The organism is Maribacter spongiae, from assembly GCF_047345125.1.
GTDB lineage: Bacteria > Bacteroidota > Bacteroidia > Flavobacteriales > Flavobacteriaceae > Maribacter.
This window is the reverse complement of sequence record NZ_JBLFEQ010000003.1, coordinates 288,357-403,699: the sequence shown is the minus strand read 5'-3', so window position 1 is coordinate 403,699 and position 115,343 is coordinate 288,357. Positions and strand designations below refer to the sequence as shown.

Below are 115,343 nucleotides of genomic sequence, written 5' to 3'. Positions count from 1 at the left end.
ACTAGTATTTTAAACTCCGAATTAAGTTTCAAGGTGTATGGAGTCATAAATCTTTGAAATGAAATTAATACCCTTGACATTCATTTTGTCAAGAAATAAGATGCAAATTAAACTAAAATTTAAGTAAAAAAATGATTTTAATGGTTGTATCATATGAAATTATGGACATAATGATCGTTTGTATTGCAAATAAAATTTTCAGGGAGAAATCTTGCAGAACAAAATCGAATTTTTTGCCCTATAAAAAGTGTTCTTTAATTTATCGCTTGTTGAGAATTGGATACTTTATAAAAAGATAAACAACTATATAACACATTAAAAATGTGAATAATTACAAAAAAATCAATTGCTCCGCTTAAAACAACACTAAAAAATGGAGATTAGATGCCATAATATTGTTTATGCCATTTAACAAATTCCTGTACACCATCCTCTATTGAGGTATTCGGACTATAATTATAATCCTTGATTAGGTCATCAATATTAGCCCACGTTTTTGTTACATCACCAGGTTGCATGGGAAGCATTTCTTTTTTTGCAGTAATTCCAAGATTTTCTTCTATAGTCTCAATAAAATCCAATAATTTAACAGAGTTGTTGTTTCCAATATTATATAGTTTGTATAGTTCCTTATTTTCTATTCTTTTCTGGTTGTTTTTTTCAATTATGCGAACGACGCCTTCGACAATATCGTCTATATAAGTAAAGTCCCGCTCCATATTACCATTATTGAAGACTTTTATAGGGTTACCTTTTAACATGGCGTCCGCAAACAAGAACATTGCCATATCTGGCCTTCCCCACGGTCCATACACTGTGAAAAAACGTAATCCCGTAGTAGGCAAATCAAATAAATGACTATAGGTATGAGCCATTAGCTCATTACTTTTTTTAGTTGTTGCATATAAACTGATGGGATGATCAACATTGTCTGAGATCTTAAAAGGTACCTTCTTGTTTAATCCATATACACTTGAACTACTTGCATAGACCAAATGTTTAATGTCGTGATTACGACAGCATTCCAAAATATTTAAAAAACCAACAATATTACTATCTATATAAGTTTCCGGATTCTCCAAGCTATACCGAACCCCTGCCTGAGCTGCCAAATTACAGACCACCTCAATGCTTTCCTTCATGAAAAGTTGAGGTAGGGAGGCCCGATCTTCTATGTCCATACGAATAAATTTGAAGGCTTCGGGATATTTTGTACTTTCTGTTGATAAGTTAAACTTTTCTGCTTTATTTATATCGATACCCAATTCATTGAGACGTGCATATTTTAAGCTTATATCGTAGTAATTGTTAATATTATCTATTCCTACTACCATATGGTTGTTTGCTATTAACTTTTTGATGACATGGTATCCAATGAATCCAGCCGCTCCGGTAACTAAAATTTTCATAACTTTTTTGTTCAAAATTTATTAAAGACCATAAATAATAGATCAATCAATTAACGCTTTATTCTTAAAATTATTCTTAATGTCTGTCAATTAAATCAATAATCATTTTCTAATCAGAACTAGTCGATTTTTTAACTGAACATCTTGACAGATTATCGATTGTTAAAGTATGATTTTATGGACCGAAATACAATACATTGACTCATTAAAATAATCATGAATGGTATTAAGCCGAGTTTATCAACACCTTTGCCGAATTATCTTAACAAGTTTCTTTTCATTCGGATATTACGGGTAACTTTATATTTAGATTTGCTGAAAATGGTTCTAGTGTAAACAATTATTTTTTAGAGAGAAATTATCAGCGTTATTTTCATTAATTATTTTGCATTGTTTTATTGCAGTGCTATCTCAAGACAAAATAACTTAACCATAATTGAAAACAACTATACAAAATAAAATTTGGCTTTCTTCTCCTCATATGGGAAATTCTGAGGAGGTATTTGTAAAGAAGGCTTTTAAAACAAATTGGATAGCCCCTTTGGGACCAAATGTATCAGGTTTTGAAAATGATATTCAAAATTATATAGGGAATGACATTAATGTTGCAGCTTTAAGTTCAGGAACAGGAGCCATTCATCTGGGGTTGGGAATATTGGGTGTTGGAAAAGGAGATGAAGTATTATGTCAGAGTTTTACTTTTTCAGCTTCTGCCAATCCTATTACGTATTTAGGGGCAACTCCGGTTTTTATAGATAGTGAACTTACTACTTGGAACATGTCGCCAAAATTATTGGAAGAAGCTATTGTTGACAGAATTAAAAAATATAAGAAACCTAAGGCCATTATTGCGGTACATTTATATGGTATGCCTTATGATGTAGGAGGTATTAATGAAATCGCTGGTAAATATGACATTCCGGTTATAGAAGATAGTGCAGAAGCGCTTGGAAGTACGTATAAAAATCAAAAATGTGGTAGTTTTGGGGATATTGCCGTGCTTTCATTTAATGGAAATAAAATCATAACTACATCGGGAGGTGGTGCACTTTTATCAAAAAAGAGTGATTACGTTGACCAAGCTATTCATTTATCAACCCAGGCAAGAGATGATGCTCCACATTACCAGCATACTAAAATAGGCTACAATTATAGGATGAGTAACGTCCTTGCCGGAATTGGTAGGGGGCAAATGCAAGTATTACAGAACAGGGTAGATGCCAGAAGAAGGAACTATGGATATTACTTGGAGAATTTGAGTTCTTCTGGTGAAATTGAATTTTTAGAAGAACCCAAAGGGTTCTATTCCAATCGTTGGCTTACTTGTATTTTGACGCCTTCTTTTGAGATTAAGGAAAGAATACGATTGGCTCTATTAAGGGAAAATATAGAGTCTAGGCCTTTATGGAAGCCTATGCATATGCAGCCTATTTTTAAAGATAATTTGAACTTTTCGGATGGCACTTCAGAAGACTTGTTTAATAGAGGGCTTTGTTTACCGAGTGGATCCAATTTGACCAAAAACGACTTAGTGCGTGTTGTCTCGAATATTAAAAATATCTTAAGATGATACAAAAATACTTAACCTATAAAGCTCAACGCTATGCTTCCAAATGGTTGGTATTGGCGATAGACCTTTTTATTGTTGTTGTTTCATTTATCCTATCTTACCTTATAAGGTTCAACTTAACATTAAGTTTTGAGGTCAACGAACTTTTTATACAACTTCCCTTAGTAATAGTGATCGCTTTAATTTCCTTCGTAATTATTGGTTCCTACAAAGGGGTGGTGAGGCATACAGGGGTGAGGGATGTTTACAATATTTTTAATGCTATTTGCCTTTCAAGCATATTATTAATATTTCTAATTATTGGGAATAGACACTTCCAGGTAATGGATGATTTTACAATTCCCCTATCTATTATAATAATTAATAGCCTCATTAGTTTTGTGGCCTTAACGGCATCTAGATATATCTTTAAATCCATTTATCAACATATAACGGGTGGAATAAGAAATACGAAAAATGTTCTTATATACGGAGCCGGGGAATCGGGAATCCTAACGTACAATACAATTACGAACCATTCTAAAAGCAACGCCAAAGTAATAGGTTATATTGATAATGATAATAAAAAGGTTGGAAAAAGTATTAATGGGGTCCAAGTCTATAACAAAGAAATATTAAATGAGCAATTTATCTCTAAAAACGATATTGCAGAAATTATTTTTTCAATCCAAAACATTGATGCCAAGCGATTAAGAAGTATAGTGGAAAGCTTAGTGGATTTTCCGGTGAGGGTTAAAATTGTTCCTCCAATTGAAGACTGGATCAACGGAGAGCTCAAAGTATCTCAAATTAAAAATGTACAAATTGAGGATTTGTTGGATAGAGCTCCAATACAGATTAAAAATAGTAAGATAGCAAAGGAATTGGCGGGTAAGACTATAATTGTAACTGGTGGTGCCGGTTCTATCGGTAGCGAAATAGTCAGGCAAATATGTACTTATTCATATAAAAGCTTAGTTGTGATAGATCAGGCGGAGTCGGCCTTATATGATCTCCAACAAGAATTGAAGCAAAATGGTTTTCACAATTTCCTGCCAATTGTGAGTGACATCAGGGATAAAAATAGACTTAATGTCATTTTTGAAGAGCATAGACCGGATATGGTCTTCCATGCTGCGGCTTACAAACATGTTCCGTTAATGGAATATAATTCCTATGAAGCTATCAAAATAAATATTGCCGGGACAAAAACGGTTGCAGATCTCGCTATTGTTCATGATGTTGACAAATTTGTATTCGTTTCAACGGATAAAGCCGTTAATCCTACTAATGTCATGGGAGCAAGTAAACGAATAGCCGAAATGTATATCGGCTGTATGCAGCAGGAAAATAAGACTAAATTCATCACTACAAGGTTTGGTAACGTTCTAGGCTCTAATGGATCTGTAATCCCCCTTTTCAGAAAGCAAATTGAAAAAGGAGGTCCCCTTACACTTACCCATAAGGATATTACCCGTTATTTTATGACAATCCCCGAAGCTTCTCAATTGGTTTTGGAAGCGGGATCCATGGGTGAAGGAGGGGAAATATTCATTTTTGATATGGGCGAGTCCGTTAAAATTTATGACTTGGCAAAAAATATGATTAAATTATCGGGACTAAAGTATCCGGAGGATATTGATATTAAGATAACCGGTTTGCGTCCAGGGGAAAAATTATATGAGGAATTATTGGCCAATGGAGAAAATACTTTGCCGACCTATCATAAAAAAATAAAAATCAGTAAAGTTAGGGAGTTGGATTATGCAAAAGTAAGATCCAAGATCGATGAACTGTGCATTACTAATATGTTCTTTAATGGAAATACCGTTAAGTTAATGAAGGAAATTGTTCCCGAATATGTTTCTAATAATTCGGTATTGTGCGAATTAGATGAAAATAAGGATGATATTAAGCATAATGCGCCCAATCTTAAAATAGTACAGTCTTAAACTTTTGATTATTATTGCAATTAAATACAATCTCCATGTTTCAAAAAACCAGAAATTTTAAACTTATTGTCCTCCACTTAGTGGTTTTAGTTTTTTTCTTTTCCTCCTGTGCTTCAAGAAAAGACGTAGTATATTTTCAAGATGCAGGTAATTTCGAGACCTTGGTCAACAATAACGGTTTTGTTTCAAAATTCAAGGTAGATGACCTTGTTTCCATTCATGTTTCTTCGTTAAACCCTGAGGCAAGTGTACCTTTTAATCTTTTTAGGGGTGCTACGGAAGGAGGGTTTCGAGCTGAACAAGTGGATTATTTGGTGGATCAAGCTGGTGAAATTGATTTTCCGGTTATTGGCAAACTCAAAATAGAAGGACTTTCTCCCGACGAACTACGAGTTCTTTTACGGGATCGACTTTCGGAATATTTAAAAGATCCAATCATTAATATAAGGTTGGGTAATTTTACTGTAACCATATTGGGTGAAGTAAATCGTCCAGGTACGTATCCGGTGAATGGAGAACAAATTACCTTATTAGAAGCTTTGGGGTTGGCAGGGGATTTAACAATAAGGGGAGTGCGTGAAAATGTTTTGGTAATCAGGGATTTTAATGGGACCAAGGTGTATACTCGAATAGATTTAACCTCCAAGAGCATGGTAAAATCCCCTATATACTATCTTACCCAGAATGATGTTGTTTATGTTGAACCTAACCAATCAGGAATAACGGCATCATCACTTGATAATAGAGCAACCATTGCAATTTCCATAGCTTCAATATTAATTACTTCTACTGTTTTGTTATTGACAAGAAATTAAAGATATTCTTATAATTAAAGAATGAGCACACCAAACGCCAGTTTTTCGAAAGGAAGCACAGACCATCGCGACTTAATTAAACCCTATTTAAAGAATTGGAAATGGTTTATTATGTCCATTATTGGTGCTGTGCTACTTGCTATTTTATATATCCGTTATGCTGTTCCCCAATATGCGGTCCAAGCAAAAATTCAAATATTGGAAAATCAAAGTTCAGCTTCCGAACTTGGTGCATTTACTGATTTGAACATTTTGGGTGGTGGCGGAAATAATGTACAAGATGAAATAGAATCCCTAAACTCTAGGACTAATCTTAAGGAAGTTGTCGAAAAATTAGGTCTGAACAAAAAGATAATTGCCTTAGGAAATGTCAAAAATACCGTGCTATATGATAATCCTCCTTTTAAAGTAAATTTTTTAGCTCCAGATTCCATTCTTCAAAAAACAGAACACGAGTTTTTTATTACTTTGGCTACGAAAACAACTTTTGAATTTGCCAATAAAGAGGATGAACCTTTTAAGGTACATTCATTTGGGAGGCCGATTCTTTCTTCCTTGGGCGAATTGATTATTACCCCGAGTGCTTTGGATATTGAAGCATATAGTGGAAGAAAATATGAGGTTAAGGTAAGTCCCATAGCGGCTGTCGCAGAGGATTATCAAAAAAAATTATTGATTAACGTTACAGAACTTTCGAACATAATTACGATAGGATTGAATGACGCAGTAAAAAAGAGAGGGGTAGATATAATAAATACCTTAATAGCCACCTATAACCAAAATGCTGTTAATGATAAAAAGGCGATAGCTGATCGAACCTCAAGTTTCATAAATGACCGTATTGCTGACATATACGGTAATTTGTCAAATGTTGATCAGGATGCAGAAGAGTTTAAAGCAGGCCGGGGATTAACAGATATTGCTGCCCAAACTAACATCAATCTAAGTATTGGAGCCTCAAATCGACAAGAATTGCAGAATGCTTCCGTGCAATTGGATATTGCTTCTGCGATGAAGGATATTGTGGATAATCAAGAAGGCTATGAATTGCTTCCATCAAATATTGGTCTTAATGATGCTTCGATAGCTGGCACAACGGCTCAATATAATGAACTGGCTTTGGAGCGAAAGCGATTGCTGGAAAGTTCCAATGAGAAAAACCCGATTATTGTTAATTTGGACCAACAGTTGGCCGGTTTAAAACGGAGTATGCAGTCTAGTCTAAATAGTATGACCAATAATCTAGGTCTTCAGGTAAATAGTCTTAATGATCAAATGTCCAGAATTAATTCCAGGATTTATTCTTCACCTAAAAATGAGAGAGCGCTACGAGATATTACAAGACAACAACAAACTACAGAACAGTTATATTTATATCTATTACAAAAGCGTGAGGAGTCACAGATTACCTTTGCTTCAGCATCCCCTAAATCAAAGATAATTGATAGTGCCTATTTGGCCAGTACTGACCCTGTTTCGCCCAAAAAGCCCATCATTTTATTAGCTTCGATAATACTCGGATTTTTGGTGCCTTTTTCCATAATTTATCTTAAGGACCTAATGGACAATAAGGTTCAAAATAAGATTGGTTTGGAAAAATTGACTGGTGACATTCCTGTTTTAGCAGAATTGCCCAAGATTTCAAGAAAAGAGAGTACCTTGGTCAAGGTTGAGCAACGTACCGTTTTAGCAGAATCTCTGAGAATATTGCGGACAAATCTGGATTATATAATCAAATCTAAAAAGAAAGACATTGGAGGAAATGTGATTTATGTTACTTCCAGTGTTCCAGGAGAGGGTAAAACCTTGGTGTCTTCAAACTTGGCCATGATTTTTGCAAATACCGATAAAAAAGTACTACTCATTGGTGCTGATATCAGAAATCCTAAGATATACCAATTTTATTCTGGAAAAAATGTGGATAAATTAGGCAGACCTACTAGGAATAAAGGCGATAATGGGCTTACTGAGTATTTGGTGGACAAAACCTTGGAAACCAAGGATATTATTTCAAGTATGTTGGCTCATGAACAAACTGTGGATGTCATATATTCCGGGAAAATACCACCAAACCCTGCGGAACTCTTGATGAATGGGAGAATGAAAGAATTATTAGATGGTGTAGTCGGTCAATATGATTATATTATTGTAGATACGGCACCGTTAATGGTGGTTACGGATACCTTGTTAATAAGTGAATATGCGGATCAGATTCTCTATGTAACTAGAGCTGGCATGACCGAATTAAAAGTGTTGGAACACCCTCTTAAACTTCATAAAGAAGGAAAGCTCAAAGGATTGTCCTTTATTGTAAATGGTGTAAAGGAATCTAACTTAGGTTATGGAGGAAAATACGGCTATGGTTATGGTAAAACCACTAAAAAATGGTGGAAATTATAAACGCTCTTAAAAAGACATGTTTGTTCTTTGGATAATTGGTTGAAGTGTATTAACCACTTTTTCGCTTAGTTGTATCTCTTTAAGACTATTGAGCTGGTTTGAATTATGGATATCTGACCCTACAAAATCAATTAAACCTTCTTCCAATAGCTTAAGGGCCATTTGCTGGACTTCCCTACCATAGTACTTACTTAAGGATAAAAGATTCAATTGATAGTGAAGCCCTTGTTCTTTGTACTCCCTATGTTTCTTAAGGTTTCCATGGAGATATAGATATCTTTCAGGATGTGCCAATATAGGAAAGTAACGGTGCTCTGCTATTTTTTGAATTGCCTCATCAAAGTTGATAGATGCTTGCAAATAGGACATTTCTACTAATAAATAGTTATTGGTCAAAGGCATTACTTTGTTTTCTTCCAATAGGTTTTCAAAATTGGAATCTATCATATGTTCCGCTGCAAAACTCACAGAGACATCGCCTAAACTCTGGTTTTTCAATTCTGTTTGGAGTTTGCTGTGCGAATTTTTAATGGTTTCAGGAGTATTTGGATAATAGCTGTGCATAATATGTGGGGTGCAGATAAAGTCGGTAACCCCAAACTTGCCAAAACCTCTAATTAAGGCAATAGATTCTTCCACAGTTTTTGCACCATCATCTATACCAGGTAAAATATGATTATGGATATCCACAAAACCTTCTAGATAGTCTATTAAATAATTTTTCTTTGAAAAAAAACTAAACATAAAATTTAGGGATTTGTTTAATATTTAAAGCTCATTGAAATGTTACTCTACTTTCCGATACAAAAATTAGCAAAAATATTGCCCAATAACTCATCATTGCTTACTTGCCCCGTAATTTCACCTAGATGGTTCAACGCTTCACGAACATCTATCGCCATTAAATCACTCGAAATTTTTTCGGCCATACCAAATTGGATTTTTTCTATTTCTGCCAAAGCTTTTAAGAGTGAATTATAATGACGTGTATTTACAACTATCGTTTGATTATTTTGCAATGCTCCGGTATTTATAAACTCCAACAATTGGTTTTTAAGCCGTTCCACTCCTTCGCCTGTTTTAGCGGATAGCAACAGGGCATTTGAGAATTCATTATTTAAAAAGATTCTTTTTTCTTTTGTTAGGCCATCTGCTTTGTTCAATAATAAAATCAGCTGTTTTTGAGGGTTTTTATTCCTTAGTTGCGTTACATCCATTTTCACTTTTTCAAGGCTGGAATCATCTAATAACAGGGAACTATCGATTAAATAAATGATTATTTCCGCCTGTTTGATTTTCTCAAAAGTTCTTTGGATTCCTAGATGTTCTACCTTATCCTGCGTATTCCGGATACCCGCAGTGTCTATAAAACGAAACCCTACTCCGCCTATTGAAATCTCATCTTCTATGGTATCCCTTGTAGTTCCGGCAACATCGGACACTATGGCTCTTTCCTCATTCAGCAAAGCGTTCAATAATGTAGATTTACCTACATTGGGTTCTCCGACAATGGCCACTGGAATCCCATTTTTAATAACATTGCCAATGGCAAAAGAATCGATCAAACGTTTTAAAACATTTTGAATGCGGTTCAGTAAATCCACCAATTGAGTACGATCGGCAAATTCTACATCTTCTTCGGCAAAATCCAACTCCAATTCAATAAGAGAGGCAAAATTTAATAGCTCGTCCCGTAATCCTTTTATTTCATTACTAAAACCGCCCCGCATTTGTTGTATGGCAATCCTGTGGCTTGCTTCGGTATCACTGGATATTAGATCAGCCACTGCTTCGGCCTGACTCAAATCAATTTTTCCATTTAAAAAAGCACGTAAGGTAAATTCTCCTGCAGAAGCCGTTCTACAGCCATTGCGCAAAAATAACTGAATAATTTCCTGCTGAATATAAGGTGAACCGTGGCATGAAATTTCAATTACATCTTCACCCGTATAAGAATTGGGACCTTTAAATATGGAAACTAAAACCTCGTCCAACGTATTTCCGTTTTCTACGATATGTCCTAATAAAATAGAATGGCTTTTTTGTTTTTTTAAATCTTTTCCATGGATAGATCTGAAAAAGGGAGCGATTAGGGAAATAGCATCATTTCCCGAAATACGAATAACGGCTATGGCACCAACTCCCGATGGCGTGGCTAACGCAATGATATTGTCATTGGAAATCATGGTGCAAAAATAGTCAAATGAAAAATGCTTCCGAACCTTTTATTGGGGGATATCAAAAGTCAAGATGAGTTCAATACGTACAATTCAATATATTTCCTTTACGGCTTAAAAGAATATAAATAAAAAGGACATCAAAAGAGATCGAAAAGATACCCTGATTTGGAAAGAAAGAATCCGATAAAAGAAAGACTAGAGGAAATTTACCCAATTCTGAAAGAAACCATAGGTTTTTCGGTTCATTTGTAACAAAAAAGGAATGCCTGCGTCACATAAATAGTATTTATCATTAATCGATCAAAAAATGGAAATTATTAATCAAAATATTACTTTAAGGGAAGACCGAAAACTATTGGTTATTGCCCATCTTTCCCAATACTTGGATTTTATTACCGGATTTGGAGGTCTTATCGTACCCTTGGTACTTTGGCTTACTACAAAAGATTCAGTGACCGGAATGGATGAACACGGAAAATCCATTGTGAATTTTCAATTGAGTCTTATCTTATACCTTATTATCGGTATTCCCACTATTTTGTTATTTGGTTTGGGAATACTTCTTTTAATCTTTACAGGGATACTTTCTTTAATTCTTCCGGCCATTAATGCGGTAAGAGCGAATAATGGGGAATCCCCAAGTTATTTCGGTACGATTCGATTTATATCATAAAGGGATGGATTTTAAAGATAAAAAGGGAGCTATATGCTCCCTTTTCTGTATTATAGAGGTGGATGAAAACTTAACCATTCAACATCACGGGCATTACCAGCATCGTAACATTTTCACCTTCGTCCAGACCATCTATGGGCATTAATATCCCGGCACGATTGGGTAAACTCATTTCTAAAGAAACTTCATCGGAACCTAAATTGTTCAACATTTCCGTAAGAAATCTGGAGTTAAAGCCTATTTGCATATCGTCCCCATGATAAGAGCAGGTCAAACGTTCTTCCGCTTTGTTGGAATAGTCAATATCTTCTGCGGATATATTCAATTCCGCACCGGCGATTTTTAACCGGATTTGGTGTGTTGTTTTATTGGAAAATATAGAGACCCTGCGTACGGAACTTAAAAATTGATTTCTGTTGATGGTCAATTTGTTCGGGTTTTCCTTTGGAATAACGGCCTCATAATTGGGATACTTGCCATCGATCAATCTACATATCAGTTCCGTGTCATCAAAACTGAATTTTGCATTACTATCGTTATATTCGATCTGCACTTCGGATTCGCTACCTGCCAAAATACCTTTTAACAGCGTCAATGGTTTTTTCGGCATAATGAATTCCGCAACTTGGGAAGCCGTTACATCGGCACGCTGATATTTCACTAATTTATGGGCATCCGTTGCTACAAAAGTTAGGTTTTCCGTAGAAAACTGAAAAAACACGCCGCTCATTACCGGTCTTAGATCATCATTACCGGCCGCAAAAATGGTCTTGTTGATCGCCGTGGCCAAAATATCGCCAAGAATAGTGGTGGAGCTTGGATCGGTTAATTCCACTGCTTTAGGAAACTCCGCCCCATCCGCATAAGCCAATGCATATTTTCCGTGATTGGAACTTATTTCCACTGTATTGTTATCTTCTATTACAAAGGTCAAAGGTTGTTCCGGAAAGGTCTTTAATGTTTCCAAAAGTAATCTGGCAGGAACCGCTATCGTACCTTCATTATCCGAGTCTACATTCAATACGGAGCTCATAGTGGTCTCCAGATCGGAAGCGGATACGGTTAATTTATCCTTTTTAAGATCAAAAAGGAAATTATCTAAAATAGGAAGGGTATTGCTACTGTTTATGACTCCCCCTAAAATCTGAAGTTGTTTTAAAAGATAAGTGCTGGATACTATAAATTTCATGTGATGTAATTTGGCTCGACCTTTTCGTTATAAAAAGTTCAATACGATTAGCTGTTTTTTGTAAACCTGTTGTAAACAAAGATATTTTAATTGGTCTTTTATCTAAAACAAACTTATTAACAGTACATAAGCCCGTTACTACCCCTAAAAGGACTGATTTACATGGCCAATGGATGCGGAACAAAGTGAAATTCCCATAGTTATTAACTTTAATGAAATCGATTTTGACCGGATAATCACCGGAGCGATCTAATTGCCAATTTATAATGATAGGCCTTTTGTTCTTATTTGGGCGCAATACTAATCTGATTTCTATAGAAAATCGATGATAATCGTATCCCTGTAATCCAGACCAAGTAGGGTAGAGGCGCCACCTACCGTTTTTAAATTACTTCTGTAAATAGCCAGCTCAATATAGTTTGAAGAATTAAAAAGTGCCAAAAGGTCCCCGTCTCCCTTTCTTTTGTCATTGTCCAGGTCAAAATCTATAATATCACTATAAGCGTTATGTATTTCCTTTATTTTGTGGTTTCTGACCAAAAGTTCAAAATCCCTTCCGTTTCTATACGCTTCGAACAAGTGCTTTTGGATACTGGTGACTACATTACCATAGTTATCTATATAAATAACACTTCCTATTATTTTTTTTCCGTTTTCAACAATTCTTGGGGAAAATTCACGTAGGTTTTTGAGGTTGTCATACGGTTTGCCGACCACTTCAAGGGTTCCCCCACGTGCTAAGTGGCAGGCAACCTGCACAAAAACGCTCATAACGGGAAAGGAACCGTGAACGGGATCTGGAATATTTATTTCCACCACTTTTTCTGGTTGCATCTCCGAAGTTATCAAACCAATAACGCCCGTATCCGCGCTTATAAAATAATGACCGTTAATTAATACTGCAATATGGGTGTTTTCTGCAGTCTTTTCCGAATCTATCCCAACAATATGAATGGTTCCCTTTGGGAAATTATGATAGGTGTTTTCCAATATATAAGCACATTCCTGAATATTAAAAGGTGTTATATCATGGGAAATATCAACGATTTTAGCATCTGGGAGTTCACTGTAAATAGAACCTTTTAAGACGGCTGCAAAATGATCCTTTAGTCCAAAATCAGTGGTTAGTGTAATGATTGCCATGCAGCAATGTTGATATGTTTTTGATTAGCTAAACTTAAATTTTACTTAAATTTGAGAACAAAATTAAACAAAAAAATAGCCTTAAGGAATTAATCTTTGGCTAGATTCAATCTTCAAAACCCCGTTATTTGAACGAACTTGTTTTAGAACTCACCGAAATTAGTCCCAGAGAATTTTTTGGGCAGGGAAACGAGAACATCGATCTTCTTAAAAAATACTTTCCAAAACTTAAAATTGTCGCCAGGGGCAATAAAATAAAAGTTTATGGCGATGAGGAACTTTTGGAGGAGTTTGATAAGCGTTTTGATATGCTTACACAACATTTTATAAAATATAATAAGATCGATGAAAATAGCATAGAAAGAGTATTGACCAGTAAGGACTCCGAAGACTATCAATCACCCGAGAACAGTGGGGAGACCCTCGTTCATGGTGTTAGTGGGAGGCGTATCAAGGCACAGACGGTCAATCAACGTCGTTTGGTGGATGCCGCCAAAAAGAACGATATGGTCTTTGCCATAGGACCTGCGGGAACAGGTAAGACCTACACGGGGGTTGCTTTGGCGGTAAAGGCATTAAAGGAAAAACAGGTCAAAAGGATTATTTTAACAAGACCCGCAGTGGAGGCAGGGGAAAATTTGGGTTTTCTACCAGGGGATCTTAAGGAAAAACTGGATCCGTATATGCAACCGCTTTATGATGCATTGCGGGATATGATCGCTGCTGAAAAATTGGCCCATTTTATTGAGAACGGGACCATTCAGATCGCACCAATGGCCTTTATGCGGGGACGCACTTTGGATAATGCCTTTGTGATTTTGGACGAAGCCCAGAATACCACACATGCCCAAATGAAAATGTTCCTTACCCGAATGGGGAAAAACGCAAAATTTCTGATTACCGGTGATCCGGGACAGATAGATTTGCCCAGAAGAACGATATCCGGTCTCAAAGAGGCTTTACTGATTCTTCAGAACGTATCGGGAATCGAGATTGTTTACCTGGACGATAAAGATGTTATTCGCCACAAATTGGTCAAAAAAGTTATAGATGCCTACAAGACCATAGAACATCAAAATTAACGAGCATGCCATGCGGTTTGCAATTACATTGGATTTGTATAATGAAAATATGATTTGTGTCCGCCTTTACATATTACGTGTTCATATAAATCACAAAATATAAAATGAGTAGTACTATTACAGATACCAACTTTAATTTTCCCGGTCAAAAAAGTGTTTACAAGGGAAAGGTGCGGGAAGTATATGCCCTGGAGAGCGATTTATTGGTCATGATCGCTACGGATAGATTGTCCGCCTTTGATGTCGTCATGCCCAAAGGCATTCCATATAAAGGACAGATTTTAAACCAAATTGCTACAAAAATGATGGCGGATACGGAAGATATCGTACCCAATTGGTTGCTGGCCACTCCGGATCCCAATGTTGCCATAGGTCATGCCTGTGAGCCTTTTAAGATAGAGATGGTCATACGGGGGTATTTGTCCGGTCATGCCGCTCGGGAATACAAAGCGGGGAAACGCATGTTGTGCGGTGTGGCCATGCCCGAAGGAATGAAAGAAAATGACGGCTTTCCTTCACCTATAATTACTCCGGCTACCAAAGCAGACATGGGAGATCATGATGAGGACATTTCCAAAAAAGAAATTCATGAAAAAGGAATAGTTTCCAAGGCCGATTATGAGGTTCTTGAAAAATATACCTATGCGCTATTTGAACGGGGTTCCCAAATAGCGGCAAGTCGTGGGTTGATCTTAGTGGATACCAAGTATGAATTTGGTAAGACCAAGGATGGAAAAATTGTTTTAATAGATGAGATCCACACCCCGGATTCTTCCCGTTATTTCTACGCCGAAGGATATAAAGAACGCCAATATAAAGGAGAGCCTCAAAAACAATTATCGAAGGAATTTGTTCGGCAATGGCTTATTTCCAATGGATTTCAAGGGTTGGAAGGACAAAAAGTTCCGAAAATGTCGGACGATTACATCAATTCCGTCTCGGAACGATACATAGAACTTTATGAGAATATTACGGGAGAGAAATTTGTAAAGGCCGATACCACTATTATTCAAAAACGTATCGAGAAGAATGTTTTGGATTATTTAGCCCCTGACAATTCGTGATTTTGATTACTCCATTTGCATGTGTGTCATCAACAATCACTCAAAAATACGCTAACGGCCAATCCACCTTCTGAGGTCTCTTTATACTTAGAACTCATGTCCTTGGCGGTTTCCCACATGGTCTGTACTACTTTGTCCAAAGGAACTTTGGCAACGGTCGGATCAGCATCCATGGCCAGTTCCGCAGCATTTATGGCTTTAATGGCCCCCATGGCGTTGCGCTCTATACAGGGGATTTGTACCAGACCGCCAATAGGATCACAAGTAAGACCCAAATGATGTTCCATGGCTATTTCAGCGGCCATTAATACCTGTTCGGGAGAACCTCCCATCAGTTCGGTCAATGCACCTGCCGCCATGGCGGAAGATACGCCTATCTCGGCCTGACAACCGCCCATGGCGGCAGAAATGGTCGCCCCTTTTTTGAAGATACTCCCAATTTCTCCGGCAACAAGCAAAAATCTTTTCACATCATCAAAATCGCCATCGTGGTTTTCAATGACCAAATAATACATTAATACAGCGGGAATAACTCCAGCACTCCCATTGGTAGGTGCGGTCACTACACGACCCAAAGAGGCATTTACCTCGTTCACGGCCAAGGCAAAACAACTTACCCATTTAATGATCTGCCGAAACTTCACTTCGGTTTCCCTAATACTTTCGATCCATTCCCTGGGGTTGGAATAGGGGAGGCTGCCTTTTAGCTTCTCGTGCATTTCAAAAGCACGCCGTTTTACATTAAGCCCACCAGGTAACGTACCTTTTGTATGGCAACCGGCATACATACACTCCAACATGGTGTTCCATACCCTTCGTATTTCGTAATCTATTTCATCCTCCGTCCGAAGCGAAAGCTCGTTTTCCAAAACGATTTCGGAAATAATCTTGTTCTCTTGCTCACAAAATTCCAAAAGTTCCGTTCCTTTTTGAATTGGAAAAGGAAAAGTATTGAAGGTTTTTATTTTATGTTTCGCTCCTTTTCTTTCTTCAACGACTACAAAGCCACCTCCTATGGAATAATAAGTTTCCGATGTTTTCTTTCCGTTGGCAAGTTTTGCCTCAAAAGTTAGTGCGTTCGCATGAAAAGGAAGGAATTTTTTATGAAATAGTATATGGGAACCGGGATCAAATGGTATAATTTGTTCATTACCTAAGAGAAGTTGCTTCCCTACTTTAATTTTTTGGATCAGGGAATGTATTTCCTCGACCGGTATATATTCCGGATCAGCTCCCGAGAGCCCGAGCATTACGGCGTAATCCGTGGCATGTCCCTTTCCTGTTAAGGAGAGGGAACCGTATATATGAATCGTTACTTCCTTGACTTCTTTAAAAATGTTGGATTTTTGAAGTTCTGACAGCCAGCGTTCAGCAGCACGCCACGGCCCTAAAGTATGGGAACTGGAAGGGCCTATTCCAATTTTCAGCATATCGAAAATACTGATACATTCCATAATAAGTCTGTTGTTTTTCAAGTAAAGGTAACGGTATTTTAAATCATTTATATAATTGGAAATGCGAATTCATTTGTCAGCGGAAAGGTTCTTCCGGTATTTTCGACCATTAATAAAATCAATTTAAAACGAATAATGAAATGATAACGAACGGACTTATAGAAAAACAAAGCAAGCATAACTTTACGGATACGTATACAAATCTGAAAACGGTTCTTGAACAAAATCCAAATTTGAAGATTTTACTCGAGCTGGACCATCGTAAAAACGCGGCATCGGTAGATTTAGACTTGGCTCCAACACGGATTATTTTATTCGGTAATCCAAGACTGGGAACGGTCTTGATGAAAGATAACCAAACTGTTGGTATTGATTTGCCTCAAAAAATCGTAGTTTTTGAAAAAGATGGGCTGGTAAAAATAATCTATAATGATCCAAACTATTTAAAAGAACGCCATCAACTTAATGCCGAAACTACCGAGGTCCTTAAAAAAATAAGTGGAGCTTTGGATGCCGTTACCAATGCAGCTATTTCATAATGTTACTTTAAAGTGCCGTTTCAAAATCAATTTTCAATAGGACTCCCTCAGTGAAATAGGGTTAGGCCATAATGGACTTATCTGGTTTAAAAATGGGCACCGTCCTATTCTCTTTTTTTAGTATAAATGACATCCTGTCAGTTTTCTTTACTTGGCATATTGTTTGTCACTTACATTTCGGCTTAATAAAACAGGCACTAATATTTTAAAACATATAGAATGAGCAAGATTATAGGAATAGATTTGGGTACGACCAATTCCTGTGTTTCCGTAATGGAAGGAAATGAACCGGTAGTAATTCCAAATGCAGAAGGGAAAAGAACCACACCATCTGTCATTGCTTTTGTAGAGGGCGGTGAGATTAAAGTCGGCGATCCCGCAAAAAGACAGGCCGTTACTAATCCCAATAATACTATATACTCTATAAAGCGATTTATGGGGAACAAATTCTCCGAGTCCAGCAAAGAAGCTAATAGGGTTCCGTATAAAGTAGTAAAAGGAGATAACAATACGCCCAGGGTAGATATAGACGGACGTTTGTACACGCCACAGGAACTTTCGGCCATGATTCTTCAGAAGATGAAGAAAACAGCGGAGGACTATCTAGGACAGGATGTTTCCAGAGCAGTGATTACCGTTCCTGCGTATTTTAACGATGCACAAAGACAGGCTACCAAGGAGGCGGGTGAAATTGCCGGACTTACGGTAGAAAGAATCATTAATGAGCCTACTGCAGCTTCTTTGGCCTATGGAATGGATAAAAAGGATACCGATCAAAAGATAGTCGTATTTGACTTTGGAGGCGGTACGCACGATGTTTCCATTTTGGAATTGGGCGATGGTGTGTTTGAGGTATTGGCTACCGATGGCGATACGCACTTGGGTGGTGATGATGTTGACCAAAAGATAATCGATTGGTTGGCCGAGGAATTCAACAAGGACGAAAACATGGATTTACGTAAAGATGCCATGGCATTACAGCGTTTGCGTGAAGCTGCCGAAAAGGCAAAGATCGAACTTTCCTCTTCTGCACAGACCGAAATTAATTTACCATATGTAACCGCAACAGCTTCCGGACCAAAGCACTTGGTGCGTACATTGACCAAAGCCAAATTTGAGCAATTGATAGCCGATTTGGTAAAAAGGACCATAGCACCTTGTGAGACTGCCTTAAAATCGGCCGGATTATCCAAAAGTGATATTGACGAAATTATCCTAGTTGGGGGGTCTACAAGAATTCCCGCGGTACAGGATGCGGTAGAAAAATTCTTTAACAAAAAACCTTCCAAAGGAGTGAATCCGGATGAAGTAGTTGCTGTGGGTGCCGCTATTCAAGGAGGTGTATTGACCGGAGATGTGAAAGATGTACTGTTATTGGATGTAACACCACTTTCATTGGGTATCGAGACCATGGGAAGCGTAATGACCAAACTGATCGATGCCAATACGACAATTCCTACCAAGAAATCACAAGTATTCTCTACGGCGGCGGATAATCAACCTTCCGTGGAAATTCATGTGTTGCAGGGGGAAAGACCTATGGCCGCGGATAACAAAACAATAGGGAGGTTCCATTTAGATGGTATTCCACCTGCGCCAAGAGGCACTCCCCAAATTGAGGTGACCTTTGATATTGATGCAAACGGAATCATTAAGGTTTCCGCAACGGACAAGGCCACGAATAAGACACAGGATATTAGAATAGAGGCTTCTTCCGGATTGACCGAAGAGGAAATCGAAAAAATGAAAGCGGAAGCGGAAGCAAATGCCGATGCCGATAAAAAAGCGAAGGAAACCGCCGATAAATTGAACGAGGCCGATGGAATGATCTTCCAGACCGAAAAACAATTGAGCGAGTTTGGCGATAAGCTGTCTGAAGATAAGAAAAAACCGATCGAGGATGCTCTGGCGGAATTAAAAACAGCATATGAGTCTAAAGATCTGGAGGTAATCGCCCCGGCTTTGGATAAAATAAACGAAGCCTGGAAAGTGGCTTCCGAGGAAATGTACAAAGCCCAGGCAGAAGCACAACAGGCAGGTGGGGCGCCGCAAGGAGATGCCACTGCGGAAGGAGCTGCTCCGGAAGGGGATAACGTAGAGGACGTAGATTTCGAAGAAGTCAAATAGTCTGAGCTCCTTTTAATGAATAAAACTAGGCCCGTTAGGTTTTCAAAACCTAACGGGCCTTTCTTTTCCCTTCCTTTTTATTTTTGGTATGTCTTTTGTTTTCTCTTTATGGGAATAGGATTAACTTTGAATATATGTTGAAAAATTACATTCTTCTTTTTACGGTAGTGTTCTTTAATTGCTTTCAAAATATGCAGGCTCAGCATATTCGCATGTTTACGGTAAAGGATTTCGACCTTAAACATCAGGTGAAAAAATGTTTGGTCAATACCAAATACGGTAAGGAAGAATATGATTTTGATAAAAATGGATTCTTGACCAAATCGGTCACCCGATTTAACGATATGGATTATGATGTGGTCCATTATAAATATCGGGAGGGGGAACTTATAGAGAAACGGTCCGAGTCATATCGTGATAATGTCTTCGATTCCAATACTTCTATTGCCCATTTTTATCAAATAGATACGACGATAAATCGCAGGATTACGGAAAAAATTGTTTCGTATGAAAAGGAGTTTTTGGATCAATATGTCTATGAATATGATGATAAAGGCGATTTGATCAGAATAGTGAGGACCAATAACGAAGGTACCGATGAAACTTTGATCGAATACAAAAAATACAAGGGAGAATTTACGATTACCTATTTATTGAACGATGTTCCTTTAAAATCGATACGTACTTCCATACAACGAAAAAGGGACAGATCCGTTCAAAAAATGGTATTGACAAAAGAATATTTAAAAGGGGAGGCCAATAATGCGTTCGAGGAAGTTTTTGATGAATCGGAAAAATTATTGGCACGCCAAGAATTTGATTATGACAAAGAAGAAAAAACCTTTGTACCTACCGCTAGAACTACTTATATCTATAACGAGAACGGTATTTTAGCACAGGAAGTCATTACTAAAGGCGATGTCCCTGAAAAAAAAGAATATATCTATCAATTTGACGATGAAGATGAAAAAGAAGGTAATTGGATAAAACAAATTATAACTCCCGACAATTCTTACATCACCAGAAAAATAATGTACTATAAAGAGGAGTCGCCAGTAGTGGAGGAGGAGTAAAATTTGATTTGTCCGTACCTAATATTTGTACTATATATTTATATGAATTGATTATCGGAAATTTAAGAAAGAATCCATTATGTTGTCATGATTTTGGAAAAATTTTGGATATTGTTGAAATTTCAAGCACAAGGCTGAAGTTTGAGACATTCATAGAGTAGATGTGATTAAATGGTTTTTTTACTTAACTTAATACCATTCATCATCAAAACATTTTAAACATGAAAATTGCATTATACATTCTTGTCTGTAGTTTATCCTATATTTCATCAAATGCACAGGTTAAATCTTTAGAACTTTCGCATTATGTTTTTCCTGATTTTATTCATGGCGATGTTTTGATGAAAAATGGAAATAAATATAAAGCTTGGTTGAATTATAGTGCTATGTTGGAAGAAATGGTCTTTGAGGATGGGGGAAAAAGATTGGCAATAAATGAAGAGCAATTAGAATTAATAGATACGATATATATAAAAGGCAGAAAATTTTTTACATCAAATAATAAATTCCTTGAACTATTAAATCGTTCAAAATTTGATTTTTATGCTGAATATAAATACCATATAAAATCTCCGGCTGCTATAAGTGGCCCTGGTAGGACATCTCAAACCGTACATAATACATCTTATTCGACCCTTAACGCCAGTAATATGGGAAGTTTAATGTACGATTTGGTTTTGCCCGATGATTATAAAGTAAAACCTTATACGTATTATTGGTTAAAGAAAAATGGAAAATTAAGTAAATTCAAAAATTTAAAACAGCTAATAAAATTTTATAGTATCAGGAAGAGTTTATGTAAAGAATATATAAAAACTCATGATATAGAATTCAACGATCAGAAAAGTATTGTTCAATTAATTAGATATATGGAAGTTGATTAATATTCGATATTATTAACATTGTTCCAATAGTTAAATAGAGGTTAGAGGAAGTGTTTATTCATCATCATCAAGATTTTTAATGATTTCTTTTTTTATTTCATGCCCACCTTCAAAAGAAATATGTCTGGCACGTCCCTTAAAGACTTTGTTTATTCTTTCCGTTTCCTCTTTTAATCGCTCGGGGGTCAAGTATTGATCAGAATCACCTACAATAGTTAGTACTTCGGTTTTATTGGTAATCAGAAAATCAAAATCCTCCGGTTTCAGTTCCTTGGGTAGGCCGCCTGCGTATAAAATCAGTTTATGGCATTTAAATTTTCTTTGTGCGATCCACCGGGTAGCTATGGAGACCCCCTGGGAAAATCCGAACAGGATAAGATTACACGATTCCGGTAGTTGTTCATTTTCCCGCACGGCATCCAAATAGGTCAGCACATTTTTAGTTTCCCTAAGGGTATCCTCTTTGGTAAGCCAACTGGCACCTATATGTTTAAAACTATGGTTTAAATAATATTTGGAAGGTGCTTGTGGAGCTATGATATAATTTTCATCCGGCGGCAGTTCATCAAAGTGTTTAAGGAAAAACCTGCTCAAATAGCCCATTCCATGGAGTACAAACCAAATGTTCCTGGTTTTTGAAGTAAGCCTATTGAGTACTTCATAAGAATTGCTGCTGAGGTAATTTACCTCTTTATGAATGTTGTCCATAATAAATTATAACGATGAGGGAATATGCCCTGTCCATACTATTGGTTAATTTTACAAAAAAATGTAATGGACGCATATAAAGATAAGATTCTGAAAGTTTGTAACGAAGCTACCAAAAATACGATGATGGAAACGTTACAAATGGAATATATAGCCGTTGGAGAGGACTTTTTAGTAGGGAAAATGCCGGTAACCCAGCAAGTACATCAGCCAGACGGCGTATTGCATGGCGGTGCCACGGTCGCTCTGGCGGAAAGTGTTGGGAGTATGGCTTCCTATATTTTTTTGGATGCCCAAAAATATTTTGTGAGAGGGATAGAGATTTCCGCCAATCATATAAAGAGTGTCAAGGATGGTTATGTATTCGCCAAAGCAACGGTAGTGCATAAGGGCCGAACTACCCAATTATGGGACATTAAAATAACCGACGAGGAAGACAGGCTTATTTCCATTTGTAAACTCACTACGATCGCCTTACCCAAAAAATAAAATGCCTACGGAAATTTTTGATCGAGCAGAAGTCCAATTGAAGAATGACCTGCCTTTTGTTTTGTACAGAAAACCAAAACGAACGGTACTTAACGGTTTTTTTCAAAATACTTCAACACTTGCCCATACATCCGATTTTAAAGAAAAAGGATTTGTTTTTGCACCTTTTGATTCAGTAGCAAAAGTAGTTTTGTTACGACCTGATGAATTGTTGGAAATGGATATAAAGGAGTTACAGGGCGAAAGTTTTTTTCAGAATAATGAAATTGTTACAAACCCTCCGGAGAAGTCTTTTCATATAGATTTGGTTAAAAAAGGGGTTCACAATATCAAAAAAGGGCGATTTCAAAAAATTGTGCTTTCCAGAAAAATTAATGCGGTAACAAAGACCGATCCGATACAATTGTTCCGGAAATTGCTGAAAATGTATGAAAATGCATTTTGCTATTTATGGTTTCATCCCAAGGTGGGGATGTGGCTCGGGGCTACGCCAGAAATTTTACTAAAGACCAAAGGAAGGGGGTTCACGACCATGTCATTGGCCGGAACGCAAATAAAAGATAATGATTCAGGCCCCAATTGGCAGGATAAAGAGCTGAAAGAACAACGTTTGGTAACGGATTACATCATAAATGCATTAACGGATAAAGTAAATAAATTGGAAATAGGCGGATTAGAATCCGTGAGTGCCGGCCATTTATGGCATTTGAGGACAAAAATATCCGGAAATTATAAAATAGAACGATTAAACGATCTTATCCATGCATTGCATCCCACCCCTGCGGTTTGTGGTATGCCAAAAAAGGAAACCAGGGAATTTATCTTGAATACTGAAAATTATAACCGTTTGTTCTATACGGGTTACTTGGGGGAACTAAATTTTCCCATGGACCAGTTAAGAAACAGGAATTCCCATAATATTGAGAACAACGCCTATAAGACCGTTTTAAAATGTACGGAGTTATATGTTAACTTAAGATGTATGTCCCTTCTGAAGGGCAAGGCCTCTATTTATGTTGGAGGAGGGATAACGGCCGATTCCGACCCCGAAAAAGAATGGGAGGAGACTGTACATAAGAGCAATACCATGTTAAAGGTTTTGAGTTAAAATAGTAGCCCAAACGATTGGGTTAAGAATAGAACAGGTCGTATTTTTGTGACCGATGAAGTATTCCTCTATTCCCTTGGCGCAAACGGTAGTTCAGCATTGTTTGACCAAAGGTATTTCCAATGTTGTTATCTCACCGGGTTCCAGAAATGCGCCGTTGACCATTTCGTTTACCGATAACCCTTTTTTCAATTGTTATAGTATTGTAGATGAACGATGCGCCGCCTTTTTTGCCATGGGTATGGCACAACAGTTAAGACGACCGGTGGCCGTTGTATGTACTTCTGGCAGTGCATTATTAAATTATTATCCTGCGATTGCAGAAGCTTATTATAGTCAGATTCCATTGGTTGTCATTTCTGCGGATAGACCTTCTTATAAAATAGATGTAGGCGACGGACAGACCATTCGCCAGGGTAATGTTTTTCACGAACACATAGGCTATGAGGCCAATTTGAAACAGGATATAGTACATGCAACGGACAAAATTCATCGGTATAGGCCGGAATGGTTGCTGGAGAAAGATCCAATGACTTTGCAAAAACAGTTACAGGTGCATAATGAGGAAGAATTGAATAGGGCCATTAACGTCTCGATCCACAAACAATTACCGGTTCATATCAATGTACCTTTTGAGGAACCTTTATATGATTTTTTACTAAGCCCATCGGTATATCCAAAAATAGTTTTTGAAGAAGCGGGGAACAATGTAGATATCTCGTTTGATGAAGAGATCGATCGTTGGAAACATTCTAAAAGAAAAATGATATTGGTAGGGGTAAACCCTCCAAATACCATTGATCAGCAATTGCTTGACCTACTGGGCGAGGACACTTCGGTAATCGTATTTACGGAAACCACTTCTAATCTTCATCACTATAATTTTTTTAACAGTATTGACACTGTTATTGCTCCTATTGAAGTATCAAACCATAAGGAATCACTTTTTAAAGATCTTCGCCCCGAACTATTGATAACATTGGGAGGGCTGATCGTTTCCAAAAAAATCAAGGCCTTTTTAAGACAGTATGCACCAAAAGAACACTGGCACGTAGGAACACAAAAAGCGAACGATACTTTCTTTTGCTTAAAAAAGCATATAAAATGTACGCCCAATGAGTTTATAGGCCAATTGTATGCACAAGATCAAAAAAATAAAAGTGATTATTTTACAAAATGGCATGCGATCAAAACAACCTATAAATCTAAAAGAACAGCGTATCTAAAGAAAATTGCTTTTTCGGATTTTTCCGTTTTTGATGTGCTATTAAAAAGTATTCCCCAAAATTATCAATTGCAATTGGCCAATAGCTCTACGGTACGGTATGCCCAGCTATTTGAGTTGAACCCTTCCTTGAAAGTATTTTGTAATAGGGGAACAAGTGGTATCGACGGTAGTGTTTCTACGGCCATAGGAGCGGCTCAAATAGGAAAGGAACCCACTGTTTTGATAACGGGCGACCTAAGTTTTTTTTATGACAGCAATGCTTTATGGAATAACTACCTGCGTTCTGATCTTAGGATTATAATTGTTAATAATAGTGGTGGTGGTATATTCAGGATTTTACCGGGCAAAGAGGATTCTGAGAATTTTGAGACCTATTTTGAAACCAAACATGAACTTAATGCCTCTGCGCTTAGTGAAATGTACCATCTTGAGTATTTAAGTGCCAATGATCAAAAGTCATTGGATAAGGCACTTTTTTCTTTTTATAAAAAATCCGATCGACCAAGAATCCTTGAAGTTTTTACGCCCAGATTAAAGAATGATAAAATTTTGATGGATTACTTTCATTTTATATCTTAGGGACATATTAACTATTAATTTAAAGACACTAGGAATTATGAGTAAAAGAGACGAACTAATTGAAAAATATGCAGCCGATATCAAGGATAAATTTGGAGAGCATGCGGATATGGATCTATTGACCAAAGTTACCGTTGGTTTAGGCCCTTCTATTTATAACCTTGATGCCTCAAAAGTTTCTGGCGGGGATGAAAAGGAGTTGGAAACTGTTAAGAATAATTACTTGGTAAAAAAATTGGGCCTTAAAGACAGTCCGGATTTAATGGATGCGGTTAAAACGGTTTTAGATAAATACGGATCATCAAATAAAAATAAGCATAGAGCAGTAGTTTATTATATGCTTTGTAAACACTTTAATAAGGCTTCCGCTTATTAATGACCCCTGTTTAAAATAAAATGAGAAAACCGTTTCTTTAGAAACGGTTTTTTTATGGCCATATGCTTCGTTTGTATTGGCGTAATTAAAACGTAATTTTGTTTTATGATAGAGATCGGGAGAATTAACGAATTGGAAATCCTTAGAGATACCAGTGTAGGCCTTTTTCTGGGTGATGGTCACGGACATGACGTATTGTTGCCCAACAAATATGTGCCGGAAGATTATGAAATAGGACATGCTATAGAAGTATTTTGCTACCTGGACTATGATGAAAGGCCTATAGCCACTACTTTAGAACCGCATATAATGGTCGGTGAATTTCGTTTATTGCAAGTTGCCGAGGTCAATGAATTTGGGGCTTTTATGGAATGGGGCTTGGAAAAACATTTATTGGTGCCATTTCGTGAACAACGTATAAAAATGAAACAGGGACAATGGTATGTAGTTCACTGTTACATGGATCAACGAACCGGGAGATTGGTAGGGTCCAATAAACTGGATAAATTTTTGAATAACGAAAACCTTAATTTGAAAGAATGGGACGAGGTGGAATTGGTGGTCATCAGACAGACCGATCTGGGCTGGGAAACCATTATTAATGAAAAACATAAAGGCTTAATTTACTTTAATGAGGTATTCAAGTCAATAAACATAGGAGATGTAATTCCCGGATGTATTAAAAAAATAAGGAAGGACAATAAAATAGATATATCCTTACAGCCGTTAGGGAGCAGGGTTTTAGAACCGGCCGCTAATAAAATATATGAAACTTTGAAGAATAACGGTGGTTTCCTTAAACTTCACGATAAATCCGACCCGGAAGAAATAAGGGATATGATGCAGATGAGCAAAAAAACATTTAAAAAGGGATTGGGAACATTGTACAAGGAAAGAAAGATTACACTGGAAAAGGACGGAATAGCCTTGGTGGATGATTAATGATATTACTTGTGAGAAAATTCCCAAATAATTGATTTTCAGTTTTATAAGTTAATTAAATCCATATTTATTGGGATAATTTGTCATAAATTTTATTTTTGTAGAAATCAAATAAATTTTAAACCGATCGTTCCTATTTTTAATTACTTTTAGAGCGTAGGGCCTCTTAAATAGAACTGTATATGCCTTTTATAGAAGAAAGTGATTTGCTAGAATTGCACAAGGATGTTGATAAAGCCCAAATTATTAACGAACGTCTGTTAGACCAGATAAAATATAAAAACAAAGAACTTAAAAAAAGTAAGGTCCAGCGGAATATTTTTGCGGGTATCACGGCTTTCTTTTTAATAGGAGGTTTGGCCTTTACCTCATTTACGGCAGGTTTGAGCAGTTCCAATAGTTTTGATAAGAAGAATAGTGATTTGGTCGTAACGTCCATTGACAGTTTAGAGGCTATAAAAATGCGTATAGATAACCTAAAACAACAAAATAAAGAACTGAGTTTGGTCAAGGAATTTTATTTGGCCAAGGAGTTTCTTCAAAAAGAAAAAATATATTCCGTACAGATTAAATCGTTCGTGGATAATAATGTAACCCTTGCCTCAGAAGCTTTGACCAATACACTGTTCGTAAAGACAAATCCCTTTTATTCGTATTCGTTGGGCAATTTTGAGACATTGCAAGAAGCGCAATCCTTTAGAAAGCAATTGGTCGATATTGGTTTTGAAGATGCTTTTGTAGCCTCTTATCAAAATGGAAAACGTATCCAAATAGAAGCTCCCCATTAGTGTCTAAAATTAAGGCATGGATAAATGCCGCAAGGCTAAGGACATTGCCCCTTTCCATATCCGGTATCTTGGTAGGGACCGGTTTGGCCATGTTGTACGGTGAATCGGATTTCCTTGTTTTTGTTTTGGCGACATTGACCACCGTAGGTTTTCAAATTACCTCAAATTTTGCCAATGACTATGGTGACGGTATTAAAGGAACGGACAATGATGAGAGAATAGGCCCTAAAAGAGCCTTACAAAGCGGTCTCTTAACGCGTAATGCTTTAAGGAACGGAATCATAACCTCTGTTATAATCAACAGTGTACTCGTAATTTTATTGCTGTACTTTTCCTTTGAAGGGGAACACCTGATCTCTATGCTCTTCTTTTTGGTGTTGGGTATATTGAGCATTTGGGCGGCTATAAAATACACCGTAGGAAAATCGGCTTATGGATACAATGGTTTCGGGGATTTGTTCGTGTTCCTTTTCTTTGGTTTGGTCGGGGTGTTGGGTTCAATGTTTCTGCATATTAAAACGGTTCCCATACTTTCAACCTTGCCCGCTATAACCATGGGCCTATTAAGTGTTGGCGTACTTAATTTGAACAATCTTAGGGACCATGTTTCGGATAAAAGAGCAGGGAAAAACACCGTAGTTGTAAAGATCGGGTTTCAGATGGGGAAAAATTATCACCTGTGCCTGTTGGGAGGCTCCTTTTTAGGATTATTGATATTTATTCTATGCACCTACAGCACTTGGCTACAGTTTATATGCCTCATTGCCTATCTTCCGATTTTTATTCATGCCCTGAAAGTGAATGCCTTCAATGAACCACATAAATTAGATCCAGAGCTTAAAAAATTGGCCCTAAGTACCTTTCTCCTAGCCATTCTCTTTTATTTTGGTTATAATAATTTTTTGTAATTTTGGATGAAAACCATCTAAACCGTACATAACTTTGGAACAGCCTATTAAAATACTTATTGTCGAGGACAATGTTATTATTGCAGATGACATGCAGTCCATGTTGGAGGAAATTGGCTACGAAATTGTGGACAATGTTATTGTTTATGAACAAGCTATTGAAGTGCTGAAAACACAGCAAGTAGACCTTGTTTTGATCGATATTATTTTGGCTTCCGATAAAACGGGTATAGACTTAGGAAAACACATTCGGGACCATTATGATATCCCTTTTATTTTTGTCACTTCTAATTCGGATCGGGCTACGGTAGAAAATGCCAAGACGGTAAAACCGAATGGATATTTGGTGAAACCTTTTGAACAACAGGATCTCTATACTTCGATAGAGATTGCATTGTCCAATTTTATTTATGGAAAACAGAACGGTTCCCAATCCAATGGTGAAGTAAATGAGGATGTTCCCATGTCCAATTCCGTACTTAAAGATTCTATTTTTGTAAAAAAACAACACTTATATTACAGAATCCAATTTGGGGATATTCAATTTATAAAGGCGGACAATGTGTATTTGGAGGTAAATACGATCGATAAAAAGTTTTTGGTAAGATCACCTTTAAAAGATTATCTGGAAAAACTTCCAAAAAACAAATTTTATAGGGCCCATAAGTCCTATATCGTTAATGTTGACCATATTGATGCTATCAATTCCAAGGATATCATGATCAATAATACCTTGATTCCTATTTCAAAAGATTTTAAGGAGTTTATTATCTCTGCGATGAACTCATAATTACCGAAATTTTATCTTTTAAAGAATTTCGATATCAATTTTATTGGATACTGTCCCTTTTTAATTCATGCCCATTCTTTGAAATGCATAAAAATCCGATGAAATACATCAATTTAAGGATAAAAGTAACTTCACAACAAAATAAGGGGAATACACAACATTATTCAACAACCACGGGAATCCTATAATATTTTTGTAGTAAGAGAATGATTTTCCAAATTTTGAGCTGTTTTTTATACTATTCTGGATAATTACGCTTTTTTATTGGGAAATTTGGAAGAATAGAGAACATGATTTCCATTATAACCGGAATCCTTTGGGTGATAAAAAATGAAATAGCATTTTTGGTCACAACAAAAAATTATCAAAACGGACCATAATCTTTATGTTTGGTTTTGTGTGCTTGTATGACATGAAGAAATACGATTATATTACAATTATTTTATTCATTTGGCTTATTTTTTGTTGCCAGATCAATTGGTCACAGGAATCAAGCCAAGAAATAGAAGAAGATTACTTTAAAGAGTTTCAATCACTTCAAGAAGCGAACGATCGTTCCACATTTTTCTTCGGTACACCCAACAGATATAATAAAAATTCGGCTTATGACTGGTTGGACACTGTAAATGTGTACCTCAGTAGTTCCGAGAAAACAAAAGATTCCGTTTCGGTTCGGGATTATCAACTCATCCAGGCACAGATTTATTATGATTTAGGTGATTATGAAAAAAGCCTGGCACTTACAAAATCTTTTTACGAGGATATAGAAAAGTTTGGGATGGAGACCAAAGTACTTGTTTTTGAACTTATGGATAACAACTATTCCAAATTGGAACTCTATGATAAACAAATAGAAGTTCGAATGCGAAAGCGTGAACATAGTTTGACCAAAAACGTTGCTTTTTATGATATATATTCCAGTCTAGGCCAGCATAGAAAGGCCATGCGAGATTATATGACCGAAGAGAAAAAGGAAATTGCAGAAGATGATTTTTTTGCGCAAGCCGTTTATAACAACAATATCGGAAATTATCTTAGGTTGGATAAATCCACACCTACCGCCTTGACCTACTTTAAGAAAGCAGATGCACTATTGGATGTTTATTTTAGTGATGTAATCAATACCAAGACCGATAATGAACTTAATAAGGCCAATATACTCAAAGGAATTATTACAGGTAATATCGGTAAATGCCATGTACAATTAAAAGAATACAAAGAAGCTATTCCATTTTTGGAAAAAAGTATCGATATCATCAAAAAATACAATAGCGGTAAGTTTTCCTCTGATCTTATAGAAAATTCCCTGGAAATAACGGACTGTTATTTACAATTAAACGATTTTGCGAAAGCAACGGATTACCTCAGCAATGATTTTAAACCGATAAAGGCAGAAAATATCCTTAAAAAGAATAGGTTATACGCTGCCTACTATGATAAAACGGGAAATTATCAAAGTGCGACTACCTATCTAAAACAAAACATAAGAATCAGGGATTCTATAGATATTAAGGAATCCAATATTAAAAGTCAGCAATTAGCGGCCGTGGTTACCCAAGAAGTGGAGTATTCCAGGAATATGATCGAAGAACAAAAGAAAGCCTTGGAAAAATCACGAAATGATATATTAAAGCGTGACAGGGATATTAGCTTGGTGTTCATATCCTTGATTTTTACCTTATTGGGTTTTGCCGGGTTAGTATACGCTTATTTGAAAAGTATTAGGAACCAACGGTTAATAGCTGAGCAAAAGCATATCATAGAAAATTCTCTGGTGGAGAAAGATTCCTTGTTGAAAGAAATACACCACCGGGTAAAGAATAACCTTCAAATGGTTTCCAGCCTCTTGAGCTTGCAGACCAAAAATACGAGGAGCAAGGCCGCAATAGAAGCATTGGAAGAAGGAAAGAGCAGGGTAAAGGCTATGGCCCTGATCCATCAAAAACTATATCAAAATGAGGATTTATCGGTTATAGAGATGCAAGGTTATATCGAAAGCTTGATCAATAGCGTTCAGTCCGTTTATAAAAAAGGCGGACATAATATTAATATTACCATTGATGCAGAAGGAGTGGAATTGGATATTGACAGGGCTATTCCTTTTGGACTTATACTTAATGAGCTGGTTTCCAATTCTTTTAAATATGCATTTCCCCATAATGAGGATGATGGTAAAATTTATATCCACCTTAGAAAGATAATTGGTCAAGAAGGCTTTTTTGAATATACGGACAATGGTGTAGGTTTACCCAAAGATACAGAGGAGCGGGCCAATTCTTCCATGGGTATACGGCTTATGAATAGACTGGCCAATCAATTACAGACCACATTGAATACGGATAAGACTTCGGAAGGTGTTCGTTTTTGGTTCAATTTTAAATAGACTGACGAAGTTCTTATTTATTTGAAAAAGAAAATTACTTTTCTAACGGTAAAACATTTGTAATCTGAAAATTCCCCGAGCCTAGACCAAGGGTTTCCTATGAAGCCTGGATAATTCAAATCGGTTTTCCCTTCCCGGCCTTCGTTCTATTTATCCTGACAGTTAAAATATGCCTAAATTTGACCGATTCAATGAGGGCAAGCTATAAAAAATATATACTGAATTTCAAGAGACCCGGAGGTACATCCCGGGGAATATTGCATACAAAGGAAACCTATTTTCTCATTTTGGAAGAAGAAGGCAAGTTCGGGATCGGGGAATGCGGTTTGTTCAGAGGGCTGAGTTATGATGATGTTCCCGATTATGAAAAAAAATGCAAATGGGTAGTGGAGCATATTAAACTGGGCAAAGAAAGTTTAGTATCTCAATTAATGGAGTTTCCCAGTATTCAATTTGGTGTGGAACAGGCATTCATATCCTTAAAATCCGAAAAACCCTTTGTACTTTTTAATTCTCCTTTTGTAAAAGGCCAGAAACCGATACCTATAAATGGATTGGTTTGGATGGGCGATGTAGATTTTATGCATGACCAGATACAACAGAAACTGGAACAAGGTTATGATTGCATAAAGATGAAAATAGGGGCAATCCATTTTAAAAAAGAAATTAGTTTGTTGGAATCCATCCGTAAAAAGTATTCCAAAAAAGAAATTGAACTTAGGGTAGATGCCAACGGGGCTTTTGCTCCACATGAAGCATTGAATAAATTAAAGGTTTTGGCAGCATTGGACCTGCATTCCATTGAACAGCCCATAATGCCCGGTAATCTTGAGGAAATGAAACGGTTGTGCGAGCAAACACCATTACCGATTGCCTTGGACGAAGAATTGATCGGGATCATAGATGTAACGGAAAAAGAAAAATTGCTACTAACCGTAAAACCTCGATATATTATATTAAAACCGAGTTTGGTAGGTGGTTTTAGAGGTAGTTCTGAATGGATCGACTTAGCGGAAAAGTTGGGAATAGAATGGTGGATTACCAGTGCATTGGAGAGTAATATAGGATTGAACGCCATTGCACAATGGACGGCAACATTGAACAACCGGTTATCGCAGGGGTTGGGAACGGGGGGCCTGTTCATGAATAACATAGATAGCCCATTGGAAGTTAAAAATGGAGGGTTATATTACAATGGCATTAAAAATTGGAATGAAAATTTAATAAAGGAATTATGTACATAGAACAAGCGTATAAAGGATTAAATGACAATTGGCGCTATATATTGGGGATTTTTGGAGTATTTGTAGCCTGGCAGTTTGTTGGCGGTATTCCTTTATTAGCGGCTTTATGGTTAAAATCCGATACGATGGCCGTATTGGCAAGTGGCGATTTGGGAGCAATGGCCAACATTTTGGGTTCCAATACATTTTTGTTTTTGATGCTGGCGGCATTCGCTATTGGATTGCTTTTTCTTTTTATTTTCGTGAGGTTTGTCCACCAACAGACCATTACATCGTTCACGACCTCAAGGAAAAAGATCGATTGGAAAAGGATATTTTTTGCTTTTATCCTTTGGGCGATTATTTCCGCCATTTTTATTTTTATAGATATAACGCTTTCACCGGAAGATTATCAATTTAATTTTAAGCCCGTTCCCTTTATTATTTTGGCACTGGTCTCTATAACCATGATTCCTTTGCAGACCAGTATGGAAGAATATTATATGAGAGGATATATGATGCAGGGCCTGGGTATGATGACAAAAAACAGGTGGTTTCCTTTATTGTTTACTTCGCTACTTTTTGGATCGTTGCATATATTTAATCCAGAAGTGGAAAAATTAGGATATGGTATTTTGATTTTTTATATAGGTACCGGTCTTTTCCTTGGTATTTTAACCCTTATGGATGAAGGTCTGGAACTGGCCTTGGGGTTTCATGCCGCCAATAATATGACCGCAGCCTTGTTGGTTACGGCAGACTGGACCGCCTTTCAAACCGATTCTATATATAGGGATGTTTCCGACCCGGTTTTGGGTTGGGACGTTTTGGTGCCCGTTTTTGTGATATTTCCTATTTTGCTAATCGTTTTTTCCAAAAAATATGGTTGGACCAACTGGAAAGAACGGCTCACGGGAAAAGTAATTTCAAAAGAAGATTTTTTGGCACAAAACGATACCGGAGGTGAATTGGTTTGAGATACATCCTCGCTTTAGGTTAAACGGAATTTCCTTTACTAAAAAGAACCTTGCCGAACAGGTACATAATTTTATTGGGGAAGGGAAAGATTTCAAGATTAATATTGGCAATTTCTTTTTGGATTGGTTGAACGAGAGTCCGGAAATTGTAGTTATGACTTCCGGTTCTACCGGACCACCAAAAAAAATAAAGCTGCAGAAACAGCAGATGGTAAACTCTGCCAGGGCTACGGGCAATTTTTTTGATTTAAACCCGGGAGACAGGGCTTTGCACTGTCTTTCCTCAAACTATATCGCCGGTAAAATGATGTTGGTGAGGGGCATGGTCTTGGGGCTGGAACTGGATTGCGTTCCACCAGGTTCCAAACCCCTGAAAAATATAACGGATACATACGATTTTGCCGCAATGGTTCCATTACAACTTCATGGTTCCTTAAATGATATCGATCATGTAAAGACTTTGATTATTGGTGGGGCACCATTATCACAAGAGCTTAAGAAAAAAGTCCGGGGTAAGAACACGTGTATTTTTGAAACGTACGGAATGACGGAGACCATAACCCATGTAGCCGTTAAGCGAATAAACCCTATTACAAAAGACAACTGTACGGGCAAAGGTGAAACCTTTAAATCCCTGCCCGATATTATATTCTCACAGGATGACAGAGGCTGTCTCATTATTGATGCTCCCGGAGTTTCGGATTCTAAAATTATAACTAATGATGTGGTCGATTTGTTTTCGGAAAAAGAATTCCAATGGTTGGGTAGATATGACCATATCATCAATTCTGGAGGAGTTAAATTGTTTCCCGAACGGATCGAAGCACTTTTATCTCCCATAATTCCGAATCGATTTTTTATTGCTGGATTACCCGATGATAAATTAGGGACAAAGTTGGTATTGTGCATAGAAGGGCATCAAGATAAATCTAAACTGTCCTATAAGATTCATCAACTGGAAACACTATCCAAATATCAAATTCCAAAGGAAATTTTAGTAGTGCCAAAATTTTTGGAAACGGAAAACGGAAAAGTAAATCGTTACAAAACCATGGCAATGGTCGGGAAGTAACTTTACTCGATCAAAAGACCACTTAACTCATTGCTGGTTTTAATACTACAAAGTGTTGCATAGGTTTGTTCTAAATCTAAAAAAGAACAACATGAAAAATTCAATTCCAATCCTAGTGGCAATCCTAACCTTTTCTTTTATAAATGCCCAAAAAGATGCTATTTCAGAAATAGACAATAATAAACAGGAACACAATACCAAAAATGTAGTTTCAGGAGTTGTCAAGGATGGATCCGGTAATCCCTTGCCCGGAGCGATTGTTGTTATTAAAGGCACGGAAATAGGAACCCAAACCGACTTTGAAGGTAATTTTAAGATTATGGCCGAAAAGGATGCTATTTTGATTTTTCGTTATATCGGATTTAAGAGCAAAACCATAAAAATAAAAGATTCCGATAATCTCCTGATAAAATTAAGGGAGGATGCCACGGTATGTTTCCCATCTGCGGATTATTACCTGCCCTTTAAAATTTACGAATTTGATGATTACACTGAAAAATGGAATACCCCGAACGATATATACAACACCTTGTTAAAAGTGCCGGGAATGCGACTACAAAATACAAACAATTCTTTGTCCAATACACCACCATCCATTACTATGAGGGGAGACGTTAATACAGTAGTGATATTGGACGGAATTAGGTATGATGCCTCTATCTTGACCACCTTGAACCCCCAAGATATTGAATCTATTAAAGTAGCACCTTCCGTAGCTGCCACCAATTATTTTTTAAGTGGTTCCGCACAAAATGACTAAACCTGTAAAACGCCCATATTAAAAGGTTTTTCTATAGGAGCATGATCGGCAGCTTCGATTCCCATAGAAATCCATTTTCGCGTTTCCAAAGGATCGATAATGGCATCTGTCCATAGTCGTGCAGCGGCATAATACGGAGATACCTGATCGTCATAACGTTGTTTTATTTTATCGAACAATGCCGCTTCCTTTGCTTTGGTAATGGCCTCCCCTTTCTTTTTTAGTGATGCTTTTTCTATTTGCAACAGTACTTTCGCCGCAGAATTCCCACTCATTACGGCAAGTTCCGCACTAGGCCATGCCACTATCAATCTGGGGTCGTATGCCTTTCCGCACATCGCATAGTTCCCGGCCCCATAACTATTTCCTATAACAATGGTAAACTTGGGTACTACGGAGTTGCTCACGGCATTTACCATTTTGGCACCGTCCTTTATAATACCACCATGCTCACTTTTACTACCTACCATGAAACCGGTAACATCCTGTAAAAAGACCAGGGGTATTTTCTTTTGGTTGCAATTGGCTATAAAACGCGTGGCTTTATCTGCGGAATCTGAATAGATAACACCGCCAAACTGCATTTCTCCCTTTTTTGTCTTGACCACTTTCCTTTGGTTGGCAATGATGCCCACCGCCCAACCGTCTATCCGGGCATATCCCGTAAGGATGGTTTGTCCGTATCCTGCTTTATATTCTTCAAAATCGGACTGGTCCACGAGTCTTTTGATGATTTCTTTCATATCATATTGTTCAGCTCGCGAATTGGGCAGAATTCCATAAATGTCTTCCGGTCTTTCCTTTGGTTTTAAACTTTTGGTTCGGTTAAATCCGGCCTTGGAATCGCCCCCAATTTTATCCATGATATTTTTTATGGTATTCAAGGCATCGGTATCATCTTTGGATTTATAGTCGGTTACGCCACTAATTTCACAATGTGTGGTTGCACCCCCAAGGGTTTCATTGTCTATAGACTCGCCAATGGCCGCTTTCACCAAATAACTTCCGGCTAAGAAAATACTTCCCGTTTTATCAACTATCAACGCTTCATCACTCATAATGGGAAGGTATGCACCACCCGCCACACAACTCCCCATTACGGCCGATATTTGGGTAATCCCCATACTGCTCATAATCGCATTATTTCTAAAAATACGTCCAAAATGCTCTTTATCGGGAAATATCTCATCCTGTAAGGGCAGGTAAACACCGGCACTGTCCACAAGGTATATAATGGGCAGCCTGTTTTCGATGGCAATTTCCTGTGCCCTTAAATTTTTCTTTGCCGTAATGGGAAACCAGGCACCTGCTTTTACGGTAGCATCATTGGCCACCACAATACACTGTTTCCCAGAAATGTAACCAACTTTAACAACTACTCCGCCCGAAGGACAACCGCCGTGATCTTTATACATACCTTCCCCAACAAATGCCCCTATTTCAATACAGTCGGAAGCATCGTCCAACAAATAATCGATCCGTTCACGGGCCGTCATTTTTCCCTGCTCGTGCTGTTTTTCCATTTTGGATTTCCCACCACCTAGCTGTACTTGGGCCAGACGCTTTTTAAGCTCGGAAAGCATTAATTTATTAGTATCCTCGTTTTGATTGAACTTGATATCCATCCCTACTGTTTCATTTTGCAAGATAAAGATAAGGAGGAAAATTGATTACATTTGAATAAACCCAAAAGACAAAAAATGCTATGATTAGATGGGGAATTGCAGGTGCCGGAAATATCGCGCACAGTTTTGCAAATGATTTAAGTTTAGTAAAAGAAAACAGATTGGTGGGCGTAGGTTCAAGAAGTTTGGAGAAGGCCCAACATTTTGCTCGGGAATATGATGCGGCGTATGCCCATGGAAGTTATGAGGACCTTTTTAAAAGTAATGAGATAGATGTGGTCTATATTGCCACGCCCCATACCTTTCATGCCGAAATGAGTATTTTGGCCATGGAGCATAAAAAACATGTGCTTTGCGAAAAACCTTTGGGGGTGAATATAGGTCAGGTCAATGCCATGTTGGCGTGCGCTAGAGAAAACGGTGTATTCATAATGGAAGCTTTATGGAGCCGTTTTAACCCTGCTATTATTAAGATAAAAGAACTTGTGGACAATGGGGAAATAGGGGAGGTCGCATACCTTAATGCCGATTTTACTTTTTATGGTCTGGACAGGGATGAAAAAAGTAGGGTACTCAATCCCGACCTGGCCGGAGGTTCCTTATTGGACATTGGTATCTATCCTATATTTCTGAGCTATTTACTATTGGGAATGCCAAAAGAAATTACAGCAAGGGCGAATTTTTTTAAGACAGGGGTGGAAATTCAGACCGCCATGATTTTTGAGTATGAGCGTGCCCAGGCCATGCTCTATAGCGGTTTAAACTCAAATTCTGAAGTAAAGGCGAAAATAGTCGGGAGCAAGGGTGCTATCCATATTAAGCCAAGATGGCATGAAGCTACTGGTATTCTGCTGGAAAAGGATGGGGAAATCCAAGATTTGGAGATTGGAAAACAGGGTAAAGGTTATACTTATGAAATAAAGGAAGTTCAAAAATGTCTTGAAAACGGCAAATTGGAAAGTGGACTATGGAGCCATCAGAATAGCCGTGATCTCTGTACGCTGTTAGATACTGTTCGGGAAAAATCGGGCATTAAATTTCCTTTTGAAAGATAAAATACTAAAATCCTACGGGGTATTTTTTAAAAATCCCGATATTTGGAGCTACCACTGACCAAAACAAAATTCGATACAAATGGGAATGAATAAAAATACCGTCTTGGCATGGGCCACGTTTATAATGATTTTTGTAGGAATGGCTTTAATTGCCCTTGGAGCATTTAGGTATGACGATGTAGCAGGCTGGGGATTTGCTTCCGTAGGAATTGGTTTTTTTGCCATTGCCTGGGTCTTTAATGCCTTAAAGGGGAGGGTCTGATAAATTTGGATGTCAAGATCAAATTACTAAAAATTAAGATCGACTTTCAAATTTGGGAATTTCACTTTTTTCTTCTAGCCTAACGTAATCGGATCAACTTCTGAACAATAAACTTTTAAACAAACAAAATGAGCGATGATAAAAAGGTAATCTTCTCAATGTCCGGGATTACCAAAACCTATAAAAGTGCGAATACCCCTGTCTTAAAGAACATTTATTTAAGTTTTTTTTACGGTGCTAAAATTGGTATTCTGGGGCTTAACGGTTCCGGGAAATCCACGCTTTTAAAGATTATAGCCGGTATTGATAAGAATTATCAGGGTGATGTAGTATTCTCACCAGGCTATAAAGTGGGATATTTGGAGCAGGAACCACAATTGGACGAAGAGAAAACAGTTTTGGAAATCGTAAAAGAAGGTGTGGCGGAAACCGTTGCCATTTTGGACGAATACAACAAGATAAACGATATGTTCGGCCTTCCAGAAGTTTATGAAGATGCGGACAAGATGCAGAAGTTGATGGATAAGCAGGCCGTACTTCAAGATAAGATCGATGCTTCTAACGCATGGGAACTGGATACCAAGTTGGAAATAGCCATGGATGCGTTGCGCACGCCCGAAGCCGATAAGAAAATCGGTGTGCTTTCAGGCGGGGAAAGACGTAGAGTGGCCCTTTGTAGATTATTATTACAGGAACCTGAAATATTATTATTGGACGAACCTACCAATCACTTGGATGCGGAATCGGTTCATTGGTTGGAACACCATTTGGCACAATACAAGGGCACAGTCATTGCCGTAACGCACGACCGTTATTTTTTGGATAATGTGGCCGGTTGGATTTTAGAATTGGATAGGGGGGAGGGTATTCCCTGGAAAGGGAACTATTCCTCATGGTTGGATCAGAAATCAAAGCGTTTGGCGCAAGAGGCAAAATCTGCTTCCAAAAGGCAAAAAACATTGGAACGGGAGTTGGAATGGGTTCGCCAAGGGGCCAAGGGCAGACAGATCAAACAAAAAGCGCGACTCAAAAACTATGATAAGTTAATGGGCCAAGATCAGAAACAATTGGATGAAAAGCTGGAAATCTATATACCTAATGGCCCAAGATTGGGAACCAATGTATTGGAAGCTAATGGTGTGAGCAAGGCATATGATGACAAATTATTGTACGAAGATCTGAACTTTAGACTTCCTCAGGCGGGTATTGTTGGTATTATAGGGCCGAACGGTGCAGGTAAGACGACCATTTTTAAGATGATAATGGGAGAAGAGACACCGGACAAAGGTTCTTTTGAGGTAGGGGAAACGGCCAAAATTGCCTATGTAGATCAAAGCCATTCCAATATAGATCCCGAAAAAACGATTTGGCAAAATTTTAGCGATGAACAGGAGCTGATCATGATGGGGGGAAGACAGGTAAACTCAAGAGCGTATCTGAGCCGATTTAATTTTTCCGGAAGCGAACAAAATAAAAAGGTGAACATGCTCTCCGGTGGGGAAAGAAACCGGTTGCATTTGGCGATGACCCTAAAAGAAGAAGGCAATGTGCTGCTTTTGGACGAACCGACCAATGATCTAGATGTTAATACATTAAGGGCATTGGAAGAAGGGCTGGAAAACTTTGCGGGATGCGCCGTGGTTATTTCACACGATAGATGGTTTTTAGATAGGATCTGTACCCATATCCTGGCATTTGAAGGAGATTCCCAAGTATATTTCTTTGAAGGATCCTTTTCTGACTATGAAGAGAATAAAAAGAAACGTCTGGGGGCCGATATCATGCCAAAACGTATTAAGTATAAGAAGCTGATCAGATAGTGTCCGTTAGACCTGTCGGGTTGCAAAGCCCGACAAGGTTTGCCGATTAATACGTTTCTTTTGGATACCAATCCAATTGAATTACTTCTATGTTCGGGTTTTCTTTACGGACCAATTTTTTGAATTTAGAAACATCACTAACATTAGGATTCCCCCTGTAGTGATAGGGATATACCTGTTTGGGGCGGAATTCCAACACGGCGGATGCCGCACTTTCCACGGTCATGGTGTAAGGCAAATTCATGCAGATAAAAGCCTTGTCAATATTTTCCAATGCCCTCATTTCGGGAATATCCTCCGTATCGCCCGAAAAATAAAGTCGCTCTCCCCCAATATGCAATACGTAGCCGTTGCCCCTTCCTTTTTCATGGAATTTTAGCGCTTCCTTACGCAGATTGTACATGGGTATTGCTTCCACATTAATTCCATATCGTTCTTTGGAATCCCCGTTGTTCAGGACATCCAGCTGAGGCGTAAATTCATCAGGTATTTTATCCGCTACCGTCTGAGGTACCATAATTTTTGCCCGGGAAGTATCTAGACCTAACAGTGTCTCTAAACTAAAATGATCTCCATGGATATCGGTTATCAAAATTAAATCGGGCCGACCGTAAGCCGAAAATGCCGCTGCCCCTCCCACGGGATCAATAAAGATATTCAAGCCATTCCATTGTAAAATTGCCGTGGCATGCTCTATGGGAATTATTTTTATTTCCGTTTCCCTATTAACCTGTATTGGAGTGAATATTTCAACAGTGTTATATATTGACTTGGAACCTATTGGAGGCGAAACTTTTGCGGTTTCTTTACAGCCCGTTACCATTAGACAAATTAGCATTACCACTTTTATCTTTTTCATAAGGAATATCTTAAAAGCCATTCATTTTTTCAAAAAAAGTAGTTTTTAACATCCAACAAAACCCGAATTTCCTTTTAAAGATAAATAATATGGCAAATAGTTTGCTCCCGAAACAAAGTTAGATACTTTCCTATTGTCGTTTTTTGAATGGTTAATTGCAAAGGAGTTCCCTTTGATCCGATTTTTATTCCTCGATAATGGGAGTCCACGGCCAATTTCCCAATTCAAAAATATAATCAAAGAAAATGATTAAAACCCCCGTGTTTTTTAGATGGAATCGGTACAATAAATGTAAAGATTTGATGATATTAAAGTCGGTCATTTATCTTATTTAACATAAAAACATCTAAAATTAATTTCCTTGCGTATATAAAACTGATACAAACAAACATTTTATTGAAAGTTAATCAAGGTTAATTATTACATTATGACTGAAACGAAAAATAACAACGGATTAAAGGTATTGGCGGCATTGCTTGGAGTAGTGCTTTTAGGTACCATTATTTATACGGTTAGTCTTTATCAAGATAAGAAAAAGACAGAGACTGTACTTACCAAGGAAAAAGATTTGGTCGTAGAGGATTTGAATAGTTTAAAATCCGAATACGATAAAGCTATCTTGGAAAGCAATGCGACCAATGAGGAATTGGTGAGTGCCAGGGACAATATTGCAAAATATATTGATTCTGTGAAGACCATGAGAGCCGATATTTCCGCTTTGTCCAGATATAGAAGACAAGTAGGTGTCCTAAAAGCCGAAAGAGAGCAGTTGATGAAACAAGTGGATTCTTTAACACGTTCCAACACTTTGATCGCAATGCAAAGGGACAGTACGTATGTTGAGCTCGAAAAACAAAATATATTTAATGATTCTTTGGTGGTACAAAATACGCAATTGGCGGATGCCGTTGAGAAAGGTTCCGCATTAAACCTTTCTAAGATAAATGTAGATGCCGTAAGGGAAAGAAACAACGGTAAATTGGTCTCTACCGCCAGGGCCAAAGCTACGGACAAATTTAAAATTTGCTTTACGGTAGCGGACAATGTTATTGCGCAGGCAGGGGACAGGGAATTTTTTATAGAAACCTTAGATCCACAAGGAAATGTGTTGGGTGAAAGTTTTTCCAAAACAAATGACAATGGTGCATCGATCACATATAGTAAAGGAACAGGTTTCTATTATGAGAATAAATCCTTAGATATCTGTGATTATATTAACAAGCCGACCGGAGATTTCCAAAAAGGGCGATACATGGTAAATGTTTACGATGACAAATTAAAATTATTGGGAACTTCACAGTTTACCTTAAAATAATACACACTATCCATTTAATTTAAAAAGGGGCGATTTTAAGATTGCCCCTTTTTGTTTTCCAACTTTAATGTCCCTATTATTTTAAGCTACCGACCATATCTTCCGGTCGTACCCATTTATCATAATCCGCTGCGGTAACATACCCAAGGTTTATGGCTTCTTCTTTTAAGGTGGTTCCGTTTTTATGAGCCGTGTTGGCTATTTCCGCAGCCTTGTAGTACCCGATTTTGGTATTCAATGCCGTCACGAGCATTAAAGAATTGTTCAATAATTGTTTAATAACATCATGGTTGGGTTCTATACCGGCGGCACAGTTTACATCAAAACTTATGCAGGCATCGCCCAGTAACTGGGCAGATTGTAAGATATTGGCGGCCATCATCGGTTTAAAGACATTCAATTCGTAATGACCTTGCGTTCCGCCAATACTTACGGCTACATCATTGCCCATTACTTGGGCACAGACCATGGTCATTGCCTCACATTGGGTAGGGTTTACTTTGCCCGGCATAATGGAACTACCTGGCTCATTGGCCGGAATTATAATTTCCCCGATTCCGGAGCGAGGACCGGAAGCCATCATTCGGATATCGTTCGCAATTTTATTTAAGGCAACGGCCAACTGTTTTAAGGCACCGTGACTTTCCACAATAGCATCGTGGGCGGCCAGGGCCTCAAACTTATTTTCGGCGGTCTTAAAAGGCAATCCGGTAAACTCGGATATGTATTTGGCCACCAGTACATCATAGCCTTTGGGAGTGTTTAAACCGGTCCCAACGGCCGTTCCCCCCAATGCCAATTCACTCAAATGGGGCAATGTATTTTTTAAGGCCTTGAGACCATGATTCAGTTGAGATACATAACCCGAAAATTCTTGACCCAGGGTTAAGGGAGTAGCATCCATTAAATGTGTTCGTCCAATTTTGACCACGTTCTTGAACACTTTGGACTTTGCCTCCAGCGTATCACGCAGTTTTGTTACACCGGGAATGGTTACCTCGACTATTTTTTTATAAGCGGCAATATGCATGCCGGTAGGAAAGGTGTCATTGGAAGATTGTGATTTGTTGACATCATCATTGGGTTGAATGGTCTTTTCCCCTTTTCCTATAACATTTCCCGCAATTTCATGGGCACGGTTGGCAATGACCTCGTTAACGTTCATATTGCTCTGTGTACCCGATCCGGTCTGCCAAACGACCAAAGGAAACTGATCATCGTGTTTCCCTTCCAATATTTCATCACAGACCTGAGCTATCAAATCTCTTTTTTTCTCTTCTAAAACACCGAGCTCACTATTTGTATATGCCGCTGCCTTTTTAAGGTATGCAAATCCATAAACGATATCCAGGGGCATTGAGGCCGCTGGGCCTATTTTAAAATTATTGCGGGAACGTTCTGTTTGGGCCCCCCAGTACTTATCATCAGGTACCTGTACTTGGCCCATAGTATCTTTTTCTATCCTATATTCCATAATGTATTACATTTTAAGTATGTAAAGTTAAGCTATAGGGGCGAAGGCCGAAATACCGGGATGGTTTAAATTTTTTGTTGGTTATTAAATAATTTGACGTACGATTTGCAAAAAAGAATTCGATTATGGTATCTTTGCAATGCTTAAATAAAGGATTATGTTTGACTTTGACCAGTATCTTGGATTTTTATCTTTCTTGAGTATTTTGACCATTGGCTTTTGGTTGATGATTTTTTTATTATTATTTGTTGTGCCATATTGGTTGTTCGGTAATATTGTTGAGCTTCTAAAAGAAAAACGGGAAGCTAAAAGAGCAGCTCGAAACATATAAAAAAAGAAGCCAACTGGCTTCTTTTTTGTTTTTGATACCTTTACCTCTAAGATCGGTATTTGTATATTTTGATCAGGCTTTGTCCTTCTTTCGTTTTTTCTTTTTCGCCTTTTTCTTTTGCTTGATCGTTTTGGAGACTCCATTTTTTTGCAACGCTACAAAGGCCTCGTATTTTTCCAATGGCAACCCTGCTTTTAGCTCTTCATCCTGCCGTTTGGTAATGCTTTCATAGAGCTCTCTCATTTTGTCCGGAGGAAGTTTCAAAATTTGGGCCTCTATGCGTTCCTGAACATACTTTTTTAGTACAGAACTTAAAATAGCGGTTTCAAACTCGTTTAAGCCCAAGGCTTCCGTAATGGATGGCATTTCTGCGTCCACGATTTGTTCGGCGGTCTTAGGTTCGGGAGCTTTTGGTTCCGCTTGTGCCTGGGGTATAGGGTTGCGTTGTCTCCCATATCCGTAACCACCTCTTCCATATCCGTAACCGCCCCTGCCGTAACCATACTGGGCAAAACACTCGCTGCCCATAAAAAATAGGAGTAACAAGGGCAAAAATTTTAAATTACCGGTTTTTATTATTTTTTTCATAATGTTGGATTATAAACTCGTTCGAACTTAAATTGGTTTAAACACCCTGGATCAATTCTTTGTTAATATACTTAATTTATAAGGTTTTCTATATTTGATATAGGTCTCCCTATAACTGCTCTTGAGCCGTTAACAACAATAGGTCGTTCTATTAATTTAGGGTATTTGATCATCGCATCCAATATTTCTTCATTGGACAATACCTTGTGCTTGAATTTTTCCTTCCAGATAATTTCATTTTTTCTCAGAAGATTTTCAGGAGAAATTCCTAAGAAACCAATAACTTTCCGAAGCTCATCTTTTGAAGGGATGTCTTCAAGATATTTAATTACTTCAAACTTCTTGCCAGATTCTTCCAAAACTTTTAACCCATCCCTGGACTTGCTGCATCTTGGATTGTGATATATTTTTATCATGATCAATGATTTTTAATCTATTGTTATATGAATTTTATACTTCATTGAGAAAAATAAAAGCTTATTCCTCTTCCTTTTGCCCCATCATCATTAAATATCCTTTTAAAAATAAATCGATATCCCCATCCATTACGGCATCCACATTGCCCGTTTCCTTGGCTGTACGTACATCCTTAACGAGTTTGTACGGATGCATGACATAGTTCCGTATTTGGGATCCCCATTCTATTTTCATCTTGGAAGACTCTATTTCTTCCCGGGCCTCCATTTTTTTGCGGAGTTCAATTTCGTACAATTGGGACTTTAACATTTTCATGGCCGTTGCCCGATTGTCGTGTTGGCTTCTGGAATCCGAACACGAAATTTGGATTCCCGTCGGGTGGTGTACCAATTGTACCTTGGTTTCAACCTTGTTCACGTTTTGTCCTCCGGCACCACTGGATCTTGCCGTGGTAATGGTTATATCTGCAGGATTTACATCAACTTCTATACTATCGTCCACAAGTGGATATACATAAACCGATACAAAAGAGGTGTGCCGCTTGGCATTACTATCAAAAGGTGAAATACGTACCAATCTATGTACCCCATTTTCTCCCTTTAACCAACCAAAGGCAAATTCCCCGTCAATCTCCAGGGTAACGGTCTTGACCCCGGCAACATCTCCTTCTTGATAATTGAGTTCCTTGACCTTAAAACCGCTTTTCTCCGCCCACATCATATACATTCGCATCAACATGGCCGCCCAATCACAACTTTCGGTACCCCCTGCGCCCGCCGTAATCTGAAGTACGGCAGGAAGCTCGTCCCCTTCTTCGGAAAGCATATTTTTAAACTCCATTTTTTCAATGGTATTTACCGCTTTCTCGTATTGTTGGGCAATTTCTTCTTCGGATACTTCGCCCTCTTCTTGAAATGCTATCAATACTTCCAGGTCGCCTACCAGATCAGCGGCGGTATCATAATCGTCTACCCATTGCTTTTTGGATTGTATAAATTTCATATGGGCCTGGGCTTCTTGGGGATTGTCCCAAAAATCAGGTGCCAGGGTTTTCTCCTGCTCGTTCTCTATTTCAATAAGTTTGGCATCTATGTCAAAGATACCTCCTTAACGCACCAAGGCGATCAATAAGACCTTTGTACTGGTCTGTACCTACATTCATTTTTCACAAATTTTTTCAAAAATAATGTATATAATGGCCACCTCATTTGTTTTTCCATATTTTTAAAAGCTAAAATAGTTTCGGCACCTATGAAAATAAACTTGATCAGTGATACGGTTACCAAACCATCTCCCGGAATGTTAGAGGCTATGCTACGGGCAGAGGTAGGGGACGATGTCTTTAAGGAGGATCCAACCGTCAATGCCCTGGAAGCAAAAACGGCCAAAATGTTCGGTAAAGAAGCAGCATTGTTTTTTCCGAGCGGTACCATGGCCAATCAAACGGCGATAAAACTACATACCCGACCGGGAGAACAGCTTATATGTGATGCCTATGCCCATATTTTTAATTATGAAGGTGGCGGTGTCAGTTTTAATAGTGGAGCCTCCTGCAGGTTAGTGGATGGGGATAGGGGAATGTTCGTCGCCCAACAGGTGGAAGCAGCTATAAATCCGCCCGACTTTTACCATAGCCCTTTGACCTCTTTGGTCTGTATTGAAAATACGACGAATAAAGGTGGGGGTTCTTGTTGGGATTTTGAGGAGCTTGAGCGGATTAAAACAATTTGTTCCGAGCACAATTTGGGATACCATTTGGATGGTGCACGACTGTGGAACGCCTTAGTGGCAAAAAATGAAACTCCGGAGCAATATGGCGGATTATTCGATACCATAAGTGTTTGTTTGAGCAAAGGTCTAGGATGCCCGGTAGGTTCTCTCTTGGTAGGTTCCGAAGAGGAAATCCAGAAAGCGATTCGGATACGTAAAATATTTGGTGGTGGAATGCGACAGGCCGGATACCTGGCGGCAGCGGGAATTTACGCCTTGGATAATCACGTTGATCGATTGGTGGAAGATCATAAGAGGGCCAAAGAAATTGGTGGAGGATTGGATGCACTGGGATTTGTTAAAAAAGTGGAACCCGTTGAAACCAACATCGTAATTTTTGAAATCGACGAAAATTATATGTCCAGTGCCGATTTTGTTTTACGATTATCTGAAAGGGATATTCATATTATCGGTATGGGGCAGGGAAAGCTGCGCATGGTCACCCATATGGATTATACGGACGGGATGCACAACTTTTTTATGGAAACAATGAAAAGATTATAGTTTTGATCAACGGCTTAAGGATGATAAATTGTTCCTTAAGTTTTTAATGCCGTTCTCCATACCGGCTTCGGAAGAATAAAGCCCACTGCTACCTATTATCTTACCTTCGCGGTTCTTTAGGTTAAAGAGAAACTTTCCGTCAAAATCGGTTTTTCTTTCTATTTTGTACAACGGGTTATTGGAGGAGGCAAGACTACGGACAATTTTTTCCATTTCTGCCTTATCGTTAAAAGCAATACTCTTTAAGAGTATTTTACCCGACTTGGATTTTACTATAAATTTTAGTCCGTCACTGCCCTTCTGTACCACTTCGATCATAAACAGGTCTTTTTTCTAAAATACAAAATAAAGACGAGGCTAAAAAGTAAGCATGCGATCGATTTATTTGAAGAGCCCGTCCAATCCAGGAATATTGGGCATACCTTCTTTGGCAACGGCCGCTAATTCAGTTTCATTCACCTGGGTCGCTTTTTTTATTGCCTTGTTCAACGTTATTGTCAAATAGTCCTCTAATTGCTCTTTATCCTGCAATAATTCTTCGGAAATCGCTATGTTCTTAATTTCCCTATTTGCGGTAATCTCAACCTTTAGAAGCTCGTCGGATGATTGTTCCTCTATAAGGACCATGTCCATTCTTTTTTTAGTGGCCTCCACTTTTTGTTGGGTTTCTTTGAGCTTCCCCATCATACCCATCATGTCTCCGAACATACTATTTTATTTGTGTTATAGCGTACAAAAATAATAAATTGATCCCATTTTATAAGCTTATATGAAAATGCATTCACATGCTAAAAATACTTTTAACCATAAGTATTATTTTTGCCGTTGCCCGTAGAAAAATACGAATAGAAAGATGACTGAAACAACTGCTCCCAAGGCAAAAAAAATCGCTAAAGAATTATCGGTTCATAACGATATAAGAATCGATAATTATTATTGGTTGAACAATAAGGAGAACAAAGCGGTTATTTCGTACTTGGAAAATGAGAACGACTATTACCAAAAACGTACCGCTCATACCCGACCTTTTCAGGAAAAGCTTTTTAAGGAGATGAAGGGCCGTATAAAGGAGGACGACTCATCTGTACCCTATATGGAAAATGGTTACTGGTACAAAACAAGATATGAGGTGGGAAAGGAATATCCCATTTACTCCAGACATAAGGAAACTTTGGTTGCGGCCGAAGAAATACTGTTCAACGGTAACGAAATGGCAAAGGGATATGACTATTTTAATATTGGGGGAATTGCCATTAGCCCAGATAACAAACTTGCGGTTTATGGGGTGGACACGGTTTCACGCAGGCAATATACCTTACGGATAAAAGACCTGGTGACTGGTAAGTTATATGACGACACCATTAAGGATACTACCGGCGGGGGCGTATGGGCACAGGATAACAAAACCTTCTTTTATACAAAAAATGACCCGGTCACGCTGCGTTCAGATAAAATTTACAAGCATGTACTGGGGACCCCCGCCAGTGAGGATGAACTGGTTTTTCATGAGAAGGACGATACATTTACCACTTTTATTTATCGGACAAAATCAAAGAAATATTTGGTAATAGGTTCGGTAAGTACCCTGACCTCCGAATATAGAATCCTTCCAACGAATAATCCCAATGGAGCGTTTACGGTTTTTTCCGAGAGGAAAAGAGGGTTGGAATATTCCATTTACCATTATAATGATTCATTTTATATTCTTACGAATAAGGACGGGGCCACCAATTTTAAATTGATGAAAACGGATGAGAGCAATACATCGTCCGAACATTGGGGGGATTTTATAGGTCATAGAAAAGACGTGCGCTTGGAGGACGTGGATATATTTAAGGAATATTACGTACTGTCCGAACGTGAAAATGGTCTATACAAGATCAAAATCGTAAAATGGGACGGGACCAAGGAATATTACCTTCCATTTAAAAGTGAAACCTATACGGCCTATGTGGGCAATAATCCTGATTTTAGTACTGATACACTTCGGTATGTATACAATTCATTGACTACCCCTAGCTCGGTTATCGATTTTGATATGCGAACCAAGAAAAAAGAGATAAAGAAGGAGCAAGAGGTGTTGGGTGGCACATTTGATAAAGATAATTATATAGAGAAAAGACTGTGGGCCATGGCTAGGGATGGGAATAAAATCCCAATGTCTTTAATATATCACAAGAATACACCGTTAACATCCAATACGCCATTGCTGCAGTATGCCTACGGCTCGTACGGGCATACCATAGACCCTTCTTTTTCTTCCATAAGATTAAGTTTGTTGGACAGGGGCTTTGTCTATGCCATTGTCCACATTAGAGGCAGTGAATATTTAGGACGACACTGGTATGAAAATGGAAAATTGCTACAGAAGAAAAATACATTTACGGATTTTATCGATTGTTCCAAGTACCTGGTCAAAGAGGGAATTACCGGCCCCGAACATTTATATGCCATGGGCGGTTCTGCTGGAGGCCTTTTAATGGGAACCGTTATAAATATGGCGCCTGAACTGTATAATGGTGTCATTGCCTCCGTGCCATTTGTTGATGTGGTCACTACAATGTTGGATGATTCCATTCCCCTGACCACTGGTGAGTATGATGAATGGGGCGATCCAAATGAAAAGGAATATTATGAATACATGAAATCCTATTCGCCCTACGATAATGTTATGGAACAAGAATACCCTAATATGTTGGTAACCACGGGGCTTCACGATTCACAAGTACAATATTTTGAACCGGCCAAATGGGTAGCCAAACTAAGGGAACTTAAAACGGACGATCATTTACTTTTGTTCAATATAAATATGGATGCAGGTCATGGAGGTGCCTCCGGAAGATTCGAATCCTTAAAGGAAATCGCTAAAGAATATGCTTTTCTATTGGATTTGGAAGGGAAAATCCTGTAGTTAAAAAAAAATAGTAGTTTTGTAGCGAAATTTTAACAAATCAATAATTTGTTAAAATACCTAAATACCGCATTCCCCTTATGGAAAATAAGATAAAGGCTTATAACAATATCTTGGAACTTGTTGGCAATACACCGCTAGTTAAGCTTAATAAAATCACCAAAGAATTTACGGGAAACTTCTATGCAAAGGTAGAAGCCTTTAATCCCGGTCATTCCTCTAAAGACCGTATAGCTATTCATATCATTGAAGAAGCGGAGCGCAGGGGAATATTAAGGGAAGGTAGTACCGTTATAGAGACAACATCGGGCAATACAGGTTTTAGTATTGCTATGGTCAGTATTATCAAAGGCTATGAGTGTATCTTGGCGGTAAGCTCAAAGTCTTCCAAAGATAAGATAGACATGCTTAGATCTATGGGTGCAAAGGTATATGTATGCCCTGCCCATGTGAGTGCTGACGATCCCAGATCTTATTATCAAGTGGCCAAACGTTTACACGAAGAGACCAAAGGTTCTATATATATCAATCAATATTTCAATGAATTGAATATGGATGCCCATTATACATCTACGGGACCTGAAATTTGGGAACAAACAGGAGGTGAAATCACTCATTTAGTGGCTTGTAGTGGAACCGGGGGAACCATTTCCGGTACCGCTAGATTTTTAAAAGAGCAGAACCCGAATATTAAAATAATAGGGGTAGATGCTTATGGGTCTGTTCTAAAAAAATACCACGAGACCGGGAATTTGGATGTTAATGAAATATATCCGTATCGTATTGAAGGTCTTGGTAAAAACTTGATTCCTTCCGCTACGGATTTTGATGTGATCGATGAATTTATAAAAGTAACGGATGCCGAGAGTGCGCATACGGCCCGGGAAATCTCCAAGACCGAAGGTCTTTTTGTTGGTTATACCAGTGGAGCCGTTATGCAGGCCATAAAACAATTGGACGAATTGAACGCATTTGATCGCCACAGTAATGTAGTGGTCATATTCCCGGATCATGGTTCCCGTTATATGAGCAAGATATATAGTGATAAATGGATGGAAGATCAAGGTTTTTTGAATACGAATACAGTAGAGGAAACCCAAGAAATACAATTCATCAAATAACATAGAATTATAGCAATAGTGAAAAAAAGTGGGGTTGTGCCCCGCTTTTTTTATGGAATAAATATTTTTATGAATGCTTCTTAAAAATATTTACTTTTGCAGTTAGAACCAACGTAGGCGATGAGAGACTTATTTGATAGAATTATTGAGAATAAAGGCCCTTTGGGGAAATGGGCATCACAGGCAGAAGGATATTTTGTGTTCCCAAAATTGGAAGGCCCTATTTCCAATCGAATGAAATTTCAGGGCAAGGACGTTATCACATGGAGTATCAATGATTATTTAGGCCTTGCCAATCTTCCAGAAGTAAAAAAAGTAGACGGTGAAGCGGCTGCGGAACATGGGGCGGCTTATCCCATGGGCGCAAGGATGATGAGTGGACATACGGATCATCATGAACGATTGGAACGGGAACTGGCCGCTTTTGTCAATAAAGATGCCTCTTATCTGCTAAATTTTGGATATCAGGGCTTTATGTCGGTCATTGATGCTTTGGTCACTAAAGACGATATTATCGTTTATGATGTGGATTGTCATGCCTGTATCATAGATGGTGTTCGTTTGCATATGGGCAAGCGGTTCACCTTTACACATAACAATGCCCAAAGTTTAGAGAAAAACCTGGAACGGGCCACAAAAATGGCAGAGCAGACCGGTGGTGGAATATTGGTCATTTCAGAAGGCGTATTTGGAATGCGGGGCGAACAGGGCATATTGAAAGAAATTGTCGCACTCAAGAAAAAATTCAAGTTTAGGCTATTGGTAGATGATGCCCATGGTTTTGGAACACTGGGCAAAACCGGTGCAGGGGCAGGAGAGGAGCAAGGTGTTCAGGACGATATTGATGTGTATCTGGCAACTTTTGCAAAATCAATGGCGAGTATAGGTGCTTTTGTAGCAGCGGATCAGGAAATTATAGATTATTTAAAATACAACCTACGATCGCAAATGTTTGCCAAATCATTACCCATGGTATATGTAAAAGGTGCATTAAAGCGTTTGGATATGATGCGTACGCAACCCGAACTGAAGGCCAAACTTTGGGAAAACGTTAATGCGCTACAAAACGGACTAAAAGAGAAAGGTTTTAATATTGGGACCACTTCTAGTTGTGTTACCCCGGTCTATCTCAATGGAAGCATTCCAGAGGCCATGGCCTTGGTGAAGGACTTGCGGGAGAATTATGGAATATTCTGTTCTATCGTAGTTTATCCGGTTATTCCAAAAGGATTGATATTATTGCGTATGATACCTACGGCTACACATACCATGGAAGATATTGACGAGACCCTGGCCGCTTTCTCCGCCATTAGGGAACGCCTTGAGAATGGTACTTATAAAAGATTGTCCGCAGCCGTTGCGGCGGCCATGGGGGAGTAGTAATTAATTAAGGCTGAATTTTTTTGTGGATTTACCTACAGGGATTTTCGGTAGGTACGCCTTCTCTTATATATAACGGGGTTAAAATGTTTCCACATTTGCTTAATGGCTATATTTTCTTCCAGTTCCGGGGTGCGAAAGCACATTTCAATACCCTTGGCCTTAAAAGTTTTATAGTACTCGTTAAAAATAATAGCGGTAACGCCCTTGTTTTGATAATCGGGATGAATACCGATAAGGTAAAAGATAACATCCTTACTCTTCTTTTTGGCTTTCAAGAGATGATAGATGCCCAAAGGGAAAAGTTTGCCCTTTGCTTTTTGCAAAGCTTCCGAAAATGATGGCATTACAATGGCAAAGGCCACCAATTTATCCTCTTTGTCCTTTATGAACTTAATGTATTCCGGATTAATAAAACTGATGTATTTCTTCTTGAAGTAAGCTTTTTGAATATTGGTGATCGGCACAAAAGAAGAAAGTTTTGAATAGGTTTCGTTAAAAAGGTCGAACATTTCATCGGCCAGGGGCAATACTTCCCTTGTTTTGGTAAAATTGAGTTCCCTTAACCCATAACGGCGTTTGATCAGATCGTTTAATTTGATAAATAAGGCCGGATCGGCATTACTGGCCGGAAATTTGTTTTCCATGTATTCCTTTTCCCTGGAAAAGCCCAAACGTTCATAGTGGTGCTGATAATAAGGGTGGTTGTACCATGTGATCATGGTCCCTATGTGATTAAACCCCTCAATAAGAACGCCGACCTTGTCCAAATTGGAGAAACCTACAGGCCCTTCCATATAATCCAGTTTATTTTCAGCACCTATTTCAGCAACTTTATGAAGCAATGCTTCGGATACCGAAGTATCATCGATAAAATCGAACCACCCAAAACGCATTTTTCGTATATGTTGCGTATCCACTTCCAACCAATTGATGATAGCGGCTACCCTGCCCACAATGATATTTTCCCTATAAGCCAGAAAGAACCATGCTTCGGCATCCTTAAAAACGGGATTTTTGGATTTGTCAAAAGTCTCCAATTCATCTTTGATGATCGGAGGCACCCAATATTTGGAATCCTTGTATAAGGAGAAAGGAAAGGTTACAAATTGTTTTAACGCTTTTTGGGAATTAACGGCTTTGATTGTAATCATCGGTGTCCTTTAGAAGCACCAATATTAGGGATATTAATCAATACATAAAAGCTGAAGGATTTTAAATTTTACAGGGAATTGATTAAAACTTTTTAGTGAATTGAAAAAAATTAAACGAGTTTGGGTGCAGCGAATTTTAGAATTCTATTTCATCCTTGTCTTTTTTTTGCTTCTTTTTGGCCTTTTTCAATTTTCGCAATTGCTTTTTGGAGGGGCCGAGATCTATATCTTCCGCACCACTTCCGTTCTTTCTTTTCTTTTTCTGCTTCTTCATCGTATTCTTCCTGATGGCACCACCGTTCTCATCGGCATTTTGATCTTCTATTGGAACCAAGGTGTCTTTATGAAAGTCAAAACGATAGGAGCCACCTATACTCAGAAAAACCCGTGAAGGGGTATTTTTAAAATTGACGCCAAGATTCATGTCTACCTGTAGATCCTCTTTTAATAAATGGGCAATGCCACTACGCAGTAAAAAATCTGTATACCGATCACTTTCAATACCTTGATGTTCCAAAAAAAAGCTCCATTTGGGATTTCTAAAGGCATGGGATAGGGAAATGAGGTAGCTAAACTCTGGAAAATCCGTTCCAATTCTGTCATATCCCAGATTGGTTATGAGTACAAAACGAGGGGTCAACCTACTTTGTGTGGCTATCATTACCCTTGGTGATACGGTCGCTTCACCGGGGTAATAGGGGTTGTCCCCCAGAACAAAATTAGCTCCACCATAAATGGATATTGCCGGCAGCAGGTTTTTTAATTGAAATTTATGGTTTGCCCGCCAGCTATAAAGGTTCGGTTTATTGCGTTCCGGGTTTTTAAACGGGTCATAGACCAAAAACTTAAGCCCCAATCGGTTTCTGGAAAAATCCCTTCGTTTGGCTTTTGTGTCAAAATTTTCAAATAGAACATCCTGATCTTGGAATGTGCCCTCATAATTTAGTTCCAGACTTTCAAAAAACAGCCCGTACCGTAAAGAAATATCCGTTCCCCATTGATCGGATTGGGTATTTAAGATACTATGGTCCCGTTGTTCATAAAATAGCCCCAGTTCTGCTTGTACCACATTTTTTCCAACGGCATACGCACTAACGGAAAGTCCGGGCCGGTTGGAATTGATAACATCTGTATATTGTGCCGTTAAGGAAATTGGAACGGTGATAGTAAAAAAGAAAAGAATATTTACTATTCCTTTGAAAGTAAAGGGTATGCCCATGAAAACGACTTTATAATTATTTTAATACTCGGAATCTAAATATTACAACGTGAGAATTGTATTTTTGATATAGAACCTGTTCAAACTTTTTGGATTATATCAAAAATTAGTGATTTTGAATTTGGATAAAGGCTTTTATGAATTGCATAACTGTGCCAGAAAAAGAACAAAAAAAGGCTATAAAAACACAATTTTTTGGCAGATCGGATAGTTTGACCAAGTTCTATGATCTTATTATATTTGAATAAATGACTTTTTTAAGAACCATATTATTTATCCTTTTAGGGTACTATCTGCTGAAAATTTTAATGCGATTGTTCGCTCCCAAAATTTTGAGTTACGCCGCAAAGAAAACGGAATCCCATTTTAAGCAAGCTTTTGAGGGTTTTGAGCGACCCAATGGGTCCGTTCAAGAAAAGGTGGGTGATGTGATTATCGATAAAAAGACCCAAAGGAAAAAAGGTGATTCCAAAAAAGTAGGGGAGTATATCGATTTTGAAGAAATAGACTAGCTATCTTTGTGTAACCACCAACCACTGCTTAGCAAATGAAGAAAGGTCTAAAATTCTTTATAACCCATTTTTTTGTTATCGTATTTTTTATTGTAGCGGCTTTGGCCTATTTCCACCCTGTATTGCAAGGAAAGGTAATCTATCAGCATGATATTGCCCAATATACGGGAATGGCCAAGGAGCAGAACGACTTTAGAAAAAGTACCGAAACCGAACCTTATTGGACCAATAGTGCTTTTGGCGGTATGCCTACCTATCAATTGGGAGCTAATTATCCACACAATTATATCAAAAAGTTGGATAGATCAATTCGGTTTCTGCCCAGACCGGCCGATTATCTATTTCTATATTTCATAGGGTTTTATATTCTTTTATGTTGTTTAAAGGTCGATTTTAGATTGGCTGTCCTTGGTGCACTGGCCTTTGGGTTTTCTACCTATCTTATCATTATAATTGGTGCCGGCCATAATGCAAAGGCCCATGCTATGGGATATTTGCCCTTTCTTTTGGCGGGTATTGTACTCGTATTCCAAAAAAAATACCTGTGGGGATTTGTACTTACCGCTCTGGCAATGGCCTTGGAAATAGTGGCCAATCACTACCAAATAACCTATTATTTTATGCTCTTGGTGCTTATATTGGGTATAGTTTATTTAATTGATGCCATAACCAAAAAGCAACTGAAACACTTTTTTACCGCTGTGGGAATTTTATTGGCCGCCGTAACTTTGGGAATAGCCACCAATGCCACGGGTCTTATGGCTACCAAGGAATATGCGGATTGGAGTACCCGGGGGAAAAGTGAATTGACCATTGAACCTGATGGGTCCCCAAAGGATAATACCGGAGGATTGAGCAAGGAATACATTACCCAATGGAGTTATGGTATTTCCGAATCCTTGAACCTATTTGTACCCAGATTGTTCGGAGGGGCAAGTGAGGAGAATCTGGGAGAAGATTCAAAATCCTATAATTACCTTATAGATAAGGGCTTGCCCAGAAGCAGTGCTTTGAATTTTGTTAGTGGCGTCCCACTGTATTGGGGAGAACAACCAGGTACCTCGGGTCCGGCTTATATTGGAGCCATCATTTTCTTTCTTTTTATTCTCGGACTTTTCTTGGCTAGGGGCAAACACAAATGGTGGTTATTATCGGGTACCGTTTTATCCCTGGTACTATCCTGGGGAAAGAATTTTAGTGCACTGACCGATTTTATGATCGATTACTTTCCGTTGTACGATAAGTTCAGGGCGGTTTCCTCGATTCAAGTTATTTTGGAGCTTTGTGTTCCCTTATTGGCCATATTGGCCTTACATGAATTTTTTAGCAAGAAAGTTGATACCGATAAAAAATTGACCGCCCTAAAATATACCGGTGGCATTGTGTTAGGTTTGGGCGTATTGCTGTTTCTTTTAAAGGGAATGTTCCATTTTATTGGGCCTGGGGACGAACGACTTCGTATGACCGGTCTGGAAGAACTTCCAGAAATGTTGCGTTTGGACAGGAAATCGGTATATACAAGCGACTTATTACGATCAATGGGGTATGTTCTTGTAACCGGATTATTGCTGTGGTTCTTTTTAAAGAACAAACTTAAAATGAATCTCGTTGTTATTGCTTTAGGAACCTTGATCATATTCGATTTGGTCGGGGTGAATTTGAGGTATGTAAATAGCGAAGGCTTTGTATCCAAAAGGAGAATGTTACAACCTTTTCAGGCAACTGCGGCCAATAAGGCCATTTTGGAAGATAAAGGTGTATTTAGGGTCTTTGATCAAACAGATGGGTTTGATTCGGCCAAAACGGCCTATTTTCATCAAAGCATTACCGGATACCATGCCGCTAAGCCCGCGGGAATGCAAGATTTGTTCAATTTTCACGTGTATCGGGGAAACCTATCCGTCCTCAATATGCTGAATATAAAATATGTAATACAACAAGATGAAGAAGGCAACCCCTTTCCGATAGAAAATCCGAATGCCAACGGTAACGCCTGGTTTATTGAGAACCTTAAGCAAGTAAGCTCCGCAAATGAAGAGATCCGGATATTGGATAGTTTGAAAACAAAAATCACCGCTGCCGTAAATATAAATGCATTTAAGAATATTAACCGTTTTGAATATCGGTTAGATTCCACAGCTTCTATATCCTTAATGACATATAAGCCCAATCATTTGACCTATACCTCTGAAAACCCGAATGCGGGTGTAGCTGTATTTTCTGAAATGTATTATGAAAATGGATGGAATGCTTATATAGATGGAAAACGTACAGACCATTTTAAGGTAAATTATGTATTACGCGCCTTAAAAGTGCCGGAAGGAAGACATAAAATAGAATTTAGGTTTGAGCCAAAAGTGGTAACCGAAGGAACCCGGATAACCCTGACCAGTTCTATTTTGTTGGGCTTGGTCCTTGTAGGTGGAATAGGTTTTTCTTTTTGGAAATCGAGGAAGGAGGGAGAATCTTAATGAAAAAAGTCCTGGTCATTGCGTATTACTGGCCACCTGCCGGTGGCCCCGGGGTTCAACGATGGCTTAAATTTGTAAAATATTTTCGGGATTTTGGTGTAGAACCCATTGTATATGTACCGGAAAATCCTCATTATCCCTTAATTGACCGTACTTTTGAAAATGATATCCCAAAAGATATTACGATTTACAAACATCGTATTTTTGAACCCTATCGTTTGGCCGGTCTCTTTTCTAGAAAAAAAACAAAACGTATTAGTTCAGGTATTATCCGAACGAAAAACCAATCTGTTTTAGAGCGATTCATGTTATGGGTCCGTGGCAATCTTTTTATTCCCGATGCCAGGAAATATTGGGTACGTCCTTCCATTCGGTTTTTATACGATGTACTGGAACAAGAGAGGATAGGGACTATTATTACAACAGGTCCGCCCCATAGTGTGCACTTAATAGGTCATTACTTAAAAGAGTTTAAAAAGGTAAAATGGATTGCGGATTTTAGAGACCCCTGGACCTCCATAGGGTATCATAAAAAATTAAAACTGACCTCATTGGCCAAAAACAGGCATAAAGAACTAGAGCGTTTGGTACTGACGAATGCGGATAAAATAGTAGTTACCAGTAAAATCACCCAGCTTGAATTTCAGCGGATTACCAAAAAACCGATTACCGTCATCACAAACGGCTATGACAATGAAAGGTCATTCCATACTAAATTGGATGAAAAATTTACACTTTCACACATTGGATCTATGCTTACCGGTAGAAACCCAAAGAACCTATGGAAAGTTTTGGCAGAACTCATTAAGGAAGATACCGCTTTTGCCCAGACACTTCAGTTGCAGTTCATTGGAGTGGTCGGCAAGGATGTTTTGGAGAGCTTGACCGAATATGGGCTAGAGGATTTTGTGGAGTTCATAGGATACCTGCCCCACAATGAGGTTGTCCCATACCAGCAAAAATCCCAGATACTTCTTTTAACGGAAATAGATAGTGAAGAGACCAAAGGGATTATCCCGGGAAAATTGTTTGAATATATGGCCGCTAAACGCCCTATTTTAGGAATTGGACCAGAAGGGTGGGAAGTAGCCGATATGGTTGCAAGGACCAAAACCGGAGCTATTTTTGAGCATAGCTCTTATTTTCAATTGAAAAATGTACTTTTAAACTGGTACCAACAATACCAAAGACAAGAGCTTAGCGTATCTTCTGAAAATGTGAAAGAATACAGTAGACGGGAACTTACTAGAAAACTGGTAGAATATATCTAATGGGTATAGTACTGAAACAATCGCTCAAAAATGTAATTGTTACCTATATAGGTTTTGCGATAGGAGCGATCAATATTCTTTTTCTGTACACCAATTTCATGACCGATGAAAACTACGGATTGGTACAGGTGATACTTTCCGTATCGGCGATCTTAATGCCTGTTTTGGCTTTTGGTGTTCCCAATACCCTGGTGAAATTTTATTCTGGTTTTACCGATGCTAAGGAACAAGAAGGTTTTTTGACCCTAATGTTGTTATTGCCCCTGGCCTTGATACTTCCCATAGCGGTATTGAGTTATAGTGCCAATGAAATCATAGGTGGTTTTTTGGCCCGCAAGAACCCGATAGTACGGGATTATGTTTGGCCTATTTTTTTGGCCGGAATGGCTATGGCCTATTTTGAAGTTCTTTATGCCTGGGCACGTATTCAGATGAAATCGGTCTTTGGAAATTTTATGAAGGAAATATTCTGTAGGATCGGCCAGACCCTTCTTTTGGTATTGTTTTGGTTGGATTATATCGGAATCGAATTTTTTATCAATGCCCTGGTCGGATTTTATTTGTTGCGTACCCTCATTATGAAATGGTATGCCTACCGGTTGCGAAGGCCAAAATTGGAATTCAGTCTACCCAAGAACACAGGTAATATCTTAAAATATAGCCTGCTCATTATTCTTGGCGGATCCACGGCTATTGTATTGATGGAAGTGGATAAAGTAATGCTAAACAGTTTTTTAAAAATAGAAAACGTAGCCTATTATGGAGTAGCGGGCTTCATAGCCATTACTATTGCGGTCCCAGCGCGGGCCATGCACCAGATTACGTACCCCTTAACGGCCCAATATTTAAATGGCAAGGATTCCGCTAAACTCAAGGACCTATATCAAAGAAGTTCCTTGACCCTGTTTATTATATCCGGTATCCTCTTTTTATTGATACTTTTGAATTTGGAGAATTTATATGCTTTATTGCCAGATGAATATAGCGGTGGTTTCTTAATTGTTTTTTGGATAGGTCTGGCAAAGGTGTACGATGCACTTTTGGGGAATAACAATGCCATTCTCTATAATTCCGATTATTACCGTTCTATCCTTTTGTTGGGTGTTTTATTGGCCTTAATGGCCATAGGGTTCAATCTTTGGCTTATTCCCAAATATGGCCTTAAAGGTGCTGCCATTGCCAGTTTTTCGGCTTTTTTTGTATACAATACCTTAAAACTACTATACGTAAGGTCGAAATTTAAAATGCTTCCCTTTACTTCTGAGACCGTAAAAATCTTCGCTTTATTGATTTTACTGGGTACGTTGTTCTATTTTCTGCAGTTTTCATTTCACCCTATTTTAAATATACTGTGCAAAAGCATGCTAATAATAGTAATATACGTAGGTATCTTATATCGTTTTAAGTTATCGGAAGATGTTTACGGTATACTTTCCAAATGGTTAAAGAAATAAGGTGAAACCACGTTCGATAGAAACCCATACGGCCATTCCGCAAGAAAAACCGATTCGTTTGCAGGAATACGGGATAGGTATCTTCACCACCATTTCTACCAAATCGGCTCTGAAAAAGGTACTTAAAAAGAATTTAATCGCAGTGAACGGTAAGATTGCCACGAGCGCGACCTATATTCATGGAGGAGAATATATTGAACTTAAGGAAGAAACCGGAAGTACGATAAAGAGAGAGTTCCAACTTCAGTTAGAGGTGGTTTATGAGGATGATCATCTAGCGGTCATTAACAAACCCGCAGGTATTTTGGTCAGTGGCAATTCTTTTAGGACAATGGCCAATGCCCTGCCCCGAAATCTAATGAAAAGCGATCAGGAAGATGCAGTTGTCCCTCGACCTGTACACCGATTGGATTACCCGACCACGGGGCTTTTATTGGTAGGGAAGACCAGTACGGCTATTTTGACATTAAATCAATTGTTCCAAAAGAAACAAATTATCAAAGCCTATTATGCGGTGACCCATGGTAAGATGCAATCCCAGGGGCGTATTATACGGGCCATTGATGGTAAAGAGGCAATTTCCGATTATGAAGTCTTGGAAATCTTACCATCCGAACGATTTGGATTTTTGAACTTGGTAAAACTATTTCCCATAACGGGAAGAAGGCATCAATTGCGAAAACATATGGCCTTCATCGGAAATCCTATTTTAGGAGATGCAACTTACGGGCTTTCCAATTTAACCTTAAAAGGAAAGGGACTTTACCTCCATGCCCAGGTTTTGGAATTTTGGCACCCAATAACTAAAGAAAAAATGTTGATCGAAACAGGATTCCCCAAAAAGTTTGTAAAGTTATTTGGAACCCTTGCGAAATAGATTTCCGAACCGAATTTGAAGGAGGGCAAATTTTTGGCCGTAATAAGAAAAAGCCCCGTAACGGATTCATCCGGTACGGGGCTAAACAACTAACCAACCTAAAAACTACTTTTAATGTCTTCTACTGCTTCTTGTAGTGGCTCTTGAACTATTACCTCTACTACTCCTTGCAGGAGCTTTTTTTACAGATCTAGAAGTTGTACTTCTGCTCACTGTTGATCTGGACCTTGGTGTCTTACTAGCGGACCTGTAATTAGCACTTTTTTGTGTTCTGCCCTGGCTGTTACGTACCGTACTGGTCCTATTGACCGGCCGCTTGTACGTGGTAGTGCTTCGCTTTACCGTAGTACTTCTTGGAGTACGGGTTACCTGTCTTTTGGTCACCGTTCTGCCTTGGTTATTACGGACCGTATTGGTTCTATTGGCAGGCTGCCTGTACGTGGTAGTGCTTCGCTTTACCGTAGTACTTTTTGGAGTACGGGTTACCTGTCTTTTGGTTACCGTTCTACCTTGGTTTCCCCGTACGGTACCGTTGTTACTTCGCTTTATGGAAGTAGACCTTCTTATGGTATTGCCCCTATTGGAACGAACCGTATTGTTCGAAGCTACATTTCTTCCCGTTCTGATTACATTGCCCCGTTTGGAAACAGTTCTATTGTTTCTATAGGAATTACCTCTTTTGGTCACCGTTCTATTGCTGCGGTAAGCATTGTCCCTTACCGTAACCCTTCGGTCATTTCTATAGATACTGGCTCTTTCCCTGCGCACTTTGTTATATCGATGTGTTTTTCCCAAGGATACATATGCTCTTCGTCTATTATACCTATATGGGTTGTAATACGTGTACCTGATCGGGGTATAATACCTTCTATACGGCCTGTTGTACACTAGGCATAGATTAATGGACGGTCTCACAAACCACCTGTGGAAAGGGCGATATACATAATGCCTGTTGTATATGTTTATATAACCCGTATGGTAATCAAAGATTCCTCTGTTATTGTAATACACGTACATACCGCCTAATCTACGGACCCTACCGTTTCTATAGGCGATATCCACATCTCCTATCTGATTTACACGGCCATAATAGTCATAGAATATGGGGATGTTTTCCACTTGGATTACGGCACCGTAATCATCATACTGTGCATACGGACTATAATCGTAACCGGAATTGAAAGTAACCCCGTTTCTGCGTCCGGTCACGTAATCTTCAATATAAAAATCGAACTCACCATCGGGGTAAACGGAAAACGTAATGCCATTTTCAACAAAAATGAACGAGTTGTTGTATTTGTAAGCATTGCGTGTTGCAACCTTATCTTTTGTTGTACTTGTGGCCAAAACACCGGAGGTGCCTAAAAGTAGTGCCGTAAAAAGGAGTACTAGATTTTTCATATTATAAGGTTTTACCCTGCCAACGGGCAGGTGGGTTCTAAATGCAATTATTTACATTCCCTTAGCTAATACCAAACAGCGTGCCAAAAAAATAGAACAATTATTAAATGTCTGATTATCATAATGTTGTATAATTGTATTGTTGAAAACACAATAATTTTAAATTGGATGGATGGATTGTAAGTATAGGATAATCTTAATTATCCATTCAATTTTCGGAAAGAAATATACCTTCAATTTTAAGGCCGAATATTTATTTGATACTGAAGAGTGATTTTTTGGAACTGCTAACTACCCATGTGAATCGAGGACTATATTTTTTCCTTCAGGTACTTTGCTGTATGTGATTTTTTGATTTTAATAATTTCCTCGGGCGTTCCCTCTGCCAATAGATATCCTCCGTTTTCACCACCTTCGGGGCCAAGGTCGATGATGTAATCGGCACATTTGATCAATTCTATATTGTGTTCGATGACCACAATAGAATGCCCTTTTTTGATCAAGGCATTGAAGGATGTGAGCAACTTTTGAATGTCATGAAAATGGAGTCCTGTTGTAGGTTCGTCAAAAATAAACAGGGCTTTGTCCTTTGTACTGCCTTTTACCAAAAAGGATGCGAGTTTAATGCGCTGGGCTTCACCACCGGAAAGTGTAGAGGAGGATTGTCCTAAAGTTACATAGCCAAGACCTACATCTTGCAAGGGTTTTAGTTTACCCACGATTTTTTTCTGCTCTCCGGTTTCAAAGAAGGTAATGGCATCATCAATGGTCATGTTCAGGACGTCGTCTATGTTCGCGTCCTTAAAAGTGACTTCCAGAACATCTTTTTTAAATCGTTTTCCTCCGCAAGTATCGCATTCCAGATGAACATCTGCCATAAACTGCATTTCTACGGTAATTTCACCTTCGCCCTTGCACTTTTCACATCGCCCTCCATCTACATTAAAAGAAAAATGTTTGGCCTGGTAATTTCTGATTTTGCTCAGTTTTTGTCCGGCAAACAGATTTCTGATATCATCATAGGCCTTGATATACGTAACCGGATTGGAACGTGAGGATCGGCCAATGGGGTTTTGGTCTACAAACTCTACGTGTTTTATATGCTTGTATTTTCCGGTAACGGAAGTAAAATGCCCCGCTTTTTCACCATACCCGCCCACTTCTTTCAGGATAATAGGGTATAACAACTTTTTGACCAAGGTACTTTTTCCACTCCCGGAAACCCCCGTAACAACGGTGAGCATATCCAAAGGAAACGTAACCTCAATATTTTTAAGGTTGTTTTCACGGGCCCCCGTTATCGTAATATGGTTTTTGGAGGTACGGCGTTCATTGGGAACGGCTATTTCCATAGTGCCGTTCAGATAACTGGCCGTGAGGGAATCTGATTGTAATACTTTTCCAAGGGTTCCCTGTGCAACTACATTTCCACCGTGAGTACCGGCTTCCGGGCCAATATCAATGACCTCATCGGCAGCCTTCATAATATCCTCATCATGTTCCACTACAATGACCGTATTACCCAAATCCCGAAGGGAAATAAGGACTTCCACCAGGTTTTCCGTATCCTTTGGGTGGAGGCCAATACTGGGCTCATCCAAAATATACATGGAACCCACCAAACTGCTTCCCAACGATGTTGCCAGGTTTATACGCTGACTTTCACCTCCGGACAGGGTATTGGATTTTCTATTCAAGGTCAAATAGCTTAGGCCTACTTTATCCAAAAAACCCAATCGTGTATTGATTTCCTTTAATAACCTATCCGCAATATGGGCATCATGCTTACTCAGCTCTAACCTACTGAAAAAAACGATTAATTTTTCAATGGAAAGTTCTACCAATTCTGAAATGGATTTCTCCCCCACCTTTACATAATCGGTATCCTTGGTCAACCTTTTGCCCTTGCAAACATTGCATTTTGTCTTTCCGCGATAGCGGGATAGCATGACTCTATTCTGGATTTTATAGCTCTTCTCTTCCAACGTTTCAAAGAACTTGTGCAATCCAGTAAAATGGTCATTACCTTCCCATACCAGCTGTTGTTGCGCCACACTGAGTTCGTACCAGGGTTTATGAATAGGGAAATCAAAGGTGTAGGCAGAATTTACCAGTTGGTCCCGGTACCAACCCATGCTATCGCCCCGCCATGGGAAAATTGCATTTTCATAGATGGAAAGTGCCGTATTGGGCACGACCAGATCGGGATCAATGCCGATAACATCTCCATATCCTTCACATTTTGGGCAAGCTCCATAAGGGTTGTTAAAACTGAACAAATGAACATTGGGTTCTAAAAATTGCATTCCGTCCAGTTCAAATTTATTGCTGAACAGCGTTTGGTCGGAATTTTCCAATACTTCGATCACGCATTGCCCCTTGCCCTCAAAGAAAGCGGTATCCGTTGCATTGGCCAAGCGGTTGTAAAAGTCCTCATCGTCTTTGGTGATGATCCGGTCAATGACCAGATCGAATTTCCTGCCAATATCTTCGGGTGCCTGATCTATCCGTAACACTTTTCCCTTATACTTGATTCGGGCGTAACCCTGTTTGGAGAACAATTGCAATGATTTTAAGGTATCCCTATCCTCACGGATAACAATAGGGGCCAGGAGCAACAATTTTGTGTTTTCGGAAAAGGTCTTTACGTGTTCAATAACATCCGTTACCGTATCCTTTTTTACCTCCTTACCTGAAATTGGGGAAAAGGTCTTACCGATCCGTGCGTAAAGTAACTTTATATAATCATAGATTTCCGTGGTGGTCCCAACGGTTGATCGCGGGTTGGTAGCGTTTACTTTTTGCTCAATGGCAATGGCCGGGGCAATCCCTTTTATATAATCTACCTTGGGTTTGTCCAATTTTCCCAAAAATTGTCTGGCGTAGGACGAGAGACTTTCTACATACCTTCTCTGACCTTCGGCATAAAGGGTATCAAAGGCCAGACTGGACTTTCCGGAACCCGACAGCCCGGTAATCACAACTAATTTATTTCTAGGAATAATAACATCTATATCTTTTAGATTGTGCAGTTTTGCACCTTTTATGATGATGTTCTCCTTAGGGTCTATCTCGGTAATTAAAGGCATACTATTTTCTAGGTCTGCAAAGATACAATATGGGTTTTTCATTAACCAAGAAAAGCCTTTCTTCTAACTTGATAGACTCCTATTTTTCACATTTTTTTGGGAATATAATTTTTTTTCTATCTTTGAAATTCAATCTTAAACCTCAATAAGCCTATAGCACTCCATTACTTTTAAGTTAAGATAATAACGAAAAAGACCCTTCTTCTCATGAAAAAGGGCCAAATTTTAACCCCATAAAAGTAATATAGCTATGAACCTACAGATTGAGGATTCCCAACTCGTTAAGCAATACATTTTAGGCAATGAACAGGCCATTGAACAGCTCATTAATAGGCATAATTCCCGTCTTACGGGTTTTATATATTCTAAGGTAGGAGACCGTGAATTGACCGAAGACATTTTTCAGGATACCTTTATGAAGGTTATTCGTACCCTTAAAAGAGGAGCTTATAACGAAGAGGGAAAATTTCTTCCATGGGTCATGCGTATAGCCCATAACCTGATTATAGACCACTTTAGAAAAAATAACCGAATGCCGATGTATGAAGGTAAGGATAGTTTTAATATTTTCTCTTTAATGGGAGATGAACGCCTAAATGCGGAAAAACAATTGATAAAAAATCAAATCGACAACGATTTGATCAATATGATCAAGCAATTACCGGAAGATCAACAGGAAGTATTGCAAATGCGTATTTATAAAGGCATGAGTTTTAAGGAAATCTCCGACAACACAGGAGTTAGTATCAATACCGCTTTGGGCAGGATGCGCTACGCCCTGATCAATCTTAGAAAGCTAGTGGAGGCCAATAGTATTGTTTTAACGAATTAATAGGTCACAGGTCGATTGAATCTACTATATTTAATTCCGTTCCGTTCTAATATCAAATCAAAACGGAAGAATATGGAAAATATTTACGTTAAAAGAAACGATGATAAATGTAAGTTGGTCAAAGCCAAACCGGAAACGATCAAGTTTTTGTTGGATTATTCCAAATCATTGAAAATAACGGAAGCAAAAGGAATCAAGTTTGAAGGCAACCTAAACTAGTTCCTAATAATAATATAAAGAAAGGCCCTTGGTAGAAATACTAAGGGCTTTGTTTTTTTGGAAGGTAGCCATGGGTGACCGATCGCCCCTTTCCCTATTGATTCCATCTATATGATCGGCCCCGACATATTGATAATTGACTATCAAAAAAATACTACATGACCGTTATCGGGTAATTGTCCATTGAATTAATACATGGGTATTGTTCCATGGGTGGCTTAATGATTACTACAATGCTCTCCCGCTAGTCCTGAACCATTGCAACTATCAAAATACAGGTTTATTGTATTGAAAAATGGGTTTTCGTTGTTTCACATCATAAAAAGGCAGTTTTACAACATAGTTTTTTGCACGGGAGGGCTTTTATCTAGTTTTATATCATAATTAACAGCAAAACAGAATTACTAATCAAGATTCCCCAAATCTTTAACCAACAAAAAGAAATGACTGATATGGAACTACAAATTGAAGATTCGATACTAGTAAGGGATTACATAAGCGGTGATGAAAAAGCACTGGAAATATTGATCAATAGACACAATCAACGTATTACTAGTTTTATCTATTCCAAGGTATTGGACAGGGATATTACCGAGGATATTTTTCAAGATACGTTCATTAAGGTCATTAAAACCCTTAAAAAGGGTACTTATAGTGAAGAGGGGAAGTTTTTGCCATGGGTCATGCGGATTTCACATAACCTGATCATCGATTATTTTAGAAAGAACAAGAGAATGCCGATGTTCGAAGGTAATGATGATTTCAATATATTTTCGGTAATAGGAGATGATAAATTGAATGCCGAAAAGCAATTGATCAAAAATCAAATTGATACCGATCTTCGTTATTTGGTAGAAGAATTGCCGGACGATCAAAAAGAAGTACTGTTAATGCGTATCTATAAGGATATGAGTTTTAAGGAAATTTCCGAAAACACCGGTGTTAGTATAAATACTGCTTTAGGAAGGATGCGCTATGCCTTGATCAACTTAAGAAAAATCATAGATAAACATAATATTGTTCTAACCAATTAATAGCGGTCTAAAATAGATAAAACAATATTTCCAATTTAGTTGCGTTAATTTAATGTAACAACATTGGAAGTATGGAAAAAATTTACTCTAACTATCGAGAACAAACCCAATTTAACAAAGTATGCCCTAAGACGATCAACTTTTTGTTAAGTTTTTCTCAGGCACTTTATGAAATTGAATATAAGAATTTAAGGTTTGAGACCTTTTTAAATTAAAACGATTCGCTATTGGCGGGTCTTTTTAATTTTATAATAATCGTTCAATACTTTTTTACGGCCGATGGTCTTTGTGATAACGTCTTTGTTCAAGTCCCACCCCCTGGCCGGGGAATAGTCCCTACCATACCAGATAATCTGTAAATGCAGGTCGTTCCACAATTCTTTAGGGAACAGTCGCTTGGCATCCTTTTCTGTTTGCACTACATTTTTTCCGTTGGAAAACCCCCAACGATACATCAACCTATGAATGTGTGTATCTACCGGAAAAGCCGGAATGCCAAAAGCCTGGGATACGACCACACTGGCCGTTTTATGGCCCACGGCCGGTAATTCCTCCAATAATTCTATTTCTTTGGGTACTTCGCCATTGTATTTTTCAATAAGAATTTTTGAAAGTCCGTGAATACCCTTGGATTTCATGGGCGACAGCCCAACAGGCCTTATGATCTCCCTGATTTCTTCTACGGTGAGCTTTATCATATCATACGGATTGTCCGCTTTTTCAAATAGAAGGGGAGTTATCTGGTTTACACGCACATCCGTACTTTGAGCGGACATCAGTACGGCGATCAACAAGGTATATGGATCCTTATGTTCTAAAGGAACCGGAATTACCGGATATAATTGTTGCAGGGTTGAAATTGTGAAGGATACCTTTTCGGCTTTCGTCATTTTAAGTTTAATTTTGGGAATCTATGTTTTAAACGATAATTAAATTTAAATCTACATGAATACGTTGAAAGTAGGAGATAAAGTTCCAGCATTTTTCGCTAAAGACCAAGATGGAAATACGATTAATCTCTCGGACTATGAGGGTAAAAAGCTGATCGTGTTCTTTTATCCGGCCGCAAATACCCCAGGCTGTACCTTGGAAGCTTGTAATTTGAGAGATAATTATGCGGAACTACAATCCCAAGGTTATGAATTATTGGGGGTTAGTGCAGATTCTCAAAAGAAACAATCCAACTTTAAAAAGAAGTATGATTTTCCTTTTCCATTGCTGGCGGACGAAGACCATACAGTGTTAAATACATTTGGTGTTTGGGGCCGAAAAAAATTTATGGGCAGGGAATATGACGGTATCCACAGAAAAACCTTTGTCATAGATGGCGATGGAACCGTTACCAAGGTAATAGATAAGGTAAAGACTAAAGATCACGCGGCTCAACTGTTGGATTAACGGACCTGAACCAAGAAGCGGCCTGAAAAATATTTATTTTTAATTTGTAAGATCGGGTTTGTCCGAATAAACATTTCTTAGGCCTTTTCTTTTTTAGTTTCCAAAGCTTTTCGTGTAAAAAGATTTTTTTCCTTGATAATTTCGGCAATGCCTTCTGGAAGCATTTCTTCCCAACCGTCTTCTCCGTTCATGATTTTCTTTAGCACGTCCCGAGAGAAAATATGCATGATTTCCGGCTCGTAGTCGATAATGTCCATTACCTTACCGTTGTACTTAAAGAACTTATACAATTCTTTCATTCTTGGATGTACCTTAATATTGTTGCTGGTCATTACCTGCCCGGTATCCGGGTCCTTCATCGGGTAAAGGTACACCTGCAGGTCTTTGAAAAATAGTTTTCCAAAAGCTTCCAAAATACCACCGCTTAAATGTCTATAATATTTTTCATCAAATATTTCGACCAGATTATTTACCCCCATGGTAAGGCCAATACGGTTTTTGGTATAATTATTAAAGTACTCCACCAGTTTATAATATTCCTGAAATTTGGAAATCATCACCGAATGGCCCAAGGAACAGAGCAGTTCCGCACGATCCATAAAATCCTGTTCGTCTATTTCCCCGGAAGCTTTAAGGTTGGAAAGTGTAATCTCAAAGATAACGATACTATTCTCTTGGTCCACTTGCGGGTCACGGATAAAAATATCATGTGATTTCTGGAACATATCCAGATTTACCATGGTCACGGGCCTAAAACTTCCGCGCAAAGCCAAAATATTCTTTTTGTAAAGTACGGTGGCGGGTAAAAGGTTATTCCCATCGGGGCCGAACATAACCGCATCGGTCATGTCATTTTTAATGAGTTGAAGACTTATAAGCCTATTGTCCACACCTTTGAAATCAGGGCCGGAAAAATTGATCATATCTATTTCAACGGTATCCTTATCGATATGGTCATATAAATATTTAAGCATTTTCTTGGGTTTATGATACTTGTAAAAAGCACCATAAATAAGATTCACACCTATTATACCTAAAGTTTCCTGTTGCAATCTGGCTTCGCTTTGTTTAAAGCGAATGTGCATTATAATTTCATTGAATTCCTTTTGTTCCGGATTTAATTGATAGCGGATACCTACCCATCCGTGACCTTTATAGCGTTTGGAAAAATCAATGGTGGCCACCGTATTCGCATAGGAAAAGAACAACCTTTCAGGATGTCTTTTTCTGCTGATGCGCTCCTCCATCAACTGCATTTCATGTTCCAGCATGGTCTTTAAGCGTGCTTGGGTTACATACCTGCCGTCTTTTCCGGCTCCGTAAATGGCATCGCTAAAATCCTTGTCATAAGCGCTCATTGCCTTGGCAATAGTCCCAGAAGCTCCACCAGACCTAAAAAAGTGTCTTGCCGTCTCCTGGCCTGCACCAATTTCCGCAAAGGTGCCGTATATGTCCGGATTTAAATTAATTCTCAACGTTTTTGCCTTTATAGACGGAATATTTTCAAAGGCGGTATCTTTCTTTAAGGCTGAAGCCATTCTTTGCGGGTTTGCTTTTGGCAAAGTTATAAATAACGGGACATCTAATGATCAAACGGCCAAAAAAAATGCATAGGCGGTTTTATCCCGTAATCAGTACCGTTACACGCAATTATAAAATTTCTTAGAGATACATATCCTTGCTGTTTTATTTAAATAAGGATTAAATTTGTTTGGATGGAACAAAGGCTTAAAATCACCTTTTTGGGAACGGGTACCTCACAAGGTATCCCTATTATAGGGAGTACCCACCCGGTTTGTCTGAGCAACGATGAAAAGGATAAAAGGCTCCGCGTTTCGGTGCTGTTGTCCTGGGGGGAATATAATTATGTAATTGATTGCGGCCCCGATTTTAGACAGCAAATGCTTACGCATAAGATTTCAAAATTGGACGGAATACTTTTTACACATGAACATTCCGATCATACGGCCGGTCTGGACGACATTAGACCGTTTTTCTTCAGACAGGGAGATATTCCCATTTATGCCCGTAAACGGGTAATCAAATCCCTGAAACAAAGATTCGATTATATATTCAGTAGAAAGAACAGGTATCCCGGGGCCCCTGCCGTAATAATCAATTTAATTAAAAAGGGTATATCCTTTAAGTTGGGTGATAAAGAAGTCGTTCCCATTGAAGCGGACCACAATAGATTGAAGGTTTTTGGTTTTCGGGTGGATGGTTTTACCTATCTTACCGATGTAAAATCGATAAGGCCAAAGGAGATCGAAAAGATCAGGGGAACTAAAATATTGGTCGTAAATGCGTTACGAAAAGAGCCGCACCATTCCCATTTCAATTTAAAGGAGGCTTTGGAATTTGTTGAGACCATAAAGCCCCAAAAAACCTATTTTACCCATATTAGCCATTTATTGGGTTTTCATAAGGAAGTGGAAGCCCAACTCCCTAAAAATGTATATTTAGCATACGATAATTTAGAAATGACGTTATAAATAGATATCGATATAAACAAAAATGACAATAGATGAAAAATAAAATATTCTTGTACCTCTTTATTTTTGCCTCTCTCATAGGGCTATATCTCTTTATAAGCAGCGATAAAATAGTGACGGCCCATATAGAGAAAATTAAACGTCTGGAATTGGAAACGGTGGCACTAAAGGATTCCGTGCAAGAACTGAACATCAAGGTTATGGACGTGCAACATTTCTCTCTGGAAAATAATGATTATGCTTTGGAGAATTACGAGCATTTAAACCTCGAAAACCCCGAGAGGTATATAGCCGATAAATTATTGGAAACCAACGAAAGCCCCGGTAATAATCCATTGATACCCTATGAGGGAATGGAGGGCGATTTTAAAATAAACAAAATCAATGTTCTGAACCATAAGTGGATATTGGCCGAATTTACGGATGGCAAACATTGGGGAGAAATGATTATTGAGTATCGTTTAAAAGATGATTTAGGGGCCGATTTTACCTTGACCGATCATTTACTCTACACCAGTACATTTTAAATTCTATCCGTTAACCATTTTTTAAGGGCATAAAAATTTTGGGGGATAACGCCATGTCCCGAAGGAAACTCTTCATAAACGTGATCAATATCCAATGCAGTCATTATTTCCGGTGCTTTTTGGGCCCATTCAACCGGGATTACCTGATCCACCTGACCATGGGAGGCATAGATCTGAAGGTTGGAAAAATCATTGTTAGCATAACCTTCCAACAGGATTCCTTGATTGATGTAACCACTGAGCGCAATTACGTTTTTTACTTTGGAAGGATAGGACAATGCAATGGAATAGCTTAAAATAGTGCCCTGACTAAAGCCCAAAAGGGTACGATTGTCGGTATCCAGACCATAGGTTTCACAGGCCTCGTCCATAAAAGATATAATTTTATCACGGGACAATACCGCCTGTTCATCATCGCTCCATTTACCGTTTTGCGCATCAAAATTAATGGCATACCATGCATGACCAAAGGGTTGTAGAACATAAGGGGCCCTTACCGATATGATGCAAAGTTCAGGAGGTAGCTCGGAAGCAAAAGAGAAAAGATCTTCTTCATTGCTACCATAGCCATGTAGCATAAAAAGAACCGGGGCTTTTTTATCGGTATTATTGGATGGCCTAATAATATGTTCAAGAGAAAGTGGGGCAGTGGTCATGGGTTAATTAATAAAGGTGAACCATTTTTGAAAGTAAGGGCCTAGCACTGGAATCAACTGTTTTTTATTGTTCAACACCCCTAAAAAACCATAGATCAATAAGGTGAAGTAACATAGGTATAGTACGGGCAATGTATAAGGATTATACCAAACGCTATTAAAAATGGCAAAAGCATGAAACAATAAATGAATACCAAAAGCCTGACGGATATGAAACTTTGCAAAATCATGTTTGGGTTCCATATTCATGCTAATGGCTATAATAGCCCCAATTATGGTCAAATAAGTAATTATGGCCGTGTTTTTGCCTTTAATGGTGGAGGACATAACTTAGAAGTTCAAGGTCAATTTATCATTGTTAAAAGCTCCAAGTACCCTTCCTTTTAGCTGGTTTCCAAGGAAAAGACTATTGTGCGAGGTACTTGCTATATGTTCTTGAGAAAAATCGTATTCCGTTACTGGTTCAAAAAACGTAAGGGAGGCAGGATTCCCTGCTTTCAAGGAAGGGGTTTTCAAGCCGAAAACCTCTCGCCCCCTGGTTAAGGTTTCTATGGTTTCCTCCGGCCCAAAAAGTTTGTTCAAGGCACCGAATGCACTTTCCAGCCCCAAGGTTCCGTAGGAGGCATTGTCAAACTCCACATGTTTTAGTTCTATATTCAATGGGCTATGATCAGTGGTTACAAAATCTATGGTTCCATTCTTCACGCCTTTGATCAATGCCTTAATATCCCTATCATTTCGTAAAGGTGGCTTTACCTTGAAGTTGGTATCGAAATTGGACAGGACATTATCGGTAAAGAGCAAATTGTGTATGGCCACACTACAGGTAACCTGTAAGCCTTTCCTCTTTGCATCCGCAATAAGTTTTACCGATCGTTCCGTAGATATTGTAGGAATATGTAATTTTCCTCCGGTGTATTCCAAAATGAACAAATCCCGGGCTACCTGTAATTCTTCGGCCAAAGCCGGTATTCCTTTAAGACCGAGCCTTGTACTTGTTTCCCCTTCGTTTACACTTCCTTTTCCTGCAATGTTTTTGTCCAACGGGAACGAAAAAACGGGACTTCCAAAATTTTGGGCATATTGCAGGGCTATTTTCAGTAAGTTGGGATTGCTGATCGGTGACTTAAAATCATAGAACCCGCGGGCACCGGAATTCATCATGTCATACAATTCGGCCAATGCATGGCCTTCGCCCTTCACCGTTAGATTCCCTAATGGGTATAGATTGGTCAATTGATCTTGTGCCGCATTTCGTAAATAGATAATATCCGAGCTGCTATCGGGAACCGGAAAACTTGTGGGATTGAGCAGAACATCCGTAAACCCGCTTTTAGCGGCGCAACGGAGTCCATTGGAAATCGTTTCACGTTCTTCAAAGCCCGGTTCTCCAAAACTCACGCCCGCATCGAACCAGCCAATGGAGACATGTAGGTCTTTGTGTTCGATTATCCGGGTTTTCGAAGGTGGATCAATAGCGGTGGCTATTTTTTCAATGTGGCCATTAGCAATTAAAATATCACGTTTTTTTAAATGAAGGTCCTTGCTGGCAGCATTTATGATTTTGGCCGATTTTAAGAGTATGTCCATTTGCCTGGTAGTTGTTCTTTAGGAGTTATTTTAGAAATCTTTGCAAAGCCGTTTCTATGAGAACAAACAACAATGCTAAAATAGCAAACCATTTCCAGAACTCATTTATACTATTGTTTTTTTGAGCTTCTTGAAAGAAATCGGAAATGGAAGTATAGGTACTATTGTCTTTGACCCCATTTATATCCAAATATAAAAGTTCACTTTCTTTTCTATGGTAATTAAAACCTATAGACCGCATAATGGTATCCTTATTCTTAATTTGAAATATACCGTCAACAATGGGGTTTTCTACAAAAGCCAGCCTTACTTTTTGGGGCAATACCTGTTGTTGGGGAATAAAATCATATATTCCATTTGAGGTCTTTAATATATTGTCCTGTGCCAAAGAGATAGGAATTTCAATTTTAGCACTGTTTCCAATGGTATGATATAAAGTAGGCAGTTTTAAGCTATGAAGGCCCATGTTATAAAAAGTGGGCACGATAAGGGGGGTGTTTTTAAAGTTTGAATTTTCGGTGGATAAGGAGGCCGAAAAGGAATAAAAATTGGGAGCACCTATTAAAAAAGGGGCTTTGTTCTGAAAATTCAGGGCAAAAGGTGCCTTTGAATGCAATCTATAATACGTTGAAACCTTTGGATATTGAAAATTGGTCACTTCCCCATCAAAGACATTGGTGTATAAGGGGTGTTCCGAAACGACATCGGAAATTGGAGTTTCCTGGGTAATCTTATCCGAATAAGAGGTATTAAAATAACCATTTGTCAATTGGTTATAGGAAGAAAGGTCGATATCCCTTGCCGGAATAATGGTTACGGTCCCGGCATTATCCAAAAAGGATTGGATTGCGGTTACCAGTGCGGACGGAATTTGATCTAGTTCATTTAAAATGACCAGGTTTTGGTTTTCCAATATCCCATAATTGAGCTGATCGAGCGGATAACCGGAAAAGTTAAATTCATCTGGTGTAAAAATCTTTTTAAGAAAACTTGTTTTTTCCCCATCAATAGAGAGTACGTTGATTTTTTCCCGTTCATTAAGGGTAAAATAGAATTGATTATCGTACTCCAATCCACTATCCGTTACAACAATTCTACCGGCAATAGCTTCTTTGGACGGAAGGGAGAAGATTACGGATGCCTTTTTGTCCGTATTGAATTTTGCCGAGGTCTTGGCTATTAATTTATCTCCATTGTATAGTGAGACAGGGGTATTCTCTAGTGCGGTATTTGTGGAAATTTGGACCATCAGTTCCAATGTCTCATTGTTCATGGCCTGTAAATACAAGGAATCGATAGAAACATTTTCGATTTTTGTGATGGAAGGACGAATAAAATGGATTTCTCTCCCATTACTCCCCATAGATGACGGATTGCCCATTCTTTGTTGAAAATCCGACATAAGGACCATATTTTTTTGAGAACCTTGGATATCCTTAAAATAATTTTTGGCCTTTAAGGTAATTTCCCCTAAAGATAATTGTTCGGTCGTGGTGGAGAGGTTTAAGAGTTCATTTTGAATGTCCTTTATAGTTACGTTCTTAAATACCTGATTGTTGGTAAACAAGGTGAATTCTTGATTTTCCGGAATGTATTTGATAAAGTCTTGTGCTATTTGTTGAACGAGCGTACCGTTGTTCGTTTTGGCCTGCATACTAAAGGAGTTGTCCAAATAGAACACATTTTCCTTTGGTTGCAAGGCTATTTCGCCAGCACTAAAAGGTTGGGCGAAGGCCAATACCAAGGCAGTCAACAACAACAATCTAGACAAGAGTACAAGCCATTTTTTAATAGTGCTGCTTTTCCGTGATTCGCTAACGACCCTTTTTAAGAATTTTACATTCGTAAAAGGTGTTTTCTTAAATCGTCTAAGCTGAAAAAGATGGATAATTATAGGAACAAGGAGAAGTAAAAGAGCCCAAAGGATTTCTGTATGTTTAAACTGCATTCCCTTTTTTGATTGTACAAAGATAGTTAAATCTTGGGGATGCCTTGTAACTCAGGTTAAATAAGAACGGTTGTATTCTCAGCAAAAGAAAAAATAATCGTTCATGTGGGTTTGCCCAAGTTTATTAAAAAAGAGTATTATATCTTCTTGGGCTTTTTCGTTGGCCACGGTTATTATGCTTTGTGGCTTCTCCAGCTTCGATAAGGTTTTGAACGAGAGCATTTGCTGGCCATATATTTCTTTTCCTATTTTTTTAGGATTATCACAGAGCCAATAAAAGGGGATATTCCTCTCGACCAATAGTTTGGCTATGGTCTTGCCCTTGGCTCCCGCTCCCCAAATGGTCAATGGTCTTTTTGGGTTCCGCTCCAATTTTAGAAAATAATGCAGTTTTATGTCTAAAAAATAATTTTGGGCATAGTGTTCGCTGGTGCGCGAAGTGCGGTTATCATAGTCCCGCCAATAATGCACTATGATATTACAGGGAATACACTTTAACTTATTTTCATAAAACCGGAAAGTAAGATCATAATCTTCGGGGTATCTATTGGGATAAAAGGCATTGCAATTCTCCAGATCTTCCCGATAGGTCATCCAACAGGGTGAGGGAATGACACATTCTTTGTAGATTTCAGAATAATTGGTGCCGTTGATGGTAAGCTCGTTCAGCCATTGTTCATAACGTTCGTATCCGTTGCTGATGCCCCTGTCCGAAAAATACTTTACCTGCCCTATGGATACGTGACCTTTACCGTATTTTAATAGAGAAGCGACCATGATTTCCAATTTATCGGGTGTCATAACATCATCGGAATCCATTCGGGTAATCAATGCTCCTGTACTATGGGAATAAGCCAGGCGCAATGCCTCTATTATTCCTTTTCCCCGGTTGGGCAATACTTTGAACCGGGAATCTTTTAGAACAAATTCTTGAACAATTTTTAAACTTTGATCAGAAGAATGATCATTAACGGCTATTACCTCCCAATTTTGGTATTGCTGTTGGTGTATAGACGCTAAACATTCCAAAAAATATAGCTCCGTATTCTTAAATGGAATTAAAATACTTACCAATGGCCCGTTCATATGGCTTAAAATAGTTTTGAGCGAAAAATTACGATGGATAAATCAAGTGGACAATAATTAATACGATTAGTTTACAGGATAGAAATGGAAGAAATTAATTTGTAAAAAAGCCTTTATGGAATAGAAAAACCTTGCTATCTTTGCATCCGCATTAGGAGAAATGGCAGAGTGGTCGAATGCGGCAGTCTTGAAAACTGTTGAGGGTCACACCTCCGGGGGTTCGAATCCCTCTTTCTCCGCACTATAAAACCTCAACTAATTGATATTTAATATGTTGAGGTTTTTTTTATTTCCAATATCCATCAGACAATATGAATTATGAAGGGGCAAGATCAATTGTTGTGTTTAGGCAAAAATCCATGTTAACCTGAAGAGGGGAAAAATCCTTTGGAACGTATTTCTTCTACAGAGTATTTAACTCCACAAATAATGATGTACCTAATATTAGTGAATTTTCGAAATAACCAGCCCTATACTATATTTCTTTAGAATCCATGACATAAATGTTTGTTGAATATGTACTATATTTTTAGTCATTTACACATATTATATATGAGTTCATATAGTGAAATTTAAAATTGATCATTCCTTATTGTGAATATTCAAAAATAAAATTTAATATCTTTTGTATAGTTTTGTTTCATCCAAAAGAATCCGAATAATTAAATGAACCTTATTATTGAACAAATAAGAAGAGGTAATCGTAAGGTTTATGAAAATTTCTTTAACAATAATTACGAATCATTGGTAATTTATGCCAACGGATATCTTTTTGACCAACAGGCCAGTGAAGATACGGTTCAGGATGTGTTTATTTACGTATGGGAGAATGCGGCCCGTATGAACATTACCACCTCATTGAGGGCATATATGTACACTATGGTACGCAACCGGTGTTTCAATTACCTGAAGTCGATGAAGATTACGGATAACTATGATTTTCTTGATTTCAACATCAACCTGATCACCGAGCACGTTTTTGATTCTACCTCTACCGAAAATAAAAAGATCGTCCATCATCAAATCTTAAAAATTGTCGATTCGTTGCCGGACAAAATGCAACAGATCGTTAAGCTAAAGTTTTTGCACAACTACAGGTACAAGGAAATTGCTGAAGAGCTCAACATTTCGGTCAATACGGTAAAGACCCAGTTAAAAAGGGCCAAGATTAAGATTACCGAGTCGGTCACATCCATTCTTATCTTATTGGATATGTTGTAACCAATTACTGTTATGTTGCCCCGCTAAAATATTATTGCCCAATACTTGTCTTCTTCATGGGCATTTAACTTTTTTTTAATGTTTTGTCACCCATAATGATATTTGTCTTGTCTTATACAAAAAGCCTCATAAAAGGATGTTAAATGGAGTTTAAACTTATCATAAAAAAAATTAACGAAACGCTTTCTAAAGAAGAGGCGACCATTTTTGATAAATGGTATGCCGAATCTCCCGAGCATGGAAAATTCTTCAACAATGTAAAGGAGAATTATGGCCAAAATCTAGATCATATTAATGTGCGGAAAGGGTGGGAACGGATTGAGAAAAGGCTACAAGAACACAAGAGTAAAAAATTCCAATGGAAATATGCGGTGGCCGCTTCCATGGCCCTCTTGGCCGCTTTGGCCTATTTTTACAAGGACGGTTTTGGTATCACATCACCGGCAACACCATTACCCGTGGTGTTTAAAAATGTACTGCCCGGTACGGACAAGGCCACTCTTACCCTGCAAGACGGTACTCGAGTTGCTTTGGAAAAAGGGAGACACTATACCAATGACAAGCTCGATAGTGATGGGGAGAATATAGTATATAAAGCAGGCAAGACCGCAGCGCCGGAAATGGCCTATAATTACCTGACCGTTCCCCGGGGAGGACAATATTTTGTACAACTTTCGGACGGTACCAAGGTTTGGTTGAATTCCGAATCCCAGTTGAAATATCCGATAGCATTTGCAAAAGGCAGATCCAGGGAAGTGGAATTGTTGTACGGTGAGGCCTATTTTGAAGTGTCGCCGGCCAATGAACACGATGGTGCCAATTTTAAGGTAGCTACTCAGGGGCAGACCGTGCAGGTATTGGGTACCCAGTTCAATATAAAGGCCTATAAGGAAGAGTTGCGTATCAATACCACATTGGTAGAGGGCAGTGTCTCGGTAAATACTCCTGTTCGTTCAGCACTTTTAAAGCCTAGCGAACAATCCCGTTTCAATGTTGAGACCAACGGAATGGTAGTTTCTGAAGTGGATGTTTATAACGAAACCTCTTGGAAAAAAGGCATTTTCAGTTTTAAGGAAAAGGAATTGGCCGAAATCATGAAGGTGTTGTCCCGATGGTATGATGTGGAAATCTATTTTCAAAACAAAAATTTAAAGACCGTTAAGTTTAATGGCGTGTTGCGAAAGAATCAAAAACTGGAAAAAATACTTTCGGTGATCAAGATGACAAATGCTATAGACTATGAAATACAAGATAACGAACTGATCATAAAATGATCGTAAAAATAAAGAGGGAATGGGGTCAGATCTCTCACAATACGAACCTCATCCCTCTTGGTGCTAATTAATTTAATAACTAACAAACATGTAAATTTATGGAAATTAACACGTATGGGTCTCTTTTTTATACACAAAAGAGGCTTCTGAAAATGCTTATGAAGACATTTATTTTTTTATGTTGTACCATTGCGTTGGCCATGGGTCCCAATACGGGATTCTCACAAGATGCCAAAATTGTAATCGATTCCGATAGGGAGGTGACCGTGGATCAGGTATTTGACATTATCAAACGCCAAACAGATTTTACGTTCATCTACCGGTCCGACCTGTTTAAAAACCACCCTAAGGTGCAGTTGAAAAAAGGAACCGTTAAAGTGGGCAAGCTTTTGGAAAAAAGCCTTTCTACCAAAGACTTTGTGTTCAACTTTGACACGGACAATATCACCATTCGGGAAAAAACAAAGACTTCCGAATCGGATGTCGCACAAGAAACCTTTCCTATAAGTGGTACTGTGACCGATGAATATGGTACTCCTGTGCCTGGCGTCTCTGTTTTTGCCTCTTCTAATGATCCAGAAGGTAAAATTCCTTATTCTCCCGACTTTGTAGTTCGGGGTACTGCTTCTGATTTTGATGGTAATTTTACTATAGAGGTGTCTATGAACGATTATCTTTCGGTATCCGGGCTTGGCTTTGAGTTTTATACCACACAGATTACCTCTAGACAAGGGGTATACAACATTGTGCTTAAAGAATCGCAAAGCAGATTGGATGAAGTAGTGGTTGTAGGGTATGGACAAACAAAAAGAACGGACCTTACGGGTTCTGTCGCTACGGTAAAAGCAAAGGATATTGTCAACACCCAACCGGCCTCATTAAGTGTAGATCAGATTTTAGGAGGTCAGCTGGCCGGGGTCAGTGTAGCACAAACGGGATCACGACCAGGGCAAGGAGCTATTATCAATATTCGAGGACAGGCTACCGTTAGAGGAGCCAACCAACCCTTATATGTTATAGACGGAATTCCTATTTTGGTTGATGAGCAAGTACCCGACAGTTTTGGTGGTAGAGAGGACCAAACAGCTATTTTTTCTCAGCAAAACCCGCTACTCTCATTAAATCCCAATGATATTGAAAGTGTAGATGTGTTGAAAGATGCTTCAGCTGCAGCCATTTATGGGTCAAGAGCGGCTAATGGGGTTATTTTAATTACTACAAAAAAAGGAAAGAAAAACAGACGGGGAACTTTTAATGTAGATTACAACATAAGTGTACAATCGGCTATTAAAGAATATGAATTGATGGATAGGGCACAATTCATTGCCTATCAAAATCAAATAGCACAGAATACATTGGATGTGAATGCAATTGACCCTTCTGCTTCTTTTAATCTTAATTCAGCAAATGTTGTATTGAACAACAATAGACGACATAATGATTTTGACCCAACGCTTCAAGCACCGTATTTTGGTACGGGAGAATCGGATTGGGTATCGGAATTATTTAATGACAATGCGATCAACCAATCTGTTGGGGTCAATTATTCTGGTGGAACCGATAGAACAACCTATTATGCCTCTTTAAACTATGCCGATCAAGAAGGAATCAATAAAGGAACCGATTTTAAGAACTACAGTGTTCGCTTGAATGTAGATTCTGATGTGTATAAAGGCGTTAAAATAGGAACAAATATAGCATACAGTAGAAATGAATCATTGACAAATGGAAATGGCACTAATTATCGACCTGCTTTTTTCTATCAACCAACTTTTGACGTGTTTAACCCAGATGGTACATACACTTCTTTTGTTAACTTCTTTGATCCCTTTACTCCTTCTACTACCCCAACATTTAATCCAGCTTCAAATCTAGAAATAGAAAATGAAAACAGTGGTAATAACTTTACGGGATCTGCCTTTATAGAAGTTGAACTGTTAAAAGGCTTAAAATGGAAATCTAATTATAATGTTGGAATTTTAGGTTCGGATTCTAGGTCTTATTCCCCTGTATTTTTATCAGTAGGTTTATTTAGCGAAGATTTGAGTTTATCGTCTAGCGAGAGTATAAATACTACTTGGGCACATACTTTGTCGTATAATAATACATTTGCGGATAAGCATGCTGTTGATGCGGTTGTGGGCATGTCATTTGAACAGCGAAAAATCAGTCAAAATGGTATTGCTGGTAATGGTTTTGCAAACGATGTTTTTAATAATATTAATGCTGCGGATAACATTTTAAGACGTTTTGAAGATCAACAAACGGGACGTTTAAATTCCTATTTTTTACGTACCAATTATAATTTTGATCAGCGATACTATCTCACGTTTACTGGTAGGGCAGATGGTTCCACCAAATTTGGGCCTAACAACAAATGGGGTTTCTTTCCTTCTGGTGCGGTAATGTGGCGTATTTCCAATGAAAATTTCTTAAAAGATAACGCTACGTTCTCTGATTTAAGATTACGGGCTTCGTATGGTCGCACAGGTTTGGCAAACCTGCCCGAATTCCAGTTTCGATCAGCTTACCAAACAATCACTGGAGCATCTAGAACAACCTACGATGGCACTCCTATTATTGTTACCAACGGTATTCCTAATGCAGATTTGCAATGGGAAACTACGGATCAATTGGATTTAGCCTTGCAATTTGGTTTGTTTAATAATAAAGTAACTGGTAGTATTAACTATTACGATAATAAAACCAAAGGCTTGTTACTATTTGGAGGTATTTCGCCAACGACAGGTTTTGCTACTCAATTGCAGAATGCTGCTGATATTACGAATACGGGATGGGAAGTTGAATTGGGTACCAATCTTGAATTTGGTAAATTCCGTTGGAATACCAGATTTAATGTTTCGGCGAACAGAAATACCTTAGATCGTTATAATGGTGGGTTTATCAATATAAATGGCTCAAACCCCAATACGGTTCAAGAAGGAGAGCCTTTGGGAAGTATTTTTGGATATGAGGTAGAGGGTATATTTCAAACTCCGGAAGAGATTGCCGAGTTGAATGCCAACGCACCAATAGAAAACACTGAATTTCCTGGCGAGTATCAAGATCCGTTCGGAATGAGCGTGGGGAATTATAGATTAAAAGATCAAAACGGAGATGGACAGATTACTGCTGCAGATCGTAAAATATTAGGTAGTGTACAGCCTGATTTCTTTGGTGGATGGAACAACACCTTCACTTATAAAGGGTTTGACCTAACGGCTAATTTTCAATTCTCTCAAGGAGGAGAACGTGTTTTTCAAGACAATATTGCCTTTAATCTCTATGGTTTAGATCGGAGTAATATTGTAGGGGCCTTGGATAATACCTGGTCATCGACCAACACCGGTGCAAGGTATGAATCAGCCATATTCAGTTCTTTTAGATCCTTTGCCAGGGAAAGAGATGCTTCTAGTACGAATGGCGGAGAATTAGACGTAAATGTGTTCAGTACAGATTATATCCGATTAAAAACAGTACGGTTGGGGTACAATTTACCTACCAATCTAATTGATACCCTAGGGATATCCAATATTAACTTATACGTAGTGGCCAACAATGTGTTTACCATTTCTGATTGGCCCGGTCTAGATCCCGAGGTAGTAAATGCAGATAACTTAGGAGGAAACGTAAGCTCTCTTAGTACGGATTCTGGTTTTGATGCCAGCCCATTGACAAGAACTTGGTCTCTTGGAGTACGCGTTGGATTTTAAGTATAACACTAAACAAAAAACAGATGAAAAATAAATTTTATAACATACTATTTATAGTTACAGTATTATTTTTTAGTGCATGTAATAGTATAGACGATTTAGAACCCTCATTTCGATTGGATCTGGACAAGGCCATTACCAATGAGAGTACAGCTGAAAATGTACTTGTAGGAGTGTATTCAAAACTGAGGAATACCAGCTTTGTTTTTGCGGTAAACGGAATTGGAAATCAGATGGGAATTACCTTTAGGGGCTTTTCTAATTTTGATTTAGAAAATAATGAGCCGCTTACCAATAACGGTCTCTCATCGGGGCTATACACAAGCAGTTATGAACTTGTGCAAGAGGCGAATGTATTTCTTGAAAATATTGAAGCTGTAGATGCTAGTGCCCTCGGAGGAGAAGACAATAAAAGTAATCTAATTGCTGAAGCGCGTTTTCTTAGGGCATTAGCCAATTTTTACTTATTACGATCTTTTGGAGAGTTTTACGATACGGGTTCAGATTTTGGTATTTCCTTACGTAGAGTATCTGCTATAGATGGAAGCCCTATTGCCAGAGGCACGGTAGCGGAGACTTATGCTTTTATTAATGAAGATTTGGATTTTGCGATTGCCAATGCAACACGCCCTGAAAATTTTAGGGCTAATGTTTTTGCTGCTAAAGGATTAAAGGCCAAAGTAAAATTATACGAGGGAGATTATGAAATGGCAGCTCAATTGGCAGCTGATGTAATTGCCGATTCAGGTGGTAGATTTTTTCCTGATGTATTTGCAGAAACCTTTAGTTATCCAGATAGGGATACGGATGGTAACATTATTGTAGGAGCCGATGGTAATGCCGTTGTTACCCCATCGCACGAGTCTACTTCTTTGTTATTTGGTCCATTTGCAGACAACGCTACAGAGCGTGTATCTACTGCAAACTCATATTTTTCGTTTAACCCTCCTATCTATGCCGGTATTGCAGCAGGGGATCCAAGGGAAGTAAATGGGTTTAATGGTATCGATAAAGGTTTGCAGTTTTTTAATAGCGGTTTTCCAAATTTTGAATTTCTTGGTTCATCTGCACCAACACTGATGTTGTTGCGATTAGCAGAGGTATATCTTATTCATGCTGAAGCGGAGTTAAGACGTGGAGGAAGCGTAGCCGAAGCACTCGGTAGCCTTAATGCTGTGCGTACACGTACTGCAGTTGGCCTGCCAGCGATTGTATCTTCCGATGCAACGGAAGTATTGGAAGCAGTTCGGGCGGAGAAATTATTGGAATTAGCTTTGGAACAAGGAGAAGATTATTTTGATTTGGTACGTTATCATATAGCAGGAGATTTGGTAGCATCAAGTATTAAACCAACGATGACCAATGAAGATTTTTTCATCTTACCTATACCGGATGCAGAATTATTAAATGAAGGAGCAAGTGATGTAATCGTTCAAAACCCGGGATACACTAATTAAAAGAAATCATAGATATTATTTAAATAAAGAATATAGAAAAGCTGCCCGACATCATAAATAACAATGATAGGGTAGCTTTTTTATTTTGAACGACTTTTAAAAATCGATTTTATGAAGAAGTCCATTATATATTTAATGAGCGTTTGTTTTTTGGTATTCATATTGTCGGCATTCTCGTCAAAGTCCGATAGCGTATATGATCACGGACCTTTAAAGATAGGCGACTATGCACCTAATTTTATTCTCGAAGGTTCGGATGGAAAAACATATCAGTTATCCGATTTTAAAGGAAAGATTGTTGTGCTCGACTTTTGGGCCATGTGGTGTGCACCCTGTAAAAAGAAAATGCCCAAAATTCAAAAATTACATGAAACCTATAGTGACATGGGCGTAGCGGTCTTGGGAATGTTAGCTATGAACAAAGGGGCCGAAGAAAAGGCAAAAACCTATTTTGCCGAAAATGAATACAGTTTTAAGTTGTTGTATGGAAACGATGAATTGACCAAAAACTATGAACTTAAGTTTCTTCCTACCGTGGTGGTTGTAGATAAAGAAGGAAAAATCGTATACCTCACTACAAAGCCCAATCCCAACGAATTTGAAGACATTACGGCGATTGTAGAAAAATATAAATAACGTGAGTTCGACACTTGTATTTCAGAAATTTATAAATCTTTGTTGGGTCTAATGCAGTCGAAAGTACTCCTCAAGGATACGCTTTGATTAGCTCAGCATGACATTTGTGTTCCCAATTGTTTTTCTGGGCAAATGAAATCTAAGTTGTCAGTCCGAGCTTCTCGAGGACGCTTCGACAAGTTCCTTTAATTTGTGTTCTTAGCTGTCTTTTGGTAAATCAAATCTATAGTGTCAGGTCGAGCGCAGTCGAGACCTCCTTGAAATATAGGCTTTTGAAAACCTCTCGACTTTAGCCTATCTTGAGCGAAGCCGAAAGGCTTGAGGAGACATTTACTGATATTATTGACTTTTTCACATCAAACAATGGATTTTTAAATCGAACTCACGTTAATTATTTAATAAGTATAAATTCTGATCATGTATAATCTAAAAACGATGGTCAAAATGGTATTAAAACAAAATACCCGTTGAATGAAAACCATGCGGTCGAAACTATTAAAATACTGACTCTCCTGTCATAGATTGAAATTTGGGTTTTTTTTAAGAATTTATATGTAACCCATTTTTTATGAATTACACTTATATATATATAACTAAACTAAAAAAATATTCATGAAGTTAATTTATGTTGTATTGAGTTTGTTTTGTGTAACGGCAGTAGTAGCACAAGATTTACGAGAAGACAAAATTAAAACCACCAACTTTCCCAAATTAAAAGAATTGGTCAATACCAATATTCCTGGTGCGATTACATTTTCACAGCCTCAATTAATCACAGGAACTAAACAAGAAATCCGTACAGAAAAACATGGATTAATTTACCCTGCTTTTTTCGATTGGAACAAAGACGGTAAAAAAGATTTGTTACTAGGGGAGTTTGAAACAGGCGAAACAGGATCATACGTTAAAGTATATTTAAACGAAGGCTCTAAAAAGAAACCAAAATATTCGGGAGAATATTTTTATGCAAAAGATGTAAAAGGCGATACCATTAGCAATTTTCAGTGGTGTTGTATTGGTATCCATCCGCGTATTGTAGATTTAGACCAAGATGGTTATGATGATATCTTGTCGGGACAATACAACCCTGGTGCAATTTCTTGGTGGCGAGGTTCTAAAGAAGGCTTTTTACCTAAGCAATTTATAGAACAAGAAGGGTATATAGACACACAAGAACAAAAATATAACGTAGCCCCTTGGAAAACGGAGTCCAATTCCTATTGGAATTATACAACAGCAGACTTTGCCGATTTTAATGGCGATGGCTTGTTGGATTTATTTGTAGGTGGTTCTGGAGATATGCGTGTAGCCTTAAACACAGGTACCAAAGAAAAACCAAAATTTGGATATAGGAATTATCTACGTCATATAGATGGAAGCCATTTGTATGTAAAAAAACCAACACAAGCAGATATCGATAAAGCGACCGAAGAAGATCGTTATACGGAAATGTCTGGTGTTTGGAAAAGTTATATAAAACCTACAGACTGGGATAAAGATGGCGTGCTAGATCTATTAGTGACCTATGAATATAAAAAGAAAGGCCATAATCCCGTAGATTTTTATAGAGGGGTAAACACGGATAAAGGACTCCGTTTTGAAAAACGAGTACCGTTGTTTACTGCAAAAGACGGCTCTAAAGCATTACCAGGGGTACAACCCATGATGACCTTGACCGACCATAACAATGATGGTGTAGAAGATATGGTTATCGGTCTATCCATACCCACCATTAATGGTTTTGAGGTGGTCGATGAAATAGCATGGGCATGGGCAGGAGATTTAGGTATTGAAATGCCAGGGAAAGATGCAGGTCGTCAAATACAATATTACAAAGATGGCCTTAAGGGAATTATAGCCAAAATGGAAGATCCTGAGCAAGGAAAATATTTTAAACGGGCTATGCTTGGAAATCTAAAAGATTATAAATATTTAACTATGCGTCATAGGGGTTACGTTTTTGTAATGTACGGTAAAAAAGCTACAACAAAAGCTACTGTGAAAACGGTTAAGGCAGCACCTGCTATAAAACAAAAAGAAATAATCAGAGAGATTGTTGTTGGTAATAACAATGAAGGCGGTCCTGTAAAATATGAGATAAGGGTACCAAAACAAATAGATCAATATAATTTTTCAACGCCTTTTGTAGTAGAAGTAACCATTGCTTTTGATGAAGGTTGGCATGGTTATGTGAACAATGAAGCGAATAAAAAAGACGGTTTTATTCCTACCACAGTGGCCGTTGAACCTTCAGAATACTTGGAAGCGACCAGCGAAATGATACTTCCCGAAGCATCTTTTAAAGGTTTGGCAAAAGTGTACAAAGAGTCCGTAACCTTTAGACAGCAGTTTAAATTTAAATTACCGCCCGCACCGGCAAAACGTCCGAATTTTGATAAAATGACTCCAGAAGAAATTAAAGAATTCGTTAAAGAAACATCTGAAAAGTTAGAAAAAACGGTAGCGACATTCCCTGAAAATCTAGGATTAAAAACGAAAATAACCTATCAAACCTGTGATGATAACATCTGCTTACCGCCAAAAACAGTAGTAGAAGATTTAAAAATAGCATTTAAACATTAAAAAAAATATTATGAAAAATTTACTGCCCCTATGCTTATTTGTACTAGTTACAAGTGGTCTTTTTGCACAATACGAAAATGCGGTAACCGTACCAAGGGTAAGCCAACAGGCCGAGGTAAAACAAACCATTGGTATTACAGATGTTCATGTTAGTTATAGTAGACCTTTAACCAAGGGCAGAACTATTTTTGGAAAAACAGTATCTTACGATAACGTATGGAGAGCTGGTGCCGATGAAAATACGGTAGTCACCTTTTCAACAGATGTGACCATTAATAAGCAGTTGATAAAAGCGGGGTCTTACGGCTTACATTTTATTCCTACAGAAAATGACTGGACGGTTATTTTAAATACAGAGATAGATGCATGGGGTAGTTATTTTTATGAAGAAAGTAAAGATATTATTCGCTTTACAGTAAGCCCAAAACAAATAAACCATCACGAAGCCCTTACGTTTAGTTTTGTAAACATTACCGAAGAAGGAGTGGATTTGCAATTGGCCTGGGCAGAAACAAGTGTGGCATTTACCATTGGGGTAAATACCCCTGAACTGATGGTTAACAACATTAGAAAAGAGTTAAAATCGAGGTTAGCGTTTGGTTCCAATGGATATTATACAGCAGCACAATACTGTTTAAATAATGATGTGAATTTAGAAGAAGCACTGACTTGGGCAGACCGAATATCACAAAGAAACAAAACATTTAAAAACCTAATGCTTAAAAAAGGATTGTTGGAAAAGTTAGGCAAGTCATCAGAAGCCAAAACAACGCAAGAAAAAGCCTTAAAAATAGCATCATCACGAGAGTTGTCTTCTTATGCCTTTTCATTGTTGCGAAAAAAAGAAACGTCTAATCAAGCCATAGAATTATTAAAAACGCTCACTAAAAAAGAACCTAAAAATTATGAATATTATAATTTTTTAGGACATGCTTATGAAAGACTAAACAATAAAAAAGAAGCTTTAAAAGCTTTTCAAAAAGCATTGAACTTGGCACCAAAAGATCAAAAAGAATACATTCAAGAATCTATAGATAAATTTAAAAAATAGATGATAAAATTAAAAGTCACATATGTTCTTTTTATACTAGTTTTTAGTGCGCTACAAGCATGTGGCGGCAAAGAAGAAATTATTGCCATAGATAAAGAAGCACCTAAAACAGGAACGACAGAAAGTGCCAAAAAAGTAATTGCCTTTGCAGAATCTAAGCTAAAAGACATTCAATCTATTCATGCTACTGTAATTGAAACCGCAAATTCTGAAATGTACGGTTCTGAAGAAATTTACACAGGAGATATTGTAATGAAATTTGGAGGCAAACCAGGAACGGCAGGCGATCAATGGTTTGAGTCAAAACAATCGGTAAAAGGAAAAAATAAACATATTAGAGGTGTTTTTACTTCAGAAGGCTTAAAAGAGCTCCATCTAAATAAAAAAAAGGTCATAAAAGGTGATAAAAACGCAAATTCTGCGGCGTGGATTACCGGTGCATTTTCTTGGATTTATAGAGATGCTGATTTTTATACGAAAATGAAGGGCATATCATCAGATAATAAATCTACTCAGAACAATAAAAATACGCATCGCATTTGGTTAGAAGCTATTGAAGACGTTTATGGAACTAGATGTTATGTCATCGCAGAAATTAATCCACAAATAGAAAAGTTCGTACAACGCTATTATTTTGGAGCAAATGATGGATTTTACTATGGTAATACTTCTGAGGCAACAACTAGTGAAGGTTATGGCATTAACAAAACTTTGATTAAAAAGTTGAGTATTAATGACGAGCTACCCCAATTTGATGTAGAAGTGCCAGAGGATTTTACAGTAGAAATGTATGTTGCACCTTGGGATGCAAAAAACATTGAAGTTGGTATGCAAGCACCCGATTGGACTTTGCCAAACCAAGAAGGAGGGGAACAAACCTTATCAAAAGAATATACCGAAAATATTGTATTACTGGATTTTTGGGCAACTTGGTGCGGGCCTTGTAAAGCAAAAATGCCTTTCGTACAAAAAATGTACGACAAATATAAAAGTAAAGGGTTTAAAGTCATCAGTGTGCTGTCAGGAGATGTAGGACATGAAAAGGAAGCCGCAGAATACATCAAAAAGCATAACTATACCTTCGACTTGGTATTTGGAACCAATGCACTTTCGGATACTTATAAAATACGATTTTTGCCAACGGTGATGTTACTGGATAATACTGGAAAAATTGTTCATTTTAGAGATACACCAGGGGTAAATGATAACGTAGACGAAAAAATAGAACTAGAAAACGCGATTAAAAAAGTATTGAAACTATAATGCTGCATTAATTAAAATCAATTACGGATAGATGAAACATTTTTTAATCATGCTAAGCTTAAGCCTAATGCTTTTTACGGCATGTAAAGAAAAGGCAATTAAAAGTAATGATGGGGCAATAGAACAACCTATTATTTCCGCAGATACTATAAAAGCTATTGATACTTCTAGAAAAATAGTACCGCCTACTGAAGAAGAGATGAAAGCTATGATTAAGCAGTCAATGCTTAGAATTCATAAATCGGCAGGGAGAGTGGTTGCAAAAACTATTTTTAAAAATGTAACTATTGTTAATGCTAAAAAAGAAGCATTACGCCATAATATGGCAATTGTTGTAGAAACAGAAAGAATACAAGATATTGTACAAGTTTCTAAACTGTCAGAAAAATATCTTGCAGAGGCTACAATAGTAGATTTAAAAGGAGCTTATGTAATTCCCGGGTTAATAGATTCTCACGTGCATTACACAACAGCGTATTCAAAAAACACACATGAAGCTAATAATCATGCTAAATTAAATCGTCAAATATATAGTGGAATTACAGGGGTTAGAGACATGTGGGGCGATGGTCGTGCCGCAGCACAATTGGCGAGAGAAACGTATATGAACGAAATTAATGCCCCAGATTTTTTCTTTTCAGCAATGATGTCCGGTCCATCTATGTTTCAACAATCTGGTAACGCTTATGATAACGAGTTTTCTTTTGCAGGTTATGGTTCTAAAAGAGGGAAATCTCCTTGGGCACAAAAAATAACAGCAGAAACAAACATTCCTTTAGCTGTAGCTATGGCAAAAGGAACCGGGGCTACAGGAATTAAATTGTATGAAGATTTCACCAAAGAATTGGCAAATGCAATTATAAAAGAAGCAAAAAAACAAGGCATAGCTACTTGGTGTCATTCACAATTATACCCAGCATCACCGTTTGATGTTTTAGAAGCTACAACCGTTTCACATATTGGTAATATAGCGCGTTTTTTTGTAGCAAAAAATAAAGAAGAATTGTTACATGATGATCCCTCGAACTATGACAATGTTGATATTACAAGTTTACCAGAATTTAAAAAATATGTAAAAAGTGCTGTTAAGGCAAATACTATTGTAGAGCCTACAATATGTTTATATACGATGAAAGACAGCTTAAACGAATATGGATACCCTCCAACTTTTAGAGGCACTTCACCTACAAAAGAAATAGGAAGTAAAATGGTTGCAGCTCTGCACGATGCAGGTGTGCCAATTGTAGCAGGTACAGATAAGTTTGCTAAAGCTAACGAGCAGTTCCCTATGCTATTTTCTGAATTAGAAAGCTTTGTGAAACTATCTAAAATGACTCCAGGAGAGGCCATAATATCAGCAACTATAAATGCTGCCAAAAGTTTAAAGAAACAAGATGAATTTGGTTCTATAGAAGTTGGTAAATATGCTAATTTAATGTTTACAGAAAAAAATCCGTTAGAGGATATTGAAAACTTAAAAACAGTGGTATTAACTACAAAACGAGGCAAACAATTTTATAGAAAAGATTATACACATCAATTTAAAACAAACAATTTTAATTAACTCAATTATAAAAAATGAAAAAAGTAGTTCTAGTAATTGCATTCTTAAGTATAGGTATTACCATGAATGCACAGGGCGTAAAATTTTTTAAAGGAAGCTTTGGTGAGGCACTTACAAAAGCAGAACAAGAAAACAAGTTGGTTTTTGTAGACTTTTATACCGTTTGGTGCGGGCCTTGTAAAATGATGGATAAAGATATTTTCCCTTTGCCAGAAGTAGGTGCTTATTTTAATGAAAAATTTGTAGCCATAAAAATAGATGCAGAAAAAGGGGAAGGTATTGCTCTGGCAGAAGAATATAAAGTACCAGGTTACCCTACTATGGTGTATTTAAATCCAGATAGAACGGAAAAAGGACGTTTAGTAGGCGCAGCAGATACAGGAGCATTTTTTATTAACTACTCTAAACAAGCTATAGGAGAAGGAGTTAGTTTTACAGAGCTTTTTAAAGCCTATGAAAAAGGCGATAGGGATTTAGATTATATTGCCGAAGTCTTAACAAAAGGACCTGTGTATGCACAAAGTGTAAAAGATGATAAAGAACAAAGCAATTGGTATAATCGTTTTTCTGAAATATCTAAATGGTACTTTGCAGCAAAGCAACCTAAAAATATGTTGAATGCACAAGATTTTGCATTGATCAAGCAATATTATAACGGAGGTTTTAATACAACTCCTGTAGTAGAGTTTGTGTACAATAATTATGAAAAATTTAAAAAAGTAGTATTACCTGGAGATGTATCAAGATTTGTTCAAAGCACTAATAATCAGTCTATTCATGCTGCTTCTGGTAAAGCAGACACTTCTTTTAGAGAATATGTTGAAGCAATTAACGGAAGATTAGCCAATGCGTACCAAGATGGAAAAAAATACTTTCCTGAAGAATCTAAAGGAGATTCTTATAAAATCATGAAATCTGTAGGAGAAGCAAGTTATGCTAAAGCAACTAATAATTATGATGCATATTTAGATTGGAATGATAAGTACAGAGCCTATTCTGCAACTTATAGAGATTTAGATGAGAACGATTATTTAACAGCAGTTAATAATTTAATGTATCGTATAAATCATAATAAGGATAAAGACGTTAAAAAAACATTAACGAAAACACAGTCTAAACGTTGTATTAAAGTATTAAAAGAAAGCATTAAAAATTTCCCTGAAAGTGCTTCTACAGCATATAGTCTTTTAGGAGACATATATAGTTTAGAAAAAAATAATAAAGAAGCTATCAAAGCCTATACTAAAGTAAAAGAACTGGTAATAGGAACACGAGGTGAAGATTATTTTACCAAACAAGTAAACGAAAAAATAGAAAAATTAAAATAATACAGTTATGTTAAAGAAACTAAGTTTTTTAGGAATATCCATAATGGTATTAGTTTTTACTTCTTGTAAAACAGAAAATAAAAAAACAGCGAGCAATGAAGTTGCAGATGTAAATGACAATACTTACGAGCTAACTATAGAAATTGAAGGTTTAGATAAAAATGCCAAATACAATTGGGATTTTTACGAGTTGTCACCAGCGAGTGGAGAGCGAAGAATTGATTTAAACACATGGGAAAACAAACCATATAGAGATAGCCTTGCTGAAAAAATAGTTTTTAAAAACGGTTCTTATACGGTAAATGGCGAAATTAATCACCCTCGATTGATCATCCTTAAAGATTTTGAAAAAAGTAAATCCTTTCCTTTTATGCTAGGAAAAGGAAAGCAAAACATTAAAGTCAATTTTAACGATTTTAACGATGAATTGGCCTATTATGGTTATGTGCCATTTACTTATAAAGGACAAACTAAAGAAAACGATATCTTTAAAAGTTTAGCAAATCATCCAGAATTTGTTACTTATAAGAATGCCGTGAATAAAGCTAGAAATGCTTATGAAAAAAGTGTGAAAGAAGCATTAGGTTATTCTATGGAAGAAGTTTTTGAAATGACAAAATCTTCAGACCCAGCATTAGTAAAAAAAGGAAGCGAAATCTTTAAAAGTTTATCAAAAAACGAAGCATATAAAAAAGCAAGAGCACTAGACGATGCCCTAAGGCCAAAACTAGATGAGCTAAAGAGTGAAGCTTATATAAGTTTTGTACAAGCAAACCCAGATAGCTACTTAGCTTTTGAGCAAGTGTTAGCTAATGTATTTATGTTCAATTCCAAAGGAGCCAGTTACGAGACCATGGCACCTTATATGGATATTTTAGGAAGTGATATTCGTAAAACCGAAAAGTATGCGGTTATGGCAGAAAAATATAATATTGAAAAAGGCTTGGTAAAAGGTGAGCCAGCAGTCGATTTCGATTTGCCAACACCAGACGGCAAAACCTTAAAACTATCTAGCCTTAAAGGAAAAGTCGTTATCATAGATTTTTGGGCATCCTGGTGCGTTTGGTGCAGAAAAGAAACACCAAACCTTAAAAAGCAATATGCCAAATATAAAGACAAAGGGTTGGAAATAGTAAGTGTATCTTTTGATAAAAAAGAAAAAGCTTATAGAAAAGCATTGGAACATGACGATATGCCTTGGTTACAGGCCTGGGACATAGCAGGTGTAGATGATTCTGAGGTTACCAAAGCCTATGGCGTTAAAGCCATTCCGTTTATTGCCATTATAGACCGTGAGGGTAATATATATGCCTCTAATGTAAGAGGACCAAAATACACAGGAGGGTTTGAAGACAAAGACATCAACAAACACCTAGAGAAGATTTTTGGATTTTAAAAAGAACTGAAAAATACAACAGGACAGTACGTTGTTTAAGCGGTGATTATTCTTGCATAAGCTTCCATTGTACTATAAAAGGTTTGTGAAATGTCTATACTGTTCATATACAAAACAGATTAGTTTTAACGCCATTACAGAAATTTACTTAAAATCAAGATAATCATTTTGGGTAAATTATTTGAATTAGCCAGACACCCCCGGTATCGGGGGTGTTATTTTTAGGTTTGTTTTGTAAAATAAAGATGATTTCGATTTATAATGAAAAGAGTTGATGAGCCTGAGCATACTTAAAATCAACAACTTGTCATTATTGTAAAAGTCAACTAATTCGAGGATAGTGTGAAAAGTATGAGCGACGAGAAATCTCGATAAGAGAGAATCCCTCCTTATTATTGTCCCTTTATTTTGAATCTAAATGGGGTCCATGGCGAACTAAATAATAAAAATAAGATTGGCTTTTGGTTTCTTAGTTTTTTATTTAATATTTTAAAGGCACGCGCCATATGACCTTCTATTGTTTTTACGGAAATATTCAAATACTCGGCTATTTCCGCATGGGTAAGCCCTTCTTTTTTATTTAACAAAAAAACCTTCTTGCATTTAGAAGGTAAATTATTGATTTCCTCGTTTACCACTTTTATCAACCGGTCCAAATCCAATTTTTCATTTTCTACAATTGCATCTACGGCTTCTAAATACTTTTTCTCTAGATAGACCACTTTAGCCCGTTTACGGTGTTGATCTATAAATTCATTGTATACCGCTCTATACAGATAATGCCTAACGGAAATATTAAAATTAAGCTTCTTGCGCAAAACCCATATCCTTACCATGACATTTTGAACAATGTCCTCGGCTTTACCCAAATCATTGGTAAGCGTAAGTGCATAGGAACATAATTTCTGATAATAGTTGTCCATTAAAAAATCATAGGCTTTTTCATCCCCAGACTTTAAACGTATTGACAAAAAACTATCATTATTATAATCCATGAATCAAAAAAAATCACGTCTATTTGAAGTAAATATTATCAAATCTAAAAAAAATCATAAAAAAAAAGAGGGGGTGCACTATTTTTTACGTCATTAATTATAAGATGGATGAAAAAGAAACGAAACGAATAGAAAAGATCATAGTCAAATTCCTCAATAAAGAAATAACTGCGGAGGAGTTGACAATACTTGATTTTTGGTTAAGGAACGAACATAATGCACCGTTTTTTAATGAATTTGTAAAAACACATTATATAACTATGGTAAGTATGGATAAATTTGACTTGGAAAAAGCAAAACTATCCGTTAAGGAAAAGCGTAGGGATAATAGAAGGAAGACACTTGTAAGAAAGATATCCCTTTATGCCGCTGCAGCCGTGGCAATAATATTGATTACGCTCCCTATGGTGCCCAAAGAATTGCGCACCGATCCCCAAATTCCAGCGGTCATATTACAGCAGACGATAATACCCGGTACGGATAAGGCGATCCTTACATTGGAAAATGGTCATCAGGTTGTTTTGGGAAAAGGCAAAAAACACAATTTAGCCCATAGAATAAGTACTGGTGAAATATTGATTTATGAGGCTGCTGAAGAACACTCAAATAAGGTTGAATATAATTACCTGACCATTCCACGAGGGGGTGAATATTTTGTGCAACTATCCGATGGTACCAAGGTGTGGTTGAACTCCGAATCGCAATTAAAATATCCAGTGGCATTCGTGGACGACCAGCCCCGGGAAGTGGAACTGTTGTACGGCGAGGCTTATTTTGAGGTATCATCGGCCAGTGAGCATGGTGGGGCCGAGTTTAAGGTCATCACCCAAAACCAGACCGTACAGGTACTGGGTACCCAGTTCAATATAAGGGCCTACAGGGAAGAACCGCAGATCAACACCACTTTAATAGAAGGCAGTGTTTTAGTAAACGCCCCTACCCGTTCAACCCTTTTACAGCCTGGCGAACAGTTGCGTTTCAATATTGAAACCAGTGGAATGGAAGTTTCTGAAGTTGACGTTTATAGCGAAATCTCGTGGAAAGACGGCATATTTAGTTTTAAGGGCAAACCGTTAAAGCAGATTATGAAAACCTTGTCCAGATGGTATGATGTTGATGTGGTTTTTACAAATAAAGAGTTGGAACAGGTAAGATTTAAAGGCGTTTTAAGAAAAAATCAGAACATCAATGAAATTTTATCGGTCATAAAGTCCAATGCAATAAACAATTATGAAATAAATGATAAGACCATTATAATAAAATAACCTTAATCAATATAAATTATATGATATAGAAATAACCAGTAAAAAATAAAGGAACAAAGTCTAACCCGCTAAAGTTATACTGCTTTGTTCCTTTGTAAATGATGTTATCAATTAATAATAAATCAACTAATAACACTCAAATTTATGAAAAATGAACTAGAAAATGTTTTTACCTCACGAGGTAAAAATCAATTTATCAGATACGTAATGAAAGCTTTTATTTTCTTGTGTTGTACGACCGTGTTTAGCTTTACGTCCAATAATGTTCTGTCCCAAAACTCAAAAATTGTCATTGATGCAGATCAGACGTTGACCGTAGATCAGGTTTTTGACCTTATAATGACACAAACCGAGTATAATTTTATATATGAAGAAGGAATTTTTAACAATTTCCCTCTGGTTTATGTAAAAAAAGGAAGAATACGCACGAATAAATTGTTACAGGAAAGTTTGGGCAACGAGAACTTAAATGTCATTGTTACCACGAACAATACAATTTTGATTAGAGAAAAATCAAAAAGAGACAAGGCAATTCAACAAGTGGTTTCAGGAAAGATAGTGGATGAAGCCGGTTTACCGGTTCCGGGGGTTACTGTGCTACTAAAAGGAACCAATTTAGGGGTTGCCTCTGATTTTGATGGTAATTATTCTATTCGGGTTCCCAACCCGGAAAATGTTTTGGTGTTTTCAGCCTTGGGGTTTAAAAATGTTGAGGTAACCGTTAAAAACCAAACCGTAATCAACGTTACCATGGTTGAAGATGCGGCCGAACTGGAGGAGGTTGTATTAACGGGATATCAAAAAATCGCTAAAGAAAGGGCTACCGGAGCTTTTGAAAAAATCGATGATAAGATTTTAGAGCAGAGAATTACAACCAACCTTATTGATCGCCTGGAAGGTTTTGTTCCTGGTCTAACGGTTAATCAAGATAATGAAATTGTAATTAGGGGACAAAGTACTTTATTTGGAAATAGAGCTCCCTTAATCGTTGTTGATGGTTTTCCAATAGAAGGTGATATTTCTACCATTAACCCAACGGATATAAAATCTATTACTGTATTAAAGGATGCTGCCGCCGCTTCTATTTGGGGGTCAAGAGCAGCAAATGGTGTTGTTGTGGTTGTTACCAAACAAGCAGGTAAAAGTAGTGGAACAGAAATAAGTGCCTCTACTTATGTGACTATTGGAGAAAGAGGGGATTTTAAAGACTTGCAGTTAATGAATGCAGAACAAGCTGTTGATATGGAACGTCAATACACTGAATCTTTATCTGCTAATTCTCATAGTTTTGTGCCATTTAGACCATATCAGTCACAGTCTACATACTATGAAGTATTCTTAAGAAATTATTTCTTTAATAACCCCAACCCAGCTTTTCCGGCAAATTTATCATATACAGACGCTCAAGCTAATGATGCTTATGCACAATTAGCCAGCAACGATGGTTACGGACAGATAAATAAATATTTATACCGTAGCCCTGTACAAAAACAATACAATATTTCACTCTCTAGTGGGGGCGAGAAAAATCAATTCTTTGGATCTATTGTATATAATAGTGACGAAGCTTCAGCTGTGGGTAATGATTCTGATAGAGTGATTGTTAATTTAAAAAATGATTTTCAAATAAATAATTGGTTAGCTATGCAATTAGGGGCTAATGTTACTTTTGATAGTAGTACTAACAATGCGCCCTTAGATTTGTCACCTACTAATGCTGTTTCTTTACGTCAAAACAGACCTTACGATAATATTGTTGATGCCAATGGTAATAGAATACAACGTGCTCAGATCGGGTTTTTTGAATTGGCCAATAAAGAGGCTGAAGGTTATTTACCTTATACGACCAATCTGTTAGATGTTTTAGAGAATAATGATAATACATCAACAGGTCTTGCTACCCGATTTAACATCGGTTTTGAGGTGGACATTTTAGATGGACTAAAATTTATCCCACGTTTTCAATACGAACGTAACTTTTCAAAAAACTTAGATCATAGAAAATTATCAAATCCTGAATGGAGAAAAGTAGTAAACGATTTAACAACAATTGAAGCAAACGGTTCACTAAATTATAATGTGCCATTTGGAGATGCCTTGGCAACAACAAAAAGCGATTCAGACTCTTGGACTGCTAGAGCCATGTTTTCTTATGATAAAACCTTTAATGAAGGACTGCATAAAGTGAATGCTATTGCAGGACTTGAAAGAAGAAAAGTATCATTTTTTGGTTCTACTCATACCATTTTAGGTTATGATGAAAATGCGTTAACAAGTGCGTTATATGATTTAGAAGGCTTGGCCACGGCTTCATTAAGAGGTTGGCATAGGCGACTCCTATATAGAGGGCCAAGTTTATTGCCAACTAGATTTGAATCACAAGGAAGGGAAATATCCTATTTTGGTAATATGGCTTATACCTATGCTAATAAATATACGGTATCCGGTAGTGCACGTTTAGACAAAGCCAATGTTTTTGGAGTAACTAAAGATGCTAAAAATAATGTATTATGGTCTGTAGGAGGTAGTTGGAATATTTCTAATGAAGATTTTATTGCCAACCGAAATTGGATCGATAACTTAAAACTAAGAGCTACCTATGGTGTTAATGGTAACAGACCGCCTTTAGGACTTACTTCTTTTTTAACAGGTTCATCAGGGATAAACCCATTTACGCAAATAAATGCTATTAGTTTAACTAATCCTGCAAACCCAAGTTTGAGAGCAGAAAAAGTATTTACAACCAATGTTGGTTTAGATTACGCTTTGTTTAATAATAGAGTACGTGGTTCAATCGACGTTTATAATAGAAAAACAGAAGACGCTATTGGGCCTTTAGATTTAGATCCAACAAATGGTTTTCCTAGAACCTTTGTTAATTATGCTGAATTATCTAATAAGGGAATTGAGTTTGCCGTGAACATTACACCAATACAGTCAGATGATTTTTCTTGGGATTTAGGGGCTGTTTTTAGTTATAATGAAAATGAAGTAACCAGAATGGACATAGCACCATCTACTTTTACTCAAATATTAAATCCTTATGGACGTGATATTAATAGTTTTGGCGGTGGCGGAATTCCTATAGTAGGGCAGCCAGTAGGTAGACTTTATGCATATAGATGGGGAGGCTTGGATAACGAAGGGCAACCGCAAATTATTGATGGGGACGGTAATACGATTGGTTGGAAAGAAGCACAAGCCAGAGGGTTCGATGAGTCGTTGATTGATTTTAAAGGCACTTCTATCGCACCATACTTTGGTAGTCTTTCAAATACCTTTAGATATAAAGATTTCAGTTTAGGAATCATTTTTAATTACAAATTCGGACACAAAATGCGCCATGCAGTTGCACGAAGTAGCAACAGTGTTTATAATGCCCAATTTAGTAATACGCATAGAAGGGTAGCGGATAGATGGAGACAGCCGGGTGATGAAGCCACTACAGACGTACCCGCATTTTTAGGTGCTTTTAATCTAGATATGCTTAGAAACTGGATCTATTATGGTGCTGCTGATATTAACGTGTTAGATGCAGGGTACGTACGCTTAAGTGATGTGAATTTAGATTATGCTTTGCCTACAACTGTAGCAGAGAAAATTGGAATGAAAGGCATAAACGTAAAGTTCCAAGCTAAAAATTTATGGTTGTATACCAAGAATGATGAAGATATTGACCCTGAGGCTAACTTTAATGGTTCATTAAACTTACCTAGAGCAAAATCTTTCATTTTTGGAATCAATGCTAACTTTTAATTAAAAGAAATCATGAAAAAATATATTATATACAGTTTTCTAATAACATTATTGTTCTTTTCTTGTAATGATGACAGTTTTTTAGATGAGACTCCCAAAGGCGTAGTAATACCCGAAACGGTTGAAGATTATGATCTGATGCTTAATAATTTGCAAGATTTAATAGGGAACAATCTCCCATATCTTGACCCTGATAATGGTGCAGCACATGCTGGTATCTCCTTTCTAGGCCAACTTGCTCTAAATGTATTTGAATGGAAGGATTTTTTATATACTCAAGAACAAGATGATGGTGATTGGAACAATGCATATCAATCTATATTTGTTGCTAATGAGATTTTGGCAAATATAGATGATGCCCCAGGTTCGTCTGAAAGTTTGAGAGCTTTTGTAAAAGGAGATGCTTTAACAGAGCGAGCGGCCGTTTATTTTTTATTGGTAAACCTTTATGCTAAGCATTATAATGCTGCCTCTGCTAGCACGGATTTAGGCGTGCCTATTGTCTTAAAAGCAGACGTTTTTCAAGAGCCACAAGCTAGAGCTACAGTACAAGAAGTGTACGACCAAATTATTGCTGATCTTATGGCAGCTAAAGATTTAGTAAGAACTGTTAGACCTAGAGAGGCAAAGCGAGGTTCATTAGCAGCTGTTAATGGTCTATTAGCAAAAGTATACCTATATATGAGTGATTTTGAAAAAGCTCAGTCGTATGCTGATGATTCATTTACAGATCATGGACAGTTAATAAACTTTAATGATTTTACATTACCAGACCCGGCAGATAGCTCTACTTTTCCTGATCACCCTTACGCAGGTATAGAAAATGATGGTGCTTATTTAAACAATGAAGAAATTGTACTTCATAGAAACACAACTCGTTTCATTTTTGGAATTGCGGGTTATTCTGCTGGTTTGGAAGCTCTATATACCGACAAAATAAATGATTTAAGATGGAGACATTATAGTGACGTTTCATTCTTTGGATCTTATTTTGCCTATGGAGGGATTAATAGCTTTGCTCTTAACGGAGATAGACGTTATGACAGGACTATATTAGTATCTACCCCAGAAACTCTATTAATAAGAGCAGAAGCTAAAGCAAGAAATCAAGATAAAGATGGAGCTATTGCAGATTTAAACTTGTTAAGAGCAAAACGTTTTACTACAGGTACAGGTCAATTGGATCCTATGGATTATGCAACCGATGAAGAAGCTTTACAAGAGGTATTGAATGAAAGAAGACGTGAGTTAGCTTTTACAGGTTTAAATTGGTTTGATTTAAAACGATATCATACAGAAGGTAGAACCATACCAACCTTTACAAGAGATGCAGCAGGAACAATTGTTACTTTAGAACCTGGATCTAATAGATATGTAATGGCCATTCCACCAAAAGTGGTATTACTAAACCCTAATTTAGAGCAAAACGACAGATAAATATTAATAAAGAGGATATCAATATCATTATAACATTTGATATCCTCTTTATACTATTGAAAGGGTTTATTGAACATAGAATAAGGTAAAATCCTTATTAATATTACAACTACAATAACTTCTTTAAAAAGTACTTGTTCACCCTTCTTAACATCGTTTATTAAACCTATAGAGTACTTGTTATATGTATGTAGAAGAAAAATCAATATTATTATAAAAATAGAAGATTGAAAAAACATATAGTATTAATACCAACGATTTTAATTCTAGTCTTAGTTTCCTGTAAAAATTCTACTAAAGAAAAAGTTGCTAAAGAAAACAACACCCAATATACCATAACAGGTTCTGGTTGGGAAGCATTTGAAGGAGATGAATTTAGAATAACCATAGCCGATACCGTACCAGGAAATTCCAGACAACTATTTGCACCTATTATTAAAAACGGTTCGTTCACTGTTAAAGGCAATATAGCACATCCACAATATGGCTATTTTGGAATTTACGATCAGAAAGGAGAATGGAAATATTATAAAGGAGACTTTATTTTTGAGGCTGGAAAAATCAACATTGTTTATGACACCTTAATAAAAAGTAATGTTGTTGCCCAAAATACTCATAGAATAGACGGAGGGCATTACAACCAAATTATACTCAACCAAGTTAGAAATAACCCAATACGATTAAAAAAATTAAGAACCTTTAGAGCTTTTGCCGACAAACAAAATAAAGAAACTTATAAAGATACAGCCATAGTAAATCATTTTTTTAAACTTCAAAACGATTACAAAGACTATAATTTAGCCTTATTTGAAGACATTAGGCATAATCATAAAGATCCTTACGCTCGTTTATTGGCAATGTCTCAAGGTCATATAAATGTGGATCCGAGTTTTGAACTCAAAGAATTAGAAAAAGAAATAGGAGCATTTACGCCCGAAATGACCAATATACTTTTTAATTATAATTCAAGAGTTCTTCGAAGTAAAAATAGTAAAACAGTGGGCATTGGTAAGGTCATTAAGGATTTTACCGCCAAAAACTTAAGTGGCGATGATTTTCATTTAGCCAATGTATTGAAGAAGAATAAATACACGTTAATCGAGTTTTGGGCGAGTTGGTGTAGCCCTTGCAGGGCAGAAATACCACATATGAAAAAAGCATATGAACGATTTAACGATAAAGGTTTTGAGATAGTTTCTTTCAGTTTGGACCATAAAAAAGATCGGTGGATTAAAGCTTCAGAAGAAGAAGATTTCCCTTGGGTAAATATAGGTGATTTATTAGCTATGAAAAGTCCGGTTGCAAAAATGTATGGGGTTAGAAGCATTCCAGATAATTATTTAGTAAACTCAGAAGGCATCATTATAGCGGAAGATCTTAGAAAAGAAAAATTAGATAAAAAACTAGAAGAACTTTTCAAGAATTAATTATAAATACAGTTTTAAAATGAAAAGAAATGTACTAATAATGATGGCAGTAATTTTCTTTATTTCCTGTAAAGAAATTAAAAAAAGTGAAGATACTATTGTTCAAAAGGAAGATATAAAATATACGATAACAGGTTCTGGATGGAATGTTTTTGAAGGCGATGTTTTTCAAATAGCAATTCAAGATACGGTACCTGGAGGAACTAAAGTTATTCATGAGCCTATTATCAAAAATGGATCGTTTACCATTACTGGAGATATAAAGCACCCACAATATGCATATTTTGGTCTTTTTGACCAGCAAGGTGAATTTAAGTATTATAAAGGTGATTTTATTTTAGAACATGGTATCATTAAAGCGGTATATGACACCTTAATTGAAAGTTATGATCTTAAATCTAGATCTCATAAAGTAACGGGTAAATACAATGATTTGATACTTAATGATGTTAGATATAAAAAAGAACGTGTTGCTAAATTGAAAGCTTTACGAATAGCACAAAATGAAGCTAGTGAAAAATATAAAATATCTAAAAATACAGACGATACCAAAGCGTATTTTGAGTTAAACGATGCTTTTAACAATTACACCAAAGAACTTTATGAAGACATAAGAAACAATCATAAAGACCCCTATGCCAGAATGTTGGCAATAGCTAAAGGATTACCACTTATTAATCCAGAATTGGAGCTTCAAAAGTTAGAAAAGGAAATAGGGGAGTTGACACCACAAATGACAGCTATTCGTTATGACTATAAAAACCGTATGGAGATTATCAATAATGATAAGACCGTAGGTGTAGGAAAAGCTATTAAAGATTTTACAGCTAAGAATTTATCTGGAGAAGAATTTCATTTAGCAGATGTATTAAAGAAAAACAAATACACTCTAGTAGAATTTTGGGCAAGCTGGTGTGGTCCATGCAGAGCAGAAATACCTCATATGAAAGAGGCATATAAACTGTATAATAAGAAAGGTTTTGAAATTGTCTCCTTTACTTTGGACCACAAAAGAGAATCTTGGGTAAAAGCATCTAAAGAAGAGCAATTACCGTGGATAGACACAGGCGATTTGTTAGCTCGTAAAAGTCCAGTTGTAAAAATGTACGGCGTAAATGGTATTCCTGCAAATTTTTTAGTAGATCAAACAGGAAAAATTATTGCACAAGATTTAAGAGGTAAGAAATTAGATAAAAAACTGGAAGAGTTATTAAAAAATTAAAAATAGATAGTTAAAAAAATAAAATAAGAAAAATGAAAAAATTTTTAATATTCACTTTATTAGGAGCATTGTTAATGTCTTTTAATAATAAAAAAGAAGAAATTAAACATGTTGCTAATATTTCAGCGGAAATAACCCAAAGCAATATAGCTACTTTAAAAGGGAAGTTTTTTAATTATAAGAAAGATAGCACTTATTTTCAGATAAAATTTAATGGCAAAGGTAGAGAAGCATTGGATGTTACTGTAAATGATGATTTTACTTTTGAATTAAATTATGAAATGGAACGCCCAGGGTTTTTTACTATGACCACTGCAAAAGGATCATACGATATCTATTTAGAGCCAGGGAAAACAGTTGAGTTCTCTATGGATCCCAATGTTACAGATCCACCACAATACGCTAAAAGTCCTTTTAATAACTATTATTTGCCTAATAATTCGACATTAAAATTTACTGGCGATTTAGTAAAAGAAAACACCTTTATAAACAAACACAAATCAGTTGAAATTATTGGTTTGGTAGGCTTTCATAAAGTTATGAAAGAAGACAAACTTAATGATGGTGTGCTTTACAAAGAAAAAATCACAAAATTATATAATGAACAATTAGAAATAGTAAACAAGTTCATCAAGAAAAACCCAGATTTACATGATGACTTTGTGTATTTAAAACGAAAACAATTAGAATTACAGAAGGTGTCTTTGTTAAGTTGGTTCGAAATGAGAACAGTATATTATTATAAAGAAGACGCAAAAAACATGCCAGCGGATTATTATGATTTTGAAAAGACTTTTAATTATAATGATGACTTTCTATACAAATCGGAATCTAAATTCCCAGAATTTTTAAGCATCCAATGTGGGGGCAATGATTGGAAAAAATCAGTAACGAAAATAGAATCATTATTTACAAGACAAGATTTTAAAGATAAGTTTTTGGCTAATTTAAAATATCACTTTACAAATCTTGATAAAGAAAAAGAAGCTCCAGAACTTTTAGCAGTACTTAAAGGTAAAATAACGGACAAAGAATTACTTGCAAAAGTAGAAGAAGCCTACGGTAATTCGTTGCTAGTTGCTAAAGGCACCCCAGTAGAAAACTTTACCTATAAAGACGTTAATGATAAAGACGTATCCTTATCGGATTTTAAAGGCAAGTTTGTATATATAGATTTTTGGGCAACTTGGTGTGGTCCTTGTAAGGTTGAGATTCCGCATTTAGAAAAACTTGAAAAAAAATATCACGATAAGGACATTGTGTTTTTAAGTATTTCTTCTGACAAAAGTATTTCAGCTTGGAAAAAAATGGTTGCTGATAAAAACCTTAGTGGCGTGCAGGTTAATATTGGAGAAGACAATTCTTTAATGGATTTTTTAGGCATTCGTGGTATTCCTCGTTTTACTTTACTTGATAAAGAAGGGAAGATAGTAGCTGCCAATGCACCAAGACCGTCACAAGAAAAAGAAATTGCAACACTTTTTGCTATTTCAGGTGTCAATAAATAGAAAAGAATTAAATAACTAAGAATGAAAAAACAAATTTTATTAATTCTAGCGGTTATAGCCCTTTTTTCTTGTAAAAATGAAAAGAAAGACACTCCTAAATCAAAAAATACATCATACACAATAACAGGTTCTGGTTGGGAGAAATATGAAGGAGATTATTTTCATGTTTCTGTAAATGACACAGTACCTGGTGGATCCAAATTAGTTAGTAAACCAATCATTAAAAATGGAAAATTTACTATAAAGGGAAATATAGAGCATCCTGAATATGCTTTATTTGGTATCTATGATAAAGAAGGTGAATGGAAATATTATAAAGGCGATTTTATATTAGAACAAGGAAACATAACTGTAGTTTATGATTCACTTACCCCTAAGTTTAGTGTTAAAGATGTTAGTCATAAAACCAGTGGAAAATACACTAATTTAATACTTAATGATGTACGATATAATAAAACACGTATGGAAAAGTTTGAAAAAGTAAATACCCATACTGAGCAAATGATAGCTAATCGTAAATCTCAAAAAGACACAACTGGTACAGCTATGTATTTTAAGTTAAATGATGATTTACAAGATTATACGATGAGTTTATATGAAGACATAAGAAAAAATCATAAAGATCCTTACGCTAGATTATTGGCTATTTCACGCTCAAGAATTCAGGTAGATCCAAAGAGTGAATTAAAAGCGTTAGAAAAAGAAATAGGAGCTTTAACATCAGAAATGATACATGCACAAGTTCGTTTTGAACAATATTTATCTAACACAAAAAACAAAAAAACGGTAGAAGTAGGAATGGCTATAAAAGATTTTTCTGCCAAAGATTTAAATGGTACAGAATTTCAACTAGCCGATGTTTTAAAGAAAAATAAATACACTTTAGTAGAGTTTTGGGCAAGTTGGTGTAGTCCTTGTAGGGCAGAAATTCCACACTTAAAAAAAATATACAAACGCTTTAATAATAAAGGCTTTGAAATAGTGTCTTTTACATTAGACAGCTCCAAAGACAGTTGGGTTAAAGCATCAAAAGAAGAAGATATGCCTTGGATAAATGTTGGTGACTTGTTAGCCAATAAAAGTCCAGTTGTGCAAATGTATGGGGTTACTGCTATTCCAGATAATTTTTTAGTTGATAGTAATGGAGTAATCGTTGCTAACAAAATTATATCTGAAAAATTGGACAAAAAATTAGAAGAATTATTGGGCGAATAAGCTCAACTTCTTCATTAGAAAAAATGATAAATTCATAAAAAATGAAAAAAAATATATTGCTTATTTTAATAGGAGTAATTGCAATTTCAATAACTACTAAAATTTCAGCTCAAACTAAACCAGCCACTTTAAAAGGACAATTTTTAAATGTAACTAAAGATAGTTTATTATTTCAAATTGTATTTAAAGGAAATAGTTCAAAACCTTTAGATATTACGTTAAATGAAAATAAAGCTTTTGAAATAAAGCAAGAATTAAAACGTCCTGGTTTTTACGTTTTAACCACAATGAAAGGAGCGTATGATTTGTATCTGGAACCAGGAAAAACAACACAATTTTCTATGGATGTAGAAACAACAAATCCAAGTAAAAATGTATTGGGTAATAGTGCTTTTTTAATACCTAACAACCCTACTTTAAAGTTTTCAGGAGATTTAATAAAAGAAAACACGTTTATTAATAAACATAAAACTGAAGAATTGATGGATGCTTACTGTTTTTATCAATTTGTAAGTAAAGATAAATTAAACGATGCTACATTATATAAAGAAAAAGTAACAAAAATTTATAATGAGCAACTTAATGTGTTAAACGAATTCGTTACAAATAATCCAGGGTTGCATAAAGATTTTGTGTATTTAAAACAACAGTTTTTAGAGTTTAAAAAAGTATCAATGTTAAGTTGGTATGAGATGAGAACAGATCATTATTTTAAACAAAAAACAAAAAACATTCCAACAGATTATTACGATTTTAAAGACACTTATGATTATAATAATGAATTCTTATTTGCGTCTAATGATGCTTATACCGAGTTTTTAGCTATTGAATCTCGTGATGCAGATTGGAAAAAAGCAGTTGCTAAGATTGATAAAATGTTTACCAATCAAGAATTTAAAAACAAATTTTTAACCAATTTAAGATTCAATTTTTCTGAAATAGAAAAGCCAGAAGCAAAAGCATTATTTGAAGCATTAAAAACTAAAATAACAAATAAAGAATACCTTAAAAAAGTTGAAGAATCGTATGCTAATTCTCTATTAGTAGCAGAAGGTGCTCCAGTGCCTAATTTTACATATAATGATGTTAATGGTAAAAAAGTATCCTTATCAGATTTTAAAGGAAAATTTGTGTATATAGATTTTTGGGCAACTTGGTGCGCACCTTGTAAAGCAGAAATACCGTTCTTAAAAAAGCTTGAAAAGAAATATCACGATAAAGATATTGTATTCTTAAGTATTTCTTCGGACCAAAGTATTTCTGCTTGGAAAAAAATGGTAGCTAGCGAAAAGTTAGGTGGTGTTCAAGTAAATATTGAAGGTGACAGAACCTTAATGGACTTTTTAAGTATTAGTGGCATTCCTAGATTTACCTTAATTGATAAAGAAGGAAAAATAGTAAGAGCTAGTGCACCAAGACCATCTCAAGAGCGAGAATTGGCAATCCTTTTTGCTATTTCTAGTGTCAATAAATAGAAAAGAATTAAATAACTAAGAATGAAAAAACAAATTTTATTAATTCTAGCGGTTATAGCCCTTTTTTCTTGTAAAAATGAGAAGAAAAATAGTGTAGAAGAAAAAGAAACCATAAAAGATATAACATATACGATAACTGCTTCTGGTTGGGATAAATATAATGGCGATCATTTTAGAATTTCGGTAAAAGACACTACGCCTTCTAGAATTAAGTTGGTTCATGACCCTATTATTAAAAATGGAGGCTTCACTGTTCAAGGTAAAATTGAACATCCGGAATACGCGTATTTTGGTATTTACGATAAAGAAGGAGAATGGAAGTATTATAAAGGTGACTTTATATTAGAACATGGTGAAATTACTGTAGATTATGATTCACTTGCGCCTAATTTTAACTTTAAACCCAAAAGCCATAAAACGAGCGGAAAATATACAGACATCGTTCTTAACGATATAAGGTATGATGTGACACGTATAGAAAAGTTTAATACCCTTAAAGCATATGCGGATCAGATGGCGGCCAATCGTAAATCACCTAAAGATACCACAGGTACAGGTGCTTTTTTTAAGTTAAATAATGATTTAAACCGATATACTCAAGGTTTATATGACGATTTAAGAGCAAACCATAAAGATCCTTATGCAAGATTATTGGCTATAGCGCATTCAAGAGTTCAAGTGGATCCAGAGAGTGAATTAAAAGCCCTGGAAAAAGAGATTGGAGCCCTAACACCAGAAATGACAAACGTTAGAGATCTTTATAAAAGTTTTGTAACGATGAATAAGAATAAAAAGACGGTTGGCGTTGGTATGGCAATAAAAGATTTTTCTGCTAAAAATTTAAATGGGGAAGAATTTAGGTTAGCGGATGTACTGAAAAAAAACAAATATACCTTGGTAGAATTTTGGGCATCTTGGTGTAGCCCATGTAGAGCGGAAATTCCACATCTTAAGAAGACCTACAAAAAATTTAACAATAAAGGATTTGAGATAGTATCGTTTACATTGGACGATAGTAAAGATCGTTGGGCCAAGGCTTCTAAAGAAGAAAATATGCCCTGGATAGATGTAGGCGATCTATTGGCACATAAAAGCCCTGTTACTAAAATGTATGGGGTGAGCAGTATTCCAGATAATTATCTAGTAGACGGTAATGGTGTTATTGTAGCTAACAAAATGAGACATGAAGAGTTAAATAAAAAGCTAGAAGAGTTGTTAGATAGATAAAATGTACAATGTGTACTATAAAAAACCGTATTGAAAATGAGGTTTTTGAGAATTAAAAAAATAGCTCTCAAAACAATATAGTTTTTAAACAATACTTTGTTCTGTTTAAGAACATTGGGTAGATTATTTGAATTAGCTAAGCACCCCTGGAAATCCTGGGGTGTTTTTTCTATCGACTCCCTCTTAACATTAATAACGGCTTTTTGTATTTAGAACATTATATTTTTGCAATGTTTACAAAGCAACCTGAACTATTTTAAAAATTGGAACAAAAGAAATTAAACTTTTTTCATGTTGTTAAATATTAATAATAATAACTGTTTTAGCTTAGAACCGATCTGTTTTCTAAGTAAATTATAGGCTTTGGTAAGATGGCCCTCTACAGTTTTAATGGATATATTCAAGTGTTCGGCAATTTCAATATTTGTAAGCCCTTCTTTTTTGCTCAATAAAAAAGTTTCTTTGCATTTTTTAGGTAACTTACTAATACCTTCGGCAACTAAATTCATTTTATGATTTAATAATTTAGCATTACTATCATCGAGTGTTTGATCAAGGGTATCTATATAAATGCGTTCTAAAGAAGATAAAGCTCTATTTTTATGGTATTGGTTAATAAATTTATAATAGGTTGCCTTATGCATATAACTTTTTAGGGAAATAGTATTTTTTAATTTCTTCCTATCCTTCCATATGTCTAGATATACATTTTGTACAACATCTTGGGCCTTGCTATAATCATTGGTCAGGCTGGTCGCATAACTAAGAAGCATTTTATGATGCGTTTTAATAAGGTGTATATACGCATTTTCATCTCCATTTCTAAGATGAACGATTAAATCATTAGTGCTTTCAAATTCTGATGACATAACGCAGAAAAACTAAATCTAAGCAAATATCACTGCCAAATATAAAAAAAGAAAAAAAAAGCAAGGGTATTCGATTTCGGCTTGGTTATAGGTAAAACCACACTAAATAGAATATGGCAAAAAATATAGAAAAATTGCTAGTGAAATTCTTCACGGATTCAGCTACTCCGGCAGATCTGGAAATCTTAACAGAATGGGTAAAAGACCCTAAGAATAGAGTGTTGTTCCAAAATTTTGTTGAGACACATGTGGCAATAAATTATAACATTAATGCTGCTAAAGCTCAGAATGCCGTAGAGGATTTTCTAAAAATAATTAGAAAAGAGAAGACCTTGGTCTATAGAATAAAACGGAACCCGATATACAAACTGGCTATTGCTGCATCAGTATTGATAATTGTGACACTCTCATTGTTTTTAAATAGTGTAAATGATAGTGAGTCCCAAATTATAGCTCCTGTTATCGTAAACAATCAAATTGAATCGGGTACTGATAAGGCGACATTGACTTTAGAAGATGGTTCACAAATTATATTAGAAAAAGGAACCTCATTTCAAACTCAAAATATTGATAGTGATGGCGAGCAACTTGTGTATGAGGCCGATGTTGATAATGAAGAAGATGTAGAACTGGTGTATAATTACCTGACAATTCCGAGAGGGGGTCAATTTTCTATTAATTTATCGGATGGCACCAAGGTTTGGCTTAATTCAGAAACCCAATTGAAATACCCCAAAACTTTTATTGAAGGTCAAACACGGCAAGTAGAATTGCTTTATGGGGAAATTTACCTTTCAGTTTCGCCTAGTTCGGCACACAATGGGGACAAGTTTAAGGTAAAGACTAAATTTCAGGAGGTAGAAGTTTTAGGAACTGAGTTTAATATTAAGGCCTACCAAGATGAGCATCATGTATATACAACTTTGGTTGAAGGAAAAGTTTCGGTATCTAATGCCCATGATAAAATGCTCTTAAACCCTAGTGAACAATCTATTGTTGGTACAGATAAAGGTTTTCAAAAACGAAATGATATTAATGTGCATGATATAATATCATGGAGAAAAGGTGTTTTTAGTTTTAATGGAAAGCCTTTAAAAGAAATTATGAAGGTGCTTTCTAGATGGTATGATATGGATGTGATTTTCGAAAATGAAGATATAAAGAATACCAAGTTTATAGGGGTATTGGGAAAAGAACAAGAAATTGAAGACATACTAAATAGTATTTTAGGATCGGGCTTTATCAATTCTTACCAAATAAAAGATAAAACCGTACGATTAAAATAAAAAATAAGCCAAAATATTTGGCTCTAGACATCTTGCCCTTTTTTGAAATATAACTAACTAAAAATAATGTTTAACCAACTAACTCTAACAAATTTATGGGAATTAAATTTACGAACACCCCTGCTGCCGGTAAGAATAGATTATCGTTTTTTGCCATGAAATCTATACTGCTTTTTTTCTGTTCATTGGCCTTCGGGACTACCACAAAGATGAGTTTTTCTCAAAATCCTGAAGTAATAATCGAAAGCGATTTGGTTTTATCGGTCGATGAAGTCTTTGATTTAATTAAATCACAAACCGATTACAGATTTATTTATCAAGAAGCTCTTTTTAAAGATTTTCCCAAGGTGCATCTTAAAAAAGGAAAAATCAAAGTTGAAAAACTGTTAAAGAATAGTCTGTTGTCGAAAGGCTACAATTATTCTATTGATAAAAATATAATTACTATAAAATCGAACAAACCAACAATTGACAAACAAGACACATTTACAATAACCGGAACGGTTGTAGACGAGTTTGAATCACCGTTTATAGGTGCTACGGTTTATACGTCAACAAAAGCTTATCAAGATAGTCATGCCAGTTCTTTAATTAATGGTACACAAACAGATTTTGATGGAAAATTTGAAATAAAGGCAGAAGAAGGACAATACCTTATTGTGACTTTTATCGGGTATAAACCTTTTAGTCAAATTATTGTTCCAGATCAGACAATCTATAATGTAGTTTTAATAGAAGCTCAAAATCAATTAGAAGAAGTTGTAATTACAGGTATAACAAAAACACAAAAAATACAATCTGCTGCTGCTGCAAACAAAATAGATGTTAAAGCAGTTAATAGGCAGATTACTGTAAATTTAGATGAAAAACTACAAGGTCTGTCCCCTGGTTTAATTTTAAATAGTGTGACCCCTCCAGGTGGTCAAGAACGTATTGAACTTCAATTACGGGGGCAAAGTACTTTTGCTTCATCAAGTACAGATCAACCGATAAGTTCGGATATTGAATTGTTAAATAAGCAACCACTTATTGTTTTAGACGGTTTTCCTTATGAAGGACCTTTTAATGATATTGACCCACAAACCATTGAAGACATTCAAGTTTTAAAAGATGCTGCAGCAACTGCTATTTGGGGCATTAAAGCATCTAATGGAGTTTTGGTAATTACGACTAAAAGAGGAAAAACAGGAGAAGTCAATGTGTCATTTAACACCAGCCTTTCTGCGGGGTCAAAAATTGATTTACATAAATATAAGGCTGCTTCCAGTAATACTTCTTTAGATATTTTTAATAATAGTTTAAGGTTAGATCCTTTTTTCTCTAATTTGTTTACAACCGGGGTTCCACTTAATGCTACAGATCCATCGTTGGCCTCTTTGTACCGTCCTATAAATGCATATGAAAAAGTATGGGTTGATTTTAATGCGGGGCTTATTTCCGAAGCAGAGCGCGACCGACAATTAGAAGCATTTAGAGGAGTGGACAATTTTTCTCAATTTGAAGATAACTTTTTACGGGGAGGATTAATTTTTCAAAATTCTTTAAATGTCAATGGCGGTTCAGGCATAGCAAAATTTAGTCTAACAGCCACACATACTGATGAAAAACGCCCTAATATCGGAGATGAGTTTGAACGTTTAAACTTGTCA

The 115,343-nt window shown here is 37.1% G+C and carries 94 protein-coding genes, 1 tRNA gene and 1 pseudogene (2 of these 96 cut by a window edge); 67 read left to right on the top strand and 29 right to left on the bottom strand.

Annotated features, from left to right (window positions below; all coding sequences use genetic code 11):
• A pseudogene (locus ACKWB9_RS06550) lies at window positions 1-47 on the bottom strand (GDP-mannose 4,6-dehydratase); it reaches 498 nt to the left of the window's first position.
• Window positions 48-380: 333 nt separating this feature from the next.
• Window positions 381-1,409 carry an NAD-dependent epimerase gene (locus ACKWB9_RS06545; RefSeq protein ID WP_414002200.1) on the bottom strand — a complete coding sequence of 343 codons (1,029 nt, stop codon included), beginning with the start codon at window positions 1,407-1,409 and terminating at the stop codon, window positions 381-383.
• A 481-nt stretch (window positions 1,410-1,890) separates the two neighbouring features.
• Here ACKWB9_RS06545 and ACKWB9_RS06540 point away from each other — a divergent pair, with 481 nt between their 5' ends.
• Genes ACKWB9_RS06540 through ACKWB9_RS06525 form a run of 4 tightly spaced genes read left to right on the top strand, consistent with a single transcriptional unit; the run spans window position 1,891 to window position 8,125 of the window.
• On the top strand, window positions 1,891-2,979 hold the full coding sequence (locus tag ACKWB9_RS06540; protein WP_414002217.1) for a DegT/DnrJ/EryC1/StrS family aminotransferase: 1,089 nt from the start codon (window positions 1,891-1,893) through the stop codon (window positions 2,977-2,979).
• Window positions 2,976-4,910 (top strand): polysaccharide biosynthesis protein, encoded by a 1,935-nt coding sequence (locus tag ACKWB9_RS06535; RefSeq protein ID WP_414002199.1) that lies wholly within the window; start codon window positions 2,976-2,978, stop codon window positions 4,908-4,910. The genes ACKWB9_RS06540 and ACKWB9_RS06535 overlap by 4 nt, the downstream gene beginning before the upstream one ends.
• 35 nt (window positions 4,911-4,945) lie before the next feature.
• Entirely contained in the window at window positions 4,946-5,725 is a 780-nt protein-coding gene (locus ACKWB9_RS06530) for a polysaccharide biosynthesis/export family protein (RefSeq protein ID WP_414002198.1), read from the top strand.
• Window positions 5,726-5,746: 21 nt separating this feature from the next.
• On the top strand, window positions 5,747-8,125 hold the full coding sequence (locus ACKWB9_RS06525; protein ID WP_414002197.1) for a GumC family protein: 2,379 nt from the start codon (window positions 5,747-5,749) through the stop codon (window positions 8,123-8,125).
• A 6-nt stretch (window positions 8,126-8,131) separates the two neighbouring features.
• Here the strand turns inward: ACKWB9_RS06525 and ACKWB9_RS06520 are convergent, their stop codons facing one another.
• Window positions 8,132-8,869 carry a tyrosine-protein phosphatase gene (locus ACKWB9_RS06520; protein ID WP_414002196.1) on the bottom strand — a complete coding sequence of 246 codons (738 nt, stop codon included), beginning with the start codon at window positions 8,867-8,869 and terminating at the stop codon, window positions 8,132-8,134.
• A gap of 47 nt (window positions 8,870-8,916) precedes the next feature.
• Window positions 8,917-10,311 carry a tRNA uridine-5-carboxymethylaminomethyl(34) synthesis GTPase MnmE gene (gene mnmE, locus ACKWB9_RS06515; protein WP_414002195.1) on the bottom strand — a complete coding sequence of 465 codons (1,395 nt, stop codon included), beginning with the start codon at window positions 10,309-10,311 and terminating at the stop codon, window positions 8,917-8,919.
• A 301-nt stretch (window positions 10,312-10,612) separates the two neighbouring features.
• Between mnmE and ACKWB9_RS06510 the strand changes: the two genes are divergently transcribed.
• Window positions 10,613-10,978: a DUF4870 domain-containing protein gene (locus ACKWB9_RS06510; RefSeq protein ID WP_414002194.1), complete on the top strand. Its 366-nt coding sequence runs from the start codon at window positions 10,613-10,615 to the stop codon at window positions 10,976-10,978.
• Between the two features lie 70 nt (window positions 10,979-11,048).
• On the opposite strand, the gene dnaN is transcribed toward ACKWB9_RS06510, so the two are convergent.
• The gene (gene dnaN / locus ACKWB9_RS06505) at window positions 11,049-12,167 is read right to left on the bottom strand and encodes a DNA polymerase III subunit beta (RefSeq protein WP_414002193.1); all 1,119 of its coding nucleotides are present in this window, start codon (window positions 12,165-12,167) and stop codon (window positions 11,049-11,051) included.
• Between the two features lie 312 nt (window positions 12,168-12,479).
• Entirely contained in the window at window positions 12,480-13,310 is an 831-nt protein-coding gene (locus ACKWB9_RS06500) for an SAM hydrolase/SAM-dependent halogenase family protein (RefSeq protein ID WP_414002192.1), read from the bottom strand.
• 128 nt (window positions 13,311-13,438) lie between these two features.
• Here ACKWB9_RS06500 and ACKWB9_RS06495 point away from each other — a divergent pair, with 128 nt between their 5' ends.
• Both ACKWB9_RS06495 and ACKWB9_RS06490 read left to right on the top strand, forming a co-directional pair.
• A complete protein-coding gene (locus ACKWB9_RS06495; protein WP_414002191.1) occupies window positions 13,439-14,392 on the top strand; it encodes a PhoH family protein in 954 nt (317 codons plus the stop codon).
• 104 nt (window positions 14,393-14,496) lie between these two features.
• Window positions 14,497-15,456 (top strand): phosphoribosylaminoimidazolesuccinocarboxamide synthase, encoded by a 960-nt coding sequence (locus ACKWB9_RS06490; protein ID WP_414002190.1) that lies wholly within the window; start codon window positions 14,497-14,499, stop codon window positions 15,454-15,456.
• 29 nt (window positions 15,457-15,485) lie between these two features.
• On the opposite strand, the gene ACKWB9_RS06485 is transcribed toward ACKWB9_RS06490, so the two are convergent.
• A complete protein-coding gene (locus tag ACKWB9_RS06485; RefSeq protein ID WP_414002189.1) occupies window positions 15,486-16,910 on the bottom strand; it encodes an L-serine ammonia-lyase in 1,425 nt (474 codons plus the stop codon).
• 140 nt (window positions 16,911-17,050) lie between these two features.
• Here ACKWB9_RS06485 and ACKWB9_RS06480 point away from each other — a divergent pair, with 140 nt between their 5' ends.
• The 4 genes from ACKWB9_RS06480 to ACKWB9_RS06465 all read left to right on the top strand — a co-directional run bounded on the left by ACKWB9_RS06480 (window position 17,051) and on the right by ACKWB9_RS06465 (window position 21,533).
• Window positions 17,051-17,449 carry a DUF302 domain-containing protein gene (locus ACKWB9_RS06480; RefSeq protein ID WP_414002188.1) on the top strand — a complete coding sequence of 133 codons (399 nt, stop codon included), beginning with the start codon at window positions 17,051-17,053 and terminating at the stop codon, window positions 17,447-17,449.
• Window positions 17,450-17,668: 219 nt separating this feature from the next.
• Window positions 17,669-19,576, top strand: a complete 1,908-nt coding sequence (gene dnaK / locus ACKWB9_RS06475; protein ID WP_414002187.1) for a molecular chaperone DnaK — start codon at window positions 17,669-17,671, stop codon at window positions 19,574-19,576.
• Between the two features lie 134 nt (window positions 19,577-19,710).
• Window positions 19,711-20,649: a hypothetical protein gene (locus tag ACKWB9_RS06470; protein WP_414002186.1), complete on the top strand. Its 939-nt coding sequence runs from the start codon at window positions 19,711-19,713 to the stop codon at window positions 20,647-20,649.
• A 221-nt stretch (window positions 20,650-20,870) separates the two neighbouring features.
• Window positions 20,871-21,533 carry a hypothetical protein gene (locus tag ACKWB9_RS06465; protein ID WP_414002185.1) on the top strand — a complete coding sequence of 221 codons (663 nt, stop codon included), beginning with the start codon at window positions 20,871-20,873 and terminating at the stop codon, window positions 21,531-21,533.
• A gap of 54 nt (window positions 21,534-21,587) precedes the next feature.
• Here ACKWB9_RS06465 and ACKWB9_RS06460 read toward each other — a convergent pair whose 3' ends face one another.
• Window positions 21,588-22,241 carry an alpha/beta hydrolase gene (locus tag ACKWB9_RS06460; protein WP_414002184.1) on the bottom strand — a complete coding sequence of 218 codons (654 nt, stop codon included), beginning with the start codon at window positions 22,239-22,241 and terminating at the stop codon, window positions 21,588-21,590.
• Between the two features lie 66 nt (window positions 22,242-22,307).
• On the opposite strand from ACKWB9_RS06460, the gene ACKWB9_RS06455 reads away from it, so the two are divergent.
• The 13 genes from ACKWB9_RS06455 to ACKWB9_RS06395 all read left to right on the top strand — a co-directional run bounded on the left by ACKWB9_RS06455 (window position 22,308) and on the right by ACKWB9_RS06395 (window position 35,864).
• Window positions 22,308-22,730, top strand: coding sequence for a PaaI family thioesterase (locus ACKWB9_RS06455; protein ID WP_414002183.1), 423 nt, complete (start codon window positions 22,308-22,310; stop codon window positions 22,728-22,730).
• Between the two features lies 1 nt (window position 22,731).
• Complete coding sequence (locus ACKWB9_RS06450; protein WP_414002182.1) at window positions 22,732-23,838, top strand: chorismate-binding protein; 1,107 nt, start codon at window positions 22,732-22,734, stop codon at window positions 23,836-23,838.
• Window positions 23,839-23,893: 55 nt separating this feature from the next.
• Entirely contained in the window at window positions 23,894-25,645 is a 1,752-nt protein-coding gene (gene menD, locus ACKWB9_RS06445) for a 2-succinyl-5-enolpyruvyl-6-hydroxy-3-cyclohexene-1-carboxylic-acid synthase (RefSeq protein ID WP_414002181.1), read from the top strand.
• Window positions 25,646-25,682: 37 nt separating this feature from the next.
• Window positions 25,683-26,021, top strand: a complete 339-nt coding sequence (locus tag ACKWB9_RS06440) for a DUF2853 family protein (RefSeq protein ID WP_414002180.1) — start codon at window positions 25,683-25,685, stop codon at window positions 26,019-26,021.
• A 105-nt stretch (window positions 26,022-26,126) separates the two neighbouring features.
• A complete protein-coding gene (locus tag ACKWB9_RS06435; protein ID WP_414002179.1) occupies window positions 26,127-26,963 on the top strand; it encodes a CvfB family protein in 837 nt (278 codons plus the stop codon).
• Between the two features lie 182 nt (window positions 26,964-27,145).
• Window positions 27,146-27,751 (top strand): SPOR domain-containing protein, encoded by a 606-nt coding sequence (locus tag ACKWB9_RS06430; RefSeq protein WP_414002178.1) that lies wholly within the window; start codon window positions 27,146-27,148, stop codon window positions 27,749-27,751.
• On the top strand, window positions 27,751-28,659 hold the full coding sequence (gene menA, locus ACKWB9_RS06425) for a 1,4-dihydroxy-2-naphthoate octaprenyltransferase (protein ID WP_414002177.1): 909 nt from the start codon (window positions 27,751-27,753) through the stop codon (window positions 28,657-28,659). The genes ACKWB9_RS06430 and menA overlap by 1 nt, the downstream gene beginning before the upstream one ends.
• Window positions 28,660-28,693: 34 nt before the next feature.
• A complete protein-coding gene (locus ACKWB9_RS06420; protein WP_414002176.1) occupies window positions 28,694-29,449 on the top strand; it encodes a LytR/AlgR family response regulator transcription factor in 756 nt (251 codons plus the stop codon).
• Between the two features lie 385 nt (window positions 29,450-29,834).
• Window positions 29,835-31,832, top strand: coding sequence for a tetratricopeptide repeat-containing sensor histidine kinase (locus ACKWB9_RS06415; protein WP_414002175.1), 1,998 nt, complete (start codon window positions 29,835-29,837; stop codon window positions 31,830-31,832).
• A gap of 191 nt (window positions 31,833-32,023) precedes the next feature.
• Window positions 32,024-33,076 carry an o-succinylbenzoate synthase gene (locus tag ACKWB9_RS06410; protein WP_414002216.1) on the top strand — a complete coding sequence of 351 codons (1,053 nt, stop codon included), beginning with the start codon at window positions 32,024-32,026 and terminating at the stop codon, window positions 33,074-33,076.
• On the top strand, window positions 33,067-34,032 hold the full coding sequence (locus tag ACKWB9_RS06405) for a CPBP family intramembrane glutamic endopeptidase (protein WP_414002174.1): 966 nt from the start codon (window positions 33,067-33,069) through the stop codon (window positions 34,030-34,032). Before ACKWB9_RS06410 ends, ACKWB9_RS06405 begins: the two co-directional genes overlap by 10 nt.
• Window positions 34,019-35,104 (top strand): AMP-binding protein, encoded by a 1,086-nt coding sequence (locus tag ACKWB9_RS06400; RefSeq protein ID WP_414002173.1) that lies wholly within the window; start codon window positions 34,019-34,021, stop codon window positions 35,102-35,104. Before ACKWB9_RS06405 ends, ACKWB9_RS06400 begins: the two co-directional genes overlap by 14 nt.
• Before the next feature lie 91 nt (window positions 35,105-35,195).
• Window positions 35,196-35,864 (top strand): carboxypeptidase-like regulatory domain-containing protein, encoded by a 669-nt coding sequence (locus ACKWB9_RS06395; RefSeq protein WP_414002172.1) that lies wholly within the window; start codon window positions 35,196-35,198, stop codon window positions 35,862-35,864.
• Here ACKWB9_RS06395 and ACKWB9_RS06390 read toward each other — a convergent pair.
• Window positions 35,861-37,489 carry an acyl-CoA carboxylase subunit beta gene (locus tag ACKWB9_RS06390; protein ID WP_414002171.1) on the bottom strand — a complete coding sequence of 543 codons (1,629 nt, stop codon included), beginning with the start codon at window positions 37,487-37,489 and terminating at the stop codon, window positions 35,861-35,863. The two genes, ACKWB9_RS06395 and ACKWB9_RS06390, sit on opposite strands and share 4 nt — an antisense overlap.
• Before the next feature lie 80 nt (window positions 37,490-37,569).
• Here ACKWB9_RS06390 and ACKWB9_RS06385 point away from each other — a divergent pair, with 80 nt between their 5' ends.
• From ACKWB9_RS06385 to ettA, 3 genes are all read left to right on the top strand, one after another.
• A complete protein-coding gene (locus ACKWB9_RS06385; RefSeq protein WP_414002170.1) occupies window positions 37,570-38,544 on the top strand; it encodes a Gfo/Idh/MocA family protein in 975 nt (324 codons plus the stop codon).
• Between the two features lie 79 nt (window positions 38,545-38,623).
• Window positions 38,624-38,806 (top strand): CAL67264 family membrane protein, encoded by a 183-nt coding sequence (locus ACKWB9_RS06380; RefSeq protein ID WP_414002169.1) that lies wholly within the window; start codon window positions 38,624-38,626, stop codon window positions 38,804-38,806.
• 128 nt (window positions 38,807-38,934) lie between these two features.
• Window positions 38,935-40,626, top strand: a complete 1,692-nt coding sequence (gene ettA / locus ACKWB9_RS06375; protein WP_414002168.1) for an energy-dependent translational throttle protein EttA — start codon at window positions 38,935-38,937, stop codon at window positions 40,624-40,626.
• A gap of 46 nt (window positions 40,627-40,672) precedes the next feature.
• Here the strand turns inward: ettA and ACKWB9_RS06370 are convergent, their stop codons facing one another.
• Window positions 40,673-41,485, bottom strand: coding sequence for an MBL fold metallo-hydrolase (locus tag ACKWB9_RS06370; RefSeq protein ID WP_414002167.1), 813 nt, complete (start codon window positions 41,483-41,485; stop codon window positions 40,673-40,675).
• Between the two features lie 427 nt (window positions 41,486-41,912).
• Between ACKWB9_RS06370 and ACKWB9_RS06365 the strand changes: the two genes are divergently transcribed.
• Window positions 41,913-42,800 (top strand): hypothetical protein, encoded by an 888-nt coding sequence (locus ACKWB9_RS06365; RefSeq protein ID WP_414002166.1) that lies wholly within the window; start codon window positions 41,913-41,915, stop codon window positions 42,798-42,800.
• Between the two features lie 76 nt (window positions 42,801-42,876).
• On the opposite strand, the gene fumC is transcribed toward ACKWB9_RS06365, so the two are convergent.
• Window positions 42,877-44,274: a class II fumarate hydratase gene (gene fumC / locus ACKWB9_RS06360; protein ID WP_414002165.1), complete on the bottom strand. Its 1,398-nt coding sequence runs from the start codon at window positions 44,272-44,274 to the stop codon at window positions 42,877-42,879.
• 157 nt (window positions 44,275-44,431) lie between these two features.
• Between fumC and ACKWB9_RS06355 the strand changes: the two genes are divergently transcribed.
• The gene (locus ACKWB9_RS06355; RefSeq protein ID WP_414002164.1) at window positions 44,432-44,605 is read left to right on the top strand and encodes a hypothetical protein; all 174 of its coding nucleotides are present in this window, start codon (window positions 44,432-44,434) and stop codon (window positions 44,603-44,605) included.
• Window positions 44,606-44,677: 72 nt separating this feature from the next.
• Here ACKWB9_RS06355 and ACKWB9_RS06350 read toward each other — a convergent pair whose 3' ends face one another.
• From ACKWB9_RS06350 to prfB, 3 genes are all read right to left on the bottom strand, one after another.
• The gene (locus tag ACKWB9_RS06350; protein WP_414002163.1) at window positions 44,678-45,193 is read right to left on the bottom strand and encodes a hypothetical protein; all 516 of its coding nucleotides are present in this window, start codon (window positions 45,191-45,193) and stop codon (window positions 44,678-44,680) included.
• Between the two features lie 71 nt (window positions 45,194-45,264).
• Window positions 45,265-45,609, bottom strand: a complete 345-nt coding sequence (gene arsC, locus ACKWB9_RS06345) for an arsenate reductase (glutaredoxin) (protein WP_414002162.1) — start codon at window positions 45,607-45,609, stop codon at window positions 45,265-45,267.
• A gap of 61 nt (window positions 45,610-45,670) precedes the next feature.
• Window positions 45,671-46,772, bottom strand: a protein-coding gene (gene prfB / locus ACKWB9_RS06340) for a peptide chain release factor 2 (protein ID WP_414002161.1) whose coding sequence is annotated in 2 segments (ribosomal slippage) — window positions 45,671-46,705 and window positions 46,707-46,772 — 1,101 coding nt in all. Because the reading frame shifts where the segments join, the coding sequence is not laid out codon by codon here.
• 89 nt (window positions 46,773-46,861) lie between these two features.
• On the opposite strand from prfB, the gene ACKWB9_RS06335 reads away from it, so the two are divergent.
• Window positions 46,862-47,884, top strand: coding sequence for a threonine aldolase family protein (locus ACKWB9_RS06335; RefSeq protein WP_414002160.1), 1,023 nt, complete (start codon window positions 46,862-46,864; stop codon window positions 47,882-47,884).
• Between the two features lie 6 nt (window positions 47,885-47,890).
• Here the strand turns inward: ACKWB9_RS06335 and ACKWB9_RS06330 are convergent, their stop codons facing one another.
• Together ACKWB9_RS06330 and ACKWB9_RS06325 are read right to left on the bottom strand one after the other, a co-directional pair.
• Entirely contained in the window at window positions 47,891-48,202 is a 312-nt protein-coding gene (locus tag ACKWB9_RS06330) for a YegP family protein (protein WP_414002159.1), read from the bottom strand.
• Window positions 48,203-48,265: 63 nt separating this feature from the next.
• A complete protein-coding gene (locus tag ACKWB9_RS06325) occupies window positions 48,266-48,592 on the bottom strand; it encodes a YbaB/EbfC family nucleoid-associated protein (protein ID WP_414002158.1) in 327 nt (108 codons plus the stop codon).
• Between the two features lie 145 nt (window positions 48,593-48,737).
• Here ACKWB9_RS06325 and ACKWB9_RS06320 point away from each other — a divergent pair, with 145 nt between their 5' ends.
• The 3 genes from ACKWB9_RS06320 to ACKWB9_RS06310 all read left to right on the top strand — a co-directional run bounded on the left by ACKWB9_RS06320 (window position 48,738) and on the right by ACKWB9_RS06310 (window position 53,296).
• Complete coding sequence (locus ACKWB9_RS06320) at window positions 48,738-50,795, top strand: S9 family peptidase (RefSeq protein ID WP_414002157.1); 2,058 nt, start codon at window positions 48,738-48,740, stop codon at window positions 50,793-50,795.
• An 80-nt stretch (window positions 50,796-50,875) separates the two neighbouring features.
• Complete coding sequence (locus ACKWB9_RS06315; RefSeq protein ID WP_414002156.1) at window positions 50,876-51,916, top strand: PLP-dependent cysteine synthase family protein; 1,041 nt, start codon at window positions 50,876-50,878, stop codon at window positions 51,914-51,916.
• 120 nt (window positions 51,917-52,036) lie between these two features.
• Window positions 52,037-53,296 carry an aminotransferase class I/II-fold pyridoxal phosphate-dependent enzyme gene (locus tag ACKWB9_RS06310; protein WP_414002155.1) on the top strand — a complete coding sequence of 420 codons (1,260 nt, stop codon included), beginning with the start codon at window positions 52,037-52,039 and terminating at the stop codon, window positions 53,294-53,296.
• Window positions 53,297-53,331: 35 nt separating this feature from the next.
• Here the strand turns inward: ACKWB9_RS06310 and ACKWB9_RS06305 are convergent, their stop codons facing one another.
• Both ACKWB9_RS06305 and ACKWB9_RS06300 read right to left on the bottom strand, forming a co-directional pair.
• Window positions 53,332-54,450 (bottom strand): GTP cyclohydrolase, encoded by a 1,119-nt coding sequence (locus ACKWB9_RS06305; protein ID WP_414002154.1) that lies wholly within the window; start codon window positions 54,448-54,450, stop codon window positions 53,332-53,334.
• 136 nt (window positions 54,451-54,586) lie between these two features.
• Entirely contained in the window at window positions 54,587-55,669 is a 1,083-nt protein-coding gene (locus tag ACKWB9_RS06300) for a transporter (RefSeq protein ID WP_414002153.1), read from the bottom strand.
• Between the two features lie 248 nt (window positions 55,670-55,917).
• Between ACKWB9_RS06300 and ACKWB9_RS06295 the strand changes: the two genes are divergently transcribed.
• From ACKWB9_RS06295 to ACKWB9_RS06275, 5 genes are read left to right on the top strand one after another with little or no spacing between them, the layout of a single operon-like run.
• Complete coding sequence (locus tag ACKWB9_RS06295) at window positions 55,918-56,181, top strand: DUF4834 family protein (RefSeq protein ID WP_414002152.1); 264 nt, start codon at window positions 55,918-55,920, stop codon at window positions 56,179-56,181.
• 35 nt (window positions 56,182-56,216) lie between these two features.
• A complete protein-coding gene (locus ACKWB9_RS06290) occupies window positions 56,217-58,652 on the top strand; it encodes a YfhO family protein (protein ID WP_414002151.1) in 2,436 nt (811 codons plus the stop codon).
• Window positions 58,652-59,923: a glycosyltransferase family 4 protein gene (locus ACKWB9_RS06285; protein ID WP_414002150.1), complete on the top strand. Its 1,272-nt coding sequence runs from the start codon at window positions 58,652-58,654 to the stop codon at window positions 59,921-59,923. Before ACKWB9_RS06290 ends, ACKWB9_RS06285 begins: the two co-directional genes overlap by 1 nt.
• Entirely contained in the window at window positions 59,923-61,377 is a 1,455-nt protein-coding gene (locus ACKWB9_RS06280; RefSeq protein WP_414002149.1) for an oligosaccharide flippase family protein, read from the top strand. Before ACKWB9_RS06285 ends, ACKWB9_RS06280 begins: the two co-directional genes overlap by 1 nt.
• A gap of 1 nt (window position 61,378) precedes the next feature.
• Window positions 61,379-62,254: an RluA family pseudouridine synthase gene (locus ACKWB9_RS06275; protein ID WP_414002148.1), complete on the top strand. Its 876-nt coding sequence runs from the start codon at window positions 61,379-61,381 to the stop codon at window positions 62,252-62,254.
• A gap of 111 nt (window positions 62,255-62,365) precedes the next feature.
• On the opposite strand, the gene ACKWB9_RS06270 is transcribed toward ACKWB9_RS06275, so the two are convergent.
• Complete coding sequence (locus ACKWB9_RS06270) at window positions 62,366-63,655, bottom strand: hypothetical protein (RefSeq protein WP_414002147.1); 1,290 nt, start codon at window positions 63,653-63,655, stop codon at window positions 62,366-62,368.
• A gap of 311 nt (window positions 63,656-63,966) precedes the next feature.
• Window positions 63,967-66,744 carry an excinuclease ABC subunit UvrA gene (gene uvrA, locus ACKWB9_RS06265; protein WP_414002146.1) on the bottom strand — a complete coding sequence of 926 codons (2,778 nt, stop codon included), beginning with the start codon at window positions 66,742-66,744 and terminating at the stop codon, window positions 63,967-63,969.
• Window positions 66,745-66,994: 250 nt separating this feature from the next.
• Here uvrA and ACKWB9_RS06260 point away from each other — a divergent pair, with 250 nt between their 5' ends.
• The 3 genes from ACKWB9_RS06260 (at window position 66,995) to ACKWB9_RS06250 (ending at window position 68,829) form a co-directional block, all read left to right on the top strand.
• Window positions 66,995-67,576, top strand: coding sequence for an RNA polymerase sigma factor (locus ACKWB9_RS06260; RefSeq protein WP_414002145.1), 582 nt, complete (start codon window positions 66,995-66,997; stop codon window positions 67,574-67,576).
• 72 nt (window positions 67,577-67,648) lie between these two features.
• Window positions 67,649-67,795, top strand: coding sequence for a hypothetical protein (locus tag ACKWB9_RS06255; RefSeq protein WP_414002144.1), 147 nt, complete (start codon window positions 67,649-67,651; stop codon window positions 67,793-67,795).
• A 452-nt stretch (window positions 67,796-68,247) separates the two neighbouring features.
• A complete protein-coding gene (locus tag ACKWB9_RS06250; RefSeq protein ID WP_414002143.1) occupies window positions 68,248-68,829 on the top strand; it encodes an RNA polymerase sigma factor in 582 nt (193 codons plus the stop codon).
• A 224-nt stretch (window positions 68,830-69,053) separates the two neighbouring features.
• Here ACKWB9_RS06250 and ACKWB9_RS06245 read toward each other — a convergent pair whose 3' ends face one another.
• On the bottom strand, window positions 69,054-69,719 hold the full coding sequence (locus tag ACKWB9_RS06245) for an endonuclease III domain-containing protein (protein WP_414002142.1): 666 nt from the start codon (window positions 69,717-69,719) through the stop codon (window positions 69,054-69,056).
• A gap of 55 nt (window positions 69,720-69,774) precedes the next feature.
• Here ACKWB9_RS06245 and bcp point away from each other — a divergent pair, with 55 nt between their 5' ends.
• Window positions 69,775-70,227 carry a thioredoxin-dependent thiol peroxidase gene (bcp, locus tag ACKWB9_RS06240; protein ID WP_414002141.1) on the top strand — a complete coding sequence of 151 codons (453 nt, stop codon included), beginning with the start codon at window positions 69,775-69,777 and terminating at the stop codon, window positions 70,225-70,227.
• 77 nt (window positions 70,228-70,304) lie between these two features.
• Here bcp and ACKWB9_RS06235 read toward each other — a convergent pair whose 3' ends face one another.
• Complete coding sequence (locus ACKWB9_RS06235; protein WP_414002140.1) at window positions 70,305-71,765, bottom strand: nucleotidyl transferase family protein; 1,461 nt, start codon at window positions 71,763-71,765, stop codon at window positions 70,305-70,307.
• 177 nt (window positions 71,766-71,942) lie between these two features.
• Here ACKWB9_RS06235 and ACKWB9_RS06230 point away from each other — a divergent pair, with 177 nt between their 5' ends.
• Together ACKWB9_RS06230 and ACKWB9_RS06225 are read left to right on the top strand one after the other, a co-directional pair.
• Window positions 71,943-72,719: an MBL fold metallo-hydrolase gene (locus ACKWB9_RS06230; RefSeq protein ID WP_414002139.1), complete on the top strand. Its 777-nt coding sequence runs from the start codon at window positions 71,943-71,945 to the stop codon at window positions 72,717-72,719.
• Window positions 72,720-72,751: 32 nt separating this feature from the next.
• The gene (locus tag ACKWB9_RS06225; protein ID WP_414002138.1) at window positions 72,752-73,246 is read left to right on the top strand and encodes a hydrolase; all 495 of its coding nucleotides are present in this window, start codon (window positions 72,752-72,754) and stop codon (window positions 73,244-73,246) included.
• On the opposite strand, the gene ACKWB9_RS06220 is transcribed toward ACKWB9_RS06225, so the two are convergent.
• The 5 genes from ACKWB9_RS06220 to ACKWB9_RS06200 all read right to left on the bottom strand — a co-directional run bounded on the left by ACKWB9_RS06220 (window position 73,243) and on the right by ACKWB9_RS06200 (window position 78,526).
• On the bottom strand, window positions 73,243-73,902 hold the full coding sequence (locus tag ACKWB9_RS06220; protein WP_414002137.1) for an alpha/beta hydrolase: 660 nt from the start codon (window positions 73,900-73,902) through the stop codon (window positions 73,243-73,245). The genes ACKWB9_RS06225 and ACKWB9_RS06220 overlap by 4 nt on opposite strands.
• A 3-nt stretch (window positions 73,903-73,905) precedes the next feature.
• On the bottom strand, window positions 73,906-74,229 hold the full coding sequence (locus ACKWB9_RS06215) for a hypothetical protein (protein WP_414002136.1): 324 nt from the start codon (window positions 74,227-74,229) through the stop codon (window positions 73,906-73,908).
• Window positions 74,230-74,232: 3 nt separating this feature from the next.
• Window positions 74,233-75,492 carry a dihydroorotase gene (locus tag ACKWB9_RS06210; RefSeq protein WP_414002135.1) on the bottom strand — a complete coding sequence of 420 codons (1,260 nt, stop codon included), beginning with the start codon at window positions 75,490-75,492 and terminating at the stop codon, window positions 74,233-74,235.
• A 25-nt stretch (window positions 75,493-75,517) separates the two neighbouring features.
• Window positions 75,518-77,440: a BatA domain-containing protein gene (locus tag ACKWB9_RS06205; RefSeq protein ID WP_414002134.1), complete on the bottom strand. Its 1,923-nt coding sequence runs from the start codon at window positions 77,438-77,440 to the stop codon at window positions 75,518-75,520.
• Between the two features lie 78 nt (window positions 77,441-77,518).
• Window positions 77,519-78,526, bottom strand: coding sequence for a glycosyltransferase family 2 protein (locus ACKWB9_RS06200; RefSeq protein ID WP_414002133.1), 1,008 nt, complete (start codon window positions 78,524-78,526; stop codon window positions 77,519-77,521).
• Window positions 78,527-78,680: 154 nt separating this feature from the next.
• Here ACKWB9_RS06200 and ACKWB9_RS06195 point away from each other — a divergent pair.
• From ACKWB9_RS06195 to ACKWB9_RS06140, 12 genes are all read left to right on the top strand, one after another.
• Window positions 78,681-78,765, top strand: a tRNA-Ser gene (locus ACKWB9_RS06195).
• A gap of 427 nt (window positions 78,766-79,192) precedes the next feature.
• Window positions 79,193-79,747 (top strand): RNA polymerase sigma-70 factor, encoded by a 555-nt coding sequence (locus ACKWB9_RS06190; protein ID WP_414002132.1) that lies wholly within the window; start codon window positions 79,193-79,195, stop codon window positions 79,745-79,747.
• 143 nt (window positions 79,748-79,890) lie between these two features.
• Window positions 79,891-81,021, top strand: coding sequence for a FecR family protein (locus ACKWB9_RS06185; RefSeq protein WP_414002131.1), 1,131 nt, complete (start codon window positions 79,891-79,893; stop codon window positions 81,019-81,021).
• A gap of 158 nt (window positions 81,022-81,179) precedes the next feature.
• Window positions 81,180-84,734 (top strand): SusC/RagA family TonB-linked outer membrane protein, encoded by a 3,555-nt coding sequence (locus tag ACKWB9_RS06180; protein WP_414002130.1) that lies wholly within the window; start codon window positions 81,180-81,182, stop codon window positions 84,732-84,734.
• 23 nt (window positions 84,735-84,757) lie between these two features.
• Complete coding sequence (locus tag ACKWB9_RS06175) at window positions 84,758-86,191, top strand: RagB/SusD family nutrient uptake outer membrane protein (RefSeq protein ID WP_414002129.1); 1,434 nt, start codon at window positions 84,758-84,760, stop codon at window positions 86,189-86,191.
• 111 nt (window positions 86,192-86,302) lie between these two features.
• A complete protein-coding gene (locus tag ACKWB9_RS06170; protein ID WP_414002128.1) occupies window positions 86,303-86,827 on the top strand; it encodes a peroxiredoxin family protein in 525 nt (174 codons plus the stop codon).
• Window positions 86,828-87,439: 612 nt separating this feature from the next.
• Window positions 87,440-89,410 carry an FG-GAP-like repeat-containing protein gene (locus tag ACKWB9_RS06165; protein ID WP_414002127.1) on the top strand — a complete coding sequence of 657 codons (1,971 nt, stop codon included), beginning with the start codon at window positions 87,440-87,442 and terminating at the stop codon, window positions 89,408-89,410.
• Between the two features lie 10 nt (window positions 89,411-89,420).
• Entirely contained in the window at window positions 89,421-90,461 is a 1,041-nt protein-coding gene (locus ACKWB9_RS06160; RefSeq protein ID WP_414002126.1) for a DUF2911 domain-containing protein, read from the top strand.
• The gene (locus ACKWB9_RS06155; protein WP_414002125.1) at window positions 90,462-91,724 is read left to right on the top strand and encodes a peroxiredoxin family protein; all 1,263 of its coding nucleotides are present in this window, start codon (window positions 90,462-90,464) and stop codon (window positions 91,722-91,724) included.
• A gap of 31 nt (window positions 91,725-91,755) precedes the next feature.
• Complete coding sequence (locus tag ACKWB9_RS06150) at window positions 91,756-93,288, top strand: amidohydrolase family protein (RefSeq protein ID WP_414002124.1); 1,533 nt, start codon at window positions 91,756-91,758, stop codon at window positions 93,286-93,288.
• A gap of 14 nt (window positions 93,289-93,302) precedes the next feature.
• On the top strand, window positions 93,303-94,616 hold the full coding sequence (locus tag ACKWB9_RS06145; protein WP_414002123.1) for a thioredoxin family protein: 1,314 nt from the start codon (window positions 93,303-93,305) through the stop codon (window positions 94,614-94,616).
• Between the two features lie 7 nt (window positions 94,617-94,623).
• A complete protein-coding gene (locus tag ACKWB9_RS06140; protein ID WP_414002122.1) occupies window positions 94,624-96,012 on the top strand; it encodes a TlpA family protein disulfide reductase in 1,389 nt (462 codons plus the stop codon).
• A 392-nt stretch (window positions 96,013-96,404) separates the two neighbouring features.
• Here ACKWB9_RS06140 and ACKWB9_RS06135 read toward each other — a convergent pair whose 3' ends face one another.
• Window positions 96,405-97,007, bottom strand: coding sequence for an RNA polymerase sigma factor (locus tag ACKWB9_RS06135; RefSeq protein ID WP_414002121.1), 603 nt, complete (start codon window positions 97,005-97,007; stop codon window positions 96,405-96,407).
• A 104-nt stretch (window positions 97,008-97,111) separates the two neighbouring features.
• Here ACKWB9_RS06135 and ACKWB9_RS06130 point away from each other — a divergent pair, with 104 nt between their 5' ends.
• The 9 genes from ACKWB9_RS06130 to ACKWB9_RS06090 all read left to right on the top strand — a co-directional run bounded on the left by ACKWB9_RS06130 (window position 97,112) and on the right by ACKWB9_RS06090 (window position 111,539).
• Complete coding sequence (locus ACKWB9_RS06130) at window positions 97,112-98,272, top strand: FecR family protein (protein WP_414002120.1); 1,161 nt, start codon at window positions 97,112-97,114, stop codon at window positions 98,270-98,272.
• A 144-nt stretch (window positions 98,273-98,416) separates the two neighbouring features.
• Window positions 98,417-102,028: a SusC/RagA family TonB-linked outer membrane protein gene (locus tag ACKWB9_RS06125; protein WP_414002119.1), complete on the top strand. Its 3,612-nt coding sequence runs from the start codon at window positions 98,417-98,419 to the stop codon at window positions 102,026-102,028.
• 12 nt (window positions 102,029-102,040) lie between these two features.
• Window positions 102,041-103,465: a RagB/SusD family nutrient uptake outer membrane protein gene (locus ACKWB9_RS06120; RefSeq protein WP_414002118.1), complete on the top strand. Its 1,425-nt coding sequence runs from the start codon at window positions 102,041-102,043 to the stop codon at window positions 103,463-103,465.
• A 227-nt stretch (window positions 103,466-103,692) separates the two neighbouring features.
• The gene (locus tag ACKWB9_RS06115) at window positions 103,693-104,892 is read left to right on the top strand and encodes a peroxiredoxin family protein (RefSeq protein ID WP_414002117.1); all 1,200 of its coding nucleotides are present in this window, start codon (window positions 103,693-103,695) and stop codon (window positions 104,890-104,892) included.
• 19 nt (window positions 104,893-104,911) lie between these two features.
• Window positions 104,912-106,114 (top strand): TlpA family protein disulfide reductase, encoded by a 1,203-nt coding sequence (locus ACKWB9_RS06110; RefSeq protein ID WP_414002116.1) that lies wholly within the window; start codon window positions 104,912-104,914, stop codon window positions 106,112-106,114.
• 32 nt (window positions 106,115-106,146) lie between these two features.
• Window positions 106,147-107,622, top strand: a complete 1,476-nt coding sequence (locus tag ACKWB9_RS06105) for a TlpA family protein disulfide reductase (protein ID WP_414002115.1) — start codon at window positions 106,147-106,149, stop codon at window positions 107,620-107,622.
• A gap of 21 nt (window positions 107,623-107,643) precedes the next feature.
• Complete coding sequence (locus ACKWB9_RS06100; protein WP_414002114.1) at window positions 107,644-108,837, top strand: redoxin domain-containing protein; 1,194 nt, start codon at window positions 107,644-107,646, stop codon at window positions 108,835-108,837.
• 41 nt (window positions 108,838-108,878) lie between these two features.
• Window positions 108,879-110,312 carry a TlpA family protein disulfide reductase gene (locus ACKWB9_RS06095; RefSeq protein ID WP_414002113.1) on the top strand — a complete coding sequence of 478 codons (1,434 nt, stop codon included), beginning with the start codon at window positions 108,879-108,881 and terminating at the stop codon, window positions 110,310-110,312.
• Between the two features lie 21 nt (window positions 110,313-110,333).
• Entirely contained in the window at window positions 110,334-111,539 is a 1,206-nt protein-coding gene (locus ACKWB9_RS06090; RefSeq protein ID WP_414002112.1) for a redoxin domain-containing protein, read from the top strand.
• A gap of 278 nt (window positions 111,540-111,817) precedes the next feature.
• On the opposite strand, the gene ACKWB9_RS06085 is transcribed toward ACKWB9_RS06090, so the two are convergent.
• Window positions 111,818-112,408, bottom strand: coding sequence for an RNA polymerase sigma factor (locus ACKWB9_RS06085; protein WP_414002111.1), 591 nt, complete (start codon window positions 112,406-112,408; stop codon window positions 111,818-111,820).
• Window positions 112,409-112,521: 113 nt separating this feature from the next.
• Here ACKWB9_RS06085 and ACKWB9_RS06080 point away from each other — a divergent pair, with 113 nt between their 5' ends.
• Window positions 112,522-113,694 (top strand): FecR family protein, encoded by a 1,173-nt coding sequence (locus tag ACKWB9_RS06080; RefSeq protein WP_414002110.1) that lies wholly within the window; start codon window positions 112,522-112,524, stop codon window positions 113,692-113,694.
• 95 nt (window positions 113,695-113,789) lie between these two features.
• Window positions 113,790-115,343, top strand: partial view of a SusC/RagA family TonB-linked outer membrane protein gene (locus ACKWB9_RS06075; RefSeq protein WP_414002109.1) — the start only. The gene runs 2,196 nt beyond the window's last position; only the first 1,554 of its 3,750 coding nucleotides appear in the window; its start codon is at window positions 113,790-113,792; the stop codon falls past the right edge of the window.

Excerpts from the sequence above, each read along its gene's own strand:
- ACKWB9_RS06520 (WP_414002196.1), bottom strand. The coding sequence starts at position 8,869 with ATGTTTAGTTTTTTTTCAAAGAAAAATTATTTAATAGACTATCTAGAA.
- ACKWB9_RS06540 (WP_414002217.1), top strand. The coding sequence starts at position 1,891 with ATGGGAAATTCTGAGGAGGTATTTGTAAAGAAGGCTTTTAAAACAAAT.
- ACKWB9_RS06430 (WP_414002178.1), top strand. The coding sequence starts at position 27,146 with ATGCCTTTTATAGAAGAAAGTGATTTGCTAGAATTGCACAAGGATGTT.
- ACKWB9_RS06140 (WP_414002122.1), top strand. The coding sequence starts at position 94,624 with ATGTTAAAGAAACTAAGTTTTTTAGGAATATCCATAATGGTATTAGTT.
- ACKWB9_RS06390 (WP_414002171.1), bottom strand. The coding sequence starts at position 37,489 with ATGGATATCAAGTTCAATCAAAACGAGGATACTAATAAATTAATGCTT.
- ACKWB9_RS06410 (WP_414002216.1), top strand. The coding sequence starts at position 32,024 with ATGAGGGCAAGCTATAAAAAATATATACTGAATTTCAAGAGACCCGGA.
- ACKWB9_RS06100 (WP_414002114.1), top strand. The coding sequence starts at position 107,644 with ATGAAAAAACAAATTTTATTAATTCTAGCGGTTATAGCCCTTTTTTCT.
- ettA (WP_414002168.1), top strand. The coding sequence starts at position 38,935 with ATGAGCGATGATAAAAAGGTAATCTTCTCAATGTCCGGGATTACCAAA.
- ACKWB9_RS06110 (WP_414002116.1), top strand. The coding sequence starts at position 104,912 with ATGAAAAGAAATGTACTAATAATGATGGCAGTAATTTTCTTTATTTCC.
- ACKWB9_RS06295 (WP_414002152.1), top strand. The coding sequence starts at position 55,918 with ATGACTTTTTTAAGAACCATATTATTTATCCTTTTAGGGTACTATCTG.
- ACKWB9_RS06130 (WP_414002120.1), top strand. The coding sequence starts at position 97,112 with ATGGATGAAAAAGAAACGAAACGAATAGAAAAGATCATAGTCAAATTC.
- ACKWB9_RS06120 (WP_414002118.1), top strand. The coding sequence starts at position 102,041 with ATGAAAAAATATATTATATACAGTTTTCTAATAACATTATTGTTCTTT.
- ACKWB9_RS06135 (WP_414002121.1), bottom strand. The coding sequence starts at position 97,007 with ATGGATTATAATAATGATAGTTTTTTGTCAATACGTTTAAAGTCTGGG.
- dnaK (WP_414002187.1), top strand. The coding sequence starts at position 17,669 with ATGAGCAAGATTATAGGAATAGATTTGGGTACGACCAATTCCTGTGTT.
- ACKWB9_RS06210 (WP_414002135.1), bottom strand. The coding sequence starts at position 75,492 with ATGGACATACTCTTAAAATCGGCCAAAATCATAAATGCTGCCAGCAAG.
- ACKWB9_RS06190 (WP_414002132.1), top strand. The coding sequence starts at position 79,193 with ATGAACCTTATTATTGAACAAATAAGAAGAGGTAATCGTAAGGTTTAT.
- ACKWB9_RS06510 (WP_414002194.1), top strand. The coding sequence starts at position 10,613 with ATGGAAATTATTAATCAAAATATTACTTTAAGGGAAGACCGAAAACTA.
- ACKWB9_RS06440 (WP_414002180.1), top strand. The coding sequence starts at position 25,683 with ATGAGTAAAAGAGACGAACTAATTGAAAAATATGCAGCCGATATCAAG.
- uvrA (WP_414002146.1), bottom strand. The coding sequence starts at position 66,744 with ATGCCTTTAATTACCGAGATAGACCCTAAGGAGAACATCATCATAAAA.
- ACKWB9_RS06260 (WP_414002145.1), top strand. The coding sequence starts at position 66,995 with ATGAACCTACAGATTGAGGATTCCCAACTCGTTAAGCAATACATTTTA.
- ACKWB9_RS06370 (WP_414002167.1), bottom strand. The coding sequence starts at position 41,485 with ATGAAAAAGATAAAAGTGGTAATGCTAATTTGTCTAATGGTAACGGGC.
- ACKWB9_RS06155 (WP_414002125.1), top strand. The coding sequence starts at position 90,462 with ATGATAAAATTAAAAGTCACATATGTTCTTTTTATACTAGTTTTTAGT.
- ACKWB9_RS06090 (WP_414002112.1), top strand. The coding sequence starts at position 110,334 with ATGAAAAAACAAATTTTATTAATTCTAGCGGTTATAGCCCTTTTTTCT.
- fumC (WP_414002165.1), bottom strand. The coding sequence starts at position 44,274 with ATGGAATATAGGATAGAAAAAGATACTATGGGCCAAGTACAGGTACCT.
- ACKWB9_RS06350 (WP_414002163.1), bottom strand. The coding sequence starts at position 45,193 with ATGAAAAAAATAATAAAAACCGGTAATTTAAAATTTTTGCCCTTGTTA.
- mnmE (WP_414002195.1), bottom strand. The coding sequence starts at position 10,311 with ATGATTTCCAATGACAATATCATTGCGTTAGCCACGCCATCGGGAGTT.
- ACKWB9_RS06185 (WP_414002131.1), top strand. The coding sequence starts at position 79,891 with ATGGAGTTTAAACTTATCATAAAAAAAATTAACGAAACGCTTTCTAAA.
- ACKWB9_RS06085 (WP_414002111.1), bottom strand. The coding sequence starts at position 112,408 with ATGTCATCAGAATTTGAAAGCACTAATGATTTAATCGTTCATCTTAGA.
- ACKWB9_RS06290 (WP_414002151.1), top strand. The coding sequence starts at position 56,217 with ATGAAGAAAGGTCTAAAATTCTTTATAACCCATTTTTTTGTTATCGTA.
- ACKWB9_RS06220 (WP_414002137.1), bottom strand. The coding sequence starts at position 73,902 with ATGACCACTGCCCCACTTTCTCTTGAACATATTATTAGGCCATCCAAT.
- ACKWB9_RS06335 (WP_414002160.1), top strand. The coding sequence starts at position 46,862 with ATGAAAATAAACTTGATCAGTGATACGGTTACCAAACCATCTCCCGGA.
- ACKWB9_RS06235 (WP_414002140.1), bottom strand. The coding sequence starts at position 71,765 with ATGGCTTCAGCCTTAAAGAAAGATACCGCCTTTGAAAATATTCCGTCT.
- ACKWB9_RS06250 (WP_414002143.1), top strand. The coding sequence starts at position 68,248 with ATGGAACTACAAATTGAAGATTCGATACTAGTAAGGGATTACATAAGC.
- ACKWB9_RS06355 (WP_414002164.1), top strand. The coding sequence starts at position 44,432 with ATGTTTGACTTTGACCAGTATCTTGGATTTTTATCTTTCTTGAGTATT.
- ACKWB9_RS06380 (WP_414002169.1), top strand. The coding sequence starts at position 38,624 with ATGGGAATGAATAAAAATACCGTCTTGGCATGGGCCACGTTTATAATG.
- ACKWB9_RS06310 (WP_414002155.1), top strand. The coding sequence starts at position 52,037 with ATGAGAGACTTATTTGATAGAATTATTGAGAATAAAGGCCCTTTGGGG.
- ACKWB9_RS06165 (WP_414002127.1), top strand. The coding sequence starts at position 87,440 with ATGAAGTTAATTTATGTTGTATTGAGTTTGTTTTGTGTAACGGCAGTA.
- ACKWB9_RS06170 (WP_414002128.1), top strand. The coding sequence starts at position 86,303 with ATGAAGAAGTCCATTATATATTTAATGAGCGTTTGTTTTTTGGTATTC.
- ACKWB9_RS06500 (WP_414002192.1), bottom strand. The coding sequence starts at position 13,310 with ATGGCAATCATTACACTAACCACTGATTTTGGACTAAAGGATCATTTT.
- ACKWB9_RS06465 (WP_414002185.1), top strand. The coding sequence starts at position 20,871 with ATGAAAATTGCATTATACATTCTTGTCTGTAGTTTATCCTATATTTCA.
- ACKWB9_RS06150 (WP_414002124.1), top strand. The coding sequence starts at position 91,756 with ATGAAACATTTTTTAATCATGCTAAGCTTAAGCCTAATGCTTTTTACG.
- ACKWB9_RS06330 (WP_414002159.1), bottom strand. The coding sequence starts at position 48,202 with ATGATCGAAGTGGTACAGAAGGGCAGTGACGGACTAAAATTTATAGTA.
- ACKWB9_RS06435 (WP_414002179.1), top strand. The coding sequence starts at position 26,127 with ATGATAGAGATCGGGAGAATTAACGAATTGGAAATCCTTAGAGATACC.
- ACKWB9_RS06270 (WP_414002147.1), bottom strand. The coding sequence starts at position 63,655 with ATGAAAAATCTAGTACTCCTTTTTACGGCACTACTTTTAGGCACCTCC.
- ACKWB9_RS06480 (WP_414002188.1), top strand. The coding sequence starts at position 17,051 with ATGATAACGAACGGACTTATAGAAAAACAAAGCAAGCATAACTTTACG.
- menD (WP_414002181.1), top strand. The coding sequence starts at position 23,894 with ATGAAGTATTCCTCTATTCCCTTGGCGCAAACGGTAGTTCAGCATTGT.
- ACKWB9_RS06535 (WP_414002199.1), top strand. The coding sequence starts at position 2,976 with ATGATACAAAAATACTTAACCTATAAAGCTCAACGCTATGCTTCCAAA.
- bcp (WP_414002141.1), top strand. The coding sequence starts at position 69,775 with ATGAATACGTTGAAAGTAGGAGATAAAGTTCCAGCATTTTTCGCTAAA.
- ACKWB9_RS06180 (WP_414002130.1), top strand. The coding sequence starts at position 81,180 with ATGAAGACATTTATTTTTTTATGTTGTACCATTGCGTTGGCCATGGGT.
- ACKWB9_RS06485 (WP_414002189.1), bottom strand. The coding sequence starts at position 16,910 with ATGGAATGTATCAGTATTTTCGATATGCTGAAAATTGGAATAGGCCCT.
- ACKWB9_RS06205 (WP_414002134.1), bottom strand. The coding sequence starts at position 77,440 with ATGCAGTTTAAACATACAGAAATCCTTTGGGCTCTTTTACTTCTCCTT.
- ACKWB9_RS06415 (WP_414002175.1), top strand. The coding sequence starts at position 29,835 with ATGTTTGGTTTTGTGTGCTTGTATGACATGAAGAAATACGATTATATT.
- dnaN (WP_414002193.1), bottom strand. The coding sequence starts at position 12,167 with ATGAAATTTATAGTATCCAGCACTTATCTTTTAAAACAACTTCAGATT.
- ACKWB9_RS06285 (WP_414002150.1), top strand. The coding sequence starts at position 58,652 with ATGAAAAAAGTCCTGGTCATTGCGTATTACTGGCCACCTGCCGGTGGC.
- ACKWB9_RS06315 (WP_414002156.1), top strand. The coding sequence starts at position 50,876 with ATGGAAAATAAGATAAAGGCTTATAACAATATCTTGGAACTTGTTGGC.
- ACKWB9_RS06385 (WP_414002170.1), top strand. The coding sequence starts at position 37,570 with ATGATTAGATGGGGAATTGCAGGTGCCGGAAATATCGCGCACAGTTTT.
- ACKWB9_RS06095 (WP_414002113.1), top strand. The coding sequence starts at position 108,879 with ATGAAAAAAAATATATTGCTTATTTTAATAGGAGTAATTGCAATTTCA.
- ACKWB9_RS06325 (WP_414002158.1), bottom strand. The coding sequence starts at position 48,592 with ATGTTCGGAGACATGATGGGTATGATGGGGAAGCTCAAAGAAACCCAA.
- ACKWB9_RS06300 (WP_414002153.1), bottom strand. The coding sequence starts at position 55,669 with ATGGGCATACCCTTTACTTTCAAAGGAATAGTAAATATTCTTTTCTTT.
- ACKWB9_RS06470 (WP_414002186.1), top strand. The coding sequence starts at position 19,711 with ATGTTGAAAAATTACATTCTTCTTTTTACGGTAGTGTTCTTTAATTGC.
- ACKWB9_RS06305 (WP_414002154.1), bottom strand. The coding sequence starts at position 54,450 with ATGATTACAATCAAAGCCGTTAATTCCCAAAAAGCGTTAAAACAATTT.
- ACKWB9_RS06145 (WP_414002123.1), top strand. The coding sequence starts at position 93,303 with ATGAAAAAAGTAGTTCTAGTAATTGCATTCTTAAGTATAGGTATTACC.
- ACKWB9_RS06080 (WP_414002110.1), top strand. The coding sequence starts at position 112,522 with ATGGCAAAAAATATAGAAAAATTGCTAGTGAAATTCTTCACGGATTCA.
- ACKWB9_RS06320 (WP_414002157.1), top strand. The coding sequence starts at position 48,738 with ATGACTGAAACAACTGCTCCCAAGGCAAAAAAAATCGCTAAAGAATTA.
- ACKWB9_RS06530 (WP_414002198.1), top strand. The coding sequence starts at position 4,946 with ATGTTTCAAAAAACCAGAAATTTTAAACTTATTGTCCTCCACTTAGTG.
- ACKWB9_RS06395 (WP_414002172.1), top strand. The coding sequence starts at position 35,196 with ATGAAAAATTCAATTCCAATCCTAGTGGCAATCCTAACCTTTTCTTTT.
- ACKWB9_RS06490 (WP_414002190.1), top strand. The coding sequence starts at position 14,497 with ATGAGTAGTACTATTACAGATACCAACTTTAATTTTCCCGGTCAAAAA.
- ACKWB9_RS06450 (WP_414002182.1), top strand. The coding sequence starts at position 22,732 with ATGCCTACGGAAATTTTTGATCGAGCAGAAGTCCAATTGAAGAATGAC.
- ACKWB9_RS06175 (WP_414002129.1), top strand. The coding sequence starts at position 84,758 with ATGAAAAATAAATTTTATAACATACTATTTATAGTTACAGTATTATTT.
- ACKWB9_RS06105 (WP_414002115.1), top strand. The coding sequence starts at position 106,147 with ATGAAAAAATTTTTAATATTCACTTTATTAGGAGCATTGTTAATGTCT.
- arsC (WP_414002162.1), bottom strand. The coding sequence starts at position 45,609 with ATGATAAAAATATATCACAATCCAAGATGCAGCAAGTCCAGGGATGGG.
- ACKWB9_RS06225 (WP_414002138.1), top strand. The coding sequence starts at position 72,752 with ATGAAAAATAAAATATTCTTGTACCTCTTTATTTTTGCCTCTCTCATA.
- ACKWB9_RS06215 (WP_414002136.1), bottom strand. The coding sequence starts at position 74,229 with ATGTCCTCCACCATTAAAGGCAAAAACACGGCCATAATTACTTATTTG.
- ACKWB9_RS06365 (WP_414002166.1), top strand. The coding sequence starts at position 41,913 with ATGACTGAAACGAAAAATAACAACGGATTAAAGGTATTGGCGGCATTG.
- ACKWB9_RS06160 (WP_414002126.1), top strand. The coding sequence starts at position 89,421 with ATGAAAAATTTACTGCCCCTATGCTTATTTGTACTAGTTACAAGTGGT.
- ACKWB9_RS06255 (WP_414002144.1), top strand. The coding sequence starts at position 67,649 with ATGGAAAATATTTACGTTAAAAGAAACGATGATAAATGTAAGTTGGTC.
- ACKWB9_RS06245 (WP_414002142.1), bottom strand. The coding sequence starts at position 69,719 with ATGACGAAAGCCGAAAAGGTATCCTTCACAATTTCAACCCTGCAACAA.
- ACKWB9_RS06460 (WP_414002184.1), bottom strand. The coding sequence starts at position 22,241 with ATGGACAACATTCATAAAGAGGTAAATTACCTCAGCAGCAATTCTTAT.
- ACKWB9_RS06525 (WP_414002197.1), top strand. The coding sequence starts at position 5,747 with ATGAGCACACCAAACGCCAGTTTTTCGAAAGGAAGCACAGACCATCGC.
- ACKWB9_RS06405 (WP_414002174.1), top strand. The coding sequence starts at position 33,067 with ATGTACATAGAACAAGCGTATAAAGGATTAAATGACAATTGGCGCTAT.
- ACKWB9_RS06200 (WP_414002133.1), bottom strand. The coding sequence starts at position 78,526 with ATGAACGGGCCATTGGTAAGTATTTTAATTCCATTTAAGAATACGGAG.
- ACKWB9_RS06455 (WP_414002183.1), top strand. The coding sequence starts at position 22,308 with ATGGACGCATATAAAGATAAGATTCTGAAAGTTTGTAACGAAGCTACC.
- ACKWB9_RS06125 (WP_414002119.1), top strand. The coding sequence starts at position 98,417 with ATGAAAAATGAACTAGAAAATGTTTTTACCTCACGAGGTAAAAATCAA.
- ACKWB9_RS06230 (WP_414002139.1), top strand. The coding sequence starts at position 71,943 with ATGGAACAAAGGCTTAAAATCACCTTTTTGGGAACGGGTACCTCACAA.
- ACKWB9_RS06280 (WP_414002149.1), top strand. The coding sequence starts at position 59,923 with ATGGGTATAGTACTGAAACAATCGCTCAAAAATGTAATTGTTACCTAT.
- ACKWB9_RS06545 (WP_414002200.1), bottom strand. The coding sequence starts at position 1,409 with ATGAAAATTTTAGTTACCGGAGCGGCTGGATTCATTGGATACCATGTC.